We start from the raw sequence: 113,216 nt of genomic DNA, 5'->3' as shown, positions 1-113,216 counted from the left end.
CCGCACACCACGTCCACGGCGAAGGCCGTGGTCCGCTCCGAGCCGCGGCCCGGTCCTGCCGGTGAGGTGGTGCTCGCCGAGATCGACCGGGTCCGGGTCGACCTGCCGCTGTCGGCGCTGCCGGCCGGTCCCGTACCCGCCGTGGGCACGGCCGTCGAGGTCGCGCTGCCCGCGGTACGGCCCGCGCTGTCGCCCGGATTCCTGCTGCTCGACGGGCCGTTCGGGCACAGCGTGCACCGGCAGGACGTGCTGCGCGTGTACCTCCACGTCGAGGACGCCGACGCCGCGCCGCTGCTGTGGAACACGACGCTGACGCAGCTCGCCGCGCGGTCGGTCCGCTACCGGGCCAAGGTCATCTCCCGCCCGTGGTCCTTCCCGCGCAGGGACGCCATCGTGGTCTACCTGGGCGCGGAGGACACGGACGAGGCGGTGCTGCTCGCCGAGGCGGTACGCGCGCTGCCCGGTCTGGGCCGGGCCACCTCCCGCTTCGTCCGCGCGCTCGCCCCCGGCGTCGCGGTCGCGTGGGAGCCGCGGGACGCCCGTACGGGCTGGGACCGGATGAGCTTCGGCCAGCACAGGGCGGCGGCGGTGGCGCACGGCGTGATGCGGGGCGCCGCGGGCGGCGACCTTACGGACCTGGTGGCGCGCGCGCTGCTCGACGCCCGGGTGGACCCGGCGGACCCCGCGATGAACGTCGACTCCCCCGCCCTCCCCTCCCCAACGCGAACCCCGTCCCCGATCCCCGCCTGACGCGGGCCGGTACGTGGCCACCGGCCGCCCGCACGGGCGGCGTGCCCCGAGGCCACTCGGCCACCCACACGGGCGATCGCGCCCCGGACCCGACGGCCGCCCAAGCCGGCGGCACCCGCACCGAGCGCCAGGGGCCTCCGGCCGCCTGCACCGGCGGACCGGTCCCGCGACCGACGGACCACGCCCGGACACCCGGGCAGCCGCCACGCGAACCAGGCTTCCCCGGGCCCACCCGGCCGCTTGAACCAGCGGACCGCACCCGCCCCCGCCCCCAACCGACCAACGGCCCCCGGCCACAGGGCCGGTACAGCCGGCGGCTCCGGCCCAGATGTCGGGCACCCGGAACAGCAGACCCAGCCAGGCCCATGGCCGCCTGAACCGGCGGACCCCGCCCGACCCCCGTCCCCAACTGACGAACCGCCCAACGGCCCCCAGCCGCAAGGCCACCGCGGCCAGCAGACCCAGCCCCGATGTCCGGCACCCGGACCAACAGGCCCCGGGCCCCCGGCCCATGACCCACCGCTTGGCCGGACGCACCACCGAGTCGACGGCACGGGCGAGCCGTGTCCCAAGCCGCAACAGCCGCCTGCACCGGCGGACTCGCCCGACCCCGTCCCCAACCGGCCGCCCGAACCGGCGGACCTCGCCCGACCCCCGTCCGCGTGGAACGCCCCCGGCACACCCGGCCGCCTGGACCGGCGGACCTCACCCGGGGGACGGGCCGGCCGGTGGGGGTCGGCCGACTGCACGTAGCCGCTCGGCGGGCGGTAGGGACCGGCCGCCGGCTTCATCCGTCAACGCCCCGGCCGCAGGCCGCCCGCACTCACCCGAGAGGAGGCTGCTGTGACCAGCACCCGCACCAGCAGCGAACACGTCTCCGTGCTCTTCCCCCAACAACCGCACGACGCCGACGAGTTGCGACCCTTCGCCGATCTCGTCCAGGACGGCCCCGCGGCCCGGCTGTGGATGGGCCAGTCGCTGGCCGTCGAGACGCACGCCACGTTCTCGTACCTCGCCGGGACCGGCTACCGCATCCCCGTCGGTATCTGCGTGGCCCTCGCCGCGCTCCGGCACCCCTTCGACGCGGCCCTCCAGGCGCGTTCCGTGGCCCGGCTGATGGGCCACGCCCCGACCATCGGCTACGGCGCCGCAGACCCCGGCTTCGTCTCCCGGCTGCACGGCGCGCCCTACGCCAAGCCCGCCGCGTTCGTGCGGGAGTACGTCGGAGCCGTCGCCGCGCTGATCGACGGTGGCGTCCCGACGGCCGGGACCCACTTCCGCATCGCCCAGCCGCTGCCCCCGATGGAGGCGCCCGCCGTCGAGGTCGGCGCGGGCGTGCTGCGGCCGGGCATGGCGAAGGCGGCCGGTCGTACCGCGAGCGCGGCGATCACCTGGATGACCCCGCCCGGTTACGTACGCGACGTGCTCGTGCCCGCGCTCGACGCGGGCGCGGACGGCACCCGGCCCCGGCCCCGCGTCGTGACCGTCGTGCACGCCGCCGTGGCCCGCCCGGGCCGCAACCCGATGCTGCTGGCCCAGCACAGCGCGGGCAACCACCTGCGCGCCCCGCACTACACCGACATGCTGCGCCGCGCGGGCCTCGACGTGGACGCGGCCGACCCGGTGTCCGGCGCCCGTGAACTGGTCGACGAGGGCGTGTACTTGTACGGCAAGCCCGGCGACATCACCGCGGGTCTGCGCGCGTACTTCGACGCGGGTGTGGACGAGGTGATCCTCAACCCGATGGGCGTCAGCGCGGTGCACGGCCCGGAGGCGGGCCTCGAAGACCTCCGCGACATCCTCGCCGAGGTCGGCTGAGCGCCTGACGCCCGCCCGGCGCGAACCGTAAGGCCGCCGCCGTACAAGCCGCAACCCACCCCAGCGCGAACGCCCGAGCACCACCCCGGCCCCTCCGTCCAACCCCCGCCGCCCGAGAAGGAGTTCAGCCATGCCCCGATTCCCCGGAGGCCCCGCGGAAGGGCCGATCCGCGAAGAGTTCCGCCGCCGCCGCTTCCAGGCGGCCCTCGCCTTCGTACTGATCCTGGCCGCCGCGGGCTCCTCGCTGTGGGTGCCGATGTCCGTCAAGCAGGTCGTCCAGGACCTCGGTAGCCACAAGTCCCCGGTCTGGTCGGTGATCACCCTCGGTCTGCTCGCGCTCGGCGGGGCGATGGCCGGCGCCTGGTCGTCCTTCCTGCTCGGCCGGATCGGCGAGTACGCGATCCTGGAGACCCGCGGCCGCGTGGTCAGGCACGCCATGTCGATGCGGCTGCTGGACGTACGGCGGATCGGGGCGGGCCAGTTGGCGGCCCGGGTCACCACGGACGCGGCGCAGCTGCGGTCGATGGTCGACGTCGGCGTCACCGCGCTGCCGGTGTCCGCGCTGATCTCGGTCGTCTCGCTGGTGCTGATGGGCCTGCTGGACTGGGTGCTGCTGCTGATCGTGGTCGTCACGTTCCTGGTCGCGGGCGCGGCGATCGCCGTCTTCGTGCGCAACGTCCGCAAGGGTCTGACCGAGCAGCAGGAGGCGCTGGGCTCGCTGGCCCAGGCGTTCACCGCCGCCCTGGGGTCGCTGTCGACGATCAAGGCGAACCGCGCCGAGACGAGCGCGGCCCGCGCGGTGACCGCCGAGGCGGAGACCGCCACGCACGCGGCGATCTCCGCCGACCGGGCGCAGGTGTTCATCAGCCCGCTGATGGGCCTCGGGCAGCAGATCGCGATCATCGGGGTGGTCGCGGGCAGCGGCGCCCGGCTGGCCTCGGGGGCGCTGGCGCCCGCGGACTTCGTGGCCTTCCTGATGTATCTGTTCCAGCTGATCGCCCCGCTGACCACGGTGGCCTCCGGACTCGGCCGGGTGCAGGCGGGTCTGTCCGCCTCGGGCCGTATCCGCGAACTGCTGGGCATGCCGGTCGAGAATCCGGGCCCGGACCACGAGCCGCCCGCCGTCGCGGGCGCGCCCGCGCTGCGGCTGCGCGGTCTGACCGGCGGGTACGACGGCGAGCCGGTGCTGCACGGTGTGACGCTGACCGTCCCGGCCCGCGGTCTGACCGCGCTGGTCGGCCCGTCGGGCGCGGGCAAGTCCACCGTACTGACCATGGTCGAGCGGCTGCTCGAACCCACCTCCGGCAGCGTGGAGTTGCACGGCGTCCCGCTCGACCGGTGGCCGCTGACCGCGCTGCGCAGCCGGATCTCGTACGTCGACCAGTCGTTCACCCTGCTGGACGGCACGGTCAGGGAGAACCTCACGCTCGGCCTGCGGACGGCGGCCGGCGGGGACGTGCCGGACGACGCGCTGCTGGACGCGCTCGCCATGGTCGGCATGGACCTGGTGGTACGCGCGCTGCCGGACGGCCTGGACACGCGGGTCGGCGGGGCGAGCGACCTGTCGGGCGGCCAGCGGCAGCGTCTCGCGCTGGCCCGGGCGCTGCTGTCGGACGCGGACGTGGTGCTGCTGGACGAGCCGTCCTCGCAACTGGACGGCGTCAACGAGCAGTTGCTGCGCAAGGCGGTGGACCGGCTGGCCGCCGACCGGGCGGTCGTGGTGGTGGCCCACCGGCTGTCGACCGTGCAGCACGCGGACCAGATCGTCTTCGTCCAGGACGGCGAAGTCCTGGGCGCCGGGCCGCACTTCGAGCTGCTGCGGGAGTGCGAGGGCTACCGCTCGCTGGTCAGCGGGCAGAACGGTACGGGCGCGGGCTCGTCCGCCGAGGCCGAGGCGCCCGCAGCCCTCATTCCGGCGACGCCGGAGCCCGTACCGGCCGGGCGCTGAGGGGTACGCCCTCGCAGCCCCACACCACCACGACCCCACACCCCCACGTCCCGACACTCACACCGTCACCACTCAATCGCCACCCACGGCACAGACAAACACACACGTCACAGGGGTCGCGCGGGCTCTCCACGCCCGCGCGACCCCTCCCGTTTGGCAGGAATGTGCGGGGCAGCATCCTGGCCTCCGCGATTGGGGACAGGGGTCGCTCCGAGGTGATTACCTCTTCACAGAGGGCAACGCACCGCGAAACCGGCGGACCGGAGCCCTGAACCCCCGCCCACCACCACGGACTTGGAGTTTCGCCATGCTCGCTACGCTGCGTATCGCCTCCCTGACCCTCGGCACCTCCGCGACCGTCGCGGTGACCGCCGCATGCGGAGCGCTCGCGGTGGCCGCGATCACCGGGCAGCACCTCGTACCGCGGCCCGCCGCCGTCTCCTCGGTGGACTTCGAGCGCGCGTCGGCGCCGATCGTCCCCGCCGACTTCGTCTGGCCGGTGCGCGCCGCGCACGCCGCGCACGCGGAGTTCGTCCGGCCGTCCCACGCGCTGCGGGTGACGCCCGCCGACTTCGTCTGGCCGTGACCGCGGCGCACCCGGCCGGCCGCCGGGGGCCGAGCGAGCCCCGGTCCCGTCGCCCACGGTCCCGCCGCCCCCGGCCGCGTCGGGACCGTGGGCGTCAGACCCAGTCGAGCCGCGCGGCCTTCACCCCGGCCTCGAACCGGCTGGACGCCTTGAGCCGGTCCATCAGCTCGGCCACGATCCGCCGCTCGGTCCGCACCCCGATGCCCAGCGCCCGCGACACCACGTCGTCGGTCGCCCCCGCCGCCAGCAGTTGCAGCAACTGTCTTTCCTGCGGGGTGAGTCCGCTGGCGAGCCGCGCGGCCGGCCGGCCCAGCGGGGTGGCCCGCTCCCAGTACGCCTCGAACAGCGCGAGCATCGCCTGTACGACGGGCGCGCTGTGCAGGATCAGGGCGGTCGGCTGGTCCCGGCTCGGCAGACCGGCCACCACCGCGGTGGTGCCGTCCACGATCAGCAGCCGCATCGGCAGCGTCGGCGACGTACGGATTTCACTGCCGCGATCGGCCATCCATGTCGCGTACTCACGCGTCGTGCGGTCCTTGGCGATGCTGTCGAGATAGAGGGTACGAAAGCGCACTCCCCGTTCCAGCGCCCGCTCATTGAGCGGGCGGCCGGCTTCTATCGATTCCTCCGTGAGAGCGGTGTCAGGATGAAAAGCGACCGATTCGCGGCTGCATGCGGCGGCCAACGATTCCAGCCGGGCCCGGATCTCGTCGATTCCCACGACTTCCTCGGACTCCTCCAGCGCACCCGCCCGGCCCTGCGCGGTGTACTCGGCGGCGAGCGAGGCGAGTGCGGCCCTGCTCTGCTCGATCCGCCGCTGGCGTTCGGCGAGTTCGCGCTGCTCACGCTGGAGCAGGACACCGAGGCCGACATCGGGTCTGACCGCCCGCAGCCGGCCGGGCTCCTCCCAGGAGGGCGCGAGCAGCGACAGTTCGGTCAATCGCCGGACCGCCGCCGTCACCCGGTCCTGCGATAAGTCCATGAGTTTGGCGAGAGCTTCGGGGTCGGTCTCGTGGTGCAGAAGTACGGCCCGGTAGACGGCGAGCGTCTCCTGATCCAGATCCATCTCGTCCGACAAGGAACAGTCACCCCTTCGACCTCACGGGCACCACCGGACAGGGCATGGCTCAGCGCGCAAACGCAGAGAAGTTTATCGGTAGGGCGCACGTAAATCGTCCGGGCATTCGATCTCTTCTGCCCCATCCAACCCACGACATCACCCCCTTCTCAGTAATCGTTTTCGAACTGCCCGGAACTGTCAGGAAAGGGAGCCCTCGTGTCCGCACCCACCCCGCCCGGCCGGCCCGTCTCTCCCCTCCCCCGGGTCGCGCTCGTCGTCGACGGCTCCCGTGGGCCCGGCCGTATCGTCAGCACCCGGCTCGCCACGGGCGGCGCGGCCGTCGCGGTGGCCGCCACGGGGAGCAGCGGCGGGGCCGCCTTCCTCAGCAAGGAGCTGACGGACCAGGGGCTGACCGCCCTGCCGTACCGGGTCGGCCCCGGCGATCCGGCGGGCCTGCCCGGGCTGTTGGCGGACATCGCGGCCGATCTCGGCCCGGTCGACCTCCTCGTCTACCTCCCGCCGCCCGGCTGTACGTCTCCGTTACCGGGACCCGAGGTGATCGCCGCGCTGGCGGCCTCGGGCCGGGCCGCCCATGTCATCGCGGTGGCCGCCCCGGGCACCGACCCCGGCGCCGGCCCGCCACCCGTGAGCACCGGTCGGGTACGGGTCAGCGTCGTACGGCTGCCCCCCGGGCCCCCGGCCCCTGACGACCGCGTGATCGCGGCCGCCGTGCTGCTGCACGACCTCGGCGACCCGGGCGGCCGCTGATCCGCGACCCCCACTTCCGACGACGAACGCCCTTTCACCCAGGAGGAGTTCATGCCCATGCGACGTGCGTCCCGGTTCGCCGATCCCGCTCCGGCGGACCCGCCGCCCCCGGCGTATCCGGCGCTCCCGGCGCTCGTCGGCCGGGACCAGGACGTGCGCGAAGTCCTGGGCCTGCTCGCCGAACCCGAGTTCTGGGGAGTGCAGTTGCACGGTGGCCCCGGCATCGGCAAGTCCCGGCTGGCGCGGGCCGTCGCCGCCGCCGTGCCCGGCCAGGTGCTGACCGTCGACCTGCGGACGTACGCCGAGGCGGAGAGCGAGGCGGAGGGCGAGGCCGGCCCGTACCACCCCGCCGTCCTGGCCGTGGCCGAACTCCTGGGCGAGCGGGACCCGTTGGAACTGATCGTGCTCGACGGACTCGACCGCCTCTCCCCCGCGGCCCTGCGGCACGTACTCGACACCGCCCGCGCCCGCGCCGACCGCTGCCTGGTCGCGCTGCGGCAGCCGGTCGATGTCGCCGGGCTGCGCCCGTACCGGGTCTGCGCGCTGCCCGTACCGCTGGACTCCAGTGCGCTGGACCTGGCCGGACTCGCCCGCGTCGCGTCCGTACGGCTCTTCGCCGACCGGGTCCGCGATCTCCACCCCGGCTTCCGGGTCGACCACGCCAACCAGCATCTCGTGGCCCGGATCTGCGCCGAACTGCGCGGGGTGCCGGACGCCCTGTGCCGGGCCGCGCAGGTCGCGGGGACGGAGGGCCTTGAGGCGTTCTCGGCCGCCGTGGACGAGCGGTCGGCCCCCGCGCGCACCGACCTGGCCGCGCTGGTCGACTCGTACGGCGGCTCGTACGGCTCCCGCGCGTCCGGCGCCGAGGGGACCGCGGACACCGAAGGGCTCGACCCGGTCGCGCTGCGGCTGCTCGGCCACGCCCGGGTCTTCACCGGCGGCTTCGGCGCGGAGGCCCTGCGCACGGTCGCCGGGGTCGGCCGCTCCGACGCGCTGGAACCCCTGGTGGCCCGCCATCTGCTCGCCGTGTCCGCGCTGCCGTCCGGCACGCTCGACGGCCTCGCCCGGGTACGGCTGCACCTGCCCGCGGCCTCGGTCGCCGCCGCTGCCGCCGCGCTGCCGGACCCCGCCGACGCCCGCCGGGCGCACGCCCGTTACTACGCCGGCCTGGCCCGCGCGGCGGCCCGGCGGATTCGCGCGGGCGACCAGTACACCGGGGTGGCCGCCTTCCACGGCGAGGAGCGCAACATCGGCGCCGCCCTGGAGACGCTGCTGGCCGCCGGGGCGTACGACGAGGCCGTGGACCTGGTGGACAGCGCCTGCCACTACTGGCGGGCCACCGGACGGCCGTTCGCCTGGGCCACGCGGCTCGCATTGCTCGAAGGGCTCTCGGGGGCAGGGGAGTTCGAAGCCAGGAACGCTGTCGGGGCGGGCGCGGGGGCCGCCGCCGCCACGCCCGCCACCGCCGCCCGGGCCGGGCTGATCCAGGCCGAGGCACGGGCCAGGGCGGGCGAACCCGAGGCCGCCCGCGTACAGATCGCCCTCGCCGAGCCCGCCGCGGCCGCCGACCCCGCACTCGCCGCCCGCCTGCTGCACGTACGCGGCCTCACCGAGCACCACGGCGTCCCGGGCGCGTCCGTCGCCCTGTTGCGGCAGTCGCTCGTACGGTGGCGCGAGGTCGGCGACCGGCACGCGGCCTGCCACGTCCTGCTCGACCTCGCGGCCGCGCACTTCTTCGACGGCGACGCGGAAGCGGCGACGTTGCTGGCCCAGGAGGTCGTCGCGGACGCGGTCTCGCGCGCCGACTTCCTCAACAGCGGTACGGCGCTGCTCCAGTTGAGCGCGTACGCGGCGGCGGGCGGCCGGGCTGCGGGCGGTTCGGGGGCAGGCGGTTCGGCGGCGGGCGGTTCGGGGGCAGGCGCTCCCGGGCCGGACGGTCGGGTGGCGGGCGCCGCGGCCCGCGCCGAGGAGTACTTCCACCGGGCGCTGGCCAGCCTGCGCGGGCTCGGCGCGGTCGCGGTGCTGGGCTCCTTCGTCCGCGTGGTCGCGGGCCCGATGCGTCCCGGCATGTCGGACCGGGCGTTCGGCACCGTACGGCTGCTGGGCGGCTTCTACGCGTCCCGCGAGGCGATACTCGGGGCGGCGTCGGTGCCGGACTTCGCGGTGAGCGGACTCGAACAGCCTTTGCGGCGGCTGCTCGGCGACCAGGACTTCACGCGGGCCCTGCGGGAGGGGGCGGCGCTACGGCTGGTCGACCAGATCGCGCAGTTGGGCGGCGGTACGGTGCCGGTGCCGTCGGCCCTGTCGGCGGGCTTTCCCGGCGTTCCGGGAGCGGTCGGCGTCTCCGGCGGGTCCGGTGCCGGCGGGGTGCCCGGCCTCACCGGCAGCCCCGGCGTGCCCCTCGCGCCGCCGCGCGCGCCCACCACGTACGCGACCGGGAACCTCTCGGCCGGCTTCGGCGGGGTCCTGACCGCCCGGCAGTCGGAGGTCTGCGAACTCGTCACCGAGGGCATGAGCAACAAGCAGATCGCCCGCCGTCTGCAGATCTCCGAGTGGACCGTGGTCAACCACATGCGCGAGATCATGCGCAAGCTCGACTGCACCTCCCGGGTGGGCGTCGCCAGCCGTGTCCTCACCCACCGCGCGGCCGAGGCGCGGACCGCGTGAGCGACGGCCCCGCCCGGAACGCGCCGCGGCCCTGCTCTCCCCTCGCGGGGAGGCAGGGCCAAGGCGTTCATGTGCCGTTGTTACCGGGCGAAGCTGACGCTGATCACCGAGACGCCGGGCGGCCCGGGAAGGGAGACCGAGAACGGCCAGGTGATCGTCTCGGCGGCGAGTCCCGGGGCGGCCGTCTCCTGGAGGACGGCGTTCGGCGTGACGTACGCCGCGTGGCCGGCCATCGGATCAGCGGAGTCCATCGGCCGCGAACCTCACACCTCGACGGGCTGGTTCACGAAGCTGACCGAGACGCTCCAGGACAGGGACAGGCTGTAGGAGATCGAGATGGAGATGGAGATCGAGCTGTCGGGGGCCACGGTGGCGGAGGTGGTGGCCATCTCCTGGAGGACCGCGTTCGGGGTGGTGTAGGCGGCGTATCCGGCCATCAGGTCGCCAGTGTTCATGGGAAACTCCTTGGTCTCGTCCGACGGATTCTTTCCTTTCCCGGAGGGATTTCCGGGCGGCTTCTCCGTCTGCCTCAATAAGACCAGAGGCGGCCGGGCCAACGGAATAGCAGCATTCGGGCCGCAATTGTCGGCCCCTTGTCAGCGATTCCCTGTCCGGACGCGGTCGCCGCCATGCCGTTCTGCCATGGGGATGACAGATCCGAACCCTCTGCCAGACAAGCGGACGGCCCTGTCACGCCCGGACCGGCGTCGCCCTCTCACCGCCCCCGCCGGCGGGCGTGCGGTCCGCGCACAGCGCGCGCGCTGCGCGACCCCGCCCGCCGGATGGCGCCGACCGGAACGGCGCCCGACGAATGCGCCGGACGCCGAGGAGCAGTGCGGGGAATGCCGGAACGCGCCGCGGCCCTGCTCTCCCGTTGGGGAGGCAGGGCCATGGCGTACTTCTGCTGTGCGGTTGTCGCTACTGCGGTTGCGGCGCCACGAAACTCAGGCTCACCGTGACGCTGAGCGTGATCGTGATCGACGCTGTGGGCGGCGTCTGCGTCGCCCCCGTGGTGGCCAGTTCCTGGAGAACGGCGTTCGGCGTGACGTACGCCGTGTAACCGCCCATCAGGTCAGAGGTGTCCACGTCCTCTCCTCTCCGCCGCTTCGCGGCCCCCGCTACTGGGCGTAGGGCAGGCTCGGGTTCAGGGACACGCCCTGGACCGAGAGCGACGGCCAGTACGAGTACGACACCGAGATCGGCAGCTCGCTGACATTGCCGGCGGCGGCCATCTCCTGGAGAACGGCGTTCGGGGTGGTGTACACCGCGTAGCCGCCCATGAGGTCGTCGGTAGCCATGGTCGTCCGCCTCACGCCTCGGCCGGGGCGACCCAGCTGACCGAGACGCTCCAGGAGAGGGACAGGCTGTAGGAGATCGAGATGGAGATGGAGATCGAGCTCTCCTCGGCGGCCTTCACGGAGGTGGTGGCCATCTCCTGGAGGACGGCGTTCGGGGTGGTGTAGGCGGCGTATCCGCCCATCAGGTCACCGGTGTTCATGGGAAACTCCTTGGTCTCGTCCGACGGATTCCTTCCTTTCCCGGAGGGATTTCCGGGCGGCTGCTCCGTCTGCCTCAATAAGACCAGGAAAGGCGGATGCCCCGAAATAGCAGAACTCCGCCGACAATTCCCCGACCTGCCTCCGAATTCCTGCCGGGGCCGGACCCGCCCGCCGCACCCCGATGGCAGTTCACCACCCCCCTGCCAGACAGTTCAGCGCAGGGTGACCTCGGTGGGGCCGTTGAGCGGGGCCAGGGACAGTACGGTCCCGGGGGTGCGCAGCGCGTCGTTGCGCGTGAAGAGGGCGCGGGCCGGCTCGAAGGGGATCTCGTCGTGGCCGCGACCTTGTCGTACAGCGCGCGGATGGCGGCAGCCCGAAGGGCTTCGGGCCGGCCTCGCCCGCCCGGACCGCGCGGCCGTACCCCCTTGACCTTGACCCCGGGGCAACCCGCACGGTGGACCCACGGACCCACGGACCCGGACACCCCGGCGGACCGGCGCTTTCTCCACCGGAAGGGACGGTCATGGAGCTGCTGACCATCGGGGCCTTCGCGAAGGCCGCGCGCCTCTCGCCGAAGGCGCTGCGCCTCTACGACGACCTCGGGCTCCTGCGTCCCGCCCGCGTCGACCCCGCCACCGGCTACCGCTTCTACGCGCCCGCGCAGCTCGAACACGCCCGGCTGGTGGCCTGGCTGCGCCGTCTCGGCATGCCGCTCCAGCGCATCCAGCACGTCTGCGACCTGGATCCGCCCGAGGCCGCGCGCGAGGTCCGCGCCTACTGGGCGCGGGTCGAGGCGGACACCGGCGCCCGCCGCGACCTCGCGGGCTTCCTCATCGACCATCTGTCACGCTCCGGAAAGGACACTTCCATGACGACCGCGCTCACCCTCCGCTACTCCGCCCGCTCCGACGCGGGCCTCGTACGCAACGGCAACCAGGACACCGCGTACGCCGACGCCCGACTGCTCGCCGTCGCCGACGGCTTCGGTCCCGCCGGGGCCCCTGCGGGGGCCGCTGCGATCGACGCGCTCAAACGGCTGGAGACCGGCGGGATTCCGGCCGGCGACATCCTCAACGTCCTTGAGAACGCGGTGGAGTCGGCGGGCCACGCCGTCGCCGTGGCCGCCTCGGGCAATACCGCCCCCGCGGACGCGGGCACCGCGGAGGAGGCGGGCACCACGCTCACCGCGATGCTCTGGACGGGTACGCACCTCGCCCTCGTCCACATCGGCGACTCCCGTGCCTATCTGCTGCGCGCAGGCGAACTCTTCCTGATCACCCACGACCACACGCTGGTCCAGTCGATGGTCGACGAGGGCCGGCTCACCCCGCAGGAGGCCGTCTCCCACCCCCAACGCGCCCTGCTGCTGCGCGCGTTGACCCCCGGCGCCACGCCCGCCGCCGATCTGCGCCTGCACGACGCTGCGCCCGGCGACCGCTATCTGCTGTGTTCCGACGGCCTGTCCGCCGTCGTCCCCGACGACGCCGTCCGCCACGTCCTGACCACGGTCCCGGACCCGGACGACGCCACCCGCGCGCTGATCGCCCTGGCCAACGACGCGGGCGGCCCCGACAACATCAGCTGCGTCGTCGCCGACGTCGTCCCAACGCCCGCCGCGTAGCCGGGGCGGAGCCGCCGGCGAAGGCCCCAGGCCCATTCACGGCGAAGGGGCCGCGGCCCCGACCAGCAGACCGGACGCGAACGAGATCACCCCGGACAGCGGCACCCACCGCCGGCCGCGTCGTACGCCTTCGCGGCGCGTCCGGGTCCGCCACGGAGATCGCCGCCCCACGGAAGGCCCGCTCGCGGGCCCGCGCCACCGGCCGGAGCATGACGGCGGTGGCGCTCAGCACGGCCGGCCCGGCGGACCCCGCCGACTTCCACCCGGTCAAGGTCGCCGCGTACGTCCCGGTACGCGTGTCGCGGGCGATCAATCGTTAGCGAAAACGGCCCCTTCGGAGACCGTACGGGCGTAATGTCGTCTGTCGCCCAGGGAGTTGAGCTGACGGGAGATCAGAGATGCAAGCCCTGACGGCGAGTTGGGGAGCCTGGATGTCGGCGTACGAGAAGCACTGCGCCTCGCTCCCCGCCCCCGCCGACACGTCCTGTCCGAGCTGCGGGGCCACCGGACTCCGCCTCGCCTTCTCCGGTTCGGCGAAGGACCGCGTCGGCTACGCGTCCTTCTGGTGCGACGCGTGCCTCGTCGGCGTCCATCTGAGCCGGTGCGCGGTACCGGACGGCGTACCGATGGACTCCGTCCACACCCCGGTCGAGGAGCGCGCGGTACGCATCCCCGACTACACGCTCGTCTGGCCGGACGACCACGACTGACCGGACCGCGACAGACCCGTCCCAAGGACGGCCGGCACCGCCCCGAACCTCAGACCAGCCGCCTCGCCGTCGCCCACCGCGTGAGCTCGTGCCGGTTCGACAGCTGAAGCTTCCGCAGCACCGCCGAGACATGCGACTCGACCGTCTTCACCGAGATGAACAGCTGCTTGGCGATCTCCTTGTACGCGTACCCGCGCGCGATCAGCCGCAGCACCTCGCGCTCGCGCTGGGTGAGCCGGTCCAGGTCCTCGTCGACCGGCGGCGCGTCCGTGGAGGCGAAGGCGTCGAGCACGAAACCGGCCAGCCGCGGCGAGAAGACCGCGTCACCGTCACGGACCCGGAAGATCGAGTTGATCAGGTCGGGACCCGTGATGGTCTTGGTGACATAGCCCCGCGCGCCACCGCGGATGACGCCGATCACATCGTCCGCCGCGTCGGACACCGACAGCGCGAGAAACCGCACCGGCCGCTCCGGGTCCGCCGACAGCGCGGCGCAGCGCCGCAGCACCTCCACCCCGCCGCCGCCCGGCAGGTGCACATCGAGCAGCACGACCTCGGGGCGGGTCGCGGTGACGACGGCGACCGCCTGGTCGACGTCGGCCGCCTCGCCGACGACCTCGACGCCGGTCTCCGCGGTGGTGCCGATCTCCGCCTGGACGCCGGTACGGAACATCCGGTGGTCGTCGACGAGCACCACCCGTACCCGCCGCTCCTCCGCGTTGGACGTCATACCGCCACCCTCTCCATCTCCAGTTCGACTTCCGTACCGCCGCCGGGCGCGGAACGCAGCCGCGCCTCACCGCCGTTGCGCTGCATCCTGCCGATGATCGACTCCCGTACGCCCATGCGGTCGTCCGGGACCTGGTCGAGGTCGAATCCGGGGCCGTGGTCACGCACGGAGACGAAGACCTTGCCCTCCTCGACCTCGGCGTAGACCTGGACCGCCTCCCCTGCCGTACCGCCACCGTACTTGGCCGCGTTGACCATCGCCTCGCGCGCGGCCTGCATCTGCGCCACCAGGCGTTCGTCCAGCGGGCAGTCGCCGACGCAGACCACCTCCACCGGCACCCCGTGCGCGTCCTCGACCTCGGCGGCCGCGGCCCGTACGGCGGCGGCCAGGGTGGTCGGCTCGTCGTCGCGGCCGGTGCCCTCGGGGCGGTAGAGCCAGGCGCGCAGCTCGCGTTCCTGGGCGCGGGCGAGGCGGGCGACCTCGCGGGGCTCCTCGGCGTGCCGCTGGATCAGGGTGAGGGTGTGCAGTACGGAGTCGTGCACATGTGCGGCGACCTCCGCGCGCTCCTGGGCCCGGATACGCATCAGCCGCTCCGCCGACAGGTCCTGGGTGATCCGCACCAGGTACGGGCCCGCGATGAGCGCGACGCCGACGAGTACGGCCAGAGCTGCCTGGAGGATGCCGCCGAGGTGGCTGCCGGAGCCGCGGACGACGATGAAGCCGGTGACGCCCGCGACGACCAGGGCGACCCCGGCCGCGGCCCTGGCCAGCGGCCAGAAGCGCTTGCCGTGGCTCATCTCGACCCAGCGTGCCTTGCGGGCGTTGTCGGCCTGCCGCCAGACCAGGGCGACGCCGAGCGCGATGACGAGCAGCGGCCACACCGCGCGGTTCGCGGCCCCGAGGTTGAGGTTGTCGACGAGGATGCCGGTGCCGACGGCCAGCGCGATCAGGGCCATGATCTGGCCCTTGTCCGGGCGCTTGCCCGCCAGCCAGGAACGAGCGTCGCGCGGCTCCTTCGCCTCGGCGACCCCGCCGATGCCGAGCGGCACGAAGAACCAGAAGACGGCGTAGAGCAGCAGCCCGATGCCGTTGAAGGAGGCGAGGACGACGAACAGCACCCGTACCCACAGCACCGGCAGCCCGAGGTGGCCGGCCAGCCCGCGGGCCACTCCGCCGACGAGCCGGCCCTCGGAGCTGCGGTAGAGCTTGCGCACCCCGGCGTCGTCGGGCGCGGGCGCGGAGAGGAAGGAGGCTCCGGACACGGCCCCGGACACGCTCCCGGGGACACCGCCGGACGCGCCGGGCATCCCGACGCCCCCGGGCGCCCCCGGACCTCCGGGACCGCCGGGCGATCCGGTCCCCGCGGAGGGCGGGCTGCTCGCTGACATACCCCCGATCGTCACACAGCGCGCGGTGAACGGGCATCAGGGTTGACCCCCGAGGTCTGCCCCGGAGCCCGGGCAGGCCCCCAGGGGTCGGATCAGGGTCGTACCAGGGTCGGGCCGGGTGCCGGGGGCGCACCCGACCGGTCACCATGGTCGTATGACGGACCAGCCCAGCGAACCGAGCCCGCCCCCGGCGGAAGACGCCGCGCCCGGCGGAGCCACGATCGCCCCGGACCGGGAGAGCCCGGGGGGCCAGGGCCCGGCGGGCGCCGGGCACACCGCGAAAGCCGAGGGAAGCCCGGAAGACGCCGACCCCGACCGCCCCCGCCTCACCCGCGGCGCCGCCGACCGGAAGGTCCTGGCCGGTGTCTGCCACGGCGCCGGCCGCCACTTCGACGTCGACCCCGTCATCTTCCGCGTCGTCCTCGTCGTCCTGTCCCTCACCGGAGGCATCGGTCTGATCGTCTACGGCATGGGCTGGCTGGTCATCCCGCAGGAGGGCGAGGAGCAGAGCGAGGCCCACCGGCTGCTGTCCGGCCGGATCGAGGGCGCCCCGCTGACCGCCGTACTGATGGCGCTGGTCGGCTGCGGGCTGTACGCGTCGATGCTCGGCAACGGCGCCAACCAGGCGTTCTCGCTGATCCTGCTCACCGCGACGGCCGGCGCCGTGTACTGGTCGCAGCAGCGCCGCCGGATGGAGGCGGCCGGCGAGGCGCCCTCGGTCACGGCGAGCGCGGTGGTCGACGCGCCCCCCGCCGCCCAGCCGCCCCCGGCGCCCGGCGGTTCGCCGTCCTGGTGGCGCGGCCCGCTGACGAAGGAGCCGTCGTATCTGTGGGGCCCGGACGACGGCCCCTACGGCGAGGCGGACAAGCAGGCGTGGCGCGAGCGGAAGAAGGCGGTCCGCCGTGAGCGGTCCTGGGGCTTCCCGCTGGTCCTCTTCCTGCTCGCGGTGACCGCCGCGTCGGCCGGCACCTGGGCGTCCTGGGCGTACCAGCCGGTGGGGGTGAGTCTGGAGATCGGCCTGGCCGCGGCGCTCGCCGTCTTCGGCACGGGATTCGTGATCTCGTCCTTCGCCGGGCGGGCGCGCGGCGGCACCGCCGTCATGTCGGTGCTGACGGTCGCCGCGCTGATCGGAGCGGCGACGCTGCCCAGAACCGGGCACGGCGTCGGCTCCACCACCTGGCAGCCGACCACCACGGCCTCGGTACGGCAGTCCTACGAAGTCGGTACGGGCATCGGCACGCTGGACCTGACCCGGCTGCCGCTGAACGGCGCCACGGTGACGATCCGGATGAAGGTCGGCGCCGGCCAGGCGGTGGTGCGGCTGCCGGAGAACGCGACCACGCACCTCCACTACAGCTTGCGCCTCGGTGAGGTCGTCCTGCCCGGGAAGGTCAATCACGGCGTGCGGATCCAGTCCGACCAGAGAGCCCGGCTGACCCTGGCCCCACCGCCCGGTACAACGTCCACCGGGACGATCGATCTGCGGGTCACCGTCGGCGTCGGCCAGTTGAAGGTGATCCGGTGAAGCGGCACCGCTTCGAACCCGCGGCCCTGGTGATGGGCCTGGTACTGCTCGCCCTGGCCGCGGCGTTCGTCCTGGACGTGTGCGGGGTGTGGGACCTGTCCGACCCCCGCCGTACGGCACCGTGGGCGGGCGGCGGGCTGGCGCTCGCCGCGGCCGCCACGGTGGTCACGCAGGCGGTACGGACCGTACGGGGTCTGCGGCGGAGACGGCGGCGGACGTAGCGACCGTAAGGCCGGGCAGCGCGCCGGCCCGGCGGCGGACGAGCAGTCCGTCGAGCGAGAGATACGGCGTGCCCGCGAGCACCAGCGGCAGCCAGGCGATCAGATAGGGAAGGTCGTTGCCGTAGTAGTAAGGGGTCGTGGACCAGCTCATCGTCAGCCACAGGCTCAGCGAGATCGCCGCGCCGCCCAGGGCCGCGACCCGGCCGAGCAGTCCGACCAGCGCGCCGAGCCCGGCCGCCAGTTCGCCGATCGCGATGAGGTAGCCGAAGCCGTGCGGGGCCTTGAGCGCCAGGTCGATCATGCCGGGGATCGCGGCCTGGTCATGGCTGGCGTGCAGAATCTGGACCAGGGAGCCGTTGGCGGAGTCGGTGAAGAAGGAGTTGCTGGTCAGCTTGTCGAGTCCGGCATAGACAAAGGTCACACCAAGAAAGATCCGCAAGGGCAGCAGTGCGTAACGACGCGCGGTTTCCCGCCACACCTCAAGCATCGTCTCCCGCCTCTCCCACCGTCCGTGCCTCCGGGCGGAGACCAGTCTTCCGGTACGGCGGCATCACCGGGCTATACGTACACCCGCTCGCTGTGACTCAACGCGGGGCCGGAAATTCCGGACGCTGCCGGACTCCGGCCCCGACGGTCACGCGTTTCGCGCGCGTCACTCCCACTCGATGGTGCCCGGGGGCTTGCTGGTGATGTCCAGCGTGACCCGGTTGACGTCCTTGACCTCGTTGGTGATGCGGGTGGAGATCCGGGCCAGCACGTCGTAGGGCAGCCGGGACCAGTCGGCGGTCATGGCGTCCTCGGAGGAGACCGGGCGCAGCACGATCGGGTGGCCGTAGGTGCGGCCGTCGCCCTGGACGCCGACCGAGCGGACGTCGGCGAGCAGCACGACCGGGCACTGCCAGATCTCGCGGTCCAGGCCGGCCGCGGTCAGCTCCTCACGGGCGATGGCGTCGGCCTCGCGGAGCAGGTCGAGCCGCTCGCGGGTGACCTCGCCGACGATCCGGATGCCGAGGCCCGGGCCGGGGAAGGGCTGCCGCTGGACGATCTCGTCGGGCAGACCCAGCTCCTGGCCGACCATCCGCACCTCGTCCTTGAACAGCTTGCGCAGCGGTTCGACGAGCTGGAACCGCAGATCCTCGGGGAGGCCGCCGACGTTGTGGTGCGACTTGATGTTGGCGGTGCCGGTGCCGCCGCCGGACTCGACCACGTCGGGGTAGAGGGTGCCCTGGACCAGGAACTCGACCGGCTGGTCGCCCGGGGCCTCGGCGACGATCTCGGCCTGCGCCTGCTCGAAGACCCGGATGAACTCCCGGCCGATGATCTTGCGCTTCTGCTCGGGGTCGGAGATTCCGGCCAGCGCGGTCAGAAAGCGCTCGGAGGCGTCCACGACCTTGAGCTGGACGCCGGTCGCGGCCACGAAGTCCTTCTCGACCTGCTCGGTCTCGCCCTTGCGCATCAGGCCGTGGTCGACGTAGACGCAGGTCAGCTGGTCGCCGATGGCCTTCTGGACGAGGGCGGCGGCGACCGCGGAGTCCACGCCGCCGGAAAGGCCGCAGATCGCCCGGCTGGTGCCGACCTGCGCGCGGATCAGGGCGATCTGCTCGTCCACGACATTGCTGGTGGTCCAGGTCGGCGTGAGGCCGGCGCCGCGGTAGAGGAAGTGCTCCAGGATCTGCTGGCCGTGCGTGGAGTGCAGCACCTCGGGGTGGTACTGGACGCCGTAGAGCCGCTTCTCGTCGTTCTCGAAGGCCGCGACGGGTACGACATCGGTGGCCGCGGTGACCTTGAAGCCCTCGGGCGCGGCCGAGCAGGCGTCGCCGTGGGACATCCACACCGACTGCTCGGCGGGGGTGCCCTCGAAGAGCGTGGAGCCGGGCCGGGAGACGGACAGCGCGGTACGGCCGTACTCACGGGCGCCGGTGTTGTCGACGGTCCCGCCGAGGGTGGTGGCCATCAGCTGGAAGCCGTAGCACATGCCGAAGACCGGGACCCCGGCCTCGAACAGCGCCCGGTCGAGCGTCGGGGCGCCCTCGGCGTAGACGGAGGACGGGCCGCCGGACAGGATGATCGCCTTCGGCCGCTTGGCCAGCATCTCGGCGACCGGCATGGTCGAGGGCACGATCTCGCTGTACACCCGGGCCTCGCGGACGCGGCGGGCGATGAGCTGGGCGTACTGCGCCCCGAAGTCGACGACCAGCACGGTGTCGGTCTCGGTGTCCGGGGTGCGGTCGGGGGCGGCTGGGGACGCTGATGCCACGGGCGGCCTTCCGGCGGTTGGTGCGGGGATCCAGGACCTGTCGGCCCTGTGCCCGATTCTACCGGTGACGCGGTAAGCGCCTTGCGCCCCCGTGGGGGCGGTGGTCCATACTGGCGCCATGCAGACGTCCACCTTCGCGTTTACCTATGGCACCGGCCGGTCCGGCTGCCGTGGTCGCGTCGTGTGAACTGCTGACGAGCGACTTTCCAGGCGCCCCGGGCCACTCGGCCCGGGGCGCCTTTCGCGTCCTCCGAGGCCGGGATCCGGGTCCGTGACACCAGTCCGTGACACCACCACCGGACACCGAACCGAGGAGCAGACCGTGACCGACACCACTGCGGCGGGCGGGACCATGACGGAAGCCGAGACCGTGATCGCCGACCACCGCGCCCGTATCGACGATCTCGACACGCGGATCATCGCCCTGGTCCGGGAGCGGATGGCCGTCTCCGGCGAGATCCAGCGGGCCAGGATCGGGGCCGGCGGCCGCCGGGTCCATCTGGCCCGCGAGATGGACATCCTGCGCGCGTACGGCGACGCGCTCGGCCGGCCGGGCACCGCGCTGGCCATGACGCTGCTCGAACTGTCCCGCGGCCGGGTCTGAGGCGGCGGGCGCGCAGGCCGGGTCGTCGAGGGGCACGCGGGCGGTCGGGTACGGCCGTGCGAACCGGGCGCGTAGCCGTGCGAGCGACGACCCTTTCGAGGGGGATCACCCGAACGGCACGTGACCGCCCAGCGACCCCTTCGTTGGAGGGGGTGACCGTGCCAGCCAGGGGCGGCAGCCAACACCACGCGTGGAACTGGACACCGCTCAGACGCAGCTGGGCGGGGTGTGACCGATGCGATGAGGCGGGGGCGGCAAGCGCCCGCCGTGGGACCTCGCATGGGTGCAAGTGACCGGACGGCAGGGGACAGCAGCCCGGTCGCGACTCAAAGAGGCGGTCGGTACCGGGGACGCCCGGGACCGGCCGCTCTGCGGAGTGCCGGACGACACATTACCGCGACTTGACGGAGTTCATGACGTTTTGTGGGTAACCGACCCTATCGGTGGTATGGGCGGCACCGGCAGCAGCGGGAGCCGCAGCGCGCCGAACGCCTCCCCCGGCACCGCCGGGGCGACGGGCGGCACCGCCGCGACCCCGCGATAGGCCGCGCCCTGGGCCGGACGCGGGTCCTGCTCGCCCTTGTTGGGCCACAGCGCCATCGCCCGCTCGGCCTGCGCGGTGATGGTCAGCGACGGATTGACCCCAAGGTTCGCCGATACCGCCGAGCCGTCCACCACATGGATCCCCGGGTGCCCGTACAGCCGGTGGTACGGGTCGATGACGCCGTGCTCCGGGTCCGCCCCGATCGGGCAGCCGCCCAGGAAGTGCGCGGTCATGGGCCGTTCGACGGCCTCGCCGACGTTGCTGCCGGGAAAGCCGTTGATCTCGGCCGCGATCAGCCGGGCCGCCTCCGCGCCCTCGGGAATGTGCGTCGGGTTGGGCGCGCCGTGGCCCTGACGTGCCGTCAGCAGCCCCTTGCCCGGGCCTTTGGCCTTCCGGTACGTGCTCAGCGAGTTGTCACTGGTCTGCATGACCAGGCCGATGATCGTACGTTCCGACCAGCGGTGGTTGGACAGCGCGCGCAGACCGAGCACCGGGTGGCGGACGTTGGCGGCCAGGAACTCCAGCCAGCGCGGCAGCCGTCCGCGGTGGGGCGCGGCCAGGATCGACAGGCTGCCCATCGCGTTGGAGCCGCGGCCGTAGCGGACCGGCTCGATATGGGTGTGGTCGTTGGGGTGCACGGACGAGGTGATGGCCACACCCCGGGTGAAGTCCAGCGGGCGGTCCGGGTGGCGTCTGCGGTAGCGGGCGGGTGTGGTCTGCGCGCCCACCAGGGCCTCGGAGTTGGTCCGGGTCAGGTCGCCGAGCCGCGCCGAGATCCCCGGCAGCCGTCCGGTGTCGCGCATCGTGTGCAGCAGCGTCTGCGTGCCGTACGTGCCCGCCGCGATCACCACCTGACGGGCCCGCAGCACCCGGCGCGGCCCCTTCCTGCGGCGGTCGGTGGGGACGGTGGTGACCAGGTGTCCCCTGCCGGGGTCCTCGGTGAGACCGATGACGGTGGTCATCGGGTGGACGACGGCGCCGGCCCGCTCGGCGAGGTACAGATAGTTCTCGTTCAGGGTGTTCTTGGCGCCGTGCCGGCAGCCGGTCATGCACTCCCCGCACTCGACGCAGGCCCGGCGGGCAGGCCCGGCGCCGCCGAAGTACGGGTCGGGCACCTCGCCGCCGGGCGCGGCCTTCACCCCGCAGGAGCCGTCGCCCTCCCCGCCGACGGCGTCCCCGCCGTCGCCGAAGAACACCCCGACCGGCGCCAGGTGGAAGGTGTCGCCGACCCCCATCCGCTCGGCGGCGGCCCGCAGATGCACGTCGGAGGGTGTGAGCGTCGGGTTGAGCCGCACCCCGAGCATCCGCCGCGCCTGGTCGTAGTACGGCGCCAGCTCCCGCTGCCAGTCGGTGATCGCGCCCCACTGCCGGTCCTGGAAGAAGGCGGCGGGCGGTACGTAGAGGGTGTTGGCGTAGTTCAGCGAGCCGCCGCCGACACCCGCCCCGGCCAGCACCAGGACATGGCCGAGTACATGGATGCGCTGGATGCCGTAGAGGCCGAGGGCGGGGGCCCACAGGTAGTTGCGGACGTCCCAGGAGTTCTTCGGCAACTCCTCGCGGGCGAAGCGGCGGCCCGCCTCCAGGACGCCGACCCGGTAGCCCTTCTCGGCCAGCCGCAGCGCCGCGACGGAACCGCCGAAGCCGGAGCCGACGACGACCACGTCGTAGTCATAGCCCCCGTCGTCGTCCCGGTCGGTGACGTCCCGGCCGGCGTCCTCCACGCCGGCGTCCCGGGCCGGGCTCTGGGCGTGCTCGTCCTGTGACACGGGTCCTCCCATGCGGTTCCGGTACCCGACATGCGGGCGGGGGGTACGGATCGGGTGCGGTTCAGCGCATCCGCAGGGCCTTCATCAGCCGCAGCGAACGGCTCAGGAAGGCGGCGTACCTCTCGTCGTCCATGCCGAGCGCCGGGGCCAGCGGCAGCAGTCGCTGGACGGCCACGGTCTGCGCCTCGGTGTACTTGAGGATGCCCTCGGAGCCGTGCCGGCGCCCGAGCCCGGAGTCCTTCATCCCGCCCATCGGCGAGCGCACGCTGCCGTACGTGGCGGCGTACGCCTCGTTGACGTTGACCGTGCCGGAGCGCAACCGGGCCGCGAGGCGCATTCCGCGGCGGACGTCCCGGGTCCAGACGCTGGAGTTGAGGCCGTAGTCGGTGGCGTTGGCGCGCTCGACCGCCTCCTCCTCGTCGTGGAAGCGGTAGACGGAGACGACCGGGCCGAAGGTCTCCTCGGCGCACACCGCCATCGGGGGCTCGACGCCGTCCAGCACGGTCGGCTCGTAGACGTACGGGCCGATGTCCGGGCGCGGGCGGCCGCCGGTCAGCACCCGCGCGCCCTTGTCCCTGGCCTCGTCCACATGGCGGGTGACGGTGGCCAACTGCCGCTCACCCGCCAGCGATCCCATGCCGGCGCCGTACGCGAGGGACGTGCCGAGCCTGATCGCCCGGGTCCGCGCGACGAACTTCGCCACGAAGGCGTCCGCGACCGACTCGTCCACCAGCAGCCGTTCGATGGAGATGCACAGCTGCCCGGCGGAGGCGAAGCAGGCCCGGACCGCGCCGTCGGCGGCCTTGTCGAGGTCGGCGTCGCGCAGCACCAGCAGGGCGTTCTTGCCGCCGAGTTCGAGGGAGGCGCCGACCAGCCGGGCCGCCGCGCGCTGGGCCACCTCGCGGCCGGTGCGGGTGGAGCCGGTGAAGGACACATAGTCGGCGTGCTCGACCACGGCGGGGCCGACCACCGGCCCCTCGCCGATCACGATCTGCCACACATCGGCGGGCAGCCCGGCCTCAATCAGCTGTTCACGGGCCCACAGCGCGGTCAGCGCGGTCTCGGTGTCGGGCTTCATCACCACGGCGTTGCCTGCGGCGAAGGCGGGCAGCGCGTCGCCGACGGACAGCTCCAGCGGGTAGTTCCAGGGCGCGATCTGCCCGACCACCCCGCGCGGCTGCCGCAGCTCGACGGCCCTGGTCAGGGCGGGGATGGCGCCGGTGTGCCGCTTGGGCCCGAGGTAGGAGGGGGCCTTGCGGCCGTAGTGCCGGGCGGCCATCGCGACCACCTGCACCTCCTCATGGGCGTGCAGCCGGGCCTTGCCGGTCTCCAGCTGGATGAGGTCGAGCACCTCGTGCTGCCGGGAGAGCACCAGGTCGTGGAAGCGCAGCAGGACGGCGGCGCGCTCGCGTACGGGGGTGGCGGCCCATGCCCGCTGGGCCTGTCGGGCCCGCGCATAGGCGACGGCGACCTCGTCGGGGGTGGCCTCGGGCAGATCGGCCAGCTTCTCCCCGGTCAGCGGGGTGTGGTTCGCGGTGCGGCCGGAGCCGATCACCCCGCGGGTCAGCCGGGCGACGAGATCGGGCGTGACGACGTCCCCCGGGCCGCGCGTGACGGCCGGCCGCGGCGCGACGGGGTTGTCGGTGGCGCCGTCGGCGAGGGGGGTGCTGAGCTCCGGCGAATCCGTCATGCGGCGAGATTACGGCGGCCGGGCGGCTGTGGATACCCGTCAGTAGCCACTTTTTCGATGATTCACGCAACTAAGCCAGCAATCAGTGGCTGTATTCGCATCGCCGCAGGTCGCCCCGGCGTAACCACCGGTACGACAAAGGGGCCGGTCGGGGCGGCCGCGGGGTACGGAGGGCGTGCGCGACCGGATAGGTCACCCGGACCCCTGCCCGTCGGAAGACCGCCCGGGCGGATCACCCGGACGGATCAGTCGGACGGATCAGCCTGTCGGTGTGTACGTCTCCACGGCCCGGTCGAACGCGGCCTGGACGGAGGCGCGCTGCGTGTCGAGGCCCGTGACGAAGACCACGTGGTAGCGGCCGTCGACCAGGATGGCGAGGTTGCGGGCGTACAGCGAACGCCCGGCCGCGTCCCGGTAGGTGTACTCGCCCTCGGCGGCGGGGTGGCCGCGCAGGGTCAGGGACTCCAGGCCCGAGGCGGAGGACCAGGAGGAGGCGCGGAAGTCGGCGAGTTCGGGCTCGTTCAGCTGATAGCCCACCGGGTCGTTGCCGTGCGCGGCGGCGGTGTCCCGGCCGGGCACGACGGTCAGCCGCAGGTCGCCGCCGGAGTAGCGCACCTCGCCCTGGCCGTTCGCACCCGTGCGCTGCCAGCCGGTGTGGACCGCGACCGTGAAGCCCGCCGGATCGGTGCGCAGCGCGAAGTCGCCGCCGAGGTCGGGCGGCGGGGTCACGGTGGTCCGGCCGGCCGGGGGCTTCGCGGCGGCGCTCGTCGGCGCCTTGGAGGGTGCCTTGGTCGCCGGGGCGGTTGTCGGGGCTGTTGTCGGATCGTGTTTCCCGCCGCCGGAGCCGGGCATCTGCGCGGGCACCTGACGGTCCCCGCCGGCGCCGTCCGTCACGGCGTCCCGGTGCGGCATGATCAGCAGGGCGTAGGCCACCACCGCCGCGAGGACGACCAGCAGCGCGATCAGCAGCCGGGCGCCGAGCCTGCGTGGCGGCTCTTCGCTGCCGTCGGGCCTGCGGTAGACGACGTCCTCTTCGTGGTACTGCGGCGGCCGGACCGCGCGCGGCGGCGCGGCGCTCTCGTGCGCGGTGCGGGTGACGGCGGCCTTCTGGGACGCGCCGACCGCCTTGGGCGGCTTGGCGGTCTTCACCGGCCGATCGGCCCTGGCCGTCTTGACCGGCCGGGCCTGCTTGCCGCGGGCGTGACGACGGTGCTGCGCGCCGGAGGGATCGTCGGCGGACTGCTGCCTGCGCCGCCGGCGGACCAGCTCGCCCCTGCGCCGCTTGACCGGCAGCTTCGCCGGGTCGGCGGGCACCTGGACGGCGCTGACGCCGAGGTCGGGCTCGGGCGCGGACCGGATCAGGGAGCGCAGCCATCCGCCCAGCTCCTCGGCCTCGGGCCGCTCCTCGGGGTCCGGGCGCAGCAGCGACTCGACGACCGGCCGCAGCGGGCCGCAGTCCTCGGCGAAGGCGGGCGGCTCGGCACACACCAGCTGGACGAGTTCGGCGGCGCTCTCCTCGGGGAAGGGCGGGTGGCCCTGGACGCTGCGGAACAGCAGCGAGCCGAGCGCCCACAGGTCGGCGGCGGGGCCGACCGGCGGGGACAGCCGCCAGTTCTCGTGCACCTCGTGGGCCTGTTCGGGCGCCCAGCGCTCGGTGACGGCGCCGACGACGGTGATCCGGTTCTGCCGGGCCCGTTCCTGTTCGAGCGCGGACCGCGGGCCGTGCCAGGTCAGCTCGGCGCCGCCGGCCAGCACCTGTTCGGGCAGCGGGTCGTAGCCGCACAGCGCCTCCTGGGCGGCGCCCGCGGCCAGGCCGCCGAGCATGGAGCGGCCGTCGTCGCAGACCAGCACCGTGCTTGCGGTGACATTGCGGTGGGTCCAGCCGTGGGCGTGCAGGGCGCGCAGCGCGGTCAGCACGTCGTTGGCGACCTCGGCGGCCCGGAAGGCGTCCAGCGGGCGGTCGGCGAGTAAGGCGGCCAGCGGTCGGGCGGACACCAGTTCGCTCGCGATCCACAGACTGCTGCCCTCGATGAAGATGTCGAAGACCTGGACCAGCCGGGGGTGGTCGGGGATCGCGGCGGCCGCGCGGGCCGCGTCCAGCGCCCGCCGGGCGCTCTCGCTCAGCCCGTCCTCGCCGCCGGGTCCGCCGTCTTCACCCGGCAGTTCGGCGCTGACGACCTCGGGCAGCAGCACCTGCCGGACCAGGACCTCCTGGCCGCTGTAGGTGTCGAAGGCTCTGGTCTCGACGAGTTCGAACTCGTCGGCGGGCGGTCTGGGCAGCCGGTAGCGGTCGGCGAGCACCCGCCCCGCGTATTCGTCCACGGCGCCCCCCTTCCGGCCCGGTCGTCTACTCCACTGAACCGGTCAGATCCGAACGTGAACGTTCACGTTGCGGATGCGGACAGTCCACAGCTACTCACCATACGTGCTATGCGGCCGTTACTCGGCCGGTTTGAAGGTTGCGAAGAAGGTCTTCCGGATCTCCACGCTCTTGTCGCTGCTCCAGGCGTCGACCGGGAAGACCATCAGCAGGGCGTAGCCGTGGTGAGGGTCCGTCACCATGCCGCGGTTCAGGACGTGTACCTGCCTACCCTGCCAGGACCGTTTGTACTCCCAGTCGGCCGCGTCGTAGGTACGGTAATCGGCTTTCCTGACGGAGATCAGCTCGTAGTTCTTGAAGGTCGGGCCCACGTGCGTGGAGTCGTGCTGCCACTGCGCGAGTGCGCTCGGCCCCGGGGTGTGCAGCCAGTCGACCAGCACCTCGTAGCCGCTGCCGTCTCTGTAGAGGGTGCCGCTGTGGTACGGGTTCTTGTCGCTCGCCACCTGGGTCCAGCCCTTGGGCAGCGCGATCGAGTAGCCCTCCGAGCCGGTGACGGTGTGCCAGCCGGCCGGCACCGTGTCGGCGGAGCCGCCCGGCGCGGTCGTGGCGGACTCCGTGGTCGCGGCGGACTCCGTGGTCGCGGGCGCGGAGGAGCCGTCGGGGTCGGGCGCCGACGCGGACTTGTCGTCGGTGCCGACCGCCGCGGTGCCGCCGGTGTGCGTCACGGCGGGCGAGCCCGAGGGCCCGGCCGCGGCGCCCTTCTCCTTGCCGTCGCCGCTGCCGCCGTGTCCGCCGCCGTGGTTGGCGACCGCGATGCCTATGACGGTGCCGAGCACGGCCAGCACGACCGCGACGATCACCAGGGCCAGGGTGCGGCGGGGTACGACATCGGTCAGCGAGGAGGGCGCGGCGCCGGGGGCGTACTCGGAGCCGCCCGGTTCCGCCGCCGGTCCCGCCCCGGCCGCGGCCTTGCGGACCGTACGCAGCGCGTCCCGCACCCGGGCCTGGTCGGCGGCGGGCGCCTTGGGCACGGCGGGCGCGTCGCCCGGGACCGCGGGGGTCCCGCCGGGGGCGGGGTCGTTGGCGAGGACGACAGTGGCGGCGTTGCCGGCCGGGGGCGCGGCCGGCCGGTCGGGGGCTTGCGCGATCGCGGTCAGCAGCGCGCGGGCGCCCGCGTTGTCGAGCCGGCGCGCGGGATCCTTGACGAGCAGTCCGGTGATCACCTCGGCGAGCGGCCCCGCGTTGTCCATCCGGCCGACCGGTTCCGTCATCACCGCGGTGAGCGTGGCGATCGCGGACCCCTTGTCGTACGGGGGGTGGCCCTCGACGGAGGCGTAGAGCAGCGCGCCCAGCGACCACAGGTCTGCGGGCGGGCCGGGCTTCTGGCCCCGGGCGCGTTCGGGCGAGATGTACGAGGGGGCGCCGACGAGCATGCCGGTGGAGGTGACGGAGGGGTCGCCGTCGATCTGGGCGATGCCGAAGTCGCCGAGCACGACCCGCCCTCCCCCGGAGCCTTCGGCCTGGGAGGTGTCCGCGTCGGCGAGCAGGACGTTCGACGGCTTCACATCGCGGTGCAGAATGCCCTCGGCGTGCGCGGCCTTGAGCACGTCGAGCAGGACGAGCCCGATCTCGGCGGCGCGTTTGGGGGTGAGCGGGCCGTCCTCACGGACCGTGTCGGACAGCGACCGGCCCTCGACCAGCTCCATGACGATCCACGGCCGGTCGTCCTCCTCGACCACGTCGAAGACCGTGATCGCGCCCGTGTTGCGGATCCGCGCGGTGGCCTTGGCCTCGCGCAGCGTCCGGGTCACCAGCCGGCGCTTCTCGTCCTCGTCGACATTGCCGGGGAAGCGCAGTTCCTTCACCGCGACGGTACGGCCCAGCGTCTCGTCGACGGCCCGCCAGACCGTCCCCATGCCGCCTCTGCCGAGCACGCCGTTGAGGCGGTACCGGCCGGCGAGTACACGTCCGTCGGTACCTTCGACCTCGCTCATGGGTCCCCTCTGCAGTGCCGGCGGTGGTAAGGCTTGATAGGAGGCCCATCATCCCCGAACGGGGGTTACGGACGCGAACCCGGTCCGGTCAACCGGATTGCCGGAATCCGGCCAGCACGGTGTCGAACACCGCCCGGTATTCCTGCCATTGGCTGTCCGGGGCGGAGAGATAGACGGCGTACTCGGTACCGCCCGGCTTGCCGAACCCGAGGTCGATCGCATGGTACTTGCGCACCGAGCCCTGGAAGGTGAATTCCCAGATGGCCGCCGGATCACCGGACTTGGTGGTCGGGTCCAGCCGCTCGCGGTGGTAGGCGTCCACCTGTGCGCCGGTGTCGGGTTCGAGGTTCTTGAAGTGCTCGTACGGGCTGGTGGCCGCGAAGTCCAGGGCGCTGAGCTTGAGATCGACCAGCTTGGTGGGGTCGATGTAGTCGACCTGGTCGCCGCCGTTGCTGACCTTCTCCGTCCAGCCGTCCGGCACGGGCACGGAGTAGCCGTGGTCGGGGTGCTCGGCGAGGTGGTAGCCGTCGGGAACCGGCGGGGGCTCGGTGGTGGGCGCGGAGGTCGGCGTGGTCGGCGTGGTCGGCGGGGTCGTGACGGGGGTGACCGGCCCGCTGGTGACCGGCCCTGGCGCCCCGGTCGGCCCGCCGTCGCCGCCCGCCTCGGTGGTCGTCCGCAGATGCTGGACGACGACCACGACCCCGGCGCCCAGCACGGCCACGGCGACCGCGGCGGCGATCCAGGGGGCGATACGGCGACGGCGGGGCCTGCCGCTGCCGGGCGAGGAGTAGGGCGGCGGTGTGGACTGCGTGTACGGCGGCGGACCGTACAGGGGGTGCGGCTGGGAGGAGCCGGTCGGCGGGTCGTAGGGACTCGGCGTGTGGGGGTTCTGGACGAGCGGGTTCGGGGTGTGCGGGCCCTGCGTGTACGGCGGGTTCCGCGTGTGCGGCGGGCCGCCGTAGACCGGGTGCGTGTAGTTCGGCGCGGGCGGGCCGGCGGCGCTCTCGGCCGGCGGCTCGGGCCCGCGGGCCGGCGAATCCAGCCGGCCCCGGTCGACCAGCGCGGTCTCCTGCTCGGCCGCCGGTATCCGCAGCATCTGCTCGGCGACCTCGGCGGACAGCCGCTCGGCGGGCTCCTTCACCAGCAGCCCGGCGATCACCTCGGCGAGCGCCCCGGCCCGCAGCGGCGTCCGTACCGGCTCCTCGGCGATGGCGTACGCGGTCTCGATCGCCGTCGGCCGGCGGAAGGGGGACTCGCCCTCGACGGCCTGGTAGAGCGTGGCGCCCAGCGCCCACAGGTCCGCCTCGGGCCCGGGCAGGGCGCCGCGGATGCGCTCGGGGGACAGGAAGTCGATGGAGCCGATGAGTTCGCCGGTGCGGGTCAGGGTGGAGGTGCCGGACGCCTGGGCGATGCCGAAATCGGTGAGCACCACCCGGTCGTCCTCGCCGAGCAGCACATTGCCCGGCTTCACATCGCGGTGCAGCACCCCGGCGCGGTGGGCCGCGCGCAGCGCGGCGACCATGCCCCGGCCGATCCTGGCCGCCTCGGCCGGGGGCAACGGGCCCTGCTCCTTGAGCCGTTCGCCGAGCGTCGCGGAGGGCACGTACTCCATGACGATGGACGGCAGCCCGGCGTCGTCCACCACGTCGTGCACGACGATGACATTGGGGTGGCTGATCCGGGCGGCGGCCCGGGCCTCGCGCCGGGTGCGTTCGAAGACGGTGGCCAACTCGTCGTCGTCCATGTGCGGCTGCGGCGGGTGGATCTTCTTGACGGCGACCTGACGGCCGAGCAGTTCGTCCTCGGCGCGCCAGACCGTACCCATGCCGCCCCGGCCGATCCGCTCCAGCAGCCGGTACCGGCCCGCGACCAACCGTCCCTCGTCGACCTGTCCGCCCATCCGGCGCCCCTCCGCCCGCTCCCCCGACCACGCGACGCGCGTCCGTCCAGACGCCTCGCGTCTAAAGGGGCACGATATCCGGCGCGCCCAGCCGTGCGGCATCCGCGGTCAGATCATCCGGCTGGAGTTGGGACTCGCGCTCGGCCTCGACGCGCTTCTCGTAGTACGCGACCTCGCGGTCGATCTGGCCCGCGTCCCAGCCCAGGACGGGGGCGATCAGCTCGGCCGCCTCCCGGGCGCTGCGGGTGCCCCGGTCGAAGGTCTCGATGGAGATCCGGGTCCGCCGGGTGAGTACGTCCTCCAGGTGGCGGGCGCCCTCGGAGGCCGCCGCGTAGACGATCTCGGCCCGCAGATAGTCGTCGGCGGCCGGCATCGGGGCGCCGAGCGACGGATCGTCGGCGACCAGCGCGAGCACCTCCTCGGCGAGGGCGCCGTACCGGTTGAGCAGGTGCTCGACCCTGGCGACATGCACGCCGGTGCGGGCGGCGGTGCGGGCCCTGGCGTTCCACAGCGCGTGATAGCCCTCGGCGCCCACCAGCGGCACGTCCTCCGTGCAGCAGTCGGCCACCCGGTGGTCCAGCGCGTGCACGGCCTCGTCCACCGCGTCCTTGGCCATCACCCGGTACGTCGTGTACTTGCCGCCGGCCACCACGACCAGGCCGGGGACGGGGTGCGCCACCGTGTGCTCGCGGGAGAGCTTGCTCGTGGCGTCCGACTCGCCGGCCAGCAGCGGGCGCAGCCCGGCGTACACGCCCTGGACGTCGTCCCTGGTCAGCGGGGTCGCCAGCACGGAGTTGAGGTGTTCGAGCAGATAGTCGATGTCGGCGCTGGAGGCGGCCGGGTGGGTCTTGTCCAGCTCCCAGTCGGTGTCGGTGGTGCCGATGATCCAGTGTCTGCCCCACGGGATGACGAAGAGCACGCTCTTCTCCGTACGCAGGATCAGCCCGGTGTTCGAGTGGATCCGGTCCTTCGGCACCACCAGGTGGATGCCCTTGGACGCCCGTACGTGGAACTGCCCGCGTTCGCCTATCAGGGCCTGGGTGTCGTCGGTCCAGACCCCGGTCGCGTTGACCACCTGGCGGGCCCTGACCTCGTACTCGCCCCCCGACTCGGCGTCCTGCACCCGGGCGCCGACCACGCGTTCCCCCTCCCGGAGGAAGCCGATCACCCGGGCCTGGTTGGCGGTCAGCGCGCCGTACGAGGCGGCCGTGCGGACCAGGTGCAGCACGAAGCGGGCGTCGTCGACCTGGGCGTCGTAGTACTGCAACGCCCCGACCAGGGCGTCCTTGCGCAGCGCGGGCGCGACCCGCAGCGCGTGCTTACGGGTCAGATGGCGGTGCACGGGCAGGCCGCGGCCGTGCCCGGAGGAGACGGACATGGTGTCGTACAGCGCGACCCCGGAACCGGCGTAGAGCCGCTCCCACCCCTTGTGCTGGAGCGGGTACAGAAAGGGAACGGGCTTGACCAGGTGCGGGGCCAGCCGCTCCAGCAGCAGACCGCGCTCCTTCAGCGCCTCGCGGACCAGGGCGAAGTCCAGCATCTCCAGATAGCGCAGTCCGCCGTGGATGAGCTTGCTCGACCGGCTGGAGGTGCCGGACGCCCAGTCGCGGGCCTCGACCAGGCCGACGGTCAGTCCGCGGGTGGCGGCGTCCAGCGCGGTGCCCGCGCCGACCACGCCCCCGCCGACCACGAGGATGTCGAGTTCGTGTTCGGCCATCCGGGCCAATGCCTCGGCTCGCTCGGCCGGGCCGAGTGTTGTCGTACGCATCCATGCCTCCGTACCTGCGTCGCTGGGTGGGCGGCTCTCTTCGATAGTGACCGCCCCGGCCCCGCGCGGCCAGCGGCACGGGTGCGCACCGGAGGCGCTTTGTCATGTTTTGCGATGGACAGTTCCGCGTCCGACCGCCGAGCACGCCAACGACCCCCGGCCCTTCCGACCGATACCGCCCGGGACGGCCCGGCGGTCAGCAGGCCCGGAGGTCCGGAGACCTGCGAGGTCCCGGGGCACGGTGGCTCGGTGGGCCCGGCAAGCCCAGACGTCGGGAGACCCGGGATGTTCCGCGGCCCGCAGGCCCGCGGGCTGCGGGCTGCGGGCTCGGGAGGCTTGGCGGTGGGGGTTGGGGGCTGGTTGTGCAGGACCCGGGGCCTGGGGGCGGGCCGCCAGATCACCAGACCCCGGACTACCGGGACTCGGACCTCCCGGGCTTCCGGGCCACCAGGCCACGGGGCCACCCGGACTCGGAGTCTCGGGCCTCGGGGCCTCCCGGGTATCCGGACCTGCGGGCCGCCAGGCCCCGGGGGTACGGGCGCCAAGCCGGGGCGAGTACGGGCCACCAGGCCGCGGGGCCGCGGAACCTCCCGGTCTTGCAGGCTTGCGGGCCGCCAGACCCCGGACTGCCGGAACTCGGGACCTCCCAGGTCACCGGACCTCCGGACCTGCGGGCCGAGAGGCCCGAGAGCGCAGGCCACCAGGCCCCGGGGTACTGGCCACCGGGCCTCGGGACCCCCCAGGTCTCCGAACCTTCGGATCTCTCGGCCTCCCGGCAGCGGACCTGCGGGCCCGCGCGCCACCGGGCCGCCAGGCCACCAGGCCCAGGAGGTGCGGGCCGCCAGGGCCGGGGGCGGGGCCGGCCGTCAGGGCCGGGGGCGGGGCGCCCCGGCGGGGAAGGTCCCCGGGGCGGGGGGCAGGGGGCGGGATTCCGCGCTGGAAGCGAAAGCGCGGGGCCCCTGCCCGGCGCGCCGCAAGGTCATATCAGTGATTTGTCTGGTTAGCCTGTTTTCAAGCCGTCTGTGAGCCCATTCGTGGTACTCGCCCGATGGTTGACGCCAGGGAGAGGACCGAAACCCCATGCCCGCAGACCTCGCCGTACTCGGACTCGGCCACACCGGACTTCCCCTCGCCCAGGCGGCGACCGCCGCGGGCATCGGCGTCATCGGCTACGAACCCGATCCCGCCGCCGCGGCCGACATCAACGCCGGCCGCGTACCCCCGGGCACCCTCGCCGCCGCCGACCTGCGGCGGATGCTCGCCTCCGGCTTCCGGGCCAGCGCCGACCCCGCCGTACTCGGCCGGGTCAGGACCGCCGTGATCTGCGCGCCCACCCCGCTCGGCGAGGACCACTCCCTCGACCTGAGCGCCGTCGCCACCGCCGCCCGGGCGCTCGCCGCCCATCTGCGCCCGCACACCACCGTCGTCCTGGAGTCGGCCGTCTACCCCGGCACCACCGAGGAATTCCTGCGCCCCCTGCTCGAGGCGTACGGGCTGCGGGCCGGCCGCGACTTCCACCTCGCCTACTCCCCCAGCCGGCTCGACCCCGGCAACCGCGACTTCCACCTCGCCAACACCCCCAAGGTCGTCGGCGGCCGCACCTCCGCCTGCACCGAGGCCGCCGCCGCCTTCTACAGCCGCTTCACCGAGCGGATCGTGCGCGCCCGCGGGCTGCGCGAGGCCGAGGCGGTCAAGCTGCTGGAGATCAACTACCGGCATGTCAACATCGCCTTCGCCAACGAGATGGCCGTCTACTGCCATGAACTCGGCGTGGACCTGTGGGACGTGATCCGATGCGCGGAGACCAAGCCGTTCGGCTTCCAGGCGTTCCGCCCCGGGCCCGGCGTCGGCGGCCCCGCCGTGGCCCTCGACCCCAACGCGGCACCACCGTTCACCGGCGTGCCCGGCCGGTCCCGTACACCCGGGCACCCGCTGCGGATGGTCGAACTCGCCCAGGAGGTCAACGGCCGGATGCCGCGGTACGTCGTCCAGCGGGCCGCCGCGCTGCTCAACGAGCACGGCAAGTCGCTGCGCGGCGCCCGGGTCCTGCTGGTCGGCGTCACGTACAAGGCCGACCTCGCCGGTCAGGAGGGCGCACCCGCGCGGGAGATCGGCGCCCGGCTGATCGAACTCGGCGCCCAGCTCGGCTATCACGACCCCTACGTGCCGCAGTGGCGCGTTCTCGACCGTCCGGTGCCGCGAGCCGACGCGCTGTGGGAGGCCGCCGCCGAGGCCGATCTCACGCTGCTGCTCCAGCACCACCGCACCTACGATCTCCAGGGGTTGGCCGTGAAGGCCCAACTCCTTCTGGACACGAGGGGGGCGACGCCCGCTGGCACGGCGGCCCGGCTCTGAAGGGGTCCGTGCCGCTGCTTTGAGGGGGGTCCGCGCCTCGGCTCCGGGGGGTCCGCGCCTCGGCCGGTGCGTCAGGATCCGTCCTGTATGGGTCCTGTAACGACCAACGAATCGCCTTGTCCGATTGTCAGCCCCCCCTGTTAGATTTCGGCGTCATTCCTTCGCACCCGCGCTGCCGTGCAACGCCCTGTGCGATGGCCGAAATCCGTCCTCGGGGGAACCCTTCATGAGCGCCAACGTCCCGCCGCCGCAGCAACCGCCCGGCGGCCAGAACCCGTTCGCCCAGCCGGCTCCCGGCGAGCAGAACCCGTACGCGCAACCGACTCCCGGCGAGCAGAACCCGTACGCGCAGCAGCCGCCGGCCCCTGGTCAGAACCCGTACGCCCAGCCGGTGCAGCCCGGTCAGCAAGGTCAGCCCTTCGCCCCCGGTCAACCGGGTCAGCCCGGTCAGCCGCCTTACGGCGCGCCGCCCGCCTTCGGCCAGCCGCAGGGCGCGCCCGGCTTCAACGGTCTGGCCTACCCGCCGCCGGCCCCCGTCGCCCCGGCCCGCGAGAACGTCGCGCTGGCCCTGCTGGTCGGTGTCGTCACGACCCTCGTGGTCGCCGCGATCTACGGCGGCATCCTGCGCGCGATGTCCAAGAACGACGGCACGTTCTACGAGTTCCGGCTGCTGGCCATCGCGGTCGGCGCGCTGGTCGGCCTGGTGGTCGGCAAGATCGGCGGGCGCAACCCCGTCGTCCCGGTCGCGTCCCTGGTGTTCGCGCTGGCGGCGGTCGTACTCGGCGAGCTCTTCGGCGGTGCGCTGATCATCAGTCACTACCTCTCCACGCACGGCGCGGACATGTCGGTGAGCACGATCATCTTCCAGCACTTCGGTGACCTGTGGTCGGCGTGGAAGTCCGACTTCGGTGTCTCGCGTGTCTTCTTCCTCGTCTTCGCGGCGGGCGCGGGCTTCGCCCTGGCCAAGCGCTTCGGCGAGAACTGAGAGTCCGCTCGGCGCGAGCCGACGGAAACCGGCGCGGGCACGGTCCGCGCGAGCCGGTTCGAACCGGCAGCGTCCCGGGCGCGTGAGTGCCGCTCGGCTCGCGGCCGCCACATGCGACAGGGCCCGTACCGCGTCATCCGCGGCACGGGCCCTTCGCGTATCCCGCCATCTGCCGGCGGCCGCGCCGACCCCTGGCCGCGCCCCGTCCACCGCCCGGCGGTCGGCCGCCGGAGAGGCCGGGCGCACGAGAGAACAGGCCGCCGTACGGATCAGGCGCCGTAGAGGATCGCCTCAGCGGCCGCGCGTGGCAGGCGAGACCGTCACCTCGACGCGCTGGAACTCCTTGAGGTCCGAGTAGCCCGTGGTGGCCATCGAGCGGCGCAGCGCGCCGAAGAAGTTCATCGAACCGTCGGGCGCGTGCGAGGGGCCGAGCAGGATCTCCTCGGTGGTGCCCGCCGTACCCAGGTTCATCCGCTTGCCGCGCGGCAGTTCGGGGTTGACGGCCTCCATGCCCCAGTGGAAACCGCGGCCCGGCGCGTCCGTGGCCCGGGCCAGCGGGGAGCCCATCATCACCGCGTCCGCGCCGCAGGCGACCGCCTTCGGCAGATCGCCGCTCGACCCGAAGCCGCCGTCCGCGATCACATGGACGTACCGGCCGCCGGACTCGTCCATGTAGTCCCGGCGGGCCGCGGCCACATCGGCCACCGCGGTGGCCATCGGCACCTGGATACCCAGCACGTTACGGGTGGTGTGCGCGGCGCCGCCGCCGAAGCCGACGAGCACGCCCGCGGCCCCGGTCCGCATCAGGTGCAGCGCCGCGGTGTACGTGGCGCAGCCGCCGACGATCACCGGGACGTCCAGCTCGTAGATGAACTGCTTGAGGTTCAGCGGCTCGTGCGAACCGGACACGTGCTCGGCGGAGACCGTCGTGCCGCGGATCACGAACAGGTCCACGCCCGCGTCGACCACGGCCTTGGAGAACTGCGCGGTCCGCTGCGGCGAGAGGGCCGCGGCCGTCACGACGCCCGCGTCCCGTACCTCCTTGATCCGCTGCCCGATCAGCTCCTCGCGGATCGGCGCCGCGTAGATCTCCTGGAGCCGCGCGGTGGCCCGGGAGTCGTCCAGCTCCGCGATCTCCGCGAGCAGCGACTCCGGGTCGTCGTACCGCGTCCACAGCCCCTCGAGGTTGAGCACCCCGAGGCCGCCGAGGTTCCCGATCCGGATCGCCGTCTCCGGCGACACCACGGAGTCCATCGGCGCCGCGAGGAACGGCAGCTCGAACCGGTACGCGTCGATCTGCCACGCGATCGAGACCTCCTTGGGGTCCCGGGTCCGCCGGCTCGGCACGACGGCGATGTCATCGAACGCGTACGCCCTGCGGCCCCGCTTGCCCCGCCCGATCTCGATCTCAGTCACTTCCTGCGCCTCTCCTGGTCCGACCTGCGCCCCCAGTATCCCCCGCCCGGCTCCACCCCACCCACCGCCCGCCCTGCTCAGCCAACGGGGAAGCCCCCCTCTCTGAGGCGGGACAGCACGGCCTCGGCCAGGTCACGGAATTCGCGGAAGCACGTCTGCACATACTTCTGGGTGCTGCCCAGAGCACCGTCGGCCGGCTTGAGGTCGAACATCGGCTTGCGGGCGTCATGGGCCAGTGGCATCAGGCTGCGATAGTTCCGCAGGGTGGCGATCCGGTACTTCTCTTCGTCCCGGGACGGCGGCTGCTGGTCGAGCACCGCGGCGGTGAAGACCCAGGGGATGCGCTCCAGCCAGCGTGCGTACGCCTTGACCGGCCGGTCGAGGCGCATTTCCGGCTGCATGATGACATATCCGAGCGGTGTCATGTCCGCCTTCGGAGCCGGAATGTCCGGCGGAATGCGCGGCAACACCAGTTGCTGCCAGTCACGCCTCCAGGCACGCAGCGTCGGGCCGAGGTTGCTGAGCCCCTTGAGCGAGAACAAGTCGGCGGCCAGCGGCATCAGCACAGTGTCCGCCGCGATGAGGGCGGACCTGTTGATGGCCCCGAGATTGGGGCCCACATCGATCAGCACGATGTCCGCGGCAACGGATTCCGCGGCACGTTCGACGATGCGATGGAAGGCAGTGGTGGTCCGGATGGCCGCGATGTCCCCAGCGAAAGTCTTGAACCACTCGCTGGACAGTTTGTCCTCGAAGCGGCTCAGGTCCAGGCTGCCGGGCAGCAGCCACAGACCGGGCATGAGGGCCGCCGGGTCGACATGCGCGATGTCACCCGTCCCTTCCAGGATGGGCCGGACAGCGTCGGCGATGGTCTGGCCGGCCCGTACCCGGCCCATACCGCGCAGGGCCGGATGCACCGCGCCCTGCCCGATGAGCTCGGAGTTGTTCTCCCAGAGCTCCTCGATCTCCGTTTCCTCCAGGCACATCGATGTCAGGTTCGCCTGCGGGTCGAGGTCGACGGCCAGCACCCGCAGGCCCAGCCGCCGGAACATGTGGGCCAGGTGATACGTCAGCGTGGTCTTGCCGACGCCGCCTTTGTTGTTGAACAGAGCGATGGACGTCATACGGCTGTCCTCCGCAAGGTGACGGCCCAGGACGACTCGTCCACCTGGAACTGCGCGGGCGGATTCCCGTTGCGCTTCAGAGCCGCCTGAATGCGCCCGATCCCGCGGCCGAAGCGGTTGACGTAGCCGAGCCCCTTCATCGCCGCCGCGAGAGAGGGGTTGCGGTAGTCGGTCACCCGGTCGAAGTTGTCGCCCCGGACCTGTCCATACGGCCCGCCGGGGTTGGTCACCTCGATCCGGTCGTCGAACCAGGCGATACGGGTCGGTGCGTACGAGGTCTCGTAGTTGCGGTGCATCAAGGCGTTCATGCAGACCTCGCGCAGGGCTTCGAAGGGATAGTCCGGGTGCTGGCTCTCACGGAACCCCTCCTCGACCAGCCGTGTGTGCAAATGCCCGCGCAGGACGGTCTCCAGTCGGGCGGCGGTATCCACCAGGTTCTGCCGCAACTCCTGGTCGTCCGCGACGGGTGCGTCCAGACCGGTGCCCTGGTAACGAACGAACTGCACATACGCGCCCGGCACACGACTGCTCGGATCGAATCCGATGACCAGCAAGCCGAGCGCGGTCGGGATCTCCCCGGGATTCGTCAAATGCAGGGAGGACAACTGCTGGGCAAGCGGTCGGCCATTCTCCTCGATCACGTCGGGATCAACCATCGAGGGGAGATATGAACCACGGAAAAGGCCGACGTCCAGATCTTCGAGCGTGGTGCCAGGTACGACCCGGCTGTCGAAGGGACCGTCGAGTGCCCGACGCCGCTCGCTCAGCACCCGCTCGTCGTCCCGGCTCGCCCGTCGCGTCGTGGGACCGGGCCGTACCCAGACCACGCCCTCGAACCGGACCGGCGGGCTGACCGACGCCTCCACCCGGATGTGCACGACCGGTCTGCCCCGGTACACGCCGGCCTGCACGGTGAATGAGGGCCGGTCGAGGAGACGCCCGTCGTCCCGCAGATCGGTGAGCGCGAGCAGCGCCTTGTCACTGGTGTCCACGCCCTCCATCGGGCTGCCGTCGTCGGCCACCCCGATGAGAATGTCCCCGCCGCCGTTGCCCGGAAGGTCGTTCGCCATCGCGCAAACGGCATTGCCGATCGCGTCGCCCCGCTTGCCCTCCCGCTTCGCCGTGCGCTTGAACTCCAGGGCCGCGGTCTCACGGGTACCCAGGACGTCTGCCAGATCTCGGTCGGTCACGGCCACATTGTCCTGTATCGGCGGGCCATTGCCCCAGTAGAAATATCCGCGTCAGAACGCAGCCCACCGGCGGGCTCGGTGAAGAGGCACGCCGGTGGGCAGGAAATAGCAGGAAATAGGGGGTCAGCTGTGGTAATTGGGGGCCTCGACGGTCATTTGGATGTCGTGGGGGTGGGACTCCTTGAGGCCCGCCGCCGTGATGCGGACGAAGCGCCCCTTGGACTCCATCTCCGCGATCGTCGCCGCCCCGACGTAGCCCATCGTCTGGCGCAGACCGCCGATCAGCTGGTGGAGGACCGCGGACAGCGGGCCGCGGTAGGCGACCTGGCCCTCGACGCCCTCGGGCACGAGCTTGTCGTCGGACGAGACCTCGCCCTGGAAGTAGCGGTCCTTGGAGTACGAGCGGCCCTGCCCGCGCGACTGCATCGCGCCGAGCGACCCCATGCCCCGGTAGGACTTGAACTGCTTGCCGTTGATGAACAGCAGCTCGCCCGGCGACTCCTCGCACCCGGCCAGCAGGCTGCCGAGCATGACGCTGCTCGCGCCCGCGGCCAGCGCCTTGCCGATGTCGCCGCTGTACTGGAGGCCGCCGTCGCCGATGACCGGCACGCCCGCGTCGAAGCACGCCTGCGCGGCCTCGTAGATCGCGGTGACCTGCGGTACGCCGATGCCGGCCACCACCCGGGTGGTACAGATGGAGCCGGGGCCGACGCCGACCTTCACACCGTCGACACCCGCGTCCAGCAGCGCCTGGGCGCCGTCCCGCGTGGCGACATTGCCGCCGACGACGTCCACGGGGACGCCGGACTTGATCTTGGCCATCCAGTTGAGCGCGTTGCTGTTGTGGCCGTGCGAGGTGTCCACGACCAGGAAGTCCACACCGGCCGCGACCAGCGCCTGGGCCCGGTCCAGCGCCTCGGGGCTGGCGCCGACGGCCGCGCCGACCAGCAGCCGCCCGTCCGCGTCCTTCGCCGCGTGCGGATACTGCTCGGCCTTCACGAAGTCCTTGACGGTGATCAGGCCCTTGAGCCGGCCGTCGTCGTCCACCAGCGGCAGCTTCTCGATCTTGTGACGGCGCAGCAGCGCCATCGCGTCCACACCCGAGATGCCGACCTTGCCGGTGACCAGCGGCATCGGCGTCATGACCTCGCGGACCTGGCGGGAGCGCTCGGTCTCGAAGGCCATGTCACGGTTGGTGACGATGCCGAGCAGCCGCCCGGACTCGTCCGTGACCGGTACACCGCTGATCCGGAACTTCGCGCAGAGCGCGTCCGCCTCACCGAGCGTGGCGTCGGGACGGACCGTGATCGGGTCGGTGACCATGCCGGACTCGGACCGCTTGACCAGGTCGACCTGGCCGACCTGGTCCTCGATCGACAGATTGCGGTGCAGGACGCCGACGCCGCCCTGCCGGGCCATCGCGATGGCCATCCGCGCCTCGGTGACCTTGTCCATCGCCGCGGACAGCAGCGGGATGTTCACCTTCACGTTTCGGGAGATGAGCGATGAGGTGTCCACCTGATTCGGCAGCACCTCCGACGCCCCCGGCAGCAGCAGCACATCGTCGTAGGTCAGTCCGAGCGTGGCGAACTTGTCAGCTACTCCGTCGGCGTTCAGCGTCATGACACCTTCCCGAATGGTCTTGCCCGGCGAGTTGTTCAATGGTAGTGGCTTCACCGGTATTCCCCTGACCGCCCGGATGGGACAGCCCGCGCCGGGGAACGCGAGCCAACGGCACGCACGGGCACCCGCGTGCAAAGTACGGGCGCTCGCGCGAAAAGAGGGCCGCGCCCCGGCGCCCGCTCCTACCCGCTGAGCCCCCGCGCCGGTCCTACGCGCTGAGCCCCCGCGCCCGTCCTACGCGCTGAGCCCCCGCGGATCAGCCGTCGGCGCCCCGGCCGTGCTCTCCTCCGCGATGGCCCGCAACCTGCTGAGCGCCCGGTGCTGCGCCACCCGTACGGCCCCCGGCGACATCCCGAGCACCTGCCCGGTCTCCTCCGCGCTCAGCCCCACGGCGACCCGCAGCAGCACCAGCTCGCGCAGATGGTCCGGCAGCCGGTCCAGCAGCTTCTTGGCCCAGGCCGCGTCGCTGTTGAGCAGCGCCCGCTCCTCGGGACCGAGCGAGTCGTCCGGCTTCTCCGGCATCTCGTCGGACGGCACGGCCGTGCTGCCGGGGCCGCGCATGGCGGCCCGCTGGAGGTCGGCGACCTTGTGGGCTGCGATGGAGACGACGAACGCCTCGAACGGCCGACCGAGATCCCGGTAGCGCGGCAGCGCGCAGAGCACCGCCAGACAGACCTCCTGCGCGAGGTCGTCCACGAAGTGCCTGGCGTCACCCGGCAGCCGGGACAGCCGGGTGCGGCAGTACCGCTCGGCGAGCGGGTGGACATGGGCAAGGAGATCGTGTGTGGCTCGTTCGTCGCCGTCGACCGCGCGACGGACGAGGGCACCGATGGCGGGGGTGTCGTCGTCGCGCATCCACCCATGGTGCCTCGCCGCGGGACGATCCGCCGCATCGCGGCCGTACTTCTGTCCCGAAGCGTTATGAGCCGCCGAAGCCGACTCCGTCATGTCCACCATCTGCGGCCCCCGCCGATCCCCGAGGAAGTCCATACGTCAAGCATGCGTCCTCCCCCGGGAAACCGGGGACTCGTGGGCGACTTCACCGATGGCGACCGCCCGCCCGGGCGTGCGCACCGGGTCTAACGGACCAGGCCCCAGCGGAAGCCCAGCGCCACCGCGTGCGCCCGGTCCGACGCGCCGAGCTTCTTGAACAGCCGCCGGGCGTGCGTCTTCACCGTGTCCTCGGAGAGGAACAGCTCACGGCCGATCTCGGCGTTGGACCGCCCGTGGCTCATGCCCTCGAGCACCTGGATCTCGCGTGCGGTGAGGGTGGGCGCGGCCCCCATCTCGGCGGAGCGCAGCCGCCGGGGGGCGAGCCGCCAGGTGGGGTCGGCCAGCGCCTGTGTCACCGTCGCCCGCAGTTCGGCGCGCGAGGCGTCCTTGTGCAGATAGCCGCGGGCCCCGGCGGCGACCGCGAGGGCCACTCCGTCGAGGTCCTCGGCGACGGTGAGCATGATGATGCGGGCGCCGGGGTCTGCCGACAGCAGCCGCCGGACCGTCTCCACCCCGCCGAGGCCGGGCATGCGGACGTCCATCAGGATGAGGTCCGAGCGGTCGGCACCCCAGCGGCGGAGGACTTCCTCGCCGTTGGCCGCGGTGGTTACGCGCTCGACGCCGGGCACGGTGGCCACCGCGCGGCGCAGGGCCTCTCGGGCGAGCGGGGAGTCGTCGCAGACGAGGACGGAAGTCATGACCGCCCTCCGCAGCTGAACCGCGTCACGTTGTGCCTCCAGGCTGTACGAAGTACGAATCTTCACCGTTGGGGCTGACGGTCTCGGGCATGTGCCCGAATCGTTCGTTCCGCCAACCGCTTCCGCCACACTCAACGACCCTCACCCGAAAGAGTTACGAAGTCGGATCGGGGTTATCGACACTCTACGTGATCATGCGCGCACCGAGCGCTCACGCCGCAGGTCAGACGAGCGGTGATTGAGGTTTTCCGAGGTCGGTGGCCATCCCGAAGCACCACCCGAGGCACGGACGATACTGCCGAACGGGTGTTATGCCGGAGTTTGCACTGTTTGGCGGCTCTTTTCTGGTCCGTGGGGTAATCGCCGCTAGATTGGCGAAGAGTCATATTTACATCTACTACGACAGTAGATGTACGGTCAGATGTGCGGTCGTGTACGACCGAGCGCCATGGCCGTCACGCACTCTTCGAGGGGATGAGCAATGGCAGACTTCTCCCGCCTTCCCGGCCCCAACGCCGACCTCTGGGACTGGCAACTCGTGGCCGCCTGCCGCGGTGTCGACAGCTCACTGTTCTTCCACCCCGAAGGCGAGCGGGGTGCCGCTCGCAGCGCGCGCGAAGCCGCCGCCAAGGAGGTGTGCACGCGCTGCCCGGTCCGCGCCGAGTGCGCGACCCACGCCCTGGCCGTACGGGAGCCGTACGGCGTCTGGGGCGGCCTGACCGAGGACGAGCGCGAGGCGATGATGGGACGCTCGCGAAATCGGACGCCGATGAGTCCGGAACACGCGGCGAGTCCCTGAGCACCGCCCCCACAACCGAAGAATCGATTCCGCGGGGACCCCTGACACGGGCCCCGCCTCAGCCGCGGCCGGTGTCCGGGGCGCGCCCTTCGCCGGGCGGCCCCTGGGTGAGGGCCGCGGTCAGGCGTGCGCTCAGGGCGGCGGTCAGGACTCGATCGGGCGTTTCAGCCCCGCCCGCGCGAGGCGCCCCAGCATCATGTCCACGGCCGGCACATGCGCGAGGTCCGGCAGCGTCAGCGCCACCACCTCCCGCTGGACGGCCGGCCGCAGCTCGACGACGGCCACGCCCTTCGGCCGCACCGACTCCAGCGCCAGTTCTGGCAGTACGGCCACCCCGAGACCCGCCGCGACCAGGCCGACCACGGCCGGGTAGTCGTCGGTGGCGAAGTCGATCCGCGGGGTGAAACCGGCCCGCTCGCACATCTCGACCAGATGCCTGCGGCAGCGCGGGCAGCCCGCGATCCACTCCTCCCCCGACAGCTCCCGGATCGGCACCGCGGTACCGCGTCCGGCCAGCCGGTGGCCGCGCGGGACCACGGCGACCAGCCGGTCGGTCAGCAGCGGCCGTACCACCAGGTCGTCCCACGACTCCTCGGACGGCGTCGGCAGATCCACGTAGCGGAACGCCAGGGTGATGTCGCAGTCGCCCGCGCGCAGCATCTCCACCGAGCGCGGCGGCTCGGCCTCGACCAGCGAGATCTTGGTGCCCGGGTGCCGGGCGCGCATGTCCGCGACCGCGCACGGGACGAGGGTGGAGCTGCCGGACGGGAAGGAGGCCAGCCGGACCCGCCCGGCGCGCAGCCCGGCGATCGCGGCGACCTCCTCCTCTGCGGCGGTCAGCCCGGCGAGGATGCCGACCGCGTGCCGCACCAGGGCCTCGCCCGCCTCGGTCAGCCGCATCTCGCGGGGGCCGCGGACCAGCAGCGGGGTGCCGACGGAGTGTTCGAGCGCCTTCATCTGCTGGCTCACGGCGGGCTGGGTGAGGCCCAGCTCGCGGGCGGCGGCGGAGAAGGAGCCGGTACGGGCCACCGCGCGCAGGACGCGGAGATGGCGTGGCTCGATCATACGTTCACCATAAGCGATCCTTAGGGATACTCGACAGATATCAACGATGGACTTTGAGGCGAGGGGCGGTCAGGCTGAGCCGCATGGACGCCAACGAATCGCTCACGTTCGCCACGGGCTCCGGCATCTCCAGCGCGGCTCCGCGAGCCGCGGCCCCCGGCACCGCCACAGCCGCGGGGGCCACCGCGGCGGCCCGCGCCGCCGAAGCCGCCTTCCGGGAGGCCGTCCGCGCCGAGTACGCGGACATCGCGCCCGGCTATCTCAACACCGCCACGCTCGGCCTCGCCCCGGCCCGTACGATCGCCGCGCTGCGCCGGGCCCTGGACGCCTGGGCCGACGGGCGCCCCCGCCTCGACGTGTACGAGGAGTCGGTCGCCGCGAGCCGGGCCGCGTACGCCCGGATCACCGGGGTGGCGGTGGAGCGGGTGGCGCTGGCCGGCACGGTCGCGGGCGGGGTCGGACTGATCGCCGCGCATCTGCCGGCGGGGGCCGAGGTGCTGACCGCGGAGGGGGAGTTCAGCTCGGTGGTGCAGCCGTTCGCGGCCCGGCCCGATCTGGTGCTGCGGACCGTGCCGCTGTCCCGGGTCGCCGAGGCGGTACGGCCGGAGACGGCACTGGTCGCGGTCAGCTCCGTGCAGTCGGCTGACGGACGGCCGGCCGATCTGCCCGCGATCCGGGCGGCGGCGAGGGCGTACGGGGCCCGGGTGCTGCTCGACGCGACCCAGTCGGCGGGGTGGCTGCCGCTGCGGGCGGACGAGTACGACTATGTGATCTGCCATGGCTACAAGTGGATGGTCAGCCCGCACGGTGCCTGCTTCCTGACCGTACGGGAGGGCGCCGAGCCGACGCTGTCCCCCGCGTTCGCCGGGTGGTACGCGGGCGACGATCCGTGGGAGTCCTGCTACGGGCCGGTGGATCGGCTGGCGCCCGGGGCCCGGCGGTTCGACGCGCGGCCGGCGTATCTGCCCTTCGTCGGGGCGGCGGCCTCGCTCTCGCTCGTCGAGGAGCTGGGCGTGGCGGCGATCCACGCGCACGACGTGGCGCTGGCCGGGCGGCTGCGCGCGGGGCTCACGGAGCTGGGCTTCACCCCGGTGCCGGGGGACTCGGCGATCGTCGCCGTCCCGGACGCGCCCGCGCAGGCCGCCGGGCGGCTCGCCGAGGCCGGCGTCCACTTCTCGGCCCGCGCGGGCAATGTGCGGTTCGCGCTGCATCTGCACAACACCGACGAGGACGTCGCCCGCGCCCTGTCCGCGCTGGCCCCGCTCTCGCCGTTGTGAGCCCCCGCGCGGGCGGGGAAAACGCGTTGGGCGGACGGGCCCGGCGTGATGGGATGCCGGGATGGACCCCGTTCGTACCCTCGCCCTTTTCGACGCCCAGATGCGCCGCGCCGCCTTCCCCGCCGGGACGACCGTCGGGCGGGAGACGGGCGGCGGCCCCGACGGTTGGGCCACCGTCACCTGGTCGCGGCTCGACGAGGACAGCGCCGACGCCGCGATCGCCGCCGAGCTGGCCTGGCTCGCCTCCCCCGAGGGCGCCGGCCCGGAGTACGAGTGGAAGCTGTACTCCCACGACCGCCCCGCCGACCTCGGTGACCGCCTGCGCGCGGCCGGCTTCGTACCGGACCCCCCGGAGACGCTGATGGTCGCAGAGGTCGCCGAGCTGGCCCGGGATGCGGCGCCGCCGGAGGGCGTACGGCTGGAGGCGGTCACGGACCCGGCCGGTGTCGATCTGCTGGCGGCCGTCCATGAGCAGGCGTTCGGCGCGAGCGCGGACCATCTGCGCGCGCGGCTGCTCGACGATCTCGCCGAGCGCGCCGACACCGTGCTGATGACCGTGGCGATGGCCGGTGACGTGCCGGTGTGCGGGGCGCGCATGGAACTCCACCCGGGTACGGACTTCGCGAGCCTGTGGGGCGGCGGCACCCTCAAGGAGTGGCGGGGGCGCGGAATTTACCGCGCGCTGGTCGCCCACCGGGCCCGGCTCGCCGCCGAACACGGCTTCCCCTACCTCCAGGTGGACGCCTCCGACCAGAGCCGCCCGATCCTGGAGCGGCTGGGATTCGTTCCGCTCAGCGTGACCACGCCGTACCTCCGCGAGGGCTGAGGGACAGAGGCCCACCACTGTGCCCACCACCACGAAGGTGCCCGCGCCCATGACCGCCGGGAGGGCGGGTCGACCCGCGATCCGGCGCCCGGCTCCTTCGACTTCCCGGCGAGGCCCGGCCGTTCGCGGGCGGCCGGCCCGTGGCACCGCTTAGGGTTGGCCCATGGCCCGAGTGCTGTCCGTGAATGTGTCCCGCCCGCTCGCCGTGCCCTACACCGACTCGGCCGGGGGCGTCACCGGGATCGACAAACGGCCGGTCGCCGGGGCGGTGTCCGTGGCCGCGCCCGGGCCCGCCGGACAGGCCGGCAGCGGGGTGGCCGGGGACGCGGTGTGCGATCTGCGCTTCCACGGCGGCGACGACCAGGCCGTGTACGCCTACGCCCGTGAGGATCTGGACCGCTGGGAGAAGGAGTTGGGCCGCGACCTCACCCCCGGCTCCTTCGGCGAGAATCTGACCACGACCGGCATCGACGTCAACTCCGCGCTGGTCGGCGAGCGTTGGCGGATCGGCCGGACGGTCGTGCTGGAGGTGACCTCGGGGCGGATCCCGTGCCGGACCTTCGCCGGGTGGCTGGACCAGAAGGGCTGGGTGAAGCGCTTCACCCAGGCCGCTGTTCCCGGGCCCTTCTTCCGGGTGCTCGTCCCCGGGGAGATCGCCGCAGGCGACCCCATCGAGGTGATCGCCAGGCCCGCCCACGAGGTGACGGTCGGCTTCCTGTTCCGGGCGATGACGACACAGCCGGAGCTGCTGCCGCGGGCGATGGCGGCCAAGGACGCGCTCAACGTCTCGTACGCGGAGGCGATCCGCGCGCGGCTGGCGAGGCGGTAGCCGCGCCCGGGCGTCCCCCACGGCCGCCTAGGGTTCCCCCATGACGACTTCACTGGTGACGGGGGCGACCGCGGGGCTCGGCGCGGCGTTCGTACGGCGGTTGGCGGCCGACGGGCACGGGCTCGTCCTGGTCGCGCGGGACGAACAGCGGCTGGCCGACTCCGCGGCGGACCTGCGCGAGACGTACGGGGTCGAGGTGGAGGTGCTGCCCGCCGACCTCGCGACGGAGGAGGGCATCGCGGCGGTCGAGGCACGGCTGCGGGACGTCGGCCGCCCGGTGGACGTGCTGGTCAACAACGCCGGGTTCGGCAACCGGGGACGGTTCCTCGACGCCCCGGTGGGCGAGGATCTGGCGATGCTGAGGGTGCACTGCGAGGCGGTGCTGCGGCTGACCACCGCGGCGGCCGAGGGGATGCGGGAGCGCGGCCGCGGCTTCGTGATCAATGTGGCCTCGGTCGCCGCCTTCATGCCGCGCGGGACCTACTCCGCGAGCAAGGCGTGGGTCGTACGGTTCACCGAGGGCGTCGCCCTGGAGCTGCGCGGCAGCGGTATCCGTTTTCTCGCCCTGTGCCCGGGCTTTGTGCGGACCGAATTCCATCAGCGGGCCGGAATGGACGCCGAGCGGCTGCCGTCGTGGGCCTGGCTCGACGCCGACAAGGTGGTGGCCGCGGCGCTCCGCGATCTCGCCCGGGGCCGGGTGGTCAGCGTCCCCGACGTGCGGTACAAGGTGGCCGTCGCCTTTGCCCGGCATGTGCCGTCCGGGCTTTTCGGGGCCGTCTCCACGGGCGCGGGCCGCCGTTACGATCCCAAACGCTGAGCGGCCGTCCGGCGCGATACCGTCACACCGCCCGATCGGCGTGCGGTCAGCGGCCCTTGGCGGAGGAGAAGCGGCGGCGGAAGGCGGCGATCACCATTCCGGTGTCCTCCCGCATGCTCGGAAGCGCCAGCTGCCGGGGGAAGTTGAACCAGATGATCGACAGATGCGTGGCGAAGCAGGCCAGAAAGAGGAAGAGCGCGATCAGCGCCACCAGGCTGCCGGCGTCGCGGCCCTCGTTTCCCTGGAGATCGGAAACGGCCGCGGCGAAGAAGAACACGCTGATGGTCGCCGCCATCGCGGTCAGCAGCAGCGAAGCCCGTACAGCCCCGCGATGGACCGCGGGGCTGTACGGGAGACGCGAGAACGAGATCACCATCTTGTCGGCGTACCGGGGGTCGTTCCACAGCTTTCGCAGTACGTACACCCCGTGGAATATCGCGACGGCGAGAGATATCAGTCCGGCTGCCAGCAGAGCCATCTGATCATTCCCGTCTCGTCGCGATATTCATCACCGGCCGGGCGGATCAACTCAGGTCAGAACCATTTGTGCCAGACCTTGTCTATCGCGTTGTTGGTGATGCTGGTCGTGATGATACCAGCAACGGCTCCCACCGTAACCCCCACTGCCGTACCCACGATGGGCACAGGAATGGCGGTGCCGATCTCCGCGCCTATCAGCGCGCTGGCCCAGATCATGCCCATGTCGGCGCCGGTGGTCACCGCTGTCTCGGCCACATTTCCATTCGTGGCCTGGTAGTTCGACCAGGCGGTGAGTCCGAGTCCGATGCCGTTCGCCACCTTGAGATATCGGGTGAGTCCCGGCAGTTCCGCGCCGAATCGCGCGTTCTGGATCTGGACCTTGTCGCCCGCGACCATCGACGCCATTTTCAGGGCCGCGGGGGTCTTGAGGAAATTGGCCAGTCCCTTGATCGCTTCTTCGAGTTCCGCCGCGTCGGCGTTGGGATTGTTGAAGACGCTGATGATGGCGCTCCAGCGTTTGGCGAGATCCGGCGGGGCGTTCGCCATGGTCCCGCCGCCGGCCAGAATTCCGTTCAGTGCCGCGCAGACCCGTCCGCCGAATCCTTCGTCGGCGCATCCGGTGGACGATGTCCAGTGGGAAAGGACGTCCTTGAGCGCGTTGTCGTGCTTACCCGCACCCTGGGCGCTGTTGTATTCCGGGCAATTGGGGTTCGTCAGGCTCGGGCACGCCCCGGCCTTCACGCCGCCGCCACCGCCGCCGCCGCGGTATTCGGGGCAATTGGGGTTGATCAGACTCGGGCACATACCGCCGCCCTTGCTGCCGCCACCCGATGAACCGCCGCCTCCGCCCTTGCCGCTGCCGCCGCGGTATTCGGGACACTGCGGATTGTTCAGGCTCGGGCAGGGCGCGCCCTGGCTCCCGGTGGTCACCGGCATTCCGCCGACGCACTTGATCTTGCCGGTCGCGCATTCCTCCAACTGGCGTCCGGAGGGGTCGCTGTACGTGGTGGGGTTGTTGCCCGCGTACGAGTAGCCGTTCATGGTCTGGTCGTGGTCGGCGTCGAGCACGGGGTCGACGCTGATGAACTGACCGGTGTCCGGGTCGTACTGGCGTGCCCCGATCTGGGTGAGCCCGGTCCCGGTGTCCTCGGGTGCGCCGAGGAAGGACTTGTCGTCCGGCCAGTCGCCGGTGGAACCGGCGGAGATGGTCTGGCCGAAAGGCGACTGGAAGCGCTTGACGAACGCCTGGGTGTCGGACTTCACGGCCACCGTGGAGGTGCCGTGCTGGTCCCCGGTCAGGAAGTACAGCTGCTGGCTGCCCGACTCGTTGGTGCGGACGGCCAGGGTGGCGGTGCCGTTGCCGTAGTAGCGCTGGGCCCAGGTGGTCCCGTTGGCGCGCAGATGCAGTTCGGTCGCTCCGGCGTAGAGGATCCGCTCGCCGTCGCTGGTGCTGCGCACGAGCAGACCGCCCGCGGCGTCGTAGACGTAGTCCGTCGACCGGCCGCTCTCGGTGATCTGGCTGAGGTAACCCTCCGGGGACCACTGGAGGTTCTGGGTCCCGGTGTCGCCCGGCCGCTGGGTGGTGTTGCCGGTCGAGTCGTAGACGTAGCCGGTGGCCGGGGTGTCGCAGCCGCCTGCGCCGGGCCGGGTGCCGCTGAGGGTGTGCGGCTGGCCGCCCTGGTAGCAGTAGGACGTCAGAATGTCGCCGGTGACCTTGTGCTCGGTCTCGGTGGCACGCTGACCTGCCGTGTCGTAGGTGTAGCCGGTCCAGTACGGGGCCGGTCCGGCCAGTGCGGAGGCGCTGCGGGCGGTGCCGCAGTTCTGGGACGAGGGTGTCCATGCCTCGGTCAGCCGGCGCTGGCCGTCGTAGCCGTAGCACTGTGTCTCGGCGCTCTCCGTGCCGCCCAGGGTGCTGGTGTCGGTGATCGACGTGACGTTGCCCGCCTTGTCGAAGCCGTAGTTCAGGTCCTGGAGCGCGTAGGGCTGGGTCTGGTCGGTGACCAGGCTGCGGGTCTGCCGGCCGGTGCCCTCCTCGAAGGTGTTGGTGATGTACGTGTTCTTGTTGGCCGAGGCGCTCATGCCCAGCGTCAGCTGGTTGACCTGGCCCAGCGCGGAGTAGTCGGTGGCCAGCAGATAGCCGGTGGCGCCGCTGACCGTGGTGACCGCGCCGAAGCCGTTGCGGCCGTAGTTGACGGTCTCGGACGGCAGTCCGCCCAGCGCCGGTTCCGTGGTGTTCTTCAGCGTGCCGTCGATGCCGTAGTAGCTGGAGAACGTCAAGGTGGCGGGCGAACCCGCGGTGACCAGCGGGTCGTCGGCGGGCAGCGTGATCTGCGTCTCGACCGGGTTGGACATGTTGTCGTAGGCGGTGACCGTCTTGCCGTACGCCTTGCCGTTCTTGCCGCCGATGTAGCGGACCGCCGACGTCAGCTGCCCCTTGAGGACGCTGTCGTAGGTGTCGGCGGTGAGCTGGTTGGCGTCGGTCTTCGACCCGTTCCAGGTGCCGGTGATCCGGCCCAGCACGTCGTACGCGGTCAGGACCGTGCGGCCGCGCGAGTCCGTCGTGCTGATCGCCTGGTCCAGCCCGTTGAAGCCGGTGACGGTGGTGCCCTTGTCGGGGTCGCCGGTGCTGACCTGGCGGCCGAACAGGTCGTAGGCGTAGGTCCACCGCGAGCCGTCGGGACCGGTCACCCGGCTGGGCTTGCCGTCGAGGCCGTACTCGGTCTTCACCGAGGAGTAGGAGGCGCCGACACCACCGCCGTACTGGGCGTCGGCGGGGCTGGTGCCGTTGTAGTCGCGGGTCTCGACGACCCGGCCGAGCCCGTCGGTGATCGAGCGCTTGGCCGTACCGCCGTCCAGCGCGGTGGTGGCCGTGGAGTCACCGGTGTACGTGCTGGTGGTGGTGTACTTCTTCACCCCGTACACGTACAGCGAGCTGCTGGTCTCCCGTCCGGCGCCGTCGAACGTCGTCTCCATCTGGCTGGGCGCCTCACCGAACTCGGCCCGGGTGTAGGTGCCGTTCGGCGCGGTCGTGCTGTCGAAGATGTCGGCGAAGGTCTCGTAGCTGTTGCCGCGCGAGTCATAGCGGGTGTCGGTCAGCAGCCGGCCGCCCAGCGGGGTCGCGGACTGGGTCTGGAGGGGACGCTGGAGCGCGTCGTAGATCACATAGGTCGTGTTGTACGTGGTGCCGTCGGCCTTGAGCTTCGCCGAGGAGATCCACGACGGCTTGTCGTTGGAGAGGTGGTAGGCGAACTTCAGATTGGGGCTCTGCCCCGCGCCGCTGTCGCGGTTCGGCTCCCAGACCGAGAGCAGCCGGCCGAGCGCGTCGTACTGCGTCTCGGTCTTCTGCAGGTTGGCGTCGTACGAGCGCAGCGCCAGTCCGCGGCGGGGGTCGATGAAGTCGGTGGTCTTGAAGCCCTTGGCGTCGGTGGTGACCAGCTTGGTCACCGGACCCGAGGTGAGCGGGGTGTACGTGGCGCCCGTGGTGTTGCCCGCCGCGTCCGTGGTGCTGGTCAGCCGGCCGAGGACGTCGTAGCCCATCGTGCTGCTGGTCTGCCAGCCCGTCGGCGGCCGCTCGCCGCTCGTGTCGGCGTGCGCCGGGTAGCCGGTGGCCCGGCCGCTCCAGGTGGTCCGGCCCTTGGTCGGCGTCTGGTTCGCGGTCCAGGCGGTGGCCTGCGCGTTGTCGTAGACGACGCCGGTGTCGGAGAGCACGTCGCCGCGTGTGTCCGTGTTCGCCGGCAGGTTCAGCGACGCCTCGGCCGTGGAGCAGGGCTTGGCCACCGAACGGGTGCGGGAGACCAGACTCGTGAGGCCGACCGCGTCGTTGCGGGCGTACCAGGTGCGGGCACAGGTCTCGTCCCCGCTCACGGCGTTGTCACCGGAGTCGTCGACGGTGACGGGCATCCCGTAGCTGTCGAAGGTGGTGGCGACGCTCCGCGACCGCCAGGTCTGCGGCACGGTCCGGTAGGTGTAGCTGGTGGTCTTGGCGGTGCCGACGAAGTGCGCGACCACGTCGGGGGCGCCGCTCACCGACTGGCGGGCGGTCTCGTGCGACCAGGGGTCGTAGACGCTCGCGCTGATCGCGGTCGAGCCGTCGTACGTCACCTGCTCGCGCAACTGTCCCGAGTACACGTCGCTGTCGGTGATGGACGCGACCGACAGCGCGGGGGACGTCAGCGGGGCGAAGGACACCGAACGGGTCGTGCCGTCCTTCTTCTTGTCCCCGTTCATGCCCTGGAGGTAGATCGAGACCGTCTTGCTGCGCTCGGCGACGACCGAGCCGCTGTAGACGGTCACCTGGCGGTAGCCGCGCCAGTCCGACCAGGTGCGCTCGTCGCTGGGGGTCATCGGTTCGTTGTTGTGGTGCCAGGCCGCGCCGGAGTAGTCGTAGGTGTACTCGACCGGCTCGTTCTGCCCGGCCGGGTCGGAGACCAGCACGTCCAGCACCCGGTACTTGTGGAACCAGTCGACCGACGACTCCAGGGCGCCGTTGATGTGCCAGAACTGCGGGTAGCAGTTGCGGGTGTTGGTGTCCTCGGCCGCGGTGAGCACCTGGCTGCGCACGCACTCGGGCGCGGACAGGGTGACGGTGGTGATCGCGCCGGTCTCCGAGGTGACGGTGGAGATCCGGGGGCGGGTCAGCGGCAGGATGTCGTCGGTGCCGTCGACCCGGTTGGGCCGCATCTGGTAGGTGAAGGTCACCGGGTTGAGGGTGATCGCCGTGCCGGCCTGGCCGGTGCGCTTGATCGACTTCAGGGTCAGCACCTGGTCACTGGAGTCGCCGATGTCACCGCCGTCCAGATATTCCTGGACGAACGCCCAGGTGTCGACCGGGTCGTAGGCGCTCGTCGACTGGTTCCAGGAGAAGGTGCTGATCCCGGTGAGGCGCTTGCGGGAGAAGAACGAGGGCGCGGGTGCCTTGCAGTCGTCGTCGTCCTTGGCGCAGATGGCGTCGAAGGGCACGTCCGGCCAGTTCTCCGCGGTGCTCTTGGTGAGGCTGGAGCAGTCGGAGGCGGTGCAGCGCTCGGCGTAGGCGAAGGTGACCTTGCCGTCGGCGTCGTCGGTGAAGAGGGCGTCCTTGCGCAGACCGTAGGTGATCTTGTTCAGATAGCCGCTGCGGACGTAACCGGCGTCCGCCTTGGTCGCCTTGTTCTTCTTGTAGTAGTTGGTCTCCTTGGTGTACCAGTACGTCGCCGCGTTGCCGTCGATGTCCTCGACGTAGTCGAGGTTCCAGCGCCAGGCCTGGGTCAGCGAGCGGTCGGCGAAGGTGCTCCCCGAGGAGTAGCCGGGCTCGCCGGAGTCGTCGCCGAACACCGGTACGGTCCAGGTGGAGTTGGTGCGCTCGGTGCCGGCCCCGGGCAGCTTGTTGAGGCCGAAGACGTACTTGGTGCCGTCGCCGGTCAGCACCGTCCAGTACTCGCCGTCGTCGTCACCGTTGTCGGCGCCGGTGGAGCGGGTCACCTTGGAGGCGTCGTCGCCCTGGAGGTGCCAGTCGCCGGTGGTGTCGTCCTTGACCAGCTTGGACGCCCTGCCGTTGAGCACCAGCGTCGCGTTGTCGTACTTCCAGCAGAGGTCGTACACCTTGTCGTGGCCGTCGTCGTCGCACCCGCCGTAGGAGCGCTCGACATAGGAGTTGCTGAGGTCGAAGCCCTCGCCGACGGAGGTGCCCTGGTTGTTGCTGGTGGCGGTGCGGCCGTCGACGCTGCCGGAGTCGTAGCCGAGCGACAGGGCCGGTACGGGTCCGGCGGCCGCGGGCGGCAGCCCGAAGTCGTACGACCAGCTGAACGAGCCCGAGCTGCTGCCCGCGTTCCAGGAGGAGGACTCCGACAGCGGAGTCGCCGCGTAGTCGCCCGTGCCGGCCGCGGACTCACCGCTGCCGGAGGCGGCCGCGGTCAGCGCCAGGACGGCGGTACCGCCGACCAGTTGGGTGGACAGACCGGAGTCGGCCCGCGGGAGGTCGACCTGCGCGGAGACGGTGTGCCCGCCGATGTCGTTGTGCGAGGCCACCGGGGTCTGGACCCGGCACTCGGGCTTCTCCGGGGTGGTCAGCGCGCACTGCGGCAGCGTGACCAGTCCCAGCCGCTGTCCCCAGCCGCCGCCGATCGCGCCGGCGAAGCCGCTGTAGTCGACCCGCAGTTCGGCCCGGCCCGGCTCCTCGGCTCCCGCGGTCAGCAGTACGCCGGTGACCCCGGCCCGCTGGGCGGCCTGCTGGTCGAGCACTTCGACCCGCGCGGACCCGGCGGCCGCGCGGCCGCCGGACGTCGCCGCGGGGACGTCCACCGTCACCGGCAGTCCGCCGGCGTGTGCCGTCCCGGTCCCCGCCGCGGTCAGCGGCACGTCGGCCCGGCCCGGCCTCGGCCAGGCGGCCCTGCGCTCGGCCGTCGCCTCGGCCGCCGAGGCCGCGTTGGCCGCCGCGTCCCGGGTCACGGCGGCCCGCGCCCGGGCGGCGCCCAGCCCCTTGACCGCGGCGACCTTGCTCACCCGCTGGTCGGGGACGTCCGGCCGGCCGAGACCGGCTTTCGCCGACTGCGCCGTCGTGGTCTGCGCGGACGCGGCCTGCGCGATGCCCATCGGCACCGCGAGCGCCAGCACCGCCACGGTCACCGAGGCGCGCACACAGCGTCGGCGCACCCCTTGCGACCATCGTCTCGATGCGCCCAACCCGAACGCCATGAATGAGCCCCCACCCTGTCGTTGAAGATCGCGAGAAGTTGCGGAGAGTGCGAAGAGTGATGCGCGGGAACGGCCGGAGGGGGGAGCGGCAGCGCGCGGTCCCCCCGCGCGCCGCCGTCCCCGGCATCCGGACGCGTCAGTCGCCCACCTGCTGGTCGATCTGCTCGGAACTCACCATCGCGCCGGCCCAGACCCGCACATCGGTGATCCGGCCGGGCAGGTAGTGCTGCCAGGTGGTCCCGGCGTAGGACGCGCCGACCGCGAACTCACCCGTGCCGACCTGCGCGGTGTACGCCTTTTCCTCGCCGTTCTGGTTGTGGCCGAGGTAGAGGCTCACGGTGCCGTCCTGGGCGTTGAACACACCGGTCAGCCGGACCGCGCTGTCCATCGCGGCGGTCTCGTCGGACACCACGGAGGTGAAGGTGCCGTCGCTGTTGAGCCGCCCGAAGTGCCAGATGCCCACCGGGACGGTCTTCTCCTCCAGCGTGTCCTCGTCCAGCACCGTGGACTTGCCGGTCAGCTGGAACCAGAAGCCCCAGGACGAACCGCTCGCGGTGCGCTGGCCGACCACCTGCCCGACGTAACCGACCGGCTTGGCCGCCAGCTTGGCGCCGTCCAGGGACACGGCCGTGGTGACCGTGAACGAGCCGGAGTCGTCGACGAGCGCGCCCGGCGTGGTGGCGGCGCCGTTGACGCCGTCGAGCACGAGGGACTCACCGTCGAGCGAGGCGCCGCCGGTCAGCGTGAGCGAACGCCCGTAGCCCGAGGCGGTGTCGGCCAGCGAGGTGCCGCTGGCGTTCGCCGGGTCCCACGCGCCGACCAGCTCGGTCTGGCCGAAGCCGCCCGTGTCCAGCGAGCGCGCCTCGACAAGGGCCTCGTCGGGCGTCAGCGTGCGCTGCCAGACCTTGACCTCGTCGATGATGCCCTGGGTGTTGTACTGGTAGAGGTTCGCCCACTTGTACCGGCCGATCTGGAACGCGCCCGTCGCGGACCAGGAACCGGCGGTGTGCGTGGTGCCCTGGAGGATCCCGTTGACGTAGAGCTTGATCTCCTGAGTCGCCGGGTCGTAGGTGCCCAGCAGATGGGTCCACTGGCCCACTTGGGCGGCCCGCGTGTCCTTGATGCCGTAGTACGCGGTGCCGGTGTCGGCGTCCTGCTCCTTCACTCCGAAGAAGTAGGTGGCCAGGCCCTTGTCGTAGCCCATGATGAACGGGCTGTAGCGGGTGCCGTCCTGCGAGAGCAGGATCTGGTTCTTGCTGAGGTCGTCCAGCCGCACCCACGTGGAGAGCGTGTACGCCGACCGGGTCTCCAGCACCGGCCCCGCGGTCGACGCGTAGCCCGAGGTGCCGTCCAGGGACAGGCCCTTGTCGGTGGCCGGGGTGGTCACCGGCACGCCCGAGGCGTCGTGCAGGATCTCGCCGCGGCGGCCGCGGCCGTCACGGGTGGCCCCGGTCGTGGACAGGGTGGCGTTGTGCTGGTTGGCCGCCACCGTGGTGGAGGAGTCCACCGCGACACCTGACGCCTCGTCGAAGTGCCACTGGGCGACCGGACCCGCGCCCGCCGCGACCAGGAAGTCCACCAGCGACTGCGCGCCCCACCGGCCGATCGAGTCCTTGGCGCGGACGGTCAGCTGATACGTGCCCGCCTTGCCCGGCACGATGTCCTTGTGCACGGTCGCGCCCGCGATCTCCGCGGACCAGGCCGTGTCCGTCGACAGCTTGTACTGGTAGGCGACGTTGTTGGTGTCCCCCGACGCGGGGGCGAAGGTGAAGGTGCCCTTCGTGCCGGGACCGCCGGCCGGCGCGCAGGAGGTGGCGGTGCACGCGGTGTACGGGCTGCCCATGGTGATCACCGGGGCCTTGGGCGCTGTGGAGTCCACGGTGAAGTAGCACGGCGTGGTGTAGCCGGTGTTCAGCTGGTTGGTGCCGCCCTCGTAGAAGGAGAGGGTCAGCGCCTTGAGCCGGTACTTCGTCCCCTCCTGGAGGGTGGGCAGACTGGCCGTCTGGGTGGCGAGGTTGGCCACGTATCCGGAGGTCGGCCGGGTGACATCGGTGAACGCCGTCACCCAGGTCGAGCCGTCCCACTTGTCCGTACGCCACCGGATGCGCAGATTCGCGCCCGACTCGCCGCCGGCCGCCGTCTGCGGGCGGCCCGAGACCAGCGGTGTGGGGTCACTGACGATGGTGGGGTCGGCCGAGTTGGTGGAGCAGATCACGCCGTCACCGGTGACCAGGCCGGGCGTCTTGGGCAGCGCGGGGGTGGCGACGAACTTCACCGCGAGCACGGCGTCGTTCTTGAACCGCTTCCAGGCGCTGGTGTCCGACTCGTCGTGCGCCCTGAGCTCCAGCGTCAGCCGGGAGAAGCTGCCCGCGGCGAAGCTCTTCACCGTCGGGGTCAGATTCTCGTTGGTCTCCTCCGCGTTGTCCGTGAAGTCGATCGCCTTGGTGGGCTGGGACGGGCTGCACGCCGAGCCGCGGCCCGCCGACACATTGCGGTCCACCATCAGGTCCAGGTCCTTGGGCTTGGACGACCAGGCGGTGGACGACGAGATGTTGTCCGTGCGCTCCAGGTCCACCCAGCGCGCGTCGCAGGAGAACGACCAGGTCTCGGTGGCCCGGAAGGTGGCCGACAGCACCGACTTGCCCTTGAGGCTGGTCGGCGAGAACTCGAAGTAGAGCCGCTGGGTGTAGCCGGGACCGCAGTAGTAGCCGTTCCAGGTGCCGCAGTGGCCGATCCCGGAGCCCTCGTTGTCGGTGCCGTTGCCGAAGTTGTACGACTTGTAGCCGTCCGAGCGCAGCAGGGTGCGCTCGTCCCCGCTCCACGTCACCGTCGGGTCGATGTAGAGCGGGTACTGCGCCTCGGTGGTCCGGCCGATCAGATCGGCGTCGGGGACCACCGAGACCGAGTGGTCGGTGACGGTCGTCCGCATCTCCGCGACGTCGTCGCCCTGTCCGGGCTGCTGCGAGCGGTCCACCACGCCCTCGCCGGAGGGCGTCGCGGCGAAGGCGGTGGTGCCGGGCGGCGGCGCGTCCGTCTGCGTGTCGCCGGGCGTCGCGCCGGTCCGCGCCGCGGCGCGGCCGGTCGCCGCGGGGGCCGCCGGGGCCTCGTCCCGTACCGCGCCGGCCGAGTTCCACATCTGGGCGCGCGGCGCCCGGAACACGGTCCGGCCCTCACCGTCGACGGCGGCCAGGTCGCCGTCGGTGCCCGTGCGGACGGTCAGACCGTCGCTGCTGAGCGTGTAGTCGACCTTCTTGAGCCTGGGATCGCGGGCCGCCTCGGGGGTCTTGACGACCAGCACGTGCTGGAAGCCCTCGACCGTGGCGGTCACCTTCAGGTCGACGTCCGGCAGGACGTCCGGGTAGAGCGCGCTGGCGCCGCTGAGCACGGGCGCGGGCAGCCGGCCCGGCCAGCCCACCTGAAGCGACTTGCCCTGCTCGGAGATCCGTACCAGGCCGGCGCCGTCACCGCCGCCGGAGAAGGACATGTCCACGACCGCGGCCGCAGGCCCGACGGAGCCGTCGGGGCGCCGGACCAGCGTGGCGTCCGGTGTCTGCCAGCCGCCGCCGGGCTTCTTCGCCCGGACCGGTACGGCGGAGTCCTCCAGCGTGAACGTGAGCCCGTCCGGGTTCGCGTACGTCGTGGTGTTCTCCGTCGCCTGCCCGGCGATCTCCACCCGCTGACCCGTGCGCTGGGCCTCCGCGAGCGCCTTCTGATCCTCCGTCTGCGCCGGGGGCGTCCCGGCGTCCGCGGTCGCGGGCGCGGCCCCGAGGCCCAGCATCGGCGCGACGACGAGCAGCGCCGTCACCGCCGACAGGGACCCGCGTCTCCATGCGTTTCCTTTGCCGCGCGCTGCGCGCGGCTCCCCCCACCCCATATGAACCCCACACCCCAGGATCGAACACTCGGACGAACTCAAACAGCGTGTATCCAACAGTCTTCGCTGATTGACCGTCAAGGTCTTTACACACGGGGTGAGATGGGGGAATGACCGGTCATACCGGGTGCATCCCTGCTCCGGCTTCGACCGTTTCGCCGGACCTCACAGGGAGAAGCGTTACCCTACTGTGACCATTTCTTGAACAACCGAACGCCACAACGCCCGAGGCCCGGCGGACCCCTTACCGGGGGTCCGCCGGGCCTCGGGCGGCTGTCGTACGGACTTCGTACGGACTGTCAGGTGCTTGACGCGATCGCGTCAGTGGGAGTGGCCGTGACCGTGACCGGCCTCGGCGGACTCCTCTTCCTTCTTCTCCACGACCAGCGTCTCGGTCGTGAGCAGCAGGGAGGCGATGGACGCCGCGTTCTCCAGGGCGGAGCGGGTGACCTTGACCGGGTCGATGACGCCGGCCTTCACCAGGTCGCCGTACTCGCCGGTGGCCGCGTTGAAGCCGTGGCCCTTGTCCAGCTCGGAGACCTTCGCGGTGATGACATAGCCCTCGAGGCCCGCGTTCTCGGCGATCCAGCGCAGCGGCTCGACGGCGGCGCGGCGGACGACCGCGACACCGGTGGCCTCGTCGCCGGTCTTGCCGAGGTTGTCGTCGAGAACCTTGACCGCGTGGACCAGCGCGGAGCCACCGCCGGAGACGATGCCCTCCTCGACGGCCGCGCGGGTCGCGGAGATCGCGTCCTCCAGGCGGTGCTTCTTCTCCTTGAGCTCCACCTCGGTGGCGGCGCCGACCCGGATCACGCAGACACCGCCGGCCAGCTTCGCCAGACGCTCCTGGAGCTTCTCACGGTCCCAGTCGGAGTCGGTCGTGGCGATCTCGGCCTTGATCTGGCCCACCCGGCCGTCGATCTCGGCCTTGTCACCGGCGCCGTCGACGATCGTGGTGTCGTCCTTGGTGACGGTGATCCGGCGGGCGGTGCCCAGCAGGTCGAGACCGGCCTGGTCGAGCTTGAGGCCGACCTCCTCGGCGATGACGGTCGCGCCCGTGAGGGTGGCGATGTCGCCGAGCATGGCCTTGCGGCGGTCACCGAAGCCGGGCGCCTTGACGGCGACGGCGTTGAACGTGCCGCGGATCTTGTTGACCACCAGCGTGGACAGGGCCTCGCCCTCGACGTCCTCGGCGATGATCAGCAGCGGCTTGGAGCCACCGGACTGGATGACCTTCTCCAGCAGCGGCAGCAGGTCCTGGATCGAGGAGATCTTGCCCTGGTGGATGAGGACGTACGGGTCGTCGAGTACGGCCTCCATCCGCTCCTGGTCGGTGACGAAGTACGGCGAGAGGTAGCCCTTGTCGAAGGCCATGCCCTCGGTGAAGTCCAGGTCGAGACCGAAGGTGTTGGACTCCTCGACGGTGATGACACCGTCCTTGCCGACCTTGTCCATCGCCTCGGCGATCAGGTCGCCGACCTGCTGGTCCTGCGCGGACAGCGCGGCGACGGCGGCGATGTCCTCCTTGCCCTCGATCGCGCGGGCGGTGGCGAGCAGCTCCTCCGAGACGGCCTTGACGGCCGCGTCGATGCCCTTCTTGAGGGCGGCCGGGGAGGCACCCGCGGCGACGTTGCGCAGGCCCTCGCGGACCAGCGCCTGGGCCAGCACGGTCGCGGTGGTGGTGCCGTCACCCGCGATGTCGTTGGTCTTGGTCGCCACCTCCTTCACCAGCTGGGCGCCCAGGTTCTCGTAGGGGTCGTCGAGCTCGACCTCACGGGCGATGGTCACGCCGTCGTTGGTGATGGTGGGGGCGCCGAACTTCTTGTCGATGACGACGTTGCGGCCCTTGGGGCCGATCGTCACCTTCACGGTGTCGGCGAGCTTGTTGACGCCGCGCTCAAGGGCGCGACGGGCGTCCTCGTCGAACTTCAGGGTCTTGGCCATGCCTGGGAACTACCTCGTCTACTCGTCTAATCACGTCGTCACGGACGGCAGGACGGTCAAAGAAACCGCCCCGGGCACCCGGGCCTTGAGGACACGGAAACCCGGGGCGGGATCACGGCTGCGGTGAAGCCGCGAACTACTTCTCGATGATCGCGAGCACGTCGCGGGCCGAGAGGACGAGGTACTCCTCGCCGTTGTACTTCACCTCGGTGCCGCCGTACTTGCTGTAGAGCACGACATCGCCGACGGCGACGTCGAGCGGCAGCCGGTTGCCGTCCTCGAAGCGGCCCGGGCCCACGGCCAGGACGACGCCCTCCTGGGGCTTCTCCTTGGCGGTGTCCGGGATGACCAGGCCGGAGGCCGTGGTCTGCTCGGCGTCGAGCGGCTGGACCACAATGCGGTCCTCAAGCGGCTTGATGGCAACCTTGGTGCTGGCGGTCGTCACGATCCGACCTCCCCCTTCAAAGGGCTCACGGGAGTGTCTGTCAGGGTCGGCGACCTGGTAGGCCCGTCGTCGCGGGTGCCGGACCTGCCCGTCGCTGAACTGCTGGCACTCAACGGTGTCGAGTGCCAGAACTGAGACTAGGACGCTCTTAGCACTCGGTCAAGCGGAGTGCCAGTGGCGTACCCGTACGGACGCGTCCGCGACGCCCCGCGACGGCGGAGATGGCGCCCACGCCGGCAACGCCCCCGCCGGGGGAAAGAGCCGGGCACGCGCCCGTATGCCCGGCACCCCGGCCCGGAGGGCACCGCCGGAAACCACCATCCCGCGTCCCACCACGGCGGCGGAAAACAGGCGCCCCCGCCGGGGGAAAGAGCTGGGCACGCGCCCGTATGCCCGGCGCCCCGGGCCGCAGGGCACCGCCGGAAACCACCATGCCGCGTCCCACCACGGCGGCGGAAAACAAGCGCCCCCGCCGGCAACGCCCGCCGCAGGGGCGGTAAAAGCAGGCCGCGGCGGCGGGAAACAGGTGCTGATGCCGGCACACCCGCCCGGCGGGGGGAAAGAGCCGGGCACGCCCGTACACCCGGCGCCCCGGGCCCCAGGGCACCCTCGGCGGCGGGAGAATGATCGCGTGGACGATTCCGAGGGCTTTGCCGCGCTGCTGACCGGGGACGGGCAGGCGCTGCTCGACGCGCTGCGCGACCACGACCCCGCCGACGAACTGGCCGCGGCCACCCGGCTGCGGCGGACGTACGACCCCGCGCTGGTGTCGGCGGCGCTCGGCCAGGCCCGGCTGCGGCAGCGCGCGGTCGCGAAGTTCGGCGCGGAGGACGCCCACCGGATGTACTTCACGCCCAACGGCGTGGAGCAGGCAACCCGCGCCTCGGTCGCCGCCCACCGGGCCGAGCGCTTCGCCGCGCTGGGCGTGCGCCGGCTCGCGGACCTGTGCGGCGGCATCGGCGGCGACGCGATCGCGCTGGCCAGGGCCGGGATCGAGGTGCTCGCCGTCGACCGCGACCCGCTGACCTGCGCGGTGGCCCGCGCCAACGCCGAGGCGCTGGGCCTGGCCGACCGGATCGAGGTGCGCCACGCCGACGTGACCGAGGTCGCCACGGGGGCGTACGACGCGGTGTTCGTGGACCCGGCCCGCCGGACCGGACGCGGCCGCACCTTCGACCCGGAGGCGTACTCCCCGCCGCTGTCCTGGGCGCTGACCGCCGCCCGTACGGTCCCGCACGCGGCGGTGAAGGTCGCGCCCGGCATCCCGCACGAGGCCGTACCCGCCGACGCGGAGGCCGAGTGGGTCTCGGACCGCGGGGACGTGAAGGAGGCCGCGCTGTGGTTCGGCACCGAACCGGGCACCGTACGGGCCACCTTGCTGCCCTCCGGCGCCGCCCTCCACAGCCGCGGCACCCTGCCCGACCCGCCGGTGCTGCCGGTCGGACGCTTCCTGTACGAGCCGGACGGCGCCGTCATCCGCGCGCATCTGGTCGCCGCGGTGGCCGAGGAGCTGGGCGGCGGCCTGATCGACCCGACCATCGCCTATGTGACGGCCGACGCGGCGCGCCCGACACCGTACGCGACCGGGTACGAGATCACCGATGTGCTGCCCTTCGGCCTGAAGCGGCTCAAGGCGCTGCTGCGCGAGCGCGGGGTCGGCACGCTGACGGTGAAGAAGCGCGGCTCGGCGGTGGAGCCGGAGGAGGTCAGGAGGCGGGTGAAGCCGCAGGGTCCGCACGCGGCCACGGTCTTCCTGACCCGGGTGGCGGGGGCGCCCTCGATGCTGATCGGGCAGCCGGTCCGCGGGAATTGACAGCCCGTCAGGACTCGACCGACACCGAGACGAACCGCCAGCGGTGCACCTCGCGGCGCACCAACTCGGCGGGCGGCTCGGGGAGTTCGGGCAGCTCGGCGTCGTAGGGCTCGTCCCACCAGCTGAGTACGAGGACCCGGTCGCCGGGCGCGGTGAGGAATTCCCGGCGGCGGGGGGTGCCGGGCAGGTCGCCGGCCTCCTCCCGGGCCCAGTCGAGGAGTTGGGGGCCGCGGCCCTCGGCGGCGGCGGCCTCCCACATCAGGGTGACGGTCATCCGTAGAGGTTGTCCTTGCTCAACTCGTGCACGTGGTCGTGGGAGTGGCCCGGCGCGTGCGCGTGTCCGTGGTCGCGCGCGTGCCCGTGCTCGTGGGAGTGGCCCTCCGGCGGGTGGGTGTGCCCCGGCACCGAGACCTCCGTGACCGGCAGCGAGGAGTCCGCGGGCAGGTCGAAGGTGGACGACGGCCGGCCGCGGGCCACCATCTCCGCGCCGAGCGCCGCGACCATCGCGCCGTTGTCCGTGCACAGCCCCGGGCGCGGCACCCGCAGCCGGATGCCGGCGTCGGCGCAGCGCTCCAGCGCCAGCGAGCGCAGCCGGGTGTTGGCGGCCACTCCCCCGCCGATCATCAGATGGTCGACGCCGTTGTCCTTGCAGGCCCGAATCGCCTTGCGGGTCAGCACGTCCACCACGGCCTCCTGGAAGGACGCGGCCACGTCGGCGACCGGTACGTCCTGGCCGTCCCTGCGCCGGGCCTCGACCCAGCGGGCCACGGCGGTCTTGAGACCGGAGAAGGAGAAGTCGTAGAGCGGGTCGCGTGCGCCGGTCAGACCGCGCGGGAAGCCGATCGCCTTCGGGTCCCCCTCGCGCGCGTGCCGGTCGATCGCCGGGCCGCCGGGAAAGCCGAGGCCGAGCACCCGGGCCACCTTGTCGAACGCCTCGCCCGCCGCGTCGTCGATGGTCGAGCCCAGCGGCCGTACGTCGCCGGTGATGTCGGGCGCGAGCAGCAGCGAGGAGTGGCCGCCGGAGACCAGCAGCGCCATCGTCGGCTCGGGCAGGGCGCCGTGTTCGAGCTGGTCGACGCAGATGTGCGAGGCGAGGTGGTTGACGCCGTAGAGCGGCTTGCCGAGCGCGTAGGCGTACGCCTTGGCGGCCGAGACGCCGACCAGCAGCGCGCCCGCGAGGCCGGGCCCGGCGGTGACGGCGATGCCGTCGAGGTCGCGGGCGGTGACCCCGGCCTCCTTGAGCGCGCGCTGGATGGTGGGGACCATCGCCTCCAGGTGCGCGCGGCTGGCGACCTCGGGCACGACACCGCCGTAGCGGGCGTGTTCGTCGACGCTGGAGGCGACGGCGTCGGCGAGCAGGGTGTGCCCGCGCACGACACCGACACCGGTCTCGTCGCACGAGGTCTCGATGCCCAGGACAAGGGGTTCGTCAGCCATGGATCTCTGTTTCCTGTACGCCCGGCAGTTCGCCGGCGGTCGTGGTGGAGGCGGCGGCCGGGTCGGTGAGCCGCATCACGAGCGCGTCCACGTTGCCGGGCTGGTAGTAGCCCCTGCGCAGGCCGATGGGCTCGAAGCCGAAGCGCTGGTAGAGGCGCTGGGCGCGGGCGTTGTCGACCCGTACCTCCAGCAGCACCTCATGGCACTCGGCGGCGGTCGCGGCCCGCAGCAGGGCGGTCAGCAGCCGTGCGCCCAGGCCCGTGCCCCAGTGCTCGCGCGCGGCGGCGATGGTCTGTACGTCAGCGGTCCCGGCGACGGCGGCGAGCCCGGCGTAACCGGCGAGCCGGCCGTCGGGGGTCTCGGCGACCAGGTAGGTGCGGGTGGCCCCGGGGTGGCGGGCGTCGGCCAGTTCGGACCAGAACATACCGCGCGACCAGGCGTCCTCGGGGAACAGGGCGTGTTCGAGGGCGAGTACGGTGTCCAGGTCCCACCAGCGCATCTCCCGCAGGACGATCTCGCTCGGGACGGCGTTGGTCACTTCGGCAGTACCGCCTTGTAGCCGGCCGGGACCTGGGCGTCGGGGCGCCGCAGATAGAGCGGGCGGACGGGGGCGAAGCGCTCGCCGGCCGCCAGGCGGTGGGCGGCGAGGGCGGCCATGGCGCCCGCCGACAGATGGGCGGGGTCGGGACGACGGTCGGTGAAGACCTCCGGGTACAGCTCGGCGCCCGCGCCGACGGCGGGCAGCCCCCCGACGGCGTCGGCGATGTCGGCCGGGCGGTCCACGGCGGGTTCGGTGACGCGGTGTCCGGGGCCGTCGTACCGCGCCCAGTACACCTCTTTGCGGCGGGCGTCGGTGGCGACCACGAAGGGGCCGTCGAGTCCGGCCTCGCCGGCCGCCCAGGCGAGTCCGTCCAGCGTGCAGACGCCGTGGACGGGGATGCCGAGGGCGTCGCCGAAGGACGCGGCGGTCACCAGGCCGACCCGCAGCCCGGTGTACGGGCCGGGGCCGACGCCGACCACGACGCCGGTGACCTCGGCGAGCTCACGGCCCGCGGTGACCAGCACCCGGTCGACGGCGGGGACGAGGAGTTCGCCGTGCCTGCGCGCGTCGATCACCGTGGACTCGGCCAGCACCCGCTCCCCGTCGTGAAGGGCGGCGGTGACGGCGGGCGTGGCGGTGTCGAAGGCAAGCAGCAGCACGTAGCCAAGGGTACGGCGCGCGCTCGCGGCGCCGGGGCGGTGGGCCGGACAACTGCTAACGTCAACTTCGGACGAATTCCAATAAACAGTGGCAGATACTGACATTTTGCGTAACGCGCTGAACGGGAGGCGGCACCGTGACGAGGATCAGGTCGGGCGCGGTGGTCACCGGACTCGTCGCGGCGGCGCTCGCCGTCGTCGGGGTGCTCGCGGCGCAGGCGCCCGGCATCCCGGCCCCGCCGGTCGCCGCCGCCGCCCGGCCGGCCGGCGACCGGCAGGGGCTGCCCGCGGACTCCGGCACCGGCTCGCGGGTGGTCTACAGCGTCGGCCAGGCGCGGGTGTGGCTGGTCGGCGACCACGACGCGGTGCTGCGCACCTACCGGGTGACGGCGGGCGGGCTGGCGCCCTCGCCCGGCAGCCACACGGTCTTCGCGCGCGGCGCCCAGGGCAGGGGCGGCGACGGCGAGCCGGTCGAGCACGTCGTGCTCTTCGCGGCGACCGACGGCACGAACGTCGGTTTCAGCGCGGCCCTCAACGGTTCGCTCGGCCCGCACGTCCCCGACCGGCGGTCCGGGGCGATCCGCCAGACACGGGCGGACGGCGCCGCGCTGTGGCAGCGGGCGGCGATCGGCAGCGACATCGAAGTCGTGCCGTAATTCACCCGTTCGAGTGAGGGGTCGGTACCGCGGCTCAGGCCGCGTCGCGTCCCCGGGTCTCCCGGGGCGGCCGGGCGGCGGGACGCGGACCGGCGATCCGGGGCGCGGCGGGGGTGTCCCGCGGCGGTGTGGAGACCGTGCGGGCGGCCGCACAGGACGCCAGCAGATCACGGACCGAAGGGGTGGCCGCGGGCGCGGCGGAAGCGTCGAGGTGCTGGTCCTGCGGGTTCTGGGCCGACATGCGCGCCTCCTCGTGACGAGAAGTTAGGCAACCCTCACCAGGTGCCTGTCTCCAGCAGACCACGGAGGCGGGCCCCGGCGCAACATCTTCCCGACAGGCTGTCGGCTCAAGCCCCCCGAACGCCGAGAACGGCCAGGTCCTCGCGGGCCCAGCGCGGCCCGATCCCGGTGACCGTGACCTCGCGCACGTCGTCCCCGGCGTCGTCGCCGTCTGCGGCCTCTCCCTCTGAGCCCTTTGAGCCCTCTGAGCCGTCTCCGGCCTCGTACGCTCCCCCGACCGCTCGGGAGATCTCGACCTGGAGCCGGGCGTCCGACAGTTCCTCGACCTTGCCCTCGCCCCACTCCACGACCACCACCGACTCCGGCAGCGACACATCGAGGTCCAGGTCCTCCATCTCGTCCAGGCCGCCGCCGAGCCGGTAGGCGTCCACATGGACCAGGGCCGGGCCGCCGGACAGCGAGGGGTGCACCCGGGCGATCACAAAGGTCGGCGAGGTGACCGCGCCCCGCACGTCCAGGCCCTCGCCCAGCCCGCGGGTCAGCGTGGTCTTGCCCGCGCCCAGCTCCCCGCTGAGCAGGACCAGGTCGCCGGGGGCCAGCAGGCGGGCCAGCCGCCGCCCCAGCTCGCGCATCCGGTCGGCGGTGCGGACGGTGATCCGGACGGCGGGTCCGGACTGGGACCGAGGCGCGGAGCCGGCCTCGGGTACGGAGGCGTCCCGGGGTGCGGGGGCGTCCTGAGCGGTGCCCGCTCCTGCGGTACGGGGGTGGTCGTGCGGTGTGCCCATGGTGCCGAATGCTACGCGTCGGGCGCCGCCGCCAGGTCCCGCAACCGCTGCGGCACGGGCGCCCCCACGCGCTCGGCCGACTGCGCGATCAGCCCGGCGAGGGCCGCGTCGACCAGGCCGGGCCGCTCGAAGAGCACCAGGTGCCCGGCGCCCTCCACGACCACCAGCCGGGCCTCCGGCAGCCGGTCGGCGATCTCCTCGCTGTGCGCGCTCGGCGTCAGCAGATCCCGGTCCCCGGCCAGTACGAGCCCGGGCAGTCCGTCGAGCACGGCGAGCGCGTCGCCCTTCTCGTGCTCGGTGAACGCCGGGTAGAACTCCGCGACCACGTCGATCGGCGTGGACTCGATCATCCGCTCGGCGAACCGGCCGACCGCCGGGTCGATGTCGTCCGCGCCGAAGGCGTACCGCTTGATGATCCCGGTGAAGAGCTCGGCGGTGGCCCGGCGGCCCTTCTCGACCAGTTCGGCCTGGCTGCCGAGTATCCGCAGCAGGCCGGGGGCCACCGCGCGGAAGGCGCGGGCGCCCATCACCGGCAGGCCCAGGGTGACGGCGGCCAGCTTGCCCGAGGAGGTCGAGATCAGGGCGACGCCCGCGACGCGCTCCTCGACGTACGCGGGGAACTGGTCGGCGAAGGCCATCACCGTCATGCCGCCCATCGAGTGCCCGACCAGCACGACCGGGCCCTCGGGGACGGCCGCGTCCAGCACGGCCCGCAGATCGCGGCCCAGCTGGTCGATGGTCGCGGGGCCGCCGGACCGCTGGTCGCGGCCGCGCTCGCTGCGGCCGTGGCTGCGCTGGTCCCAGTAGACCGCGCGCACGGCGCCGCGCAGGGCGGCGCGCTGGAAGTGCCAGGAGTCCTGGTTGAGGCAGTACCCGTGCGAGAACACCACGGTGACCGGCGGATGGGCGGCCCTGGCCAGCGCCTGGCGCCGCAGCCAGCCGCGTTTGCGCGGCTCCGGCGGCGGCTCGGGGTCGGCCTCCTCGACCTCGTAGTACAGCTCGGTGCCGTCCTCGGCGAGCGCCGTGCCCGGGGCGCCGCGCAGACTGCCGTACGGGCCGGTCGCGTCGAGTGCGAGGCGCGCCTTGCGCCGTACGCCCCGGCTGACGGTGGCCCGCTCGATGGCCACGCCGGCCGCCGCCCCCGCGGCCACCACGCCGATCGCGGCGCCGACGAGCCCGGCCCGCTCCCACTTCACGCCCTCGGCCATGCGGGGTCAGCCGTTCCCGGGGCGCGGCACACGTACGGCGCGGGGCCGGCTCACGGCTGCCCGCCCACGTAGACGCGGGGCACGCGGGGGCCGATCCGGGTGACGATCTCGTAGGCGATCGTGCCCGAGGCGCGGGCCCAGTCCTCGGCCGTCGGCTCGCCGTGGTCGCCCGGCCCGAAGAGGATCGCCTCGTCGCCGGGGGACGCGGCGTCGCCGCCGAGGTCCACCACGAACTGGTCCATCGCGACCCGTCCCGCCACCGTCCGCCACTTGCCGGCCACCAGTACGGGACCGGCGCCGGACGCGTGCCGGGGCACACCGTCGGCGTACCCCACCGGGACCAGCGCGAGTGTCGTCTCGCCCGGGGTGACGTAGAGATGGCCGTAGCTGACGCCGTGGTTGCCCGGCACCCGCTTGACCGAGGCGAGCCGGGCGGCGAACGTCATGACCGGGCGCAGCCCGAAGTCCTCGGGCCCGCCGACCTGCGGCACCGGCGAGATGCCGTACATCGCGACACCGGGCCGGACCAGGTCGAAGTGGGACTCGGGCAGGGTGAGGGTGCCCGGCGAGTTCGCGATGTGCCGGACCTCCGGGGTCAGGCCCGCGTCCTCGGCCTGCGCCAACGCGGTACGGAACACCGCGAGTTCACGGTCGATCGAGGGGTGGCCCGGCTCGTCCGCGCAGGAGAAGTGGGCCCAGACGCCGGTCACCCGGATCAGCCCCTCGCGCTCGGCCGCGCGGGCGGCGGCGGTCAGATCGGGCCACTCCTCGGGCTGGGCGCCGTTGCGGCCGAGACCGGCGTCGATCTTCAGCTGCACCTTGGCGGTACGGCCCGCGGCGCGCGCCGCCGCCACGGCCTCGTCCAGCGCCCAGCGCGCGCTCACCGTCACATCGATGTCGGCCTCGATACAGGCCCGCCAGGGGCCGCCCGGGTTCCACAGCCAGCACAGCACCCGGCCGCCGACTCCGGCCGCGCGCAGCGTCAGCGCCTCCTCGGGCGTGGCCACGCCCAGCCAGGTCGCGCCGCCTTCCAGCGCGGCCCGGGCGCACGGGACCATGCCGTGGCCGTAGCCGTCCGCCTTGACGACGGCCATGAACGCGGCGGTGGGCGCTTTCGCGCGCAGTGCCGCGACGTTCGCGCGCAGCGCGGCCAGGTCGATCAGCGCGTGGGCGCGCAGGTCCTTGTCGTTCATCCCGCCCAGTCTCTCAGGCCGACGGCGCCCGGCGTGAGCTGCGGCTCCCCGGGATCGCGCCCGTTTCCCGCGCCTTTGCGCCGCTTGGCAGCCCATTGGCGGCCCCTTGGCGGCCCCTTGCCGCCCCGGTCGCGGTCAGCTCCCGGTCTCTCCCACGCCGCGCCACGCCCGTGGCAGCGCCTCCGCCACGTCCAGCGCGGACAGCGGGCCGCCGGGGTGTCCCGCCGCGAGCCTGGCCGCCAGGCCGTGCAGATACGCACCGCAGGAGGCCGCGTCGCCCGGCCCGAGGCCCGCCGCGAGCAGCGAGCCGGTGAGGCCGGACAGCACGTCCCCGCTGCCGGCGGTGGCCAGCCACGCCGTGCCGGTCGGGTTGACCCGCACGGGGTCGGAGCCGTCCGGTTCGGCGACCAGCGTCGTGGACCCCTTGAGCAGCACGGTCGCGCCGAACCGCGCCGCCAACTCCCGTACGGCGTGCAGCCGTCTGGCCTCGACCTCCTCGCGCGCCCAGCCCAGCAGCGCGGCCGCCTCCCCCGCGTGCGGGGTCAGTACGGTCGGCGCGGTCCGTCCCCGTACGGCCTCGGGGGTCAGCAGGCGCAGTCCGTCCGCGTCGACCAGCGCGGGTACGTCCGAGGCCAGCACCTCGCGCACGGCGGTGTGCGCGTCGGCGCCGTCGCCCAGTCCCGGGCCGACCACCCACGCCTGCACCCGGCCCGCCGCCCGCGGCGAACCCGGCGAGACCAGCGTCTCCGGGTGCCGGGCCAGTACGGCTTCGGCGCCGGGCCCGGCGTACCGTACGGCCCCCGCGCCGCCGCGCAGCGCGCCCGACACGGCGAGGACGGCCGCGCCCGGGTAGCGCTCGGAGCCCGCCGCGACGCCGACCACGCCCCGGCGGTACTTGTCGCTCTCGCCGCCCGGGCGCGGCAGCAGCGCGGCGACGTCGGCGTGCTGGAGGGCCGCGACGTCGGGGGCGCCGAGGTCGGGGCCGAGCCCGATGTCGATGAGCCGGAGCGCGCCGGCCAGTTCGGCGGCGGGGTCGATGAGCAGCGCGGGCTTGTACGTGCCGAAGGTGACGGTCACATCGGCGTGCACGGCGTCGCCCGGTACCTCGCCGGTGTCGGCGTCCACGCCGCTGGGCAGGTCGACGGCGACGACGGCCGCGCGCGCGTGCCGGGCGGCCTCGGCCAGGGTGGCGGCGTCGGGCCGCAGCCCGCCCTTTCCGCCGATTCCGGTGATGCCGTCGAGTACGAGGTCGGCGCGGCCGACGGCCGCGACTCCCTCCTCGGGGGTGGCGGTCCGCCCGCCCGCCGCGAGGAGCGCGGCCAGGCCCTCGGGGTGGGTACGGTCCGGGGCGAGCAGGACGGCGGTGACCCCGGCGCCGCGGCGGGCCAGCCGGGCGCCCGCGAAGAGCGCGTCCCCGCCGTTGGAGCCGCTGCCGGTGAGCACGACGACCCGGGACCCGTACACCCGTCCGAGTACGTCGGCGCACACCGCGGCCAGCCCGGCGGCCGCCCGCTGCATCAGCGCCCCCTCGGCCGACCGCGCCATGACCGCCCCTTCGGCCTCCCGCACCCCCCGCACCCCATACCCGTACCGCATACCACTCCCTCCACTCCCCGCACTGTTTCCCCGACCCGGCTTGCCTACCCTTTTGCCATACTTCCGGTACCCATCGGCGAAAGGCGGGTCATGAAGACCATGACGTATTCCGAGTCACTGGCTCGCTACGCCGAGATCTTCGACGCGGTCACCGACGACCGCGAGGAGATCATCATCACCCGGGCGGGGCGCGAGCCGGTGGTCATCGTTCCCCTCGCGGACTACGAGTCGCTGCGGGAGACCGCCTACCTGCTGCGGAGCCCGGCCAACGCACAGCGGCTGCTGGCCTCGATCAACCGACTGGAGAACGGCGCCGGCTCCGTACGGGAACGGGCGGACGACGAGTGAGGATCTTCGTCGGAGAAATGTCTTCGCGGAGCGGCGCCGATGAGTGGCGGGCTCTGAATCGCGGCAACGAGGGCATCGTCAGGCCGGAACCGGTCCGGCACGGCTCCAGGTCTGCCGGTCCCACCGGATCAACGGCGAGCGTCGGCTCGGGCACGGGCCTTGGGGCGGGGGTTCGCGGTCTGCCGGTGCTCGGATCAGCCCTCCGCGATGACCACGGCTGAGGCGATGCCCGCGTCGTGGCTCAGGGAGACGTGCCAGGTGCGGACGCCCAGGGCGGCGGCGCGGGCCGCCACCGTGCCGGTGACCGCCAGAAAGGGCTGGCCCGAGGGGGACGTGGTGACCTCCGCGTCCAGCCAGTGCAGACCTCCCGGCGCCCCCAGGGCCTTCGCCAGGGCCTCCTTGGCCGCGAACCGGGCCGCCAGCGAGGCCGTACCGCGCGGCGCACCCGAGGGGAGCCGAAGCTCCGCCGGGGTGAAGAGCCGCTCGGCCATCCCGGGGGTGCGGGCCAGCGAGGCCGCGAACCGGTCGACCGCGGCCACGTCGATACCGACGCCCACGATCATTCGACGGTCACCGACTTCGCCAGATTCCGCGGCCGGTCCACCTCGTTGCCCCGCGCGGTCGCCAGCTCGCAGGCGAACACCTGCAACGGCACCGTGGCGACCAGGGGTTGCAACAGCACCGGGACCTGCGGAATGCGGATCAGATGATCGGCGTACGGGACCACCGACTCGTCCCCCTCCTCCGCGATGACGATCGTCCGGGCGCCGCGCGCCCTGATCTCCTGGATGTTGGACACGATCTTGTCGTGCAGCACCGACCGCCCGCGCGGCGACGGCACAACGACGACCACCGGCAGATCGTCCTCGATGAGCGCGATCGGCCCGTGCTTCAACTCCCCCGCCGCGAAGCCCTCCGCGTGCATGTAGGCGAGTTCCTTGAGCTTGAGCGCGCCCTCCAGCGCCACCGGATACCCCACGTGCCGCCCGAGGAAGAGCACCGTCCGCTTCTCCCGCAGCGAGCGCGCCAGCTCCCGTACCGGCTCCATCGTCAGCAGGACCTCCTCGATCCGGCCGGAGATCCCGAACAGCTCGCGGACCACCGCCCGGACCTCGTCCCCCCATGTGCTGCCGCGCACCTGGCCGAGCCACAGCGCCACCAGGTAACAGGCCACGACCTGCGTGAGGAACGCCTTCGTGGACGCCACCGCCACCTCCGGCCCGGCCCGGGTGTAGAGCACCGCGTCGGACTCGCGGGGAATCGTCGATCCGTTCGTGTTGCAGATCGCCAGCACCTTCGCGCCCTGCTCACGGGCGTGCCGCAGGGCCATCAGGGTGTCCATGGTCTCCCCGGACTGACTGACGGCGACCACCAGCGTGCCCGGGCCCACGATGGGGTCGCGGTAGCGGAACTCGCTGGCCAGCTCCACTTCGCACGGCACCCGCGTCCAGTGCTCGATGGCGTACTTCGCGATCATCCCGGCGTGGAAGGCGGTCCCGCAGGCCACGATGACGACCTTGCCGACCTCGCGCAGCAGTTCCTCGGGGATGCGCACCTCGTCCAGCGTCAGCCGCCCGGCCGCGTCGATCCGGCCGAGCAGCGTGTCGGCGACGGCCTTGGGCTGCTCGGCGATCTCCTTGAGCATGAAGTGGTCGTGGCCGTCCTTCTCCGCCGCCGAGACGTCCCAGTCCACCAGATACGGCCTGACCTCGGCCGGCTTGCCCTCGAAGTCGGTGACGGTCACCCCGTCCCTGCGCAGCTCCACGATCTGGTCCTGGCCCAGCTCGATCGCCTGGCGGGTCTGCGCGATGAAGGCCGACACGTCGGAGGCGAGGAAGTTCTCGCCCTGGCCGACACCGACGACCAGCGGGGAGTTGCGCCGGGCCCCGACCACCACGTCCGGCGCGTCGGCGTGTACCGCCACCAGGGTGAAGGCGCCGTCCAGCCGCGCGCACACCAGCCGCATGGCCTCCGCGAGGTCGCCGCAGGACGAGAACTGCTCGGCGAGCAGATGCCCCACGACCTCGGTGTCGGTCTCCGAGGCGAGGTCGTGGCCGCGCCCCGACAGCTCGGCCCGCAGCGCGGCGAAGTTCTCGATGATGCCGTTGTGGACCACGGCGACCCGGCCCGCGTTGTCCAGATGCGGATGGGCGTTGCCGTCGTCGGGGGCGCCATGGGTGGCCCACCGGGTGTGGCCGATCCCGGCGGAGCCGAACGGCAGCGGCTGCCGGACCAGCTCCTCCCGGAGGTTGCCGAGTCTGCCCGCCCGTTTGGCCGTGGCCAGCCCGCCGTCGACGAGCACGGCGACCCCGGCCGAGTCGTAGCCCCGGTACTCCAGGCGTTCCAGACCTGCCATCACGACGTCGAGCGCGCACTGACCGCCCACGTACCCCACGATGCCGCACATGCCAGCAGCTTAGGCCGGGCGGCGGATATCGGCCCGTCAAGCACCGGCGCCCAGGGGCCGGCGGGCACCGGCCGGTCAAGCCCCCGCTCCCGGGAGAACACCGGGCCGGCTCTGACAGCACACGGACAGACCCCCGCCGGGAGCCGCGCGCATCCCCGACGGACAATGGCCGGATGCCGACGACGACCGCCCCCGCCAGCCCGTATGTCGATCTGACCCGGGAGCAGTGGAGCGCCCTGCGCGAACGCACCCCGCTGCCGCTCACCGCCGACGAGGTGGAGCGGCTGCGCGGCCTCGGCGACGTCGTCGACCTGGACGAGGTGGTGGACGTCTATCTGCCGCTGTCCCGGCTGCTCAACCTCTACGTCGCCGCCCACAGCGGGCTGCGCGGCGCGCTGAGCACCTTCCTCGGGGAGGCCGCGCGGTCCGAGCCCGGCACACCGTTCGTGATCGGCGTCGCCGGCAGCGTCGCGGTCGGCAAGTCCACCACCGCCCGTCTGCTCAAGGCCCTGCTCGCCCGGTGGCCGGAACACCCCCGGGTCGAACTCGTCACCACCGACGGCTTCCTGCTGCCCAACGCCGAACTCCAGCGCCGCGGCCTGATGTCCCGCAAGGGCTTCCCCGAGTCCTACGACCGCCGCGCCCTGACCCGCTTCGTGGCCGATGTGAAGTCCGGGAAGCCCGAGGTCACCGCGCCGGTCTACTCGCATCTGATCTACGACATCGTGCCCGGTGAGCGGCTGACCGTGGCCCGCCCCGACATCCTGATCGTGGAGGGCCTCAACGTCCTCCAGCCCGCGCTGCCCGGCACCGACGGCCGTACCCGGGTCGCGCTGGCGGACTACTTCGACTTCAGCGTGTACGTCGACGCGCGGACCGAGGACATCGAGCAGTGGTACCTCGACCGCTTCCGCAAGCTGCGCGACACCGCCTTCCAGGACCCGTCCTCGTACTTCCGCAAGTACACCCGGGTCGGGGAGGAAGAGGCACTGGACTACGCCCGCATGATGTGGCGGACCGTCAACCAGCCGAACCTGGAGCAGAATGTGCTGCCCACCCGCGGCCGGGCCACCCTGGTCCTCCGCAAGGGCGCGCAGCACAAGATCCAGCGCCTGTCGCTGCGCAAGCTCTGACCACCGTCCCCCGAACCGCGCGCCCGACCCCACGGAGAGCGACCCGTGCTTCATCTGCGGCTGATCGTGCCGTCCGACCGTACCGAGCAGGTCGCCGACCTGGTACGGGACACCGTCGGCGCCACCCATCTCACCCTGCTGCGCGGCGCCGCGCTGGAACCGCCCGGTGACCTGGTGACGTGCGAGGTGGCCCGGGAGGCCGCCGACCCGCTGCTGGCCGCGCTGCGCGCGCTGGGCATCGCCGAGAACGGCGCGATCTCGGTCGAGCCGGTGGAGCTGACGCTGTCGCGGACGGCGGACCAGGCCGAGGAGGAGGCGCCGGGCGAGGGCGCCGACGCGGTGCTGTGGGAGTCCCTGGTCGAGGAGACCCACGAGGAGTCCACGCTCACCATCACCTATCTGGCCTTTCTCACCGTGGCCACCATGATCGCGGCCTACGGGGTGATCCTGGACAGCTCGATCCTGATCGTCGGCGCGATGGTCGTCGGCCCGGAGTTCGGCCCGCTGGCCGGCTTCTGCACGGCGCTGGTCCGGAGGAACGCCGCCCTGGCCCGCCGGTCGCTGATGGCGCTGCTGATCGGCTTCCCGGTGGCGGTCCTGCTCACCGGCGCCTTCGCGGAGATCCTGAACGCGGTCGGGGTCTTCACCGAGGCGCGGTTCACCGCGCCGCACCCGGCCACGGAGTTCATCTGGCAGCCGACCGCGGACTCCTTCGTGGTGGCCTTCCTCGCCGGGATCGCCGGGATGCTGTCGCTGACGTCGGCGAAGTCGGGGGCGCTGGTCGGCGTGGCGATCTCGGTGACGACCGTGCCGGCCGCGGCGAACGCCGCGCTGGCCATCGCGTACACCGACTGGCACGAGGTCTGGGGCTCGGCCGAGCAGCTCGCGCTGAACCTGGCGGGCATCGCGGTGGCCGGCACACTGACGCTGCTCGCCCAGAAGTGGTACTGGGCGAGCAGCGTGAGGCGGCATCCGAGGGCCAGGACCGGCCGGCGCGCGGCCTGAGCCATCCGGGCACAAGCCGCCCGGGGCGTCAGCCGAGCGTCGCCTTGACGACGTCGGCCAGCCGTCCGGCCACCGTACGGGCGTGGTCGATGTCGGCGGCCTCGACCATCACCCGTACCAGCGGCTCGGTGCCCGAGGGGCGCAGCAGCACCCGGCCGGTGGTGCCCAGTTCGGTCTCCGCCTCGGTGACGGCGACGGCCAGCGCCGGGGTGGAGGCGACCCGGGTGCGGTCCACGTCGCGCACATTGACCAGCACCTGCGGCAACCGGTTCATCACGGCGGCCAGTTCGGTCAGCGGGCGGCCGGTGGCGGCGACCCGGGCGGCCAGCAGCAGACCGGTCAGGGTGCCGTCGCCGGTGGTGGCGTGGTCGAGCACGATGACATGGCCGGACTGCTCGCCGCCGAGCGCGTAGCCGTGCTCTTTCATGGCTTCGAGCACATAGCGGTCGCCGACGGCGGTCTGCACGAGGTTGATGCCCTCGCGTTCCATCGCCAGCTTGAAGCCGAGGTTGGACATCACGGTGCCGACCACGGTGTTCTCGCGCAGCGCGCCGCGCTCGCGCATGGCCAGCGCGAGGATCGCCAGGATCTGGTCGCCGTCGACCTCCTCGCCCGCCGCGTCCACGGCCAGGCAGCGGTCGGCGTCGCCGTCGTGCGCGATGCCCAGGTCGGCGCCGTGCTCGACGACGGCGGCCTTGAGCAGGTCCAGATGGGTGGAGCCGCAGCCCTCGTTGATGTTCAGGCCGTCCGGCTGGGCGCCGATCGTGACGACCTCGGCGCCGGCCCGGGAGAACGCCTCGGGCGAGACCCGGGCGGCGGCGCCGTGCGCCTCGTCCAGCACGATCCGCAGCCCGTCGAGCCGGTTGGGCAGCACCCCGATGAGGTGGGCCACGTACTGGTCGAAGCCCTCGTCGTAGTCCCGCACCCGGCCCACGCCGCCGCCGGTCGGGCGGTTCCAGGGGGCGCCGGTGCGGTGCTCCTCGTAGATCGCCTCGATCCGGTCCTCCAGCACGTCGTCCAGCTTGTGGCCGCCGCGGGCGAGGAACTTGACGCCGTTGTCCGGCATCGCGTTGTGGCTGGCGGAGAGCATCACGCCGAGGTCGGCGCCCAGCGCGCCGGTGAGATACGCCACCGCGGGGGTGGGCAGCACACCGACGCGCAGGACGTCCACGCCCGCGCTGGCCAGGCCCGCCACCACGGCGGCCTCAAGAAACTCGCCCGAGGCCCGCGGATCGCGGCCGACCACGGCCACCGGCCGGTGCCCCGCGAAGGTGCCGGCCTCGGCCAGCACATGCGCGGCCGCGACCGACAGACCGAGCGCCAGCTCGGCGGTGAGGTCCGCGTTGGCGATACCCCGCACCCCGTCGGTGCCGAAGAGTCGTCCCACTGTGATTCCTCCGATGCGATGCGGCGGCCCGGCATGCCCGTCCACGGCATGCTCAGCTCAGTCTCGGTGAAGTGGTACGCGACCGGTGGCACACCACCCCGGACAACTGGTCACCAAGTCGTACCACCACACATATACGCCCTCGCGGCGTCATGCGAACGCCCCGGAGGCATCGGTGTGCCTCCGGGGCGTATGCGCGTACCGGGCGGGGAGACCTGCTCCCCGCCGGGTGCGACTAGCGCTTGCTGAACTGAGGCGCCTTGCGCGCCTTCTTCAGACCGGCCTTCTTCCGCTCGACCGCGCGGTCGTCACGGGTCAGGAAGCCGGCCTTCTTGAGCGGGCCGCGGTTGTTGTCCACGTCCGCCTCGTTGAGCGCGCGGGCGACACCGAGCCGCAGCGCGCCGGCCTGGCCGGAGATGCCGCCGCCGCTGATGCGGGCGATGACGTCGTACCGGTTGTCCAGTTCGAGCACCTTGAAGGGCTCGTTGACTTCCTGCTGGTGCACCTTGTTGGGGAAGTAGCCCTCAAGGGTGCGGCCGTTGATCTTCCACTTTCCGCTGCCCGGAACGATCCGGACCCGGGCGATGGACTGCTTGCGACGCCCGGTGCCGGCGGCCGGCTGCGGGTCGCCGAAGCGCGAGGCCAGCGACTCGGAGGTGTACTCGCCCTCGACGGACTCCGACTCGAAGGTCGTGATCTCGTCGTAGGTCTCTTCGCCCTCGAGCGGGGTCTCGGCGGTGGTCTCAGCCACGATTCTCCTCAGATTCTTTCTGGTGGCAGGTGGCCGGGACTACTGCGCGACCTGGGTGATCTCGAACGGCACCGGCTGCTGGGCGCCGTGGGGGTGCTGGTCACCCGCGTAGACCTTCAGCTTCGAGAGCATCTGACGGCCCAGGGTGTTCTTGGGCAGCATGCCCTTGACGGCCTTCTCGACAGCCTTCTCCGGGTTCTTGGAGAGCAGCTCGTCATAACGCACGGAACGCAGACCGCCCGGGTAACCCGAGTGGCGGTACGCCATCTTCTGGGTCTTCTTGTTCCCGGAAAGGTGCACCTTGTCCGCGTTGATGATGATGACGAAGTCACCGGTGTCGACGTGGGGCGCGTAGATGGGCTTGTGCTTGCCCCGCAGAATGGATGCGACCTGGGATGCCAGACGGCCCAGGACGACGTCCTGCGCGTCGATGACATGCCACTGGCGCTGGACATCGCCGGGCTTGGGGCTGTACGTACGCACGGTCGTAGCCTTCGCTTCTTCTCAGTAGGGGTCTCCCCGAACCCGTGAGGGCTCAGGGGAAGGTTCCTGACAGGCCACCCGGACGATCACGACAGCCATGACCGGCTCCCGGGGACGCAACCCGTTCGCCTGCCGCTGGTCATCGGCCCGGTGGACCGGCGTAAGGGCCCCTCACGTGAGATAGAGCAAGCCAATACGCATAACGAACCCGTAGAGTACCCGCGTGGGGCCGTACGGGTCAAAACGCGAGGTCGGCGGCCGGGTTCAGCGCTTGCGTTCGACCCGTCGCTCGTCCCACACCGGGCCCGGTGTCTCCCGCACCACACCGTCCGAGCCGAAGACCAGGAAGCGGTCGAAGGAGCGGGCGAACCAGCGGTCGTGGGTGACGGCGAGCACCGTGCCGTCGTACGACTCCAGGCCCTCCTGAAGCGCCTCCGCGCTCTCCAGGTCCAGGTTGTCGGTCGGCTCGTCGAGCAGCAGCGCGGTGGTCCCGGCAAGCTCCATCAGGAGGATCTGGAACCTCGCCTGCTGCCCGCCGGACAGCTTGTCGAACGGCTGGTCGCCCTGCCGCTCCAGCTCGTAGCGCCGCAGCACCGACATCGCCCGGCCCCGGTCGCGCGCGTGCTCGGTCCACAGGATGTCGACCAGGGTCCGCCCGACCAGCTCCGGGTGCGCGTGGGTCTGCGCGAAGTGCCCGGGCACCACCCGGGCGCCCAGCTTGTACGACCCGCTGTGCGCCACCGAGGAGTCCCCGGCCAGCAGCCGCAGGAAGTGCGACTTGCCCGAGCCGTTCGACCCCAGCACCGCGACCCGCTCGCCGTAGAAGACCTCCAGGTCGAACGGCCGCATCAGACCGGTCAGCTCCAGTTGCTCGCAGGTCACCGCCCGCATCCCGGTGCGGCCGCCCTTCAGCCGCATCCGGATGTCCTGCTCGCGCGGCGGCTCCTCGGGCGCGCCCGCGTCCTCGAACCGCTTCAGCCGGGTCTGCGCCGCGTGGTAGCGGGAGGCCATGTCGGGGCTGTTCGCCGCCTGCTGGCGCAGCCGCAGCACCATGGCCCTGAGCTTGGCGTGCTCCTCCTCCCAGCGGCGGCGCAGCTCCTCGAACCGGGCGAAGCGCTCCTTGCGGGCCTCGTGGAAGGTGTCGAAGCCGCCGCCGTGCACCCAGGCCGTACTGCCCGCGGGGCCGGTCTCCACGCTGACGATCTTCTGCGCGCTGCGGGACAGCAGCTCGCGGTCGTGGCTGACGAAGAGCACGGTCTTACGGGTCTGCGCCAGCTGCTCCTCCAGCCAGCGCTTGCCGGGCACGTCCAGATAGTTGTCCGGCTCGTCCAGCAGCAGCACCTCGTCGGGGCCGCGCAGCAGCGCTTCGAGCACCAGCCGCTTCTGCTCACCGCCGGAGAGCGTCTTGACCTCGCGCCACTGCGCCCGCTCGTACGGCACCCCGAGCGCGGCCGTCGTGCACATGTCCCACAGCGTCTCGGCCTCGTAGCCGCCCGCCTCGGCCCACTCGCTGAGCGCGTGCGCGTACGCCATCTGGGCCGGCTCGTCGTCCTGCGCGATCATCGCCAGCTCGGCCGCGTCGACCGCCTTCGCGGCGGACTGGACCCGCGGGTGCGCGACCGAGACCAGCAGGTCGCGTACGGTCCGGTCGTCGCGGACGCTGCCCACGAACTGGCGCATCACGCCCAGGCCGCCGCTCGCCGTGACCGTGCCGCCGTGCGGGGCGATCTCACCCGAGATCAGCCGCATCAAGGTGGTCTTCCCCGCGCCGTTGGGGCCCACCAGGGCCACCACCGCGCCGTCGCCCACCCGGAACGAGACGTCGCCGAGCAGCGCCCGCCCGTCCGGCAGGTAGTACTCCACGTGCGCTGTTTCCACATGACCCATGGTCTGGATTCTCCCCGCCTCGGCCGATCCGCCCCAACTCGTTTTCCCCGGACACCCCCTGGGGGCGCAGGGACGCCAACCGGAATACGTACGGAGCCGGTCCGGCAATATGATGCGCGACATGACTGAAGGTCCCGGCCAACAGCCGCCGCAGGAACCCCGTAACGGCGCCCCCGAGGGCGGCCGCGAGGTTCTGGAGGGACGCGTCATCCCCTCCAGGCCACAGCGGCCCGCGCCGCAGGACGACCCGCGGCGGCAGTACGCGGCCCCCTCGGCGGACGGCCCCGCCTGGGCCCCGCCGCCGGGCCAGAGCCAGGGGCAGCCGTGGTCCGCGCGGCCGGGGCAGCCCGCCGCCGGCGCACCGGCCGCGGGTACGGGGGCGGGCACGCCGCCGCCCGCCGACCGCAAGGGCGCGCCCGCCCAGAGCCCGCCGCCCCAGGGCGGTCCGCGGCAGGGCGCGCCGAGCGGCTTCGGCGTCCCCGGCACCGGCCGCGCGCCGCGGCAGCCGGTCCCCCCGCAGCCCGCCGCCGGGTCCGGCGCCGCCGGGACGCCCGACTGGACCGCGCTCGCCGAGGCACAGGCCGCCTCCGGCGCCCGGCGCCGCAGGATCATGATGCTGACCGGCGGCATCGTCGCCGTCGCGGTCATCGCCGGGGGCGTGGCCACCGCCGTGGTGCTGTCCGGCAAGAGCTCGGGCGACACGGTCGCCGGCCCCTCGGCGTCCGGCACCACCACGGCGAGCCAGCAGTCGCTGCCGCCCGAGCCGTCGTTCTCCTCGGTGGCACCGCCGCCGCCCGCGAACCCGCTGGACTACCTCTCGACGGCGGCCAAGGACAAGGCCCCGGTCACCGTGGACTCCCTCTTCCCCGGCAAACAGTTCGTGATGAACGGCCGCACCTACGTCAAAACGGCGAGCACCACCACCCAGCAGTGCGCGACCGGCGCCCGCGCGGCCGTCGCCCAGGCCCTCACGGCGAACGGCTGCACCCAACTGGTCCGCGCCACCTATGTGAACGGCACGCTCGCCGTCACCGTCGGCGTCGCGGTCTTCCCGGACGGGACCCACGCGGCGAAGCTGCAGAAGGTCGCCCAGTATCTCGCCCCGCTCAACGGCGGCGGGGTCAAGGACTTCTGCCACGCGGTCGCCTGCCAGATGACGTCCAACGCCGTCGGCCGCTACGCGTACTTCGCCATCTCCGGCTTCAAGAACGGCACGACGCTCCCGGCCACCGACTCGGTCGCCAGGCGCGCCGCCAACGAGGCGTCGAACTTCGCCTTCGAGCGCATCATCCAGCGCGGCCGCGACGCGGCGGCGGCCGATCCCGCCCGCCGGTGACACCGGCGGCCCCGGTGCCCGTACGGCGACCGGGGCCGGTACGGCGGCCCGGCCTCAGAGGCAGCCGGGCAGCGTCCGCAGATTGCGGGCCTCGCGGCTGCGGGCGGCCAGCTGGTCGTCGGGCGGGTAACCGACCTCCTCCAGGGTCAGGCCGTGCGGGCGCACGACATTGACCGCGGAGTGCCGTACCCGGCCGGCCAGCACCTCGCCGGGGAAGCCGGGCGGCCGGTGGCCGTCGCCGACCAGGATCATCGCGCCCACCAGCGCCCGGACCATGTTGTGGCAGAAGGCGTCGGCCCGCACGGTGGCGACCGCGATCCCCTCGGCCGTACGCTCCCAGCGCAGATCGAGCAGGGTACGGATGGTGGTCGCGCCCTCCCGCTTCTTGCAGTAGGCGGCGAAGTCGTGCTCGCCGAGCAGCAGCTTCGCGGCCACGTTCATGGCGTCCACGTCCACCGGGCGGTCGTGCCACAGCACATGGCCGCGCAGCAGCGGGTCGACGCCGCCGGGGTGGTCGCCGACCCGGTACGCGTAGCGCCGCCAGATCGCGGAGAAGCGCGCATTGAAGCCGGCCGGCGCCTGGGACACCCGCCAGACCCGTACGTCCCAGGGCAGCCGCCCGGCCAGCCGCCGCCGCAGCTTGCCGCTCTCGGCGGCCCAGATATCCTCGGGCAGATCCACATGGGCCACCTGGCCGCGGGCGTGCACCCCGGCGTCGGTACGGCCCGCGACGGTCAGCTCCACCGGGTCCGGCAGCCGCAGCACGGTCTGGATCGCGGACTCCAGCTCGCCCTGTACGGTCCGCTGGGTGCGCTGCTTGGCCCAGCCGGAGAACTTGGCCCCGTCGTAGGACAGGTCGAGCCGTACCCGCACCCAGCCGGGTGCCGGATCGTCGCTCACGCGTAGCTCCTCTCGCCCGGACCTCTCGTCCGGGAACCCGAACGGGCCCGCACCCCCAAGGGGTGCGGGCCCGCCCGTCGGTCGTCAGGACGCTCAGGCGTCCTTGGACTCCTCGTCGGCCTCGGCCGGGACGGCGTCCTCGACGGGGGCGTCCTTCTTGATCTCGGCCAGGGCCTCGTCACCGGCGGCGTCCTTGGCGGAACGCTTGGTGGCGGCCTCGGCCTCGCCGACCGCGGACTGCTGCACGGTCAGCGCCTCGACCAGCTCGATGACCGCCATCGGGGCGTTGTCGCCACGACGGTTGCCGATCTTGGTGATCCGGGTGTAGCCACCCGGGCGGTTCTCGTAGCGCGGACCGATGTCGGTGAAGAGCGTGTGCACGATGCTCTTGTCCGTGATCGTCTGAAGCACCTGGCGACGGTTGTGCATGTCGCCCTTCTTCGCCTTGGTGATCAGGCGCTCCGCGACCGGGCGCAGTCGGCGCGCCTTGGCCTCGGTGGTGGTGATGCGGCCGTGCTCGAAAAGGGCCTTCGCGAGGTTCGCGAGAAGCAGCTTCTCGTGCGCGGCGCTGCCGCCCAGACGGGCACCCTTGGCGGGCTGAGGCATGTCTTTCTCCTTCTACGCTGCACCGGCCGTATCAGGTACCGATGTCAGTGCGAACCGGCGGCCGCCGGCCCGTGGTGCCCGAGGCTCACGCCTCGGGCGGGGCGTCCCGTTAGGGGCGCGAGGAACTGCGCGAGCAACCCATCACCGGCGGGTGGTCCGGGGCGAACCGAACAGCCCCTTTCGGCCGGTGACGACGTACTCCGCGCTGGAAGCGCTTAGTACTGCTCGGTCTCCACGAAGCCGGCGTCGACGTCGTCGTCGGCGCCGAACGCGTCGGCGGCGGCGGTCGGGTCGAATCCGGGCGGGCTGTCCTTGAGGGCCAGGCCCATGCCGGCCAGCTTCGCCTTGACCTCGTCGATCGACTTCGCACCGAAGTTGCGGATGTCGAGCAGGTCCGCCTCGGAGCGCGCGACCAGCTCACCCACGGAGTGGATGCCCTCACGCTTGAGGCAGTTGTACGAACGGACGGTGAGCTCGAGCTCCTCGATCGGGAGCGCGAGGTCCGCGGCCAGCGCCGCGTCCGTCGGGGACGGGCCCATGTCGATGCCCTCGGCGTCGACATTGAGCTCGCGGGCCAGGCCGAACAGCTCGACCAGGGTCTTGCCGGCCGACGCCATGGCGTCACGCGGCCGCATGGCCTGCTTGGTCTCGACGTCGACGATCAGCTTGTCGAAGTCGGTGCGCTGCTCGACACGGGTCGCCTCGACCTTGTAGGTGACCTTGAGCACCGGGCTGTAGATGGAGTCGACCGGGATCCGGCCGATCTCCTGGCCCTGCTGCTTGTTCTGCACCGCGGAGACGTAGCCGCGACCGCGCTCGACGGTCAGCTCCATCTCCAGCTTGCCCTTGGCGTTCAGCGTCGCCAGGACCAGGTCGGGGTTGTGTACCTCGACACCGGCCGGAGGCGCGATGTCGGCGGCGGTGACGACACCCGGACCCTGCTTGCGCAGGTACATCACGACCGGCTCGTCGTGCTCCGAGGAGACGACCAGCTGCTTGATGTTGAGGATGACGTCGGTGACGTCCTCCTTGACGCCCGGCACGGTGGTGAACTCGTGCAGAACGCCGTCGACCCGGATCGAGGTGACAGCCGCACCCGGGATCGAGGAGAGGAGCGTACGGCGGAGTGAGTTGCCGAGGGTGTAGCCGAAGCCCGGCTCCAGCGGCTCGATCACGAACCGTGAGCGGAATTCGTCGACGACCTCTTCGGTCAACGAGGGACGCTGAGCGATCAGCATGTGTGCGGTCCTTCAGTCGTGGGCGCCCGCTATTTGACGCCCCCTGTCATACGAGGGTACGGGCGGTACGGCGTTCCGTCACAAACCGGAGCCGTACCGCCCGTATCGATCAGCTCTTACTTGGAGTAGAGCTCAACGATCAGCTGCTCCTGCACCTGGGTGTCGATCACCTGGCGCTCGGGCAGGCTGTGCACGAGAATCCGCAGCCGACCCGCGTTGGCCTCAAGCCACGCGGGGACGGTCTTGTCGCCGGCCTCGCCCTGCGCCACCGCGAACGGGGTCAGGTTACGGGACCGCTCGCGGACCTCGACGATGTCGTTCACGGCCACGCGCGCCGACGGGATGTCGGTCTTGCGGCCGTTCACGGTGATGTGTCCGTGACGGACCAGCTGACGGGCGTGGTCACGGGACTTGGCGAAGCCGGCCCGGTACACCACGTTGTCGAGGCGGGTCTCAAGGATGCGCAGAAGGTTCTCACCGGTCTTGCCGGACTTCTGGTTCGCTTCCTTGTAGTAGTTCACGAACTGCTTCTCGAGAACACCGTAGATACGCGCGCACTTCTGCTTCTCACGCAGCTGAAGCAGGTACTCGCTGTCCTTGGTGCGCCCGCGTCCGTGCTCACCCGGGGGGTAAGGACGGATCTCGATCGGGCACTTCGCGCTCTCGCACTTCGCTCCCTTGAGGAAGAGCTTCTGCTTCTCCCGACGGCAACGCTTGCAGTCGGCCCCGGTATAACGCGCCATTGTCTCAGTTCTCCTGTATCAGCTGGTCAGACGCGGCGGCGCTTCGGCGGGCGGCAGCCGTTGTGCGGGGTCGGGGTGACGTCCTGGATCGAGCCGACCTCAAGGCCGGTGGCCTGGAGGGAGCGGATCGCGGTCTCACGGCCGGAGCCGGGACCCTTGACGAAGACGTCCACCTTGCGCATGCCGTGCTCCTGCGCCCGGCGGGCGGCCGACTCGGCGGCCATCTGCGCGGCGAAGGGGGTGGACTTGCGCGAGCCCTTGAAGCCGACGTGACCGGCGGAGGCCCAGGAGATCACGTTGCCCGAGGGGTCGGTGATCGAGACGATCGTGTTGTTGAACGTGCTCTTGATGTGGGCGTGCCCATGAGCGACGTTCTTCTTTTCCTTGCGGCGCACCTTCTTGGCTGCGCCCTGACGGCCCTTAGGAGGCATGTGTCGGTTCTCCCGGTGGAGGTGATCGGTCCTACAGCGAAGACCGCTTAGGGGTGTCCGCTGAGGACTACTTCTTGCCCGGCTTCTTCTTACCGGCGATGGCGCGACGCGGGCCCTTGCGGGTGCGGGCGTTGGTGTGCGTGCGCTGGCCGTGGACCGGCAGGCCCCGGCGGTGGCGCAGCCCCTGGTAGCAGCCGATCTCCACCTTGCGGCGGATGTCGGCCTGCACCTCGCGACGGAGGTCACCCTCGGTCTTGAAGTTCGCGTCCACGTATTCGCGCAGCTTGACGAGGTCTTCCTCGGAAAGGTCGCGGACGCGGATGTCGGGGTTCACACCGGTGTCCTTCAGCACCTGCTGCGAGCGCGAACGCCCGATGCCGAAGACGTAGGTGAGGGCGATCTCCACGCGCTTCTCGCGCGGGAGGTCAACGCCTGAAAGGCGTGCCATTTACTTGGCTCCTGGTGAGTTCGGAGGTCTTCCGCAGTGCCGGCTCCCGGCGGCCGTGTCAGGTACCGGACGGGTCCCCGGCCTCCGCCGGGGGTGTCGTCCCCGTGGTACCGGGGACGGGCGCTGCGTATGTACGGGTGTGCGTCGCGCGAAGTTCTGCGTAATGCAGGGGTGGTCGTGCGTCAGCCCTGGCGCTGCTTGTGGCGCAGGTTGTCGCAGATGACCATGACCCGGCCGTGGCGGCGGATCACCTTGCACTTGTCGCAGATCTTCTTGACGCTCGGCTTGACCTTCATGGTGTGAGGTTCTCCGGGTCGTGAGATCTACTTGTATCGGTAGACGATCCGTCCGCGCGTCAGGTCGTAGGGAGACAGCTCCACCACGACCCGGTCATCCGGGAGGATACGGATGTAGTGCATCCGCATCTTGCCGCTGATGTGCGCGAGGACCTTGTGACCGTTCTGCAGCTCCACCTTGAACATCGCATTCGGCAGAGACTCGATCACGGTGCCCTCGATTTCGATGGCGCCTTGCTTCTTGGCCATGTCCTGCTTTCGGGATCGGCTACCGGGGTCGGCTTCGGACATGCCGGAAGACACCCGAGAGCCGACGTGTCAGTCTACGCCACGGCTCCCGTAAAGACGAATCCAGGGTGTATGCCCGTTAATGATGATCGTTAAGCCAGGGGGGTTTCGAGCCCCTCAGGCCAGCGGGTCGGGGCCCGCCGTCACTCCGTACTCCGCCAGTTTGGCCCGGCCCCCGTCGGGGGCGGTGAGGACCAGCGGGCCCTGTTCTGTGAGGGCGATCGAGTGCTCCCAGTGCGAGGACCAGGAGCCGTCGTCGGACTTCACGGTCCACTCGTCGTCCAGCACATGGGTACGCGGGGAGCCCAGGGTCACCATCGGCTCGATGGCCAGGCACACCCCCGGGACCAGCTTGATGCCGCGGCCGCGCTTCTTGGTCACGTAGTTCAGCAGGTGCGGGTCCATGTGCATCTCGCTGCCGATGCCGTGTCCGCCGTACTCCTCGACAATGCCGTACTTGCCGGAGGCGGGCCGCGGCTGGCGGCGGATGTACGACTCGATCGCGCGGGAGATGTCCTCCAGCCGGTTGCCCTTGCGGAAGGCGGCGATGCCGGCCCACATGGACTCCTCGGTGACCCGGCTCAGCTCGATCAGCTCGGGCGAGTGGCCGCTGCCGACGAAGCAGGTGAAGGCCGCGTCGCCGTGCCAGCCGTCCACGATCGCGCCCGCGTCGATGGCGATGATGTCGCCGTCCTTGAGCACGGTGCTGCGGTCCGGGATGCCGTGCACCACCACGTCGTTGACCGACGTGCAGATGTTGCCGGGGAAGCCGCCGTAGCCCAGGAAGTTGGGCTTCGCGCCGTGGTCGGCGATGACCTTGGCGGCGACCTCGTCCAGGTCCTTCGTAGTGGCGCCGGGCACCGCCGCCGCGCGGGTCGCCTCGTGGATCGCCGCGACCACCAGCCCTGCCGCGCGCATCTTGGCGATCTGCTCCGGGGTCTTGATCTCCACCATCGCGGCTGAAGCCTTCCTCACGCAACTGTCGTGTCTGTCGGTGCCCGCTTGCACAGGTACTCGTTCAACCATACGGCCGTGGCGCCCGTCCGGGCACCACGGCCGTATGGCGTACCGGTACACCCGTACCGGTTGCGGTTCGCTATTCGCCGCGCAGGGCGTCCATCGCCCGCTGGGTGACCTCGGCCACCGGACCGAGCGCCGAGATCGTCACCACAAGATTCTGCTGCTTGTAGTAGTCGATGATCGGCTCGGTCTCGCGGTGGTAGACCTCCAGGCGCCGGCGGACGGTCTCCTCGGTGTCGTCGTCGCGCTGGTACAGCTCGCCGCCGCACTCGTCGCAGACGCCCTCGGTCTTGGGCTTCTTGTACGCGACGTGGAAGACATGCGCGCTGTTGTTGCGGCAGATCCGGCGCCCGGCGATCCGGGTGACCACCTCGTCCTCCGGCACCTCCAGGTCGAGCACACCGTCGAGCTTGATGCCGTGCTGCCCGAGGTACGCGTCGAGCGCCCTCGCCTGCTGCTGGTTGCGCGGGAAGCCGTCGAGCAGAAAGCCCTCGGCGGCATCCGCCTGGTCCAGCCGGTCCTCCGCCATGCCGATGGTCACCTCGTCGGGCACCAGGTTTCCGGCGTCCATGAACGCCTTCGCCTGATTGCCCAGGTCTGTGCCCTGGCTGATGTTGGCGCGGAACAGGTCGCCCGTCGAGACGTGCGGGATCGACAGGTTCTTGGCAAGGAACGCGGCCTGCGTCCCCTTGCCGGCGCCGGGCGGCCCGACCAGGACGATTCGCATCAGCGGAGGAACCCTTCGTAGTTACGCTGCTGGAGCTGGCTCTCGATCTGCTTCACGGTCTCCAGACCCACACCGACGATGATGAGGATGCTGGTGCCACCCAGAGGGAAGTTGCCGTTGCTCCCGTTGAAGACCGCGATGGCGACCGTCGGTACGAGCGCGATGAGTCCCAGATAGAGCGCCCCGGGCCACGTGATGCGATTGAGCACGTAACTGAGGTACTCGGCGGTGGGTCGACCGGCCCGGATGCCCGGGATGAACCCACCATACTTCTTCATATTGTCGGCAACTTCTTCGGGGTTGAAGGAGATCGCGACGTAGAAGAAGGCGAAGAAGACGATCAGCAGGAAGTAGGCCGCCATGTACGTCGGGTGGTCGCCCTTGGTGAAGTTGCGGCTGATCCACTGCGCCCAGCCGGCCGTCGATCCGGAGAACTGGACGATCAGCGCCGGGATGTAGAGCAGCGACGAGGCGAAGATGACCGGGATGACACCGGCCTGGTTCACCTTGAGCGGGATGTACGTGGACGTGCCGCCGTACGACCGCCGGCCGATCATGCGCTTGGCGTACTGCACCGGGATACGGCGCTGCGCCTGTTCGACGAAGACCACCAGGCCGACGATCACCAGGCCGATCGCGATGACCGCCAGGAACTCGACCCAGCCGCCCGCGATCTTGCCGGAGACCTTGATCGCCCACAGGGAGCCGGGGAAGCCGGCCGCGATGGCGACGAACATCAGGATCGACATGCCGTTGCCGATACCGCGGTCGGTGATCAACTCACCGAGCCACATGATCACCACGGTGCCGGCGGTCATCGTCGTGACCATCGTGACCGTGGTGAAGATCGACTGGTTCGGGACGATGTCGCCGCCCTGCTGGCACTGCGAGAACAGGTTGCCGGAACGGGCGGTGGCCACCAGGCCCGTACCCTGGAGCACCGCGAGCGCGACGGTCAGGTAACGGGTGTACTGCGTGATCTTGGTGGTGCCGGCCTGGCCCTCCTTCTTGAGGGCCTCCAGGCGGGGGATCACCACCGTCAGCAGTTGGAGGATGATGCTCGCCGTGATGTACGGCATGATTCCCAGCGCGAAGATGGTCAGCTGGAGCAGCGCGCCGCCACTGAACATGTTCACCAGGCCGAAGAGGCTGTTGTTGCCCTTCGTGCTCTTGATGCACGCGTTGACGACCGAATAGTCGATCCCGGGAACGGGAACGTGGGCGCCGAGGCGGTAGACCACCATGATGGCCAGCGTGAACAACAGCTTCTTGCGCAGGTCGGGCGTCCTGAACGCCCGGGCGAACGCGGTGAGCACGGTGCCTCCTGCACCCCCCGCGCACGGCGGAAGGACGGTCTGAGTGAGGTTCGGACTGATACGGGCGGCTTGCAACTGCCGTATCAGCGGAAGCGCACAGGCTCCGCGGACAGTAGCAGCGTCCGTAACCTTACCGGCGAGGTGGCCTCACTAGGAATGACCAACCGGCACGGGAAAATCACAGAAATGAACGACCGGGGACGCCCCCAGGTACTGGGCATCCCCGGTCGGGTGCGACATCGGGCTCAGACGAGCTCGGTCACGGTACCGCCGGCGGCGGTGATCTTCTCCTTGGCGGAGCCGGAGGCCGCGTCAACGGTCACCTGCACAGCCACGGAGATCTCGCCGGTGCCGAGCACCTTGACGAGCTGGTTCTTGCGTACCGCGCCCTTGGCGACCAGGTCGGCCACGGTCACCTCGCCACCCTCGGGGTAGAGGGTCGCGAGCTTGTCGAGGTTGACGACCTGGTACTCGGTGCGGAACGGGTTCTTGAAGCCCTTGAGCTTCGGGAGCCGCATGTGGAGGGGCATCTGCCCGCCCTCGAAGCGCTCCGGAACCTGGTAGCGGGCCTTGGTGCCCTTGGTGCCACGACCGGCCGTCTTGCCCTTGGAGCCCTCGCCTCGACCCACACGGGTCTTGGCGGTCTTGGCTCCCGGAGCGGGACGGAGGTTGTGGATCTTGATCGGGTTGTCACCCATGATCAGTCGACCTCCTCGACCGTGACGAGGTGGCGGACGGTACGGACCATGCCGCGGATCTCCGGGCGGTCCTCCTTGACCACGACGTCGTTCAGCCGCTTCAGGCCGAGCGAACGCAGGGTGTCACGGTGGTTCTGCTTGCTGCCGATGTAGGACTTGGTCTGCGTGACCTTGAGACGCGCCATCACACACCCACTCCGGCACGGGCGCGCAGCAGAGCCGCGGGCGCGACGTCCTCGATGGGCAGGCCACGGCGGGCCGCGATCTCCTCGGGCCGCTGAAGGCCCTGGAGCGCCGCCACGGTGGCGTGCACGATGTTGATCGCGTTGTCCGAGCCGAGGCTCTTGGACAGCACGTCGTGGATGCCCGCGCACTCCAGCACGGCACGCACCGGGCCACCGGCGATGACGCCGGTACCGGGGGAGGCCGGCTTGAGCAGGACGACACCGGCCGCCTTCTCACCCTGGATCGGGTGCGGGATGGTGCCCTGGATACGGGGGACCTTGAAGAAGTGCTTCTTGGCCTCCTCCACACCCTTGGCGATGGCGGCCGGCACCTCCTTGGCCTTGCCGTAGCCGACGCCCACGGTGCCGTCACCGTCGCCCACCACGACCAGCGCGGTGAAGCTGAAGCGACGACCACCCTTCACTACCTTGGCGACGCGGTTGATCGCGACGACTCGCTCGACATAGGCGGTCTTCTCGGCCTGCTGGCCGCCGTCCCGCCGGTCTTTACGGTCCCGTCGCTCGCCGCCACCGGCACCGCTTCCGCGGCGCTGGGGTCCAGCCATTGGAATTACCTCTCGATCCTTTAGCGTTTCTCCGCTAGCTACACAGCGACAGTGAGTCGCTGCAGCGACGGGCGGCTCAGAACTTCAGTCCGGCTTCGCGGGCGGCGTCCGCGAGGGCGGCGATGCGCCCCGCGTACTGGTTGCCGCCGCGGTCGAACACAACAGTCTCGACGCCCTTGGCCTTGGCCCGCTCGGCCACGAGCTGGCCGACCTGCTTGGCCTTGGCGCTCTTGTCGCCTTCGCCGCCGCGGATGGACGCGTCGAGGGTCGACGCGGACGCGAGCGTGTGGCCCGCGAGGTCGTCGACGATCTGCGCGACGATGCCGCGGTTGGACCGCGTCACGACCAGACGCGGACGCTCCGCCGTACCCGAGATCCGCTTGCGGACCCGGATGTGGCGGCGCTTGAGTGCGGCACCCTTGTAGGCCTTGCCCTTGGCGATCTTCACACCGAATGCCATGGCTACTTACCAGCCTTTCCGACCTTGCGGCGGATGACCTCGCCGGCGTACTTGACACCCTTGGCCTTGTACGGGTCGGGCTTCCGCAGCTTGCGGATGTTGGCGGCCACCTCGCCGACCTTCTGCTTGTCGATGCCCTCGACCGAGAACTTGGTCGGGGACTCGACCTTGAAGGAGATCCCCTCGGGGGCCTCGACGAGAATCGGGTGGCTGTAGCCGAGCGCGAACTCCAGGTTGGAGCCCTTCGCCTGGACGCGGTAGCCGACCCCGCTGATTTCCAGTGCCTTCACGTATCCCGTGGTCACGCCGGTGATCATGTTCGCCACCAGCGTGCGGGACAGGCCGTGCAGGGCCTTCGAGACACGCTCGTCGTTGGGGCGGGTGACGTGCAGAACGCCGTCCTCGCCCTTGGCGATCTCGATCGGCGCGGCGACGGTGTGGGTGAGGGAGCCCTTGGGGCCCTTCACCGCGACCGTGCGGCCGTCGATGGTGACGTCCACTCCGGCGGGAACCGAGATGGGCAGCTTGCCGATGCGCGACATTGCTATACCTCGCTTTCCCGGTTACCAGACGTAGGCGAGGACTTCCCCACCCACGCCCTTCTTCTGCGCCTGCTGGCCGGTGAGCAGCCCGTGGGACGTGGAGATGATCGCCACGCCCAGGCCGCCGAGCACCTTCGGCAGATTGGTGGACTTCGCGTAGACCCGCAGACCCGGCTTGCTGATCCGCTTGATGCCCGCGATCGAGCGCTGACGCTCGGGGCCGAACTTCAGCTCAAGGAGGAGAGTCTTGCCGACCTCCGCCTCCTCGACCTTCCAGCCGGTGATGTAACCCTCCTGCTGGAGGATCTCCGCGATGTGCGACTTGATCTTGCTGAACGGCATCGCGACATCGTCGTGGTACGCCGAGTTCGCGTTGCGCAGACGGGTCAGCATGTCTGCGATGGGGTCGGTCATGGTCATGAGTTGGCCCTGGGCCTCTCTCGCCGGGGTTTCCTATCTGTGCCATCCCTCTCTCCGAGAGGTACGCGAGGCGTACGTCGGAACGGGTGCGGCACGGGGACCTACGGCGTAGTAAGTCGGTCGTGGACGGCGGGCGCCCAACCCTTCCACCTTACGGGAAGAAGGAGTAAGGCGGTGCCGCGCGCCAGCGCGCCCTTGGAAGGGCGGTGGCGGGCGACGGGTGGGCACCGACCGGCCAACTACTTACCGAGAGTTCCTGGTGTCCCTGAAGGGACTTACCAGGAGCTCTTGGTCACGCCCGGCAGCTCGCCGCGGTGGGCCATCTCACGAAGGCACACACGGCACAGGCCGAACTTGCGGTAGACGGAGTGCGGCCGGCCACAGCGCTGGCAGCGGTTGTACCCGCGCACAGCGAACTTGGGCTTGCGAGCGGCCTTAGCGATCAGAGCCTTCTTCGCCACGGTCAGTTCTCCTTGAACGGGAAGCCGAGGTGACGAAGGAGGGCACGACCCTCGTCGTCGTTGGTCGCCGTGGTGACCACGGTGATGTCCATGCCCCGGACCCGGTCGATCTTGTCCTGGTCGATCTCGTGGAACATGACCTGCTCCGTGAGACCGAAGGTGTAGTTGCCCCGGCCGTCGAACTGCTTGGGGGACAGACCACGGAAGTCGCGGATACGCGGAAGCGCCAGCGACAGCAGACGGTCCAGGAACTCCCACATGCGGTCACCGCGAAGCGTGACATGGGCACCGATCGGCTGGCCCTCACGCAGCTTGAACTGCGCGATGGACTTACGGGCCTTGGTGACCTGCGGCTTCTGGCCGGTGATCGTGGCGAGGTCGCGGATCGCGCCCTCGATCAGCTTGGAGTCGCGGGCGGCGTCGCCCACACCCATGTTGACCACGATCTTGGTGAGACCGGGGATCTGCATGACGTTCTCGTAGGAGAACTCGTCACGCAGCTTGCCCGCGATCTCCTCGCGGTAACGCGTCTTGAGACGCGGTGTGATGGTGGTGGCAGTCATCAGATGTCCTCACCGGTCCGCTTGGCAACGCGGATCTTGTTGCCCTCGTCGTCGAACCGGTAGCCGACGCGGGTCACGACCTTCTTGCCGTCCTTCTCAACAACCAGCTGCACGTTGCTGACGTGGATCGGCGCCTCGGTGGTGATGATGCCGCCGGTCTGCGAACCACGGTCGGTCTGGCCGGCCTTGGTGTGCTTCTTGACCCGGTTGACACCCTCGACGAGGACCCGGTCCTGAGCGGGGTAGGCCACGATGACCTTGCCCTGCTTGCCCCTGTCCTTACCGGTGATGACCTGGACCAGGTCGCCCTTCTTGATCTTCATCGGTTACAGCACCTCCGGCGCGAGGGAGACGATCTTCATGAACTTCTTCTCGCGCAGCTCACGGCCTACCGGGCCGAAGATACGGGTGCCGCGGGGGTCGCCGTCGTTCTTGAGGATCACGGCGGCGTTCTCGTCGAACCGGATGTACGAGCCGTCGGCGCGACGGCGCTCCTTGACGGTACGGACGATGACGGCCTTGATGACCTCGCCCTTTTTCACGTTGCCACCGGGGATCGCGTCCTTGACGGTGGCGACGATGACGTCACCGATTCCCGCGTAGCGGCGACCCGAGCCACCGAGAACACGGATGCAAAGGATCTCCTTGGCACCAGTGTTGTCGGCGACACGAAGTCGCGACTCCTGCTGGATCACGTCTATCTCCTGTTTGTCGCGTCGGTTCCCGGCAGGGGCCGGCCGGTTGACCGGCCGGCCCGCCGCCGAGCCTGACGGAACGGTCCTGAGGGAGTGCCCTCAGGGATTACTTGGCCTTCTCGAGGATCTCGACGACGCGCCAGCGCTTCGTCGCGGACAGCGGCCGGGTCTCCATCAGGAGGACACGGTCGCCGATGCCCGCGGCGTTCTGCTCGTCGTGCGCCTTGAGCTTGTTGGTGCGGCGGATGACCTTGCCGTAGAGGGCGTGCTTCACACGGTCCTCGACGGCGACCACAACGGTCTTGTCCATCTTGTCGCTGACCACAAGGCCCTCACGGGTCTTGCGGAAGCCACGCTGCTCAGTCGTCTCTGTCACATTCTTCTCGCTCATCAGGCGCTCTCCACCGTCTCGATGCCCAGCTCGCGCTCGCGCATCAGGGTGTAGATCCGGGCGATGTCCTTGCGGACCGTCTTGAGCCGGGTGTTGTTCTCCAGCTGTCCGGTGGCCGCCTGGAAGCGGAGGTTGAACAGCTCCTCCTTGGCCTCACGCAGCTTGCCGACGAGCTCCTCGTCGCCGAGCTGGCGCAGCTCGGTCGCCTTGGTACCGGCCGCCATCACGACTCACCTGCCTCGCGCCGCACAATGCGGCACTTCATCGGGAGCTTGTGAGCGGCGCGGGTCAGCGCTTCACGAGCCACCTTCTCGTTCGGGAAAGACAGCTCGAACATCACCCGACCGGGCTTGACGTTCGCGATCCACCACTCCGGCGAACCCTTACCGGAACCCATGCGGGTCTCGGCCGGCTTCTTGGTCAGCGGACGGTCCGGGTAGATGTTGATCCAGACCTTGCCGCCACGCTTGATGTGACGGGTGATGGAGATACGAGCGGACTCGATCTGCCGGTTGGTCACGTAGGCCGGGGTCACGGCCTGGAGGCCGTACTCACCGAACGCCAGCTCGGTGCCGCCCTTGGCCATGCCGTCGCGGCTCGGGTGGTGCTGCTTGCGGTGCTTGACCCTGCGGGGGATCAGCATGGTACTTAGCCTTCCGTTCCGGGGGTCTCCGCGGCCGGGGCCTCGACGGCGACAGCGGCCTCGGCCTTGGGGGCCTGGGCGCCTTCCGTCTGAGGACGACGGCCACGGCCACCGCGCTCGCCACCGCGACGCTGCGGACGCTCGTTGCCACCACCGCGGGCCGGACGGTTGCCGGCGCGGGCGGCGGCGTTGTCGGCGCGGACCTCGGCGATGTTCTTGACGTCGCCCTTGTAGATCCACACCTTCACACCGATGCGGCCGAAGGTGGTCTTGGCCTCGAAGAAGCCGTAGTCCACGTTGGCGCGCAGGGTGTGCAGGGGAACCCGGCCCTCGCGGTAGAACTCGGAGCGGGACATCTCGGCGCCGCCGAGACGGCCGCCGCACTGGATCTTGATGCCCTTGGCGCCGGCCTTCAGCGTGCCCTGCATGCTCTTGCGCATGGCACGGCGGAAGGAGACACGGGAGGACAGCTGCTCGGCGACGGCCTGGGCCACCAGCTGAGCGTCCATCTCCGGGTTCTTGACCTCAAGGATGTTCAGCTGGACCTGCTTGCCGGTCAGCTTCTCCAGGTCACCGCGGATACGGTCGGCCTCCGCGCCGCGGCGGCCGATGACGATGCCCGGCCGGGCGGTGTGGATGTCGACGCGGACGCGGTCGCGGGTGCGCTCGATCTCCACCTTGGAGATGCCGGCCCGCTCCATGCCCTGCGTCATCATCCGGCGGATGGCGACGTCTTCCTTGACGTAGTCCTTGTACAGCTTGTCGGCGTACCACCGGGACTTGAAGTCCGTGGTGATGCCGAGCCGGAACCCGTAAGGGTTAACCTTCTGGCCCATTACCGGGTCCCTTCCTTGCTGGCGACGACCACGGTGATGTGGCTGGTCCGCTTGCGGATCCGGTAGGCCCGGCCCTGGGCGCGCGGCCGGAACCGCTTCAGGGTCGGACCCTCGTCCACGTACGCCTCGCTGATGTACAGCGACTCGGCGTCCGTGTGGTCGTAGTTGTGCGCGGCGTTGGCGATGGCGCTGTCAAGCACCTTGCCGACCGGCACGCTCGCGGCCTGCGGGGTGAAACGCAGGACCGCCTGAGCCTCCGTGGCATCCATGCCACGGATGAGGTCCACCACGCGGCGGGCCTTCATGGGCGTGACGCGGATGTACCGCGCCTGGGCCCTGGCTTCCATGGTTGTCCCTTCGGTGTCTGTCTTCGTCACTGTCCGACTCCCGCTGATCAGCGACGACGCGACTTACGGTCGTCCTTCTCATGGCCGCGGAAGGTGCGGGTCGGCGCGAACTCGCCGAGCTTGTGGCCGACCATCGACTCAGTGACAAACACCGGGACGTGCTTACGGCCGTCGTGCACCGCGATCGTGTGGCCGAGCATGGCCGGGATGATCATCGAGCGGCGGGACCAGGTCTTGATGACGTTCTTGGTGCCGGCTTCGTTCTGGACATCCACCTTCTTGAAAAGGTGGTCGTCGACGAAGGGCCCCTTCTTGAGACTGCGCGGCATCTAAACCCGCTCCTAGCGCTTCTTGTTCGTCTTGCGGCGGCGGACGATGTACTTGCTGCTCGCCTTCTTGGGAGAGCGCGTACGACCCTCCTTCTGACCCCACGGGGAGACCGGGTGGCGACCACCGGAGGTCTTGCCCTCACCACCACCGTGCGGGTGGTCCACCGGGTTCATGGCGACACCGCGGACGGTCGGGCGAACGCCCTTCCACCGCATACGGCCGGCCTTGCCCCAGTTGATGTTCGACTGCTCCGCGTTGCCGACCTCGCCGATGGTGGCGCGGCAGCGGACGTCGACCATCCGGACCTCGCCGGACGGCATGCGAAGGGTGGCCATGTTGCCTTCCTTCGCCAGCAGCTGGACGGAAGCGCCCGCGGAGCGGGAGATCTTCGCGCCGCCACCGGGCCGCAGCTCGATCGCGTGGATCGTGGTACCCACCGGGATGTTGCGCAGCGGCAGGTTGTTGCCCGGCTTGATGTCGGCGTTGGGGCCGTTCTCGATCCGGTCGCCCTGCGACAGCTTGGCGGGGGCGAGGATGTAACGCTTCTCGCCGTCCGCGTAGTGCAGCAGCGCGATGCGCGCGGTGCGGTTGGGGTCGTACTCGATGTGCGCGACCTTGGCGGGCACGCCGTCCTTGTCGTGCCGACGGAAGTCGATGACACGGTAGGCGCGCTTGTGGCCACCACCCTGGTGGCGAACGGTCACACGACCGGCGTTGTTACGGCCGCCCTTGCTGTGCAGCGGGCGGACCAGCGACTTCTCCGGCGTGGACCGCGTGATCTCGACAAAGTCGGCGACGCTGGAGCCACGACGGCCCGGAGTCGTCGGCTTGTACTTGCGGATACCCATTTCTCAGTCCTCGGAAGATTCCGGACTTCTGAACGACCGGCCCCCGTTAGGAGACCGGACCGCCGAAGATGTCGATTCGGTCGCCCTCGGCAAGGGTCACGATGGCGCGCTTGGTGTTGGCGCGCTTGCCGAAACCGGTGCGGGTGCGCTTGCGCTTGCCCTGGCGGTTGATCGTGTTGACCCCGGTGACCTTGACCTGGAAGACCGCCTCGACGGCCTGCTTGATCTGGGTCTTGTTGGCGCGCGGGTCGACGACGAACGTGTACTTGTTCTCGTCCAGCAGCGCGTAGCTCTTCTCGGAGACCACCGGCTTGATCAGAAGGTCACGGGGGTCCGTGAACGTCTTGCTGGTGACGACCGCTGCGGTGGCAGTTGCGTCGCTCATCAGGCGTCGCTCCCTTCAAGCTCGGCCTCGTCGGCGACGGCCTTGCCGGAGGCGACAGGACCGGCCACGAAACGCTCGAAGGCGCTCTGCGTGAAGACCACGTCGTCGGAGACGAGCACGTCGTACGTGTTCAGCTGGCCTGCGTCCAGGATGTGCACCTGGGGCAGGTTGCGGGCGGACAGCCACGCGGCCTCGTCGGCACGCTCGATGACCAGGAGCACGTTCTTGCGCTCGCTGATCTTGCCGAGCAGGCTCTTGGCCGCCTTCGTCGACGGGGCCGAGCCCTCGACGACGCCGGTGACGACGTGGATGCGGTTGTGGCGCGCGCGGTCGGTCAGGGCACCGCGGAGGGCGGCCTTGACCATCTTCTTGGGGGTCCGCTGCGAGTAGTCACGCGGCACGGGACCGTGCACGACGCCACCACCGGCGAACTGCGGCGCGCGGGTCGAGCCCTGACGGGCGCGGCCGGTGCCCTTCTGGCGGTACGGCTTCTTGCCACCACCGCGGACCTCGCCACGCGTCTTGACCTTGTGCGTGCCCTGACGGGCGGCGGCCAGCTGCGCGACGACGACCTGGTGGATCAGCGGGATGCTGACCTTGGCGTCGAAGATCTCGGCCGGGAGCTCTACGGTCCCGGCGGTGTCGCCCGCGGGCGACAGGATGTCAATGGTGCTCATATCCTCAGGCCCCCTTGGCCGCGGTGCGGACCAGGACGAGGCCGCCGTTCGGACCGGGGACGGCTCCCTTGATCAGGAGCAGGCCCTTCTCCGCGTCAACGGCGTGGACGGTCAGGTTCTGGGTGGTGACCCGCTCGTTGCCCATGCGGCCCGCCATGCGCATGCCCTTGAACACGCGGCCCGGGGTGGCGCAGCCACCGATGGAGCCGGGCGAGCGGTGCTTGCGCTGGACGCCGTGGCCGGCGCCGAGGCCCTTGAAGTTGTGACGCTTCATGACACCGGCGAAGCCCTTGCCCTTGCTCTTGCCGGTCACGTCCACCTTGATGCCGGCCTCGAACACCGTGGCGGTGATCTCCTGGCCCAGCGTGTACTCACCGGCGTCTGCGGTACGCAGCTCCACCAGGTGGCGGCGGGGGGTGACGTCGGCCTTCGCGAAGTGGCCCTTGAGCGGCTTGTTCACCTTGCGCGGGTCGATCTCGCCGAAGGCGAGCTGAACCGACTCGTAGCCGTCGGCGTCGTTGGTACGCACCTGGGTGACGACATTCGGGCCGGCCTTGACGACGGTCACAGGGACGACACGGTTGTTCTCGTCCCAGACCTGGGTCATGCCGAGCTTCTCGCCCAGGATGCCCTTGATCTGCTTTGCCATCTTCTCCGCGCCTCTCAGAGCTTGATCTCGATGTCGACGCCCGCCGGAAGGTCCAGGCGCATCAACGAGTCAACGGTCTTGGGCGTCGGGTCGAGGATGTCGATCAGGCGCTTGTGCGTGCGCATCTCGAAGTGCTCGCGCGAGTCCTTGTACTTGTGCGGCGACTTGATGACGCAGTACACGTTCTTCTCAGTGGGCAGCGGCACCGGGCCCGCGACCTGCGCACCGGTACGGGTCACCGTCTCGACGATCTTCTTCGCCGAGGAGTCGATGACCTCGTGGTCGTAGGCCTTGAGCCGAATGCGGATCTTCTGTCCCGCCATGGCTACTCCGTAGTCCTTGTCTCTTTTCCGCTCCGGCATCCGCTTCGCCCGACCCACGCGGTCGGGTGTGTCGCGCCCCTTGCGATGATTTTCCGCATGCGGAATATCCCTGCGAGGGGTTTGCGTGGGAGATAACACCCACCGGATGCCTGGCCGGAGCCGCACTGACGCTTCCCGGAAGATTCCCGTACGTCCGCCCCAGCGCTGCCCGGAGGGCAGATAAGGCGACGAGTACTGTGGGACTCGCTTCCGGTCCCCCCGACGGGAGGCGCGCAGCATCGGCGCTCGACCGAGCAACTTGGGTAGTCTGCCACAGGGGGCCTGCCCGGCGCCAATCGGGCCGGGAAGCCTACCGCTCCGCGGTCGGTGCGGGCACATCGGCCCGCCGCGGGGTGTCGTCCTGGCGGAACGCCCAGCGCATCTCGGGCTCCATGACGCAGCGGAAGACCCGGCGCACGGGCGCGCTGCACAGCGCGGTGACGACGGCGGCGGCGATCACGGTGACCGCGACCTCGCCCAGCGGCGTGTAGATCCAGTGGTGGGTGAACCACCCCTTGGCCAGCGCGCCGCGCAGGATGAAGCCGTGCAGCAGATAGCCGTAGAGCGTCCCCGCCCCCAGCGAGGTGAACCAGGTCTTGCGCCGCGGCACCAGCGCCAGGAAGCAGGCGCAGAACAGCAGCGAGACCCCGTAGAGCAGCAGGCTCAGCGCGAGGCCGTGCCGCACCGAGTAGCCGAAGCTCTGCATGCTGTCCCGTCGGAAGAACAGCGACTCGTGGAAGGTCGGCGACAGCCGGTAGAAGACCGCGAGGCCGATCAGCAGCAGCGGGACGGCGGCGATCCGCGCTCCGCGGCTGCGCACCAGGTCGAAGTGCTCCGGCTTCAGCATCAGTCCGAGCACGAAGAAGGGCAGGAACTCCAGCGTCCGGTACAGGTCGAGTTCGCCGCCGAGGTGCGGGGACACGGCCACCGTCAGCCCCACGACGAGGGCGACGATCACCGGCATCCGGATGACCCGCCACAGCGGGGTGGTCATCCGCCAGATGAACAGCGAGGCCAGGAACCAGGTCAGGAACCACGGGTCGAGCACCGAGATCGCCCGGTCCGGGTCGTGTCCCCACCAGCGGTCCGCCAGCGAGTAGGCCACCTCGAACACCACATAGGGCACGACGATCCCGGTGACGAGCCGCTTGAGCTGGGCGGGCCGCATCGTGAAGCTGCGCGAGAAGTAGCCGGAGATCACGATGAACGCCGGCATGTGGAAGGAGTACACAAGGATGTAGAGCGCGTGCGTGGCACGGCTCCCCGAGTGCATCAGGGGCTCCCACGTATGGGCGCAGACCACCAGGACGATCGCCAGGAACTTCGCGTTGTCGAAGAACGCGTCCCGTTGCTTGCGCGGCGGGGCGGCCGTATCGGCCTGCCCTCCTCGCTCCGGGGCAGTCCCGGGCCGGTTCTGGGCGTTGCTTTCGAACTCTGGCACCAGGGAGTGAGCGGACACGCGAGGAGTTTAGTGCGCCGCGGACAACCGACGGCAAGAGGGTGGCGATCTCCCCGCGATCCCCACACCACCCGGCCGTCGGCTCCCCCGCACACCGCCTGAACGCCGAAGGGGCCCCCGGCCGTCGGGAGAGACGGCCGGGGGCCCCTTCGGGTGGCGCCGGGTGGCGCCGGGAGGCGCCGCTGTCAGGCGTCCAGGCTGGTGATCTGCGCGGGAACGACAGGACCGTCCAGGTAGTGACCGATCTCGTCGGCCGCCGCCTTGTCGGCCAGCGCGCGGACCGCGCTGTTGAAGCGCTCCATCGAGGTGGGCCGGTCGGGGCCGAGGACGTACTCCTTGAGCGTCCTGCGGTCCTCCGCCATCGGGTCGCTGTCCGGCTTGCGCACCGAGTCCAGGATCCGCGAGAGCCGGGTGCACTCCCGGTCCAGCAGATACGCGCCGCCCGCCGTGGTGAAGGACGCGCGGAACTCCTCGTCGGGCAGGTTGCCCGCGTTGGTGAGCACATACGGCTTGAGGCTGGCCACGAAGTCGGCCACCACGCTGGACACGTCACTGATCAGGATGTCGGCCTGGTTGAAGCACTCGTAGAGCGCGGGCATCCGCTCCACGACCACGTTGTGCCGGATCGCGCCCTGCTGCTCCCAGAAGAGCCGGTGCCACTCCTCGTGGAGGCTCGTCCACTCGTCCCCGCCGGCCCGCTCGGCCGCCTTGGAGGTGCGGAGCAGTTGCGCGTCGTCGAGCCCGCCCGCGGGCTGTCCGGTCAGCTCCTCCAGCCGCGCCGCGATCTCCCGCATCCGGGCCTCGGCGGCGGGGTCGGCCTGGGCGGCGGCGCGGGTGGCGTTGTCGGCGAAGAGCAGGGCCCGGATCTGGGCGTCGGCGGCGGCCGCCTCGGGCGAGCGCCGTCCGGTCAGCGGGTGCGGCTTGTAGATCACCCGCACCGGGTCCTTCTGGGCCAGGAGCGCCTCGATCATCCGTACACCCATCGGGATCACCGAGGTGTGGCAGTCGTCGTCGCTCCAGCCCTCCCAGGTGGGGGCGTAGAGCACGACCGGTATCGGGCCCGGGCGGTGGTCGGCGTGCATGGCGATCGGCGCGAGCTGGGGGCGGCCGACCTCCACGATCGCGGCGTCGTCGATGGCGTGCCGGACGCGCTGGTAGCGGTCACGGCCCGCCCGCCCGGCCACCCAGATCTCGTCGTAGACCTTGCTGAAGCGGTTGCTGCTGGCGAGCTTGTCGCTGTCGCCGTGGCCGATGAACACGTGCCGGGCCTCGGCGACCCGCAGCATGTGCACGTTCTTGCCCGCGTTGCCGGGGTAGAGGACGACCCGGACGCCGGTCAGGTCCAGCTCCGCGAGGTCGGCGGCCTTGGGGACGCAGACCACCGGGATCCAGGTGCGGCTCAGGAAGCGGTACGTGCCCCGCTCGCGCAGGATGATGATCGGCCGCAGATCGAGGCTCTCCAGCGTCTCGATCCACATGTTGACCTGGTACATGAAGTCCTGCGACACGGCGGCGAAGGTGAAGTACAGCGCCACCTGCGGCCGGTAGTCGGCCAGTTGCTCGTTGACCGCGCCGATGACCGTCTCCGGCGACGGGGTACGGGAGGCGCGCAGGACCTGCACCAGCATCAGGGCCACCGCCGCGAGGGAGAGGACCACCGTGACCGCGAGCCCGGTCCAGGCCCACGCCCAGGAGCCGCCGGCCAGGCCGACCAGCAGACCGGCCGTGGCCGCCAGGTCCAGGTGCATGAACTTGTCGCGGTTCCGGCGGGAGAGCACCGGGCGCATCTGCGGCAGCAGCCGCAGCGCGCTCAGGTCCAGATTGCGGGTGATGACCGGCACGGCCCGCCGCCTGCGCACCGAGCGGTGCAGTCCGGCGTAGACCGTGGTGAGCAGGAAGTGCAGGAGGTAGACGGCCAGGGCGCTCGCCACGAGCGCGGTGGGGGCGTCCGAGCGGCCGAAGGCGACGATCACCACGGCCGTGCGGAAGAGGAAGCGCAGGGTCGAGGTGATGCCGAGGCTCTGCAGCCGCCTGGCGAAGCCGACTTCGGTGCGCTTCACCAATTCGTCGGTGAGGTAACTGGCCGCCACAGCGACGATCAGCCCGTCGTCCGTTGGCACCAGCACACAGACCGGCAGCGCCACGAAGGCGGCGGTCATGAGGAAGGCCCACAGAAAACCGCGATTCGACTTGAGCCGCAGAAGGGTGCGAAGTCGGGCGCTCATATGGTCACCCGCCCGGCCGGGGCGTTGACTGCTGTGTCCGGCTCCGTCGCCATGCACGAGGGTTCGCCGGTGGGGACCGCGACCGCGGCCCGTGGGGACAAGTGTCCTGGGAACACGATAACTGCCTGTCAGTGTGCTGCGCGAATGGGCTGGGGGTCTGTGACGGAGGAAACTTCGAGGAGAACGAGAGAACTACGAAGGAATGAGAATAGGTTGAGAATAAGGGATGTCCGCGAGTGAACAGAACGGTGACGGACGGCGGTGATGGTCAGCCCCCGTCCCCCTGCGGAAGCGACGGCTCCGCGCCGCCGGAACCGGTGAGCAGAGTGGAACGCGGCTCCGCCGACGCGGCGACGCGCTCGGCCTCGCGGCCGCGCCCGGCCAGCCGGTTCACGGCGGTGTTGAAGCGGGTCATGGCGTCGGGCTCGTCCGGCCCCAGCAGATGGACGCGCAGCCGGTCCCGGTGGCCGGCCAGCCGGTCGCCGGCCGGGTCGCCGGCCGCGGTGACCGCCTCGGCCAGCGCGGAGCACTGCGGGTCCAGCAGGTAGGCCGCGGCCGCGCTGGGGTAGCGCCGGGTGAACTCGTCCGCCGGCAGGTTCAGGGCGTTGGTCACCGCGTACGGCTTGGCGCTGGCCAGGAAGTCGCTGACCACGCTGGAGATGTCGGTGACCAGCAGATCGGCCTCGTTGAAGCAGTGGTAGAGGTGCGGCGCCTGCCCGGTGATGATCAGATGGCGGCCCGGCGCGGACAGCAGCCCCTCCCCCGCCTCCACCGCGCCCTGGGCCCGCAGCAGCTGCCTGATCCGCTGGTCGGCCTGGGCGTAGCGGCGCACCCGGGCGCCGGTGAGCGGGTGCGGCTTGTACAGGACCCGCACCTGGAGCCGGAGCAGGGTCCGTACGATCCGCTCGCCGCTCGTGGCAAGGGCCGCGTTGTCGTCGTCGGACCAGCCCTCCCAGGTCGGGGCGTAGAGCACGGTGACCGGCTGACCGGGACCCGCCGAGGTGGCGCGGCGGACGGCGGACAGTTGCGGGCGGCCGACCTCGACGATGTCCTGGTCCTGGATCGACGGCAGATCGGCGTAGCGCTCGCGCCCGGCGGGGCCGGCCACCCAGATCTCGTCGTAGACCTTGCTGAAGCGGTTGCTGCTGGCCGCCTTGTCGCTGTCGCCGTGCCCGACGAAGACATGGCGGGCCGAGCCGAGCCGGAGCATATGGGCGTTCTTCGCGGCGTTCGCCGGGTAGAGCACCACCTTGGCCTCGGCCAGGTCGAGCGAGTCGAGGTCGGCGGCGGAGGGTATGCACAGCACGGGCAGGGCGGTGGGCGCGAGCCGGCTGAGGGCTTCGCGGTCGCGCAGCACCACGATGGCCCGCAGGTCGAGACGGGCGACGGTGTCCAGCCACATCTCGACCTGGTAGAGCGAGCGGACCGCGGCGTCGGCGTGGTGGTAGAGCACGACCTCGGGGCGATAGGCCGCGAGCGCGGCGCCGATCTCGCGCAGCAGCACCGCGCGGGTGGGGGCCCGGCGGACCCGCCAGACCTGCGGGAGCATGGTGGCGAGGCCCGCGGTGGCCAGGCCCGCGCCGAAGCCGGCGCCGAGCACCACCGGTTCATGACGGCCCATCAGGGCGCCCACCACGCCGCCGCAGGTGATGATGGTGGAGACCGAGGTGATGCCGCTGAGCCGGGTGCCGGGCAGCCAGCGGGGCCGGCGCGGGGCGTTCGGGGCGGCGGGCAGCGAGATGTTGCGCGCGCCGACCGAGGGCACACCGCGGGCCCGGAAGATCGCCAGGGACCCGGCGTAGACGACATTGAGCAGGTGGACGAGGACGATCGCCACCGCCGCGACCTCGACCGAGAGCAGCGACTGGTCGTGGCGGCCCTCGGCGAGTTCGTTCAGCAGCACCAGCAGCATGCAGTCCCGCAGCAGCGACCGCATCGCGGGGCCGAGGCCGAACCGGCTGAGCAGTCCGACCGGGGTCCTGGCGTACTGCTGCGCGGCCAGGTCGGCCACGCAGTTGCACAGCGCGGCCACCGTGAACTGCCGGGTCGAGCCGCCGAGCGCGGTGGCGAGCATCGCCGGATAGCTGAGCAGCAGCGGCAGGGCCCACAGGGCCTGGAGTCCGCGCTTCCTCAGGACGGTCCGTACCCGTTGTCGGATCCCGCTCACTGGCTGTCTGCCTCCACAAGTGGCGCCGCCGCGGCACCCTGGCCGGGACGGACGGGGTCCTGCCGGCGGACGTCGACGACCCGGCCGGAGAAGGGCGCCAGCAGGACGTCGAGCGAGGTCCTGGCGACCTCGGCGCCGCTGGGCCGGGTGTGCTCGGGCCCGGCGGCGAGCGCCCGTACGTCCATCGGGCCGCTGGGGCGCTCCGGGTTGACGCAGCTGACCCGGACACCGTGCTCCGACCACTCCTGGGCGAGCGCCCGGGTCAGATCGGCCACGGCGGCACTCGCGGCGGAGCGCAGGCTGTCGTCGCCGCGCCCGGCGGTGTGGAACAGCAGGTGGCCCTTGGTCGCGGCGAGGTGGGGGAAGGCGGCCCTGGCTGTGCGCACCGGGGCCAGGTAGGCGGCCCGCAGCGCCTCCTCGACCGCCTCGTCCGCGGCCTCGGCCAGCGGCCCGGTCGGCGGTACGCCCCCGGCGCTGACGACGAAGTCGATCCGGCCGGTGGCCGTGTGCGCCGCGCGCAGCGCCTCGGCGCCGGTACCGCCGGTGAAGACGTCGGCGCCGTGGGCGCGGGCGAGGTCCGCGAGGTCGTCGCCGTCGCCGACGACGACCAGGGTCCGGCCGGCCAGCAGCCGGCGGTACTCGTCCTCGTCCAGCTGCTCCGGGGCCTCGTGCGAGGCGAGCTGGAAGAGCTTGTCGGCGATGAGGATGTCGACGGGCTGGGTGACCTTCATGTTGTGCTCTTCGCCCGCCACGACCTTGATCGGTACGTCCGGCAGGTAGCGCAGCACCACGGAACAGTCGTCGGTGGCGGCGAAGTCCGGGTCGGCGCCCGCCACTTCGTACGCCTTGCGGATGGTCGAGAGCCGGAAGCCCTGCGGGGTCTGCCCGCGGCGCAGCCGGGAGCGGTCCGGGATGTCGGTGATCGCCTCGTCCTCGACCACGACGATGGTGTCCGCGGACGGGATGACCACGTCCACGGCCTCGTGCTCCTGAAGCGTCTTGACGCAGTCGGTGATGATCCGCCGCGAGATCAGCGGGCGCACGGCGTCGTGGAAGAGGACATTGCACTCCTCCGGGCCGATCGCCTCGATGGCGCGCAGGGTCGTCTCGTTGCGGCTGCTGCCGCCCTCCAGCACCCGGGACACCTTGGTCAGCCCGGCCTCGGCGACGATCTTCTCGATCTCCTGTGTGTGCCCCGGCGTCATCAGCACCACGACCTCGTCGATCTCGGGGGCGCCCTCGAACACCGTCAGGGTGTGCTCGATGATCGACTTGCCCGCGATCTTGAGGAGTTGCTTGGGCACGGGAAGTCCGATCCTGCTTCCCACTCCTCCGGCGAGGATGACCGCGACGTTCCGGAGTGCGGCGTTTCGGTCGGACACAGATGTTGCCTTTGTTCAGGACGGCGTCTCAAGGACGCACGAGAGGCGTAGAGGTTAACAGAATTTTGCTTATCATACAGGCCGCATTTACCCATGAGTATCCTGGTCGGTCCCCTTCCGGCCGGGCCGTTGAGCCCCGTTGAGGCCCCACGCGGCGGGCCGGGGAACGACTCGACCCGGCCCCGGCGGGTGCCGGGACCGGGTCGGTCGGATCAGGGACAGCGGGCGTCAGTGGGTGTTGAGGTAGTACCACCCGTCGAGGTAGGTGCAGAAGAAGTTCGGGCCCCACAGATTGATGCCGGCCTGACCGGCGGCGGTGCACTGCTCCTGGGTCTGGTAGATCCCCCTGACGTGGAACTCGCCCGCAGCATTGGCGGTACCGGCGGCGGCCAAGGGGACCAGGGCCGCGACGGCGGTGGCGGCGATCAGTCCGGTGCGCAATCTCACGTGCCAACTCCTCATAGCTGGATGTTTCCTGACGTGTCGTCGGATACCACTGGGAGGCGGTGCGCTTGCGGTCGCATGCTAGCCGCAGCGTCTTTGAAAGGTCCAGACCAATACCCGGGTCGATTCACGGCAGAAGGCCAGGTCGGGACGGGTGGGGCCGCTGATACGGGGGAGGCACCGCGACGGCCGGCGTCGACGGGCGGCGCCGCGCCGTCGTAGGGTCGTCGGAACCGCCGGGCGGCACGGTCGGCGCGGACCCCTTTCCCCTTGCCGCGCAGACTTGCCGCACAGGCGCCTTTCCCCTTGCCCCGCGCAGCCCCCTGGAGACCCGGATGACGAGGACGGCAGGAGCCGGACCGGTGGCGGCGGCCGACCCGCGCGGCGGCGCGCTGCTGCGGCTGCGCAAGGTCAGCCGGAAGTACGGCGAGCGGCAGGCGCTGCACCCGCTGGACCTCAGCCTGGCCGCGGGCCACTGCACCGCGCTCTTCGGGCACAACGGCTCGGGCAAGTCCACCCTGCTGCGGATCGCCAGCGGCCGGGACGCGCCCACCAGCGGCCAGGCGCTCTTCGCGGGCCGTACGGTCTCCGAGGACGACCCGGAGGTACGGGCCCGGGTCGCGGTGGTCGGCGACACCGTGGCCTGCTACCCCGACCTCACCGTCCGCGAGCACCTCGAACTGGTCACCGTGGCCCACGCGGTGGACGACGCCCACGCCTGGATCGACCAGGTGCTCGCCGACCGCCGGCTCGGCGACCACGCGCACGCGCTGCCCGGCTCGCTCTCCTCCGGCCAGCTCCAGTCGCTGCTGCTGGCCGCCGCGCTGGTCCGGCCCCGCGACCTGCTGGTGCTGGACGAACCCGAGCAGCGGCTCGACCCGGACGCCCGGCGGCGGCTGGCGGAACTGCTGGTCGCCGAGAAGGCGGACGGCGTGGCCGTACTGATCGCCACCCACCAGGCCGACCTCGCCGAGGAGGTCGCCGACCGGATGGTCGCCCTGGAGGACGGCCGGGTGATCGCCGAGGGCTCCCCCGCGGCGGTCCTGCGGCAGCTCGGCCTGCGCCCGTGACCGCCGAGGCCGTCCCCGGGACGGATGCCGAGGACACCGAAGCCACCGAGGACGCTGAGGACGCAGTCTGGAGCGAGGAGGACGACGACCGTACGGTCGAGACGCTTGCCTGGCTGCGCGACAAACGCCGCTCCCACCGGCGGCAGCAGGGCCGTGACCTGGCCGTACTGCTCTACTGCCTGGTGCTCGGCGGTCTCGCGTACGGCAGCGGGCTCGCCGTCCACTTTCTGCGCGGGCTGGAGAAGGGCGCGGACTACGGCGGCTTCGGCGCGGACCTCCAGCGCGGGCTGCCCGCGCTGTTCACCGCGCTGACGCTGGCGCTGGCCGTGCTCGCCGCCCGCGACGCGCTGTGGCGCGGGCCGGTGGTGCTGCCCGGCCCGACCGTGGGCTGGCTGCTCGCGCAGCCGGTACGGCGGGCGGCGGTGCTGCGGCCCTGGTTCCGGCTGTCGGCCTGGCTCGCCCTCGTACCGGCCGTGGCGGTGGGGCTCGCGGCGGCCGTCGTGCTGCGGGTGACCGGGCTCGCGCCGATCGGGGCCGCGCTGTTCGCCGTGCTCCCGGCGGCGCTGTGCCTGCCCCTGCTGGCCGTCGCGCTCGGCATGGCCGTGGAGCGGCGGCCCCGGTACGCGAGGACCGTACGGCGGTGGACGGCCCCGGCCGTACTCGCGCTGGGCGGGCTGATCGCGCAGACCGTGCTCGCCGGGGGCGGGCACCGGGCGCGGGCGCTGGAGTGGGTGGAGCTGTGGTCGGGCCCGTGGGGCTGGGCGGCCCAGCCGGTGGTACGGGCGACCGGCGGCCATGTGCCGGGCTGGCCGGCCGCGGTGGCGCTGCTGGTGGCGGCGACGGCCGCCGCCGTGTTCCAGGCCCACCGGGACGCGGGCCGGGTGCCGACCTCGCAGCTGCGGGCCAGGGCGGCGACCGCGACCACGGTCTCGTCGGTGATGTGGTCGATGGAACTGCGCGCGGCGAAGCTGGCGATGGCCGAGGCCGGGGGCGGCGAGCCGGTCAGGGCCCTGCGGCTGCCGCCGCCGCGCGGGAGGTACGGCCGCTATCTGGTGGTCGTCTGGCGGGATCTGCTGACGCTGCTGCGGACGCCGGGACGGCTGGGCCGGGCGTCCGTGTGGGCGGCGTGCGCGGCCACGGTCGCCGGGGCCGGCGCGGACCTCGGCGGGGAGCGGCGGGGGGTGGGCCTGGTGGTCGGCCTGCTGCTCGGGTACTTCGCGGTCGGGACGCTCGCGGAACCGGCCCGGCTGGAGACGGACGACGTACGGCGGGCGGCCTGGTCGCCGTTCCGCTTCAGCACGCTGATGCTTCAGCACGGCGTGGTGCCGGCCGTGCTGGGCGCTGCGCTCGGCCTGGTGGCGGCGGTGCCGTACGCGGTGGCGGGGACGGGGCCGGGGGCGCGGTGGGCGCTGCTGGTGATGCCGGTGTGCGCGTTGCCGTTCACGGCGGCGTCGCTGTTCGGGGCGTGTCGCGGGCCGGCCCGCACGCAGTTGATGTTCATGGGCGGGAGTTCGCCGATGGGTGGGCCGGGGCCGTTGCTCTTCGTCGCGTGGTACGCGGCGGGGCCGCTGGTCGCGGTGACGGGTCTGGGCCTGGTCCTGGCGCCGGGCCTGAACGCGGAGACGGCGGCGCGCGCGGTCCTCATGTCCCTCGCCCTCACGGGCGCCCTCCTCGTCCTGACCTCCCGCTCCGCGACGAAGCTCATACGCCCCCGCTAGGGCCAAGGGGCAGCGCCCCTCCAGGGGCGCGAGGAACTGCGCGAGCAACCCACCACCGGCCCGGTGGGCCGGAACCCACCGCAAGGGGCTGGGCAAGCGGCCCGGCGCAGCCACATCGTGGCTGGTCGCGCAGTTCCTCCCCCAGGCTTCGCCCGGGGGTACCCCCAGCGCCCCTTTGGGGCACAACGCAAGTGCCCCGCGTCGTGGGAAACGACACGGGGCACCCCGTCAACGCAAAGCCAAGCGGCAAGCGCTACTTGTTGATCTTCGTGACCTGACCCGCACCCACGGTGCGACCACCCTCACGGATGGCGAACTTCAGGCCCTCCTCCATGGCGACCGGCTGAATCAGCGAGACCGTCATGGCGGTGTTGTCGCCCGGCATGACCATCTCGGTGCCCTCGGGGAGGGTCACCACGCCGGTCACGTCCGTGGTACGGAAGTAGAACTGCGGGCGGTAGTTGTTGAAGAACGGCGTGTGACGGCCACCCTCGTCCTTCGACAGGATGTACGCCTGGGCCTCGAACTCGGTGTGCGGCGTGACCGTACCCGGCTTGATGATGACCTGGCCGCGCTCGACGTCCTCGCGCTTGATGCCGCGGAGCAGCAGACCGACGTTCTCACCGGCCTGACCCTCGTCGAGCAGCTTGCGGAACATCTCGATACCGGTGACGGTCGTCGAGGTCTTGTCCTGCTTGATGCCGATGATGTCGACGGTCTCGTTGACCTTCAGCACACCGCGCTCGATACGGCCGGTGACGACCGTGCCACGACCGGTGATCGTGAAGACGTCCTCGATCGGCATCAGGAACGGCTTCTCGACGTCACGCGCCGGGGTGGGGATGGCCTCGTCCACGGCCGCCATGAGGCCGAGGAGCTTCTCGCCCCACTCCTTGTCGCCCTCGAGCGCCTTCAGCGCGGAGACACGCACGACCGGCAGGTCGTCGCCCGGGAACTCGTACTCGGAGAGCAGCTCGCGGACCTCGAGCTCGACGAGCTCCAGGATCTCCTCGTCGTCCACCATGTCGGCCTTGTTCAGGGCGACGACGATGTACGGCACGCCGACCTGGCGGGCCAGGAGCACGTGCTCCTTGGTCTGCGGCATCGGGCCGTCGGTCGCGGCGACCACCAGGATCGCGCCGTCCATCTGCGCGGCACCGGTGATCATGTTCTTGATGTAGTCCGCGTGACCGGGGCAGTCGACGTGGGCGTAGTGACGCGACTCGGTCTGGTACTCGACGTGCGCGATGGAGATGGTGATACCGCGCTGGCGCTCCTCAGGAGCCTTGTCGATCTGGTCGAAGGCCGAGGCCTCGTTCAGGTCCGGGTACGCGTCATGCAGCACCTTGGTGATCGCCGCGGTAAGGGTCGTCTTACCGTGGTCGATGTGACCGATGGTGCCGATGTTGACGTGCGGCTTAGTCCGCTCGAACTTCGCCTTCGCCACTGGGGTCCTCCTGGGGAGTGGATCTGTACGCCTTGCTTCATCGGCGCCAGGTGATCTTTGCTGGAATGCGGACTGCCGGGGCAATCCGCCGCGATTGCGGCGGAATGCCCCGAAGCCTGCTGTCAAGCCTACGGGGTGAGCGGCGGAGTGCTACTCGCCCTTGGCCTTCGCGATGATCTCCTCGGCGACGTTCCGCGGAACCTCGGCGTAGGAGTCGAACTGCATGGAGTAGCTGGCCCGGCCCGAGGTCTTGGACCGCAGGTCACCGACGTAGCCGAACATCTCCGACAGCGGAACCAGGCCCTTGACGACCCGGGCACCGCTGCGCTCCTCCATGGCCTGGATCTGGCCACGGCGGGAGTTGAGGTCGCCGATGACGTCGCCCATGTAGTCCTCGGGGGTGGTGACCTCGACGGCCATCATCGGTTCGAGGAGTACGGGGCTCGCCTTGCGGGCGCCCTCCTTGAAGGCCTGCGAACCGGCGATCTTGAACGCCAGCTCGGAGGAGTCGACCTCGTGGTAGCCACCGTCGATCAGGGTGACGCGGACGCCCACCATCTCGTAGCCGGCCAGGATGCCGAACTTCATGGCCTCCTGCGCGCCCGCGTCCACCGACGGGATGTACTCCCTGGGGATACGGCCACCGGTGACCTTGTTGACGAACTCGTAGGTGGCGTCGCCACCTTCGAGCGGCTCGAGCATGATCTGCACCTTGGCGAACTGACCGGTACCACCGGTCTGCTTCTTGTGGGTGTAGTCAACGCGCTCGACCGTCTTGCGAATGGT

General features: G+C 71.6%; 108 protein-coding genes (2 of these 108 cut by a window edge). 26 read left to right on the top strand and 82 right to left on the bottom strand.

All coding sequences use genetic code 11. The features are described 5' to 3' along the window. The 4 genes from OHA30_RS22205 to OHA30_RS22190 all read left to right on the top strand — a co-directional run. Positions 1-750, top strand: partial view of a T3SS effector HopA1 family protein gene (locus tag OHA30_RS22205; protein ID WP_328915606.1) — the 3' portion only. 255 nt of this gene lie to the left of the window's left edge; 750 of the gene's 1,005 nt are visible here — the last part of the coding sequence; its start codon lies beyond the left edge, outside the window; the stop codon is at positions 748-750. Between the two features lie 843 nt (positions 751-1,593). After that, positions 1,594-2,568, top strand: a complete 975-nt coding sequence (locus tag OHA30_RS22200) for an LLM class flavin-dependent oxidoreductase (protein WP_328915605.1) — start codon at positions 1,594-1,596, stop codon at positions 2,566-2,568. A gap of 130 nt (positions 2,569-2,698) precedes the next feature. Beyond that, the gene (locus tag OHA30_RS22195) at positions 2,699-4,516 is read left to right on the top strand and encodes an ABC transporter ATP-binding protein (protein WP_328915604.1); all 1,818 of its coding nucleotides are present in this window, start codon (positions 2,699-2,701) and stop codon (positions 4,514-4,516) included. 307 nt (positions 4,517-4,823) lie between these two features. Beyond that, positions 4,824-5,102, top strand: coding sequence for a hypothetical protein (locus OHA30_RS22190; RefSeq protein ID WP_328915603.1), 279 nt, complete (start codon positions 4,824-4,826; stop codon positions 5,100-5,102). Positions 5,103-5,196: 94 nt separating this feature from the next. On the opposite strand, the gene OHA30_RS22185 is transcribed toward OHA30_RS22190, so the two are convergent. Further along, positions 5,197-6,180: a LuxR C-terminal-related transcriptional regulator gene (locus OHA30_RS22185; RefSeq protein WP_328915602.1), complete on the bottom strand. Its 984-nt coding sequence runs from the start codon at positions 6,178-6,180 to the stop codon at positions 5,197-5,199. Positions 6,181-6,378: 198 nt separating this feature from the next. Between OHA30_RS22185 and OHA30_RS22180 the strand changes: the two genes are divergently transcribed. Continuing rightward, entirely contained in the window at positions 6,379-6,930 is a 552-nt protein-coding gene (locus OHA30_RS22180) for a hypothetical protein (protein WP_328915601.1), read from the top strand. 51 nt (positions 6,931-6,981) lie between these two features. Next, positions 6,982-9,597 (top strand): LuxR C-terminal-related transcriptional regulator, encoded by a 2,616-nt coding sequence (locus OHA30_RS22175; RefSeq protein ID WP_328915600.1) that lies wholly within the window; start codon positions 6,982-6,984, stop codon positions 9,595-9,597. Positions 9,598-9,677: 80 nt separating this feature from the next. On the opposite strand, the gene OHA30_RS22170 is transcribed toward OHA30_RS22175, so the two are convergent. The 5 genes from OHA30_RS22170 to OHA30_RS22150 form a co-directional block, all read right to left on the bottom strand. Next, positions 9,678-9,848: a hypothetical protein gene (locus tag OHA30_RS22170; RefSeq protein ID WP_328915599.1), complete on the bottom strand. Its 171-nt coding sequence runs from the start codon at positions 9,846-9,848 to the stop codon at positions 9,678-9,680. A 12-nt stretch (positions 9,849-9,860) separates the two neighbouring features. Beyond that, positions 9,861-10,052, bottom strand: a complete 192-nt coding sequence (locus OHA30_RS22165) for a hypothetical protein (protein WP_328915598.1) — start codon at positions 10,050-10,052, stop codon at positions 9,861-9,863. A gap of 463 nt (positions 10,053-10,515) precedes the next feature. Then, entirely contained in the window at positions 10,516-10,683 is a 168-nt protein-coding gene (locus tag OHA30_RS22160) for a hypothetical protein (protein ID WP_328915597.1), read from the bottom strand. Between the two features lie 32 nt (positions 10,684-10,715). Then, on the bottom strand, positions 10,716-10,895 hold the full coding sequence (locus OHA30_RS22155) for a hypothetical protein (RefSeq protein WP_328915596.1): 180 nt from the start codon (positions 10,893-10,895) through the stop codon (positions 10,716-10,718). Positions 10,896-10,906: 11 nt separating this feature from the next. Then, on the bottom strand, positions 10,907-11,095 hold the full coding sequence (locus OHA30_RS22150; protein ID WP_328915595.1) for a hypothetical protein: 189 nt from the start codon (positions 11,093-11,095) through the stop codon (positions 10,907-10,909). A 524-nt stretch (positions 11,096-11,619) separates the two neighbouring features. Between OHA30_RS22150 and OHA30_RS22145 the strand changes: the two genes are divergently transcribed. Both OHA30_RS22145 and OHA30_RS22140 read left to right on the top strand, forming a co-directional pair. Then, complete coding sequence (locus OHA30_RS22145; RefSeq protein ID WP_328915594.1) at positions 11,620-12,717, top strand: MerR family transcriptional regulator; 1,098 nt, start codon at positions 11,620-11,622, stop codon at positions 12,715-12,717. A gap of 398 nt (positions 12,718-13,115) precedes the next feature. Further along, the gene (locus OHA30_RS22140) at positions 13,116-13,427 is read left to right on the top strand and encodes a hypothetical protein (RefSeq protein ID WP_328915593.1); all 312 of its coding nucleotides are present in this window, start codon (positions 13,116-13,118) and stop codon (positions 13,425-13,427) included. 49 nt (positions 13,428-13,476) lie between these two features. On the opposite strand, the gene OHA30_RS22135 is transcribed toward OHA30_RS22140, so the two are convergent. Together OHA30_RS22135 and OHA30_RS22130 are read right to left on the bottom strand one after the other, a co-directional pair. After that, a complete protein-coding gene (locus OHA30_RS22135; RefSeq protein ID WP_328915592.1) occupies positions 13,477-14,157 on the bottom strand; it encodes a response regulator transcription factor in 681 nt (226 codons plus the stop codon). Then, entirely contained in the window at positions 14,154-15,464 is a 1,311-nt protein-coding gene (locus OHA30_RS22130; protein ID WP_328915591.1) for a PspC domain-containing protein, read from the bottom strand. Before OHA30_RS22130 ends, OHA30_RS22135 begins: the two co-directional genes overlap by 4 nt. A 235-nt stretch (positions 15,465-15,699) precedes the next feature. Here OHA30_RS22130 and OHA30_RS22125 point away from each other — a divergent pair, with 235 nt between their 5' ends. After that, a complete protein-coding gene (locus tag OHA30_RS22125; protein ID WP_328915590.1) occupies positions 15,700-17,070 on the top strand; it encodes a PspC domain-containing protein in 1,371 nt (456 codons plus the stop codon). Beyond that, a complete protein-coding gene (locus tag OHA30_RS22120) occupies positions 17,067-17,291 on the top strand; it encodes a hypothetical protein (RefSeq protein WP_328915589.1) in 225 nt (74 codons plus the stop codon). Before OHA30_RS22125 ends, OHA30_RS22120 begins: the two co-directional genes overlap by 4 nt. On the opposite strand, the gene OHA30_RS22115 is transcribed toward OHA30_RS22120, so the two are convergent. Together OHA30_RS22115 and guaA are read right to left on the bottom strand one after the other, a co-directional pair. Continuing rightward, on the bottom strand, positions 17,236-17,778 hold the full coding sequence (locus tag OHA30_RS22115) for a DoxX family membrane protein (protein ID WP_328915588.1): 543 nt from the start codon (positions 17,776-17,778) through the stop codon (positions 17,236-17,238). The two genes, OHA30_RS22120 and OHA30_RS22115, sit on opposite strands and share 56 nt — an antisense overlap. A 165-nt stretch (positions 17,779-17,943) precedes the next feature. Next, entirely contained in the window at positions 17,944-19,548 is a 1,605-nt protein-coding gene (guaA, locus tag OHA30_RS22110; protein WP_328915587.1) for a glutamine-hydrolyzing GMP synthase, read from the bottom strand. Between the two features lie 271 nt (positions 19,549-19,819). On the opposite strand from guaA, the gene OHA30_RS22105 reads away from it, so the two are divergent. Beyond that, positions 19,820-20,152, top strand: coding sequence for a chorismate mutase (locus OHA30_RS22105; RefSeq protein ID WP_328915586.1), 333 nt, complete (start codon positions 19,820-19,822; stop codon positions 20,150-20,152). Positions 20,153-20,563: 411 nt separating this feature from the next. On the opposite strand, the gene OHA30_RS22100 is transcribed toward OHA30_RS22105, so the two are convergent. The 6 genes from OHA30_RS22100 to OHA30_RS22075 all read right to left on the bottom strand — a co-directional run bounded on the left by OHA30_RS22100 (position 20,564) and on the right by OHA30_RS22075 (position 32,134). Then, positions 20,564-22,462, bottom strand: a complete 1,899-nt coding sequence (locus OHA30_RS22100; protein ID WP_405785435.1) for a GMC oxidoreductase — start codon at positions 22,460-22,462, stop codon at positions 20,564-20,566. A gap of 61 nt (positions 22,463-22,523) precedes the next feature. Further along, positions 22,524-24,152 (bottom strand): succinic semialdehyde dehydrogenase, encoded by a 1,629-nt coding sequence (locus OHA30_RS22095; protein ID WP_328915585.1) that lies wholly within the window; start codon positions 24,150-24,152, stop codon positions 22,524-22,526. A gap of 258 nt (positions 24,153-24,410) precedes the next feature. Next, positions 24,411-26,474, bottom strand: a complete 2,064-nt coding sequence (locus tag OHA30_RS22090) for a protein tyrosine kinase (protein WP_328915584.1) — start codon at positions 26,472-26,474, stop codon at positions 24,411-24,413. Between the two features lie 117 nt (positions 26,475-26,591). Beyond that, on the bottom strand, positions 26,592-28,466 hold the full coding sequence (locus tag OHA30_RS22085) for a serine/threonine-protein kinase (protein WP_328915583.1): 1,875 nt from the start codon (positions 28,464-28,466) through the stop codon (positions 26,592-26,594). An 88-nt stretch (positions 28,467-28,554) separates the two neighbouring features. Continuing rightward, a complete protein-coding gene (locus OHA30_RS22080; protein ID WP_328915582.1) occupies positions 28,555-30,366 on the bottom strand; it encodes a serine/threonine-protein kinase in 1,812 nt (603 codons plus the stop codon). 61 nt (positions 30,367-30,427) lie between these two features. Beyond that, complete coding sequence (locus tag OHA30_RS22075; protein ID WP_328915581.1) at positions 30,428-32,134, bottom strand: glycerol-3-phosphate dehydrogenase/oxidase; 1,707 nt, start codon at positions 32,132-32,134, stop codon at positions 30,428-30,430. Between the two features lie 1,080 nt (positions 32,135-33,214). Between OHA30_RS22075 and OHA30_RS22070 the strand changes: the two genes are divergently transcribed. Both OHA30_RS22070 and OHA30_RS22065 read left to right on the top strand, forming a co-directional pair. Then, on the top strand, positions 33,215-34,489 hold the full coding sequence (locus tag OHA30_RS22070; RefSeq protein WP_328915580.1) for a nucleotide sugar dehydrogenase: 1,275 nt from the start codon (positions 33,215-33,217) through the stop codon (positions 34,487-34,489). Between the two features lie 226 nt (positions 34,490-34,715). Continuing rightward, positions 34,716-35,474, top strand: coding sequence for a hypothetical protein (locus tag OHA30_RS22065; protein ID WP_328915579.1), 759 nt, complete (start codon positions 34,716-34,718; stop codon positions 35,472-35,474). A gap of 291 nt (positions 35,475-35,765) precedes the next feature. Here the strand turns inward: OHA30_RS22065 and OHA30_RS22060 are convergent, their stop codons facing one another. The 6 genes from OHA30_RS22060 to OHA30_RS22035 form a co-directional block, all read right to left on the bottom strand. Continuing rightward, positions 35,766-36,890 carry a GuaB3 family IMP dehydrogenase-related protein gene (locus OHA30_RS22060; protein ID WP_328915578.1) on the bottom strand — a complete coding sequence of 375 codons (1,125 nt, stop codon included), beginning with the start codon at positions 36,888-36,890 and terminating at the stop codon, positions 35,766-35,768. A gap of 77 nt (positions 36,891-36,967) precedes the next feature. Then, a complete protein-coding gene (locus tag OHA30_RS22055) occupies positions 36,968-38,014 on the bottom strand; it encodes a ParA family protein (RefSeq protein ID WP_328915577.1) in 1,047 nt (348 codons plus the stop codon). Beyond that, positions 38,011-39,204, bottom strand: coding sequence for an ATP-binding protein (locus OHA30_RS22050; RefSeq protein WP_328915576.1), 1,194 nt, complete (start codon positions 39,202-39,204; stop codon positions 38,011-38,013). The genes OHA30_RS22055 and OHA30_RS22050 overlap by 4 nt, the downstream gene beginning before the upstream one ends. A gap of 123 nt (positions 39,205-39,327) precedes the next feature. After that, positions 39,328-40,827, bottom strand: a complete 1,500-nt coding sequence (gene guaB / locus OHA30_RS22045; protein WP_328915575.1) for an IMP dehydrogenase — start codon at positions 40,825-40,827, stop codon at positions 39,328-39,330. Between the two features lie 234 nt (positions 40,828-41,061). Further along, positions 41,062-41,682: a sigma-70 family RNA polymerase sigma factor gene (locus OHA30_RS22040; protein ID WP_328915574.1), complete on the bottom strand. Its 621-nt coding sequence runs from the start codon at positions 41,680-41,682 to the stop codon at positions 41,062-41,064. A gap of 224 nt (positions 41,683-41,906) precedes the next feature. Then, positions 41,907-42,518, bottom strand: a complete 612-nt coding sequence (locus tag OHA30_RS22035) for a response regulator transcription factor (protein WP_003948568.1) — start codon at positions 42,516-42,518, stop codon at positions 41,907-41,909. A gap of 481 nt (positions 42,519-42,999) precedes the next feature. Between OHA30_RS22035 and OHA30_RS22030 the strand changes: the two genes are divergently transcribed. Further along, complete coding sequence (locus OHA30_RS22030; RefSeq protein ID WP_328915573.1) at positions 43,000-43,317, top strand: WhiB family transcriptional regulator; 318 nt, start codon at positions 43,000-43,002, stop codon at positions 43,315-43,317. Between the two features lie 144 nt (positions 43,318-43,461). Here the strand turns inward: OHA30_RS22030 and OHA30_RS22025 are convergent, their stop codons facing one another. Then, entirely contained in the window at positions 43,462-44,382 is a 921-nt protein-coding gene (locus tag OHA30_RS22025) for a LysR family transcriptional regulator (RefSeq protein ID WP_328915572.1), read from the bottom strand. A gap of 83 nt (positions 44,383-44,465) precedes the next feature. On the opposite strand from OHA30_RS22025, the gene OHA30_RS22020 reads away from it, so the two are divergent. From OHA30_RS22020 to OHA30_RS22005, 4 genes are all read left to right on the top strand, one after another. Beyond that, entirely contained in the window at positions 44,466-45,659 is a 1,194-nt protein-coding gene (locus OHA30_RS22020) for an aminotransferase class V-fold PLP-dependent enzyme (RefSeq protein ID WP_328915571.1), read from the top strand. 61 nt (positions 45,660-45,720) lie between these two features. Continuing rightward, positions 45,721-46,485, top strand: a complete 765-nt coding sequence (locus tag OHA30_RS22015; RefSeq protein ID WP_328915570.1) for a GNAT family N-acetyltransferase — start codon at positions 45,721-45,723, stop codon at positions 46,483-46,485. Positions 46,486-46,648: 163 nt separating this feature from the next. Next, positions 46,649-47,314 (top strand): MOSC domain-containing protein, encoded by a 666-nt coding sequence (locus OHA30_RS22010; protein ID WP_328915569.1) that lies wholly within the window; start codon positions 46,649-46,651, stop codon positions 47,312-47,314. A 40-nt stretch (positions 47,315-47,354) separates the two neighbouring features. Next, positions 47,355-48,131: an SDR family NAD(P)-dependent oxidoreductase gene (locus OHA30_RS22005; protein ID WP_328915568.1), complete on the top strand. Its 777-nt coding sequence runs from the start codon at positions 47,355-47,357 to the stop codon at positions 48,129-48,131. A 46-nt stretch (positions 48,132-48,177) separates the two neighbouring features. Here the strand turns inward: OHA30_RS22005 and OHA30_RS22000 are convergent, their stop codons facing one another. The 5 genes from OHA30_RS22000 to groES form a co-directional block, all read right to left on the bottom strand. Beyond that, positions 48,178-48,609, bottom strand: a complete 432-nt coding sequence (locus OHA30_RS22000; protein WP_328915567.1) for a hypothetical protein — start codon at positions 48,607-48,609, stop codon at positions 48,178-48,180. Between the two features lie 56 nt (positions 48,610-48,665). Then, complete coding sequence (locus OHA30_RS21995; protein WP_328917945.1) at positions 48,666-55,178, bottom strand: RHS repeat domain-containing protein; 6,513 nt, start codon at positions 55,176-55,178, stop codon at positions 48,666-48,668. A gap of 238 nt (positions 55,179-55,416) precedes the next feature. Then, positions 55,417-59,058 carry a LamG domain-containing protein gene (locus tag OHA30_RS21990; RefSeq protein ID WP_405786069.1) on the bottom strand — a complete coding sequence of 1,214 codons (3,642 nt, stop codon included), beginning with the start codon at positions 59,056-59,058 and terminating at the stop codon, positions 55,417-55,419. A gap of 417 nt (positions 59,059-59,475) precedes the next feature. After that, on the bottom strand, positions 59,476-61,098 hold the full coding sequence (gene groL / locus OHA30_RS21985; RefSeq protein ID WP_328915565.1) for a chaperonin GroEL: 1,623 nt from the start codon (positions 61,096-61,098) through the stop codon (positions 59,476-59,478). Positions 61,099-61,234: 136 nt separating this feature from the next. Further along, positions 61,235-61,543, bottom strand: coding sequence for a co-chaperone GroES (gene groES / locus OHA30_RS21980; RefSeq protein WP_033177833.1), 309 nt, complete (start codon positions 61,541-61,543; stop codon positions 61,235-61,237). 631 nt (positions 61,544-62,174) lie between these two features. On the opposite strand from groES, the gene OHA30_RS21975 reads away from it, so the two are divergent. After that, positions 62,175-63,356: a class I SAM-dependent methyltransferase gene (locus OHA30_RS21975; RefSeq protein WP_328915564.1), complete on the top strand. Its 1,182-nt coding sequence runs from the start codon at positions 62,175-62,177 to the stop codon at positions 63,354-63,356. 7 nt (positions 63,357-63,363) lie between these two features. Here the strand turns inward: OHA30_RS21975 and OHA30_RS21970 are convergent, their stop codons facing one another. From OHA30_RS21970 to tsaB, 4 genes are read right to left on the bottom strand one after another with little or no spacing between them, the layout of a single operon-like run. Further along, positions 63,364-63,630, bottom strand: coding sequence for a hypothetical protein (locus OHA30_RS21970; protein WP_328915563.1), 267 nt, complete (start codon positions 63,628-63,630; stop codon positions 63,364-63,366). Beyond that, positions 63,627-64,793 (bottom strand): tRNA (adenosine(37)-N6)-threonylcarbamoyltransferase complex transferase subunit TsaD, encoded by a 1,167-nt coding sequence (gene tsaD, locus OHA30_RS21965; protein WP_328915562.1) that lies wholly within the window; start codon positions 64,791-64,793, stop codon positions 63,627-63,629. The genes OHA30_RS21970 and tsaD overlap by 4 nt, the downstream gene beginning before the upstream one ends. Then, a complete protein-coding gene (gene rimI / locus OHA30_RS21960; protein WP_328917944.1) occupies positions 64,786-65,292 on the bottom strand; it encodes a ribosomal protein S18-alanine N-acetyltransferase in 507 nt (168 codons plus the stop codon). Before rimI ends, tsaD begins: the two co-directional genes overlap by 8 nt. 35 nt (positions 65,293-65,327) lie before the next feature. After that, a complete protein-coding gene (gene tsaB / locus OHA30_RS21955) occupies positions 65,328-65,993 on the bottom strand; it encodes a tRNA (adenosine(37)-N6)-threonylcarbamoyltransferase complex dimerization subunit type 1 TsaB (RefSeq protein ID WP_328915561.1) in 666 nt (221 codons plus the stop codon). A 137-nt stretch (positions 65,994-66,130) separates the two neighbouring features. On the opposite strand from tsaB, the gene OHA30_RS21950 reads away from it, so the two are divergent. Beyond that, on the top strand, positions 66,131-66,649 hold the full coding sequence (locus OHA30_RS21950; RefSeq protein WP_328915560.1) for a hypothetical protein: 519 nt from the start codon (positions 66,131-66,133) through the stop codon (positions 66,647-66,649). A gap of 34 nt (positions 66,650-66,683) precedes the next feature. On the opposite strand, the gene OHA30_RS21945 is transcribed toward OHA30_RS21950, so the two are convergent. From OHA30_RS21945 to OHA30_RS21925, 5 genes are all read right to left on the bottom strand, one after another. Beyond that, entirely contained in the window at positions 66,684-66,890 is a 207-nt protein-coding gene (locus tag OHA30_RS21945) for a hypothetical protein (protein ID WP_328915559.1), read from the bottom strand. A gap of 106 nt (positions 66,891-66,996) precedes the next feature. After that, the gene (gene tsaE / locus OHA30_RS21940; RefSeq protein WP_405785445.1) at positions 66,997-67,674 is read right to left on the bottom strand and encodes a tRNA (adenosine(37)-N6)-threonylcarbamoyltransferase complex ATPase subunit type 1 TsaE; all 678 of its coding nucleotides are present in this window, start codon (positions 67,672-67,674) and stop codon (positions 66,997-66,999) included. An 11-nt stretch (positions 67,675-67,685) separates the two neighbouring features. Beyond that, positions 67,686-68,882 (bottom strand): alpha/beta fold hydrolase, encoded by a 1,197-nt coding sequence (locus OHA30_RS21935; protein ID WP_328915558.1) that lies wholly within the window; start codon positions 68,880-68,882, stop codon positions 67,686-67,688. A 50-nt stretch (positions 68,883-68,932) separates the two neighbouring features. After that, on the bottom strand, positions 68,933-70,075 hold the full coding sequence (alr, locus tag OHA30_RS21930; protein ID WP_328915557.1) for an alanine racemase: 1,143 nt from the start codon (positions 70,073-70,075) through the stop codon (positions 68,933-68,935). A 135-nt stretch (positions 70,076-70,210) separates the two neighbouring features. Next, entirely contained in the window at positions 70,211-71,671 is a 1,461-nt protein-coding gene (locus OHA30_RS21925; RefSeq protein ID WP_328915556.1) for an NAD(P)H-hydrate dehydratase, read from the bottom strand. Positions 71,672-71,761: 90 nt separating this feature from the next. Between OHA30_RS21925 and OHA30_RS21920 the strand changes: the two genes are divergently transcribed. Continuing rightward, positions 71,762-72,019 carry a type II toxin-antitoxin system Phd/YefM family antitoxin gene (locus tag OHA30_RS21920; protein ID WP_328915555.1) on the top strand — a complete coding sequence of 86 codons (258 nt, stop codon included), beginning with the start codon at positions 71,762-71,764 and terminating at the stop codon, positions 72,017-72,019. A gap of 194 nt (positions 72,020-72,213) precedes the next feature. On the opposite strand, the gene OHA30_RS21915 is transcribed toward OHA30_RS21920, so the two are convergent. Both OHA30_RS21915 and glmS read right to left on the bottom strand, forming a co-directional pair. After that, entirely contained in the window at positions 72,214-72,582 is a 369-nt protein-coding gene (locus OHA30_RS21915; protein WP_328915554.1) for a holo-ACP synthase, read from the bottom strand. After that, positions 72,579-74,426, bottom strand: a complete 1,848-nt coding sequence (gene glmS / locus OHA30_RS21910) for a glutamine--fructose-6-phosphate transaminase (isomerizing) (RefSeq protein ID WP_328915553.1) — start codon at positions 74,424-74,426, stop codon at positions 72,579-72,581. The genes OHA30_RS21915 and glmS overlap by 4 nt, the downstream gene beginning before the upstream one ends. Positions 74,427-74,599: 173 nt before the next feature. On the opposite strand from glmS, the gene coaA reads away from it, so the two are divergent. Together coaA and OHA30_RS21900 are read left to right on the top strand one after the other, a co-directional pair. Next, positions 74,600-75,559, top strand: a complete 960-nt coding sequence (gene coaA / locus OHA30_RS21905; RefSeq protein WP_328915552.1) for a type I pantothenate kinase — start codon at positions 74,600-74,602, stop codon at positions 75,557-75,559. Positions 75,560-75,604: 45 nt separating this feature from the next. Continuing rightward, positions 75,605-76,564, top strand: coding sequence for a DUF389 domain-containing protein (locus tag OHA30_RS21900; RefSeq protein ID WP_328915551.1), 960 nt, complete (start codon positions 75,605-75,607; stop codon positions 76,562-76,564). Between the two features lie 28 nt (positions 76,565-76,592). Here the strand turns inward: OHA30_RS21900 and glmM are convergent, their stop codons facing one another. The 4 genes from glmM to OHA30_RS21880 all read right to left on the bottom strand — a co-directional run bounded on the left by glmM (position 76,593) and on the right by OHA30_RS21880 (position 81,072). Continuing rightward, positions 76,593-77,951, bottom strand: coding sequence for a phosphoglucosamine mutase (gene glmM, locus OHA30_RS21895; protein ID WP_328915550.1), 1,359 nt, complete (start codon positions 77,949-77,951; stop codon positions 76,593-76,595). A gap of 235 nt (positions 77,952-78,186) precedes the next feature. Further along, positions 78,187-78,702 (bottom strand): 30S ribosomal protein S9, encoded by a 516-nt coding sequence (gene rpsI / locus OHA30_RS21890; RefSeq protein WP_328915549.1) that lies wholly within the window; start codon positions 78,700-78,702, stop codon positions 78,187-78,189. A 39-nt stretch (positions 78,703-78,741) separates the two neighbouring features. Then, positions 78,742-79,185, bottom strand: coding sequence for a 50S ribosomal protein L13 (gene rplM / locus OHA30_RS21885; RefSeq protein WP_328915548.1), 444 nt, complete (start codon positions 79,183-79,185; stop codon positions 78,742-78,744). A gap of 264 nt (positions 79,186-79,449) precedes the next feature. Beyond that, a complete protein-coding gene (locus OHA30_RS21880) occupies positions 79,450-81,072 on the bottom strand; it encodes an ABC-F family ATP-binding cassette domain-containing protein (protein WP_328915547.1) in 1,623 nt (540 codons plus the stop codon). 121 nt (positions 81,073-81,193) lie between these two features. Here OHA30_RS21880 and OHA30_RS21875 point away from each other — a divergent pair, with 121 nt between their 5' ends. Continuing rightward, entirely contained in the window at positions 81,194-82,408 is a 1,215-nt protein-coding gene (locus OHA30_RS21875) for a hypothetical protein (RefSeq protein ID WP_328915546.1), read from the top strand. A gap of 54 nt (positions 82,409-82,462) precedes the next feature. On the opposite strand, the gene truA is transcribed toward OHA30_RS21875, so the two are convergent. The 37 genes from truA to OHA30_RS21690 form a co-directional block, all read right to left on the bottom strand. Beyond that, positions 82,463-83,308 (bottom strand): tRNA pseudouridine(38-40) synthase TruA, encoded by an 846-nt coding sequence (gene truA, locus OHA30_RS21870; protein ID WP_328915545.1) that lies wholly within the window; start codon positions 83,306-83,308, stop codon positions 82,463-82,465. Positions 83,309-83,401: 93 nt separating this feature from the next. Beyond that, complete coding sequence (rplQ, locus tag OHA30_RS21865) at positions 83,402-83,914, bottom strand: 50S ribosomal protein L17 (protein ID WP_328915544.1); 513 nt, start codon at positions 83,912-83,914, stop codon at positions 83,402-83,404. Between the two features lie 215 nt (positions 83,915-84,129). Beyond that, positions 84,130-85,152, bottom strand: a complete 1,023-nt coding sequence (locus OHA30_RS21860; RefSeq protein ID WP_033177813.1) for a DNA-directed RNA polymerase subunit alpha — start codon at positions 85,150-85,152, stop codon at positions 84,130-84,132. Between the two features lie 116 nt (positions 85,153-85,268). Then, positions 85,269-85,895 (bottom strand): 30S ribosomal protein S4, encoded by a 627-nt coding sequence (gene rpsD / locus OHA30_RS21855; protein WP_328915543.1) that lies wholly within the window; start codon positions 85,893-85,895, stop codon positions 85,269-85,271. 26 nt (positions 85,896-85,921) lie between these two features. Next, positions 85,922-86,326 carry a 30S ribosomal protein S11 gene (gene rpsK, locus OHA30_RS21850; protein ID WP_003956432.1) on the bottom strand — a complete coding sequence of 135 codons (405 nt, stop codon included), beginning with the start codon at positions 86,324-86,326 and terminating at the stop codon, positions 85,922-85,924. A gap of 67 nt (positions 86,327-86,393) precedes the next feature. Beyond that, the gene (gene rpsM / locus OHA30_RS21845; protein WP_328915542.1) at positions 86,394-86,774 is read right to left on the bottom strand and encodes a 30S ribosomal protein S13; all 381 of its coding nucleotides are present in this window, start codon (positions 86,772-86,774) and stop codon (positions 86,394-86,396) included. A 182-nt stretch (positions 86,775-86,956) separates the two neighbouring features. Beyond that, a complete protein-coding gene (gene rpmJ, locus OHA30_RS21840; protein ID WP_003956441.1) occupies positions 86,957-87,070 on the bottom strand; it encodes a 50S ribosomal protein L36 in 114 nt (37 codons plus the stop codon). A gap of 27 nt (positions 87,071-87,097) precedes the next feature. Beyond that, positions 87,098-87,319: a translation initiation factor IF-1 gene (infA, locus tag OHA30_RS21835; RefSeq protein WP_003956442.1), complete on the bottom strand. Its 222-nt coding sequence runs from the start codon at positions 87,317-87,319 to the stop codon at positions 87,098-87,100. Between the two features lie 156 nt (positions 87,320-87,475). After that, complete coding sequence (gene map / locus OHA30_RS21830) at positions 87,476-88,312, bottom strand: type I methionyl aminopeptidase (protein WP_328917942.1); 837 nt, start codon at positions 88,310-88,312, stop codon at positions 87,476-87,478. A 142-nt stretch (positions 88,313-88,454) separates the two neighbouring features. After that, positions 88,455-89,105, bottom strand: coding sequence for an adenylate kinase (locus tag OHA30_RS21825; protein WP_328915541.1), 651 nt, complete (start codon positions 89,103-89,105; stop codon positions 88,455-88,457). After that, positions 89,105-90,421, bottom strand: a complete 1,317-nt coding sequence (gene secY / locus OHA30_RS21820) for a preprotein translocase subunit SecY (RefSeq protein ID WP_328915540.1) — start codon at positions 90,419-90,421, stop codon at positions 89,105-89,107. The genes OHA30_RS21825 and secY overlap by 1 nt, the downstream gene beginning before the upstream one ends. Before the next feature lie 245 nt (positions 90,422-90,666). After that, positions 90,667-91,119 (bottom strand): 50S ribosomal protein L15, encoded by a 453-nt coding sequence (gene rplO, locus OHA30_RS21815; protein WP_405785455.1) that lies wholly within the window; start codon positions 91,117-91,119, stop codon positions 90,667-90,669. A gap of 2 nt (positions 91,120-91,121) precedes the next feature. Beyond that, the gene (gene rpmD, locus OHA30_RS21810) at positions 91,122-91,304 is read right to left on the bottom strand and encodes a 50S ribosomal protein L30 (protein WP_093713223.1); all 183 of its coding nucleotides are present in this window, start codon (positions 91,302-91,304) and stop codon (positions 91,122-91,124) included. Next, positions 91,304-91,909 (bottom strand): 30S ribosomal protein S5, encoded by a 606-nt coding sequence (rpsE, locus tag OHA30_RS21805; protein ID WP_031524774.1) that lies wholly within the window; start codon positions 91,907-91,909, stop codon positions 91,304-91,306. The genes rpmD and rpsE overlap by 1 nt, the downstream gene beginning before the upstream one ends. A 76-nt stretch (positions 91,910-91,985) precedes the next feature. After that, positions 91,986-92,369: a 50S ribosomal protein L18 gene (rplR, locus tag OHA30_RS21800; protein ID WP_328915539.1), complete on the bottom strand. Its 384-nt coding sequence runs from the start codon at positions 92,367-92,369 to the stop codon at positions 91,986-91,988. A gap of 2 nt (positions 92,370-92,371) precedes the next feature. After that, entirely contained in the window at positions 92,372-92,911 is a 540-nt protein-coding gene (rplF, locus tag OHA30_RS21795) for a 50S ribosomal protein L6 (protein ID WP_328915538.1), read from the bottom strand. Between the two features lie 21 nt (positions 92,912-92,932). Next, positions 92,933-93,331: a 30S ribosomal protein S8 gene (gene rpsH / locus OHA30_RS21790; RefSeq protein WP_328915537.1), complete on the bottom strand. Its 399-nt coding sequence runs from the start codon at positions 93,329-93,331 to the stop codon at positions 92,933-92,935. Positions 93,332-93,606: 275 nt separating this feature from the next. After that, the gene (locus tag OHA30_RS21785) at positions 93,607-93,792 is read right to left on the bottom strand and encodes a type Z 30S ribosomal protein S14 (protein ID WP_073492416.1); all 186 of its coding nucleotides are present in this window, start codon (positions 93,790-93,792) and stop codon (positions 93,607-93,609) included. Positions 93,793-93,794: 2 nt separating this feature from the next. Further along, positions 93,795-94,355, bottom strand: a complete 561-nt coding sequence (gene rplE, locus OHA30_RS21780; RefSeq protein ID WP_328915536.1) for a 50S ribosomal protein L5 — start codon at positions 94,353-94,355, stop codon at positions 93,795-93,797. Beyond that, entirely contained in the window at positions 94,355-94,678 is a 324-nt protein-coding gene (gene rplX / locus OHA30_RS21775) for a 50S ribosomal protein L24 (RefSeq protein WP_328915535.1), read from the bottom strand. Before rplX ends, rplE begins: the two co-directional genes overlap by 1 nt. A 3-nt stretch (positions 94,679-94,681) precedes the next feature. Beyond that, positions 94,682-95,050: a 50S ribosomal protein L14 gene (gene rplN, locus OHA30_RS21770; protein ID WP_328915534.1), complete on the bottom strand. Its 369-nt coding sequence runs from the start codon at positions 95,048-95,050 to the stop codon at positions 94,682-94,684. A 106-nt stretch (positions 95,051-95,156) separates the two neighbouring features. Further along, positions 95,157-95,441 carry a 30S ribosomal protein S17 gene (gene rpsQ, locus OHA30_RS21765; RefSeq protein ID WP_069462149.1) on the bottom strand — a complete coding sequence of 95 codons (285 nt, stop codon included), beginning with the start codon at positions 95,439-95,441 and terminating at the stop codon, positions 95,157-95,159. Beyond that, a complete protein-coding gene (rpmC, locus tag OHA30_RS21760; RefSeq protein WP_069462150.1) occupies positions 95,441-95,665 on the bottom strand; it encodes a 50S ribosomal protein L29 in 225 nt (74 codons plus the stop codon). The genes rpsQ and rpmC overlap by 1 nt, the downstream gene beginning before the upstream one ends. After that, positions 95,665-96,084: a 50S ribosomal protein L16 gene (rplP, locus tag OHA30_RS21755; protein ID WP_328915533.1), complete on the bottom strand. Its 420-nt coding sequence runs from the start codon at positions 96,082-96,084 to the stop codon at positions 95,665-95,667. The genes rpmC and rplP overlap by 1 nt, the downstream gene beginning before the upstream one ends. A gap of 5 nt (positions 96,085-96,089) precedes the next feature. After that, positions 96,090-96,920 carry a 30S ribosomal protein S3 gene (gene rpsC, locus OHA30_RS21750; protein ID WP_328915532.1) on the bottom strand — a complete coding sequence of 277 codons (831 nt, stop codon included), beginning with the start codon at positions 96,918-96,920 and terminating at the stop codon, positions 96,090-96,092. Beyond that, complete coding sequence (gene rplV, locus OHA30_RS21745) at positions 96,920-97,267, bottom strand: 50S ribosomal protein L22 (protein WP_328915531.1); 348 nt, start codon at positions 97,265-97,267, stop codon at positions 96,920-96,922. The genes rpsC and rplV overlap by 1 nt, the downstream gene beginning before the upstream one ends. A 47-nt stretch (positions 97,268-97,314) precedes the next feature. After that, entirely contained in the window at positions 97,315-97,596 is a 282-nt protein-coding gene (gene rpsS / locus OHA30_RS21740) for a 30S ribosomal protein S19 (RefSeq protein ID WP_328915530.1), read from the bottom strand. A gap of 12 nt (positions 97,597-97,608) precedes the next feature. Continuing rightward, complete coding sequence (gene rplB, locus OHA30_RS21735; RefSeq protein ID WP_328915529.1) at positions 97,609-98,445, bottom strand: 50S ribosomal protein L2; 837 nt, start codon at positions 98,443-98,445, stop codon at positions 97,609-97,611. 46 nt (positions 98,446-98,491) lie between these two features. Beyond that, entirely contained in the window at positions 98,492-98,830 is a 339-nt protein-coding gene (gene rplW, locus OHA30_RS21730) for a 50S ribosomal protein L23 (protein ID WP_328915528.1), read from the bottom strand. After that, positions 98,830-99,507, bottom strand: a complete 678-nt coding sequence (rplD, locus tag OHA30_RS21725; RefSeq protein WP_328915527.1) for a 50S ribosomal protein L4 — start codon at positions 99,505-99,507, stop codon at positions 98,830-98,832. The genes rplW and rplD overlap by 1 nt, the downstream gene beginning before the upstream one ends. Positions 99,508-99,511: 4 nt before the next feature. After that, the gene (gene rplC / locus OHA30_RS21720) at positions 99,512-100,156 is read right to left on the bottom strand and encodes a 50S ribosomal protein L3 (RefSeq protein ID WP_328915526.1); all 645 of its coding nucleotides are present in this window, start codon (positions 100,154-100,156) and stop codon (positions 99,512-99,514) included. Between the two features lie 14 nt (positions 100,157-100,170). Beyond that, positions 100,171-100,479 carry a 30S ribosomal protein S10 gene (gene rpsJ / locus OHA30_RS21715; protein ID WP_014144312.1) on the bottom strand — a complete coding sequence of 103 codons (309 nt, stop codon included), beginning with the start codon at positions 100,477-100,479 and terminating at the stop codon, positions 100,171-100,173. Between the two features lie 349 nt (positions 100,480-100,828). Next, positions 100,829-101,977 carry an acyltransferase family protein gene (locus tag OHA30_RS21710; protein ID WP_328915525.1) on the bottom strand — a complete coding sequence of 383 codons (1,149 nt, stop codon included), beginning with the start codon at positions 101,975-101,977 and terminating at the stop codon, positions 100,829-100,831. 185 nt (positions 101,978-102,162) lie between these two features. Continuing rightward, the gene (locus tag OHA30_RS21705; protein ID WP_328915524.1) at positions 102,163-104,202 is read right to left on the bottom strand and encodes a hypothetical protein; all 2,040 of its coding nucleotides are present in this window, start codon (positions 104,200-104,202) and stop codon (positions 102,163-102,165) included. A 268-nt stretch (positions 104,203-104,470) separates the two neighbouring features. Beyond that, a complete protein-coding gene (locus OHA30_RS21700) occupies positions 104,471-106,369 on the bottom strand; it encodes a CDP-glycerol glycerophosphotransferase family protein (RefSeq protein WP_328915523.1) in 1,899 nt (632 codons plus the stop codon). After that, entirely contained in the window at positions 106,366-107,751 is a 1,386-nt protein-coding gene (locus tag OHA30_RS21695; protein WP_328915522.1) for a bifunctional cytidylyltransferase/SDR family oxidoreductase, read from the bottom strand. The genes OHA30_RS21700 and OHA30_RS21695 overlap by 4 nt, the downstream gene beginning before the upstream one ends. Before the next feature lie 228 nt (positions 107,752-107,979). Continuing rightward, positions 107,980-108,198, bottom strand: a complete 219-nt coding sequence (locus OHA30_RS21690; protein WP_328915521.1) for a hypothetical protein — start codon at positions 108,196-108,198, stop codon at positions 107,980-107,982. A 332-nt stretch (positions 108,199-108,530) separates the two neighbouring features. Between OHA30_RS21690 and OHA30_RS21685 the strand changes: the two genes are divergently transcribed. After that, on the top strand, positions 108,531-109,265 hold the full coding sequence (locus tag OHA30_RS21685) for an ABC transporter ATP-binding protein (RefSeq protein ID WP_328915520.1): 735 nt from the start codon (positions 108,531-108,533) through the stop codon (positions 109,263-109,265). Beyond that, positions 109,262-110,983, top strand: a complete 1,722-nt coding sequence (locus OHA30_RS21680) for a hypothetical protein (RefSeq protein ID WP_328915519.1) — start codon at positions 109,262-109,264, stop codon at positions 110,981-110,983. The genes OHA30_RS21685 and OHA30_RS21680 overlap by 4 nt, the downstream gene beginning before the upstream one ends. Before the next feature lie 253 nt (positions 110,984-111,236). On the opposite strand, the gene tuf is transcribed toward OHA30_RS21680, so the two are convergent. Both tuf and fusA read right to left on the bottom strand, forming a co-directional pair. Then, positions 111,237-112,430, bottom strand: coding sequence for an elongation factor Tu (gene tuf, locus OHA30_RS21675; protein WP_328915518.1), 1,194 nt, complete (start codon positions 112,428-112,430; stop codon positions 111,237-111,239). Positions 112,431-112,580: 150 nt separating this feature from the next. Then, on the bottom strand, positions 112,581-113,216 hold the 3' end of the coding sequence (gene fusA / locus OHA30_RS21670; protein WP_328915517.1) for an elongation factor G. The gene runs 1,494 nt beyond the window's last position; 636 of the gene's 2,130 nt are visible here — the last part of the coding sequence; its start codon lies beyond the right edge, outside the window — the gene reads right to left on this strand; its stop codon occupies positions 112,581-112,583.

Source organism: Streptomyces sp. NBC_00223, assembly GCF_036199905.1.
Lineage (GTDB): Bacteria > Actinomycetota > Actinomycetes > Streptomycetales > Streptomycetaceae > Actinacidiphila.
Note: the sequence above shows the minus strand (reverse complement) of the source record. Positions and strands in the feature narration are given on the sequence as shown.

Coding starts and splice junctions, on each gene's coding strand:
- OHA30_RS22040 (WP_328915574.1), bottom strand. CDS start 41,682: ATGCGCGACGACGACACCCCCGCCATCGGTGCCCTCGTCCGTCGCGCG.
- OHA30_RS21880 (WP_328915547.1), bottom strand. CDS start 81,072: ATGGGTCATGTGGAAACAGCGCACGTGGAGTACTACCTGCCGGACGGG.
- OHA30_RS21685 (WP_328915520.1), top strand. CDS start 108,531: ATGACGAGGACGGCAGGAGCCGGACCGGTGGCGGCGGCCGACCCGCGC.
- rplC (WP_328915526.1), bottom strand. CDS start 100,156: ATGGCAAAGCAGATCAAGGGCATCCTGGGCGAGAAGCTCGGCATGACC.
- rplV (WP_328915531.1), bottom strand. CDS start 97,267: ATGGAAGCCAGGGCCCAGGCGCGGTACATCCGCGTCACGCCCATGAAG.
- rpsK (WP_003956432.1), bottom strand. CDS start 86,326: ATGCCTCCTAAGGGCCGTCAGGGCGCAGCCAAGAAGGTGCGCCGCAAG.
- tsaE (WP_405785445.1), bottom strand. CDS start 67,674: ATGGGCACACCGCACGACCACCCCCGTACCGCAGGAGCGGGCACCGCT.
- coaA (WP_328915552.1), top strand. CDS start 74,600: ATGCCGACGACGACCGCCCCCGCCAGCCCGTATGTCGATCTGACCCGG.
- OHA30_RS22140 (WP_328915593.1), top strand. CDS start 13,116: ATGCAAGCCCTGACGGCGAGTTGGGGAGCCTGGATGTCGGCGTACGAG.
- OHA30_RS21915 (WP_328915554.1), bottom strand. CDS start 72,582: ATGATCGTGGGCGTCGGTATCGACGTGGCCGCGGTCGACCGGTTCGCG.
- OHA30_RS22015 (WP_328915570.1), top strand. CDS start 45,721: ATGGACCCCGTTCGTACCCTCGCCCTTTTCGACGCCCAGATGCGCCGC.
- rplD (WP_328915527.1), bottom strand. CDS start 99,507: ATGAGCACCATTGACATCCTGTCGCCCGCGGGCGACACCGCCGGGACC.
- OHA30_RS22095 (WP_328915585.1), bottom strand. CDS start 24,152: ATGACGGATTCGCCGGAGCTCAGCACCCCCCTCGCCGACGGCGCCACC.
- guaB (WP_328915575.1), bottom strand. CDS start 40,827: ATGACGCTGAACGCCGACGGAGTAGCTGACAAGTTCGCCACGCTCGGA.
- rpsC (WP_328915532.1), bottom strand. CDS start 96,920: ATGGGCCAGAAGGTTAACCCTTACGGGTTCCGGCTCGGCATCACCACG.
- OHA30_RS22020 (WP_328915571.1), top strand. CDS start 44,466: ATGGACGCCAACGAATCGCTCACGTTCGCCACGGGCTCCGGCATCTCC.
- rplF (WP_328915538.1), bottom strand. CDS start 92,911: ATGTCGCGCATCGGCAAGCTGCCCATCTCGGTTCCCGCCGGAGTGGAC.
- OHA30_RS21935 (WP_328915558.1), bottom strand. CDS start 68,882: ATGGCCGAGGGCGTGAAGTGGGAGCGGGCCGGGCTCGTCGGCGCCGCG.
- OHA30_RS22065 (WP_328915579.1), top strand. CDS start 34,716: ATGAGCGCCAACGTCCCGCCGCCGCAGCAACCGCCCGGCGGCCAGAAC.
- rplE (WP_328915536.1), bottom strand. CDS start 94,355: ATGACTGCCACCACCATCACACCGCGTCTCAAGACGCGTTACCGCGAG.
- OHA30_RS22035 (WP_003948568.1), bottom strand. CDS start 42,518: ATGACTTCCGTCCTCGTCTGCGACGACTCCCCGCTCGCCCGAGAGGCC.
- rpmJ (WP_003956441.1), bottom strand. CDS start 87,070: ATGAAGGTCAAGCCGAGCGTCAAGAAGATCTGCGACAAGTGCAAGGTG.
- OHA30_RS22030 (WP_328915573.1), top strand. CDS start 43,000: ATGGCAGACTTCTCCCGCCTTCCCGGCCCCAACGCCGACCTCTGGGAC.
- OHA30_RS21970 (WP_328915563.1), bottom strand. CDS start 63,630: ATGACCGTCACCCTGATGTGGGAGGCCGCCGCCGCCGAGGGCCGCGGC.
- OHA30_RS21705 (WP_328915524.1), bottom strand. CDS start 104,202: ATGAGCGCCCGACTTCGCACCCTTCTGCGGCTCAAGTCGAATCGCGGT.
- glmS (WP_328915553.1), bottom strand. CDS start 74,426: ATGTGCGGCATCGTGGGGTACGTGGGCGGTCAGTGCGCGCTCGACGTC.
- OHA30_RS21860 (WP_033177813.1), bottom strand. CDS start 85,152: ATGCTGATCGCTCAGCGTCCCTCGTTGACCGAAGAGGTCGTCGACGAA.
- OHA30_RS22135 (WP_328915592.1), bottom strand. CDS start 14,157: ATGACGTCCAACGCGGAGGAGCGGCGGGTACGGGTGGTGCTCGTCGAC.
- rimI (WP_328917944.1), bottom strand. CDS start 65,292: ATGCGCTGGTGGGACCTGGACACCGTACTCGCCCTCGAACACGCCCTG.
- rpsS (WP_328915530.1), bottom strand. CDS start 97,596: ATGCCGCGCAGTCTCAAGAAGGGGCCCTTCGTCGACGACCACCTTTTC.
- OHA30_RS22010 (WP_328915569.1), top strand. CDS start 46,649: ATGGCCCGAGTGCTGTCCGTGAATGTGTCCCGCCCGCTCGCCGTGCCC.
- OHA30_RS22005 (WP_328915568.1), top strand. CDS start 47,355: ATGACGACTTCACTGGTGACGGGGGCGACCGCGGGGCTCGGCGCGGCG.
- rpsJ (WP_014144312.1), bottom strand. CDS start 100,479: ATGGCGGGACAGAAGATCCGCATTCGGCTCAAGGCCTACGACCACGAG.
- rplX (WP_328915535.1), bottom strand. CDS start 94,678: ATGAAGATCAAGAAGGGCGACCTGGTCCAGGTCATCACCGGTAAGGAC.
- OHA30_RS22075 (WP_328915581.1), bottom strand. CDS start 32,134: ATGCGTACGACAACACTCGGCCCGGCCGAGCGAGCCGAGGCATTGGCC.
- rplB (WP_328915529.1), bottom strand. CDS start 98,445: ATGGGTATCCGCAAGTACAAGCCGACGACTCCGGGCCGTCGTGGCTCC.
- rpsD (WP_328915543.1), bottom strand. CDS start 85,895: ATGGCGCGTTATACCGGGGCCGACTGCAAGCGTTGCCGTCGGGAGAAG.
- OHA30_RS22080 (WP_328915582.1), bottom strand. CDS start 30,366: ATGGGCGGACAGGTCGACGAGGGACGGTTGGTCGCGGGCCGGTACCGG.
- OHA30_RS22125 (WP_328915590.1), top strand. CDS start 15,700: ATGACGGACCAGCCCAGCGAACCGAGCCCGCCCCCGGCGGAAGACGCC.
- OHA30_RS22145 (WP_328915594.1), top strand. CDS start 11,620: ATGGAGCTGCTGACCATCGGGGCCTTCGCGAAGGCCGCGCGCCTCTCG.
- rpsM (WP_328915542.1), bottom strand. CDS start 86,774: ATGGCACGCCTTTCAGGCGTTGACCTCCCGCGCGAGAAGCGCGTGGAG.
- OHA30_RS22150 (WP_328915595.1), bottom strand. CDS start 11,095: ATGAACACCGGTGACCTGATGGGCGGATACGCCGCCTACACCACCCCG.
- OHA30_RS21995 (WP_328917945.1), bottom strand. CDS start 55,178: ATGGGCATCGCGCAGGCCGCGTCCGCGCAGACCACGACGGCGCAGTCG.
- OHA30_RS22170 (WP_328915599.1), bottom strand. CDS start 9,848: ATGGACTCCGCTGATCCGATGGCCGGCCACGCGGCGTACGTCACGCCG.
- rpsH (WP_328915537.1), bottom strand. CDS start 93,331: ATGACCATGACCGACCCCATCGCAGACATGCTGACCCGTCTGCGCAAC.
- OHA30_RS22085 (WP_328915583.1), bottom strand. CDS start 28,466: ATGAGCGAGGTCGAAGGTACCGACGGACGTGTACTCGCCGGCCGGTAC.
- rpmD (WP_093713223.1), bottom strand. CDS start 91,304: ATGGCGCGTCTCAAGGTCACGCAGACCAAGTCCTACATCGGCAGCAAG.
- rplO (WP_405785455.1), bottom strand. CDS start 91,119: ATGGGTGACAACCCGATCAAGATCCACAACCTCCGTCCCGCTCCGGGA.
- OHA30_RS22155 (WP_328915596.1), bottom strand. CDS start 10,895: ATGGCTACCGACGACCTCATGGGCGGCTACGCGGTGTACACCACCCCG.
- OHA30_RS21945 (WP_328915559.1), bottom strand. CDS start 66,890: ATGTCGGCCCAGAACCCGCAGGACCAGCACCTCGACGCTTCCGCCGCG.
- OHA30_RS22195 (WP_328915604.1), top strand. CDS start 2,699: ATGCCCCGATTCCCCGGAGGCCCCGCGGAAGGGCCGATCCGCGAAGAG.
- OHA30_RS21825 (WP_328915541.1), bottom strand. CDS start 89,105: ATGCGAATCGTCCTGGTCGGGCCGCCCGGCGCCGGCAAGGGGACGCAG.
- map (WP_328917942.1), bottom strand. CDS start 88,312: ATGGTGGAGATCAAGACCCCGGAGCAGATCGCCAAGATGCGCGCGGCA.
- rpmC (WP_069462150.1), bottom strand. CDS start 95,665: ATGGCGGCCGGTACCAAGGCGACCGAGCTGCGCCAGCTCGGCGACGAG.
- rplQ (WP_328915544.1), bottom strand. CDS start 83,914: ATGCCTCAGCCCGCCAAGGGTGCCCGTCTGGGCGGCAGCGCCGCGCAC.
- rpsQ (WP_069462149.1), bottom strand. CDS start 95,441: ATGAGCGAGAAGAATGTGACAGAGACGACTGAGCAGCGTGGCTTCCGC.
- OHA30_RS21990 (WP_405786069.1), bottom strand. CDS start 59,058: ATGCTGGGCCTCGGGGCCGCGCCCGCGACCGCGGACGCCGGGACGCCC.
- OHA30_RS22190 (WP_328915603.1), top strand. CDS start 4,824: ATGCTCGCTACGCTGCGTATCGCCTCCCTGACCCTCGGCACCTCCGCG.
- groL (WP_328915565.1), bottom strand. CDS start 61,098: ATGGCCAAGACCCTGAAGTTCGACGAGGACGCCCGTCGCGCCCTTGAG.
- rplP (WP_328915533.1), bottom strand. CDS start 96,084: ATGCTGATCCCCCGCAGGGTCAAGCACCGCAAGCAGCACCACCCGAGC.
- OHA30_RS22130 (WP_328915591.1), bottom strand. CDS start 15,464: ATGCCCGGCGCGTCCGGCGGTGTCCCCGGGAGCGTGTCCGGGGCCGTG.
- OHA30_RS21920 (WP_328915555.1), top strand. CDS start 71,762: ATGAAGACCATGACGTATTCCGAGTCACTGGCTCGCTACGCCGAGATC.
- OHA30_RS22055 (WP_328915577.1), bottom strand. CDS start 38,014: ATGACGTCCATCGCTCTGTTCAACAACAAAGGCGGCGTCGGCAAGACC.
- rpsE (WP_031524774.1), bottom strand. CDS start 91,909: ATGGCTGGACCCCAGCGCCGCGGAAGCGGTGCCGGTGGCGGCGAGCGA.
- OHA30_RS21875 (WP_328915546.1), top strand. CDS start 81,194: ATGACTGAAGGTCCCGGCCAACAGCCGCCGCAGGAACCCCGTAACGGC.
- rplW (WP_328915528.1), bottom strand. CDS start 98,830: ATGAGCGACGCAACTGCCACCGCAGCGGTCGTCACCAGCAAGACGTTC.
- OHA30_RS22175 (WP_328915600.1), top strand. CDS start 6,982: ATGCCCATGCGACGTGCGTCCCGGTTCGCCGATCCCGCTCCGGCGGAC.
- tsaD (WP_328915562.1), bottom strand. CDS start 64,793: ATGGCTGACGAACCCCTTGTCCTGGGCATCGAGACCTCGTGCGACGAG.
- OHA30_RS22070 (WP_328915580.1), top strand. CDS start 33,215: ATGCCCGCAGACCTCGCCGTACTCGGACTCGGCCACACCGGACTTCCC.
- OHA30_RS22165 (WP_328915598.1), bottom strand. CDS start 10,052: ATGAACACTGGCGACCTGATGGCCGGATACGCCGCCTACACCACCCCG.
- OHA30_RS22000 (WP_328915567.1), bottom strand. CDS start 48,609: ATGGCTCTGCTGGCAGCCGGACTGATATCTCTCGCCGTCGCGATATTC.
- alr (WP_328915557.1), bottom strand. CDS start 70,075: ATGAACGACAAGGACCTGCGCGCCCACGCGCTGATCGACCTGGCCGCG.
- OHA30_RS22115 (WP_328915588.1), bottom strand. CDS start 17,778: ATGCTTGAGGTGTGGCGGGAAACCGCGCGTCGTTACGCACTGCTGCCC.
- infA (WP_003956442.1), bottom strand. CDS start 87,319: ATGGCCAAGAAGCAAGGCGCCATCGAAATCGAGGGCACCGTGATCGAG.
- OHA30_RS21925 (WP_328915556.1), bottom strand. CDS start 71,671: ATGCGGTACGGGTATGGGGTGCGGGGGGTGCGGGAGGCCGAAGGGGCG.
- rplR (WP_328915539.1), bottom strand. CDS start 92,369: ATGGCATTCGGTGTGAAGATCGCCAAGGGCAAGGCCTACAAGGGTGCC.
- OHA30_RS22025 (WP_328915572.1), bottom strand. CDS start 44,382: ATGATCGAGCCACGCCATCTCCGCGTCCTGCGCGCGGTGGCCCGTACC.